Source organism: Pseudomonas sp. GW821-FHT09C08 (assembly GCF_059418125.1).
The window spans coordinates 1-87664 of sequence record NZ_JBWKPG010000014.1; the positions used below are offsets into that span (position 1 = coordinate 1).

Here is an 87664-nt window from a genome sequence, read left to right on the forward strand (position 1 = left end):
TAGGTCATCGTCAAGATTAAATTCCAGAACCCCTGTTTGCTAACGCAGACAGGGGTTTTGTTTTGGGCGGTCGAAAATGCGCAGATGCCGTCGCGTAGTGCTAATCCTCCGCTGTTCTATTTGATACACGCGATGCGCGTTAACCGTAGCGTCCCGAGCCTGATACTGTCGCGACAGCCAAAATCTCCCCATATCCTGCATCCCAAGACCGCCAATACCGCCTTCAATGCTAAAGTCGCTCCCTCGATTTTGCTTTTCCCAAGGAAGCCGTTATGCCGGATGCGACGTCCCTCAGCGCTGGATTCATGGTGGTTCACGGCAACCGCCTGGATGAACTGCGCAGCCTGGTTGTCAGCTGGATGCGTCGATATCCGCTTGCGCCCCTGGAAAACGAAATCGCCCTGGTCCAAAGCAACGGCATTGCCCAGTGGCTCAAATTGGCCCTGGCCGAAGACCCGGAAGAGGACGATATGGGCGGCTGTGGAATCGCGGCTGCCATTGATGTGCAACTCCCCGGCAGTTTCATGTGGCAGCTCTACCGCATGGTCCTGGGCCGTGACGAAATCCCGCCAAAATCCCTGCTCGATAAAGCCCCGCTGACATGGCGCCTGATGCGCCTGCTCCCGGAGTTGATCGATCAACCGTACTTCGAACCTCTGCAGCGTTTCCTCACTCACGACGCCGATCTGCGCAAACGCTACCAACTCGCTGAGCGCCTGGCCGATCTCTTCGACCAATACCAGGTCTATCGTGCCGACTGGCTGGAAGATTGGGCTGCCGGCCGCCATCAGTTGCGTAACGGCCGCGGTGAAACCAAGCCCCTGGACCCAGCCAACTGCTGGCAAGCTGAGTTATGGCGCGCGCTGTTGCTGGATGTAGGCGAGGAGGGCATGGCCCAAAGCCGTGCCGGTGTACACCAGCGCTTTATCGAACGCATCAATACCCTTGAGAAAGCCCCACCAGGCTTGCCCTCCCGAGTGATTGTCTTCGGTATTTCCTCGTTGCCCGCCCAGGCTCTTGAAGCCCTCGCCGGCCTAGCGCGGTTCAGCCAAGTGTTGTTGTGCGTGCACAATCCATGTCGCCACCATTGGTCCGACATCGTTGCCGACAAAGACCTGCTACGTAACGAATACAAGCGCCAGGCGCGTAAAGCCGGCATGCCCGTCACCATCGATCCGCAGACCCTTCACCAGCACGCCCATCCGCTGCTGGCAGCCTGGGGCAAACAAGGGCGTGACTACATCAGCCTGCTGGACAGTTACGACGACCCCAATAGCTACCGCGCGGCCTTCCGTGACGGCCGCATCGACCTGTTCAGCGAGAGCGAACCCAGTACCTTGCTCAACCAGCTCCAGGACGACATCCTCGAACTGCGCCCGCTCAACGAAACCCGTGAGCTATGGCCCGCTGTCGACCTGCAGCGTGATACTTCAATACGCTTTCATGTCGCCCACAGTGCCCAGCGTGAGGTCGAAATCCTCCACGACCAACTGCTCCAACGCTTCAGCGCGGACCCTGCGCTGCGCCCGCGTGACATCATCGTCATGGTTCCCGACGTCGACAGCTACGCGCCGCACATCCGTGCCGTATTCGGCCAGTTGGAGCGAACTGATCCACGCTTCATTCCCTTTACCCTCACTGACCAGGGCCAACGTGGCCGCGATCCGCTGCTGATCGCCGTCGAGCACCTGCTGAAGCTACCCGACAGCCGCTTTCCGGTCAGCGAAATCCTTGACCTGCTGGACGTTCCAGCGCTGCGCGAACGCTTCGCCATCAAGGAGCGCGACCTGCCCACATTGCATCGCTGGATCGAGGGTGCCGGGATCCGCTGGGGTCTCAATGCCGAGCAACGTGCTGGCCTCGGCCTGCCCAATGAGCTGGAGCAAAACAGTTGGCGATTCGGCCTGCGCCGCATGTTGCTGGGCTATGCCGTCGGCACGGGTCTCGCCTGCGACGGTATTGAGCCTTACGATGAGATTGGTGGCCTCGACGCCGCGCTGATCGGTCCCTTGGTCGCTCTGCTCGATGCGCTTAATGACGCGCATCAAGCACTGTCGCAACCGGCCGCCCCACACGAATGGGGCGAACGCCTGCAACGCTTGATGCAGTTGTTCTTCCTGCCCAGCAGCGAACACGATGACTTCCTGCTGGGCCAACTCGAACAACTGCGAGAAACCTGGCTGGAAACCTGCGAGTCGGTCGGCCTGTATGACGAGTTACCCCTGACCGTAGTGCGTGAGGCCTGGTTGGCCGGTCTGGATGAAGGCCGTTTGTCCCAACGCTTCCTCGCCGGAGCTGTCAATTTTTGCACCCTGATGCCCATGCGCGCGATCCCGTTCAAGTTGGTCTGCCTGCTTGGCATGAACGACGGCGATTACCCGCGTGCGCAACCGCCACTGGATTTCGACCTGATGGGCAGCGACTACCGCCCCGGCGACCGTTCACGCCGTGAAGATGACCGTTACCTGCTGCTGGAGGCGCTGCTGTCGGCCCGGGACCAGCTCTACATCAGTTGGGTCGGCCGCAGCATCCGCGACAACAGTGATCGCCCGGCGTCGGTGTTGATCGGCCAATTGCGCGATCATCTCGCCAGCGGCTGGCATAACGCACACACACAAGAGCCGTTGCTCGAAGCGATGACCCAGCAGCATCCGCTCCAACCTTTCAGCGCCCGCTACTTCCATGAAGGCGATGCATTGTTCAGCTATGCCCGTGAATGGCAGTTGCTGCACGCCGCAGTCGAGGCCATTGCCGTAGAGGACGAACTGGCGCCACACCAGCAAGAAGAACCCTTGAGTCTCGGCCAGTTGCAGGACTTCCTGCGCAACCCGGTCAAACATTTCTTCAGTCAACGTCTGAAGGTGTTCTTTGAAGCCGCTGAGGTGCCGTTGGCCGATGAAGAGCCCTTCGTCCTCGACGCATTACAACGCTACAGCCTGAGCGACAGTCTCTTGAGTGCGGCGCTGAGCCATCCCGATCACCTCGACCAGGCCCTGAATGCCCAAGCCCTGCGCTTGCAAGGCAGTGGCCTGCTGCCTATGGTCGGTTTCGGCGAGTGCCTGCGCAACGAGCTGATTGAGCCATTGCCCGACCTGCTGCAGCGCTATCAGCAGCTTCTGGCGCTCTGGCCGCAGCCCCACACTACCGCTGAACCGATCAGTTTTGAGCATCAAGGTATCCAGCTGGAAGGCTGGATCAGCGGCCTGCATCGACGCAGTGATGGCGGCCTGCTGAGCGTGACCACCATCCCCAACAGCATCGGCTCGATCAAGACGCGCAAATGGCACCGCCTGATTCGGCCCTGGGTCAATCACGTGGTTGCCTGCGCCTGCGGCCTGCCGTTGAGTACAGGGTTGGTGGCCAGCGACGACACCTTGTTGCTGGCCCCATTGGATCCGACCACTGCCCGGGAGATCCTCGCCAACCTGCTTTTGGCCTGGCACCACGGCATGAGCAAGCCTTTGCCCGTGGCGGTTAAAACCGCGTTCGCCTGGCTTGGCCAGACCGATCCGGCCAAGGCCCAGGCCGCTGCCAGCAAGGCCTATGAAGGTGATGGCATGACCACTGATGGCGAACGCCGTGAAACCCCGGCACTCACGCGACAATTCCCCGACTACGCCGCGTTGGTCGCCAGTGAAGAGTTTGAAGGTTGGTGCGAAACCTTGTACCGCCCACTGATCAACGCCGCATGGCGATCTCTCACCCGCGAGGAGGCCGGCGCATGAGCAGCAAACCCTTGGCCCTGGCCTTCCCGCTGCAAGGCAGCCAACTGATCGAAGCCAGCGCCGGTACCGGCAAGACGTTCACTATTTCCGCGCTGTACTTGCGCCTGGTCCTCGGCCACGGTGGTGATGAATCCGGTTTTGGCCGCGAACTGCTGCCCCCACAAATTCTGGTAGTGACCTTCACCGACGCTGCCACCAAGGAGTTGCGCGAACGCATTCGCATCCGCCTGGCAGAGGCGGCACGTTTCTTTCGCGATGAAATACCGCAACCCGATGCCCTGATTGCCGAGCTGCGAGATCAATACCCGCCTGAGCAATGGCCCGCCTGCGCCAATCGCCTGGACATCGCCGCCCAGTGGATGGACGAAGCTGCTGTTTCGACCATCCACAGTTGGTGCCAGCGCATGCTGCGCGAGCACGCGTTCGACAGCGGCAGCCTGTTCACTCAAACCCTGGAAACTGACCACAGTGATCTGCTCGGCGAAGTCTTGCGCGATTACTGGCGGTTGTTCTGTTACCCGATGCATGACGACGCGCTCAATTGGGTGCGCAACAACTGGGGCGGCCCTGCTGCCTTGATGCCACGGGTACGCGCCTTGTTCGGCAGTGAACGACCCACGGATGAAGCCCGTGAACCTGCCGAGCTGATCAACGCCTGCCTGCAAGAGCGTCGAGCAGCGCTGATACAGCTCAAGGCGCCCTGGCAGCAATGGGCCGCCGAGCTGCGTGACATCTGCCTGCAGGCCGTGGCCGCCAAAGCCGTCGACGGCCGCAAGATGCAGGCGCGTTACTTCGAACCCTGGTTCGAAAAGATCAGCGCCTGGGCCGCTGACGAAACCCTTGAGCAACTGGACATCGGCACTGGCTTCACCCGCCTGACGCCCGACGGTATGGCCGAAGCCTGGAAGGGCGACCCGCCGCAGCACCCCGGTATCGACGCCATGGCTGGCCTCAAAGCTGCGCTCGACGCACTGCCAACGCCTGACGCGGCGGTGTTGCAGCATGCTGCCGGTTGGGTGGGTAAACGCTTCGAAGAAGAAAAACGCCGTCGCGCCGAAATGGGCTTTGACGACATGTTGATCCGTCTCAACGCCGCCCTGCAGGCCGACGGTGGCGAGCGCCTGGCCAGCGTGATCCGCGAGCAGTTCCCGGTGGCGCTGATCGACGAATTCCAGGACACCGATCCGGTGCAATACAGCATCTTCGACAGCATCTACCGCATCGAAGAAAACCACCTCGACAGTGGCTTGTTCCTGATCGGCGACCCCAAGCAGGCGATCTATGCCTTTCGTGGTGCCGACATCTACACCTACCTGCGTGCGCGCCAATCCACCACCGGCCGCCATCACACCCTGGGCACCAACTTCCGCTCCAGCCACGCGATGGTCGAGGCGGTGAACCACGTGTTTCAGCGTGCGGAAACTGGCCGTGGCGCGTTCCTGTTCCGCGAGCCGGACGGCCAGAACCCGGTACCGTTCCACTCGGTGCTGTCCCAAGGCCGCAAGGAGCAATTGCAGGTCGACGGCCAAGCAGTGCCAGCGATGAACCTCTGGCACCTGCCCACCGATCAGCCGGTTTCCAACGCGGTGTACCGCCAGCAACTGGCCGCGGCCTGCGCCACGCAGATTGTTGAACTGCTCAATGGCGGTCAGCAAGGCACAGCCGGTTTCCTACATCCGGAGGCGGGTTTTAAAGGCGTGCTGCCGTCAGACATCGCCATCCTGGTGCGCGATGGCAAGGAAGCCCAAGCCGTGCGCGCCGAGCTGGCCGCCCGGGGCGTGCGCAGTGTGTACCTCTCGGACAAGGACTCAGTGTTCGCCGCCCAGGAAGCCCATGACCTGCTGGCCTGGCTCAAGGCCTGTGCCGAGCCGGACGTCGAGCGCCCGCTGCGAGCCGCCTTGGCATGTGTCACCTTGAACCTGTCGCTGCCGGAACTTGAGCGTCTGAATCAGGACGAGCTGGCGTGGGAATCCCGTGTCATGCAGTTCCGTGGCTACCGCGCCATCTGGCGCACCCAGGGTGTGCTGCCGATGCTGCGTCGCCTGCTGCACGATTTCAAACTGCCGCAAACCCTGATCGCCCGCAGCGACGGCGAGCGGGTGCTGACCAACCTGCTGCACCTCAGCGAATTGTTGCAACAAGCTGCTGCGGAACTGGATGGCGAACAGGCGCTGATTCGCCATCTGGCCGAACACCTCGCCTTGTCTGGACAGGCCGGCGAAGAACAGATCCTGCGCCTGGAAAGTGATGAACAACTGGTCAAGGTCGTGACCATCCACAAGTCCAAGGGGCTGGAGTACGACCTGGTTTTCCTGCCCTTCATCTGCTCGGCCAAGCCTGTGGACGGCAGCCGGTTGCCGCTTCACTACCACGACGAGCAGGGTAAATCCCACGTGAGCCTGCGGCCGACCGCCGAGTTGATTGCCCTGGCTGACGACGAGCGCCTGGCCGAAGACCTGCGTTTGTTCTACGTCGCCTTGACCCGCGCCAAACACGCCTGCTGGCTGGGTGTCGCCGACCTCAAGCGTGGCAACAGCAGCAGTTCGGTGTTGCACTTGTCGGCGCTGGGCTATTTGCTCGGTGCGGGTTCGTTGCTGGGCGAATCTGCCGGCCTGGCGCGCTGGTTGCTGGACCTGCAGGACGGCTGTCCCGCGATTCACTACGCCCACGTGCCCGAAGCTCAAGCCATCCTGTTCCACCCGCCGCGTAACGAAGCCACGCTGCTTGCGCCGTTGCTGCCCAAACGCAAGGCCGCGGAAAACTGGTGGATCGCTTCCTACAGCGCCTTGCGTATTGGCGACAGCATGAGCGCCGCCAGCCTCGAAGCGCCGGAAAGCCCACAAGCCCAGAAGCTGTTTGATGACGAGCGCCTCGACCCCGACGCACCGCGCGAAGTGGCGGCATCTGGCGGTGATATTCACCGTTTCCCACGTGGCCCGAACCCAGGCACCTTCCTCCATGGCCTGTTGGAGTGGGCCGGCGAAGATGGTTTCAACGTAACGCCCGAGGCGATCGAAAAAGCCGTGGGCGCGCGTTGCAATCGGCGCAACTGGGAGGGCTGGATCGTCACCCTCAGCGACTGGCTCGGTCACTTGCTGCAAACCCCGTTGCCCGTGGATAACGGCCAGGTCAGCCTCAGTGGCTTGCAGCACTACCAGATCGAAATGGAGTTCTGGTTCGCCAGCCACAAGGTCGATGTACTCGCCCTCGACAAGCTGGTGTGCCAGTACACCCACAACGGCGTGTCTCGCGTCGCCGCCGAACCGGTGTTGCTCAACGGTATGTTCAAGGGGTTTATCGACCTGACTTTCGAACACGATGGCCGCTATTACGTGGCTGACTACAAGTCCAACTGGCTCGGTCCTGACGATTCGGCCTACACCCAAGCCGCCATGGAACAGTCGATCCTCGAGCATCGGTACGACCTGCAATATGTCCTTTACCTGCTGGCCCTGCATCGCCAGCTCAAGGCGCGCCTGCCGGACTACGACTACGACCGCCATGTCGGCGGCGCCCTCTACCTGTTCCTGCGCGGTACGCAGGCCGCCAGCCAGGGCGCGTATTTCACTCGGCCACCGCGTGAATTGATCGAAGGCCTGGATCTGTTGTTCCAGGGCAAGCCCATCCCGCCCAAGGTTGAGCCCGCCTGGGAACAAGGAGTGTTGTTATGAGCCTGTCGCCATTGCCGTTGGAGGAACTGGCGCCCCTCAGCCGCGCCGCCGACCTGCTGCAACTCTTGGAACGTTGGGTGGCGCGTGGCTGGTTGCGCGCCCTCGACAAAGCCTTCGTCGGCTTCCTGCATGAACTCGACCCGCAGGCCGACCCCCTGGTGCTGCTGGCGGCCGCGCTGACTAGCCACCAATTGGGCCACGGCCATGTCTGCCTGGACCTGTTCGAGACCCTGAAAGCGCCGGACTTCGCCTTGTCCTTGCCGCCCGAAGGCGATCTGCAGACCACTGCCATGCTGCTGCCGTCGCAGTTGCTCGACGGTCTGGACGGCGCCCATTGGTGCCATGCCCTGGCTGCGAGCGGCCTGGTCGCGTTGGCCGTCGATGGCAGTGAATCAGCCCAAAGCCGTCCGTTAGTACTGTCCGGCAAACGCCTGTATTTGCGCCGCTACTGGACCTATGAACGACGTATCGACACGGCACTGCGCCAGCGCCTCGCCACCCAGGAAAGCGTCGCTGCCGATTTGCCCCAGCGTTTGAATGGCTTGTTCGACCAACCCGCACCCGAGGGTGTGATCGACTGGCAAAAACTCGCCTGCGCCCTGGCGACTCGCGGGGCATTCAGCATCGTCACCGGTGGCCCCGGTACCGGCAAGACCACCACCGTGGTGCGCCTGCTCGCGTTGTTGCAGGCGCCTGCGGTGGAAGTCGGCACACCGTTGCGCATCCGCCTGGCCGCACCCACCGGTAAAGCCGCCGCACGGCTTACCGAGTCCATCAGCCAGCAAGTACTGTCGCTGAAAGTGCCCGAAAGCGTGCGGGAAAAAATCCCGACCCAGGTGACCACGGTTCACCGCCTGCTGGGCAGCCGCCCGGGTACTCGGCATTTCCGTCATCACCTGGGCAACCCACTGCCGCTGGATGTGCTGGTGGTGGACGAGGCGTCGATGATCGACCTGGAGATGATGGCCAACCTGCTCGACGCCTTGCCGCCCCACGCGCGGCTGGTGCTGCTGGGGGACAAGGACCAGCTGGCGTCGGTGGAGGCGGGCGCCGTACTCGGCGATTTGTGCCGCGACGCCGAGGCCGGTTGGTACAGCCCCGAGACGCGTCAGTGGCTGCAGGCGGTCAGCGGCGAAGACCTTGACGCCAGCGGCCTGCAGGAAGACCTCGATGGCAGCCACCCGCTGGCCCAGCAAGTGGTGATGTTGCGTTACTCGCGGCGTTTCGGCGAGGGCAGTGGCATCGGCCAATTGGCGCGCTGGGTCAACCAGCAGAATGCTGAAGAAGCGCGCAAGTTGCTGGCCGCGCGCAGCCATCGCGACCTGTTCTGCGTCAGCCTCAAGGGCGAACACGACCACGCCCTGGAGCGGCTGGTACTGGACGGACAGGGCGATGGCGCCGAAGGTTATCGCTATTACCTCAACCTGCTGCACAGCGCGCGCCCGTCCCTGGAGACTCCACGCGAGGACGCCGCCTGGACCCACTGGGCGCAACAACTGTTGCAAGCCTTCGACGCCTTCCAGTTGCTTTGTGCCGTGCGCAAGGGACCGTGGGGGGTGGAAGGCCTCAACCTGCGCATCACCGCCGCCTTGCGCAAGGTGCGGCTGATCGAAGGTGACGAGCAATGGTACGAAGGCCGCCCGGTGCTGATGACTCGCAACGATTACGGCCTGGGCTTGATGAACGGCGATATCGGCATCGCCCTCAAACTGCCCGAAAGCGACGGGGGGCCGCAGGTATTGCGCGTGGCCTTCCCGCGTAATGATGGTCAAGGCGGTGTGCGTTTTGTACTGCCCAGCCGCCTGAATGATGTCGAAACCGTGTACGCCATGACCGTGCACAAGTCCCAAGGCTCGGAATTCACCCACACGGCGCTGATCCTGCCGGACGCATTGAACCCGGTGCTCACTAAAGAGCTGATCTATACCGGGATCACCCGCGCCAAGCGCTGGTTCAGCCTGATCGAACCCCGTGGCGGCGTGTTTGAAGAAGCGGTACGACGCAAGGTCAAGCGCTTGAGCGGGTTGATGCTGGAACTGGGTCAGGAGACGGAAAAAACTGACTGACAGGTCATGCGATATTTCTGATTCAGTCGCCTGATTTTTCTGAAAAAATAGCGGCCCCCGCGAAAGCCTCGCTTCGCGGGGTTTTCCGTTGCTGTGCTATCGTTGCGGCATCACTTTGTACGCACCTGAGAGAAATCGCTGCATGAACGTGGCTGTCTCGCCCACAGAGCGCCGTATGAGCTGGGGACGCCTGTTGCTGGTGGCGGTTCTGTGCCTGCTCGCGCCCGGCGCCTTTGCCCAGGCGTCCAGCCCCGCCGACTCCCGCGCCCAGGCGGTGACGCAAGTAGTGCTGGGTATCCTCAGTTACGCGCGTTGGCCGGTGGAGCCTGCCCAATTGCGCCTGTGCATTGTCGGGCCGACCCAATACACCGACGACCTGGTCAAGGGCACCACCCAAGCCACCGGCCGCCCGGTGGTGGTGCAGCGCCTGCTCGCCGACCACCCTGATATCGTCAATAGTTGTGACGCCGTTTACATCGGCAAGCTCAGCGGCGATGAGCGCAGCCGTCTGTTCGCTTCGTTGATCGGGCACCCGGTGCTGAGCATCAGCGAAGGCGGCGACCAGTGCACGGTCGGCAGCTTGTTCTGCCTGCGGGTCGGCGATGATCAGGTGTCGTTCGAGGTCAATCTCGACTCCGTGGCGCGCAGCGGCGTGCGCATTCACCCCAGCGTGCTGCAATTGTCCCGCCGTCGAGCGCTTGCGCCATGAAGGTCGATAAGGTGCGACCGACGCTGCGCTCGGTCATCGGCCGGGGGCACCTGATCCTCGCGCTGGTGGCGGTGAGCCTGGCCAGTGTGTCGCTGACCCTGCTCGGCGTGCTGGCGCTGCGCGTGTACGCCGAGCACAACCTGCATTTGATCGCACGCTCGATCAACTACACCGTAGAAGCGGCGGTGGTGTTCAACGACAGCGCGGCGGCCACCGAGGCCCTCAGCCTGATCGCCTCCACCGAAGAGGTGGCCCAGGCCGAAGTGCTTGATGTCAACGGCAAGCTGTTGGCGCAGTGGACACGTCCGGAAACCGGCATGCTCTCACGGCTTGAACTGGAGCTGGCGCACACCCTGCTCGAACAGCCCATCAGCCAGCCGATCCTGCACCAGGGGCGCACCATCGGCAGCATTCATGTCACTGGCCATGGCGGCAGCCTGTTGCGCTTCCTGCTGAGTGGGCTGGCGGGGATCCTGATCTGTACCGCCCTCAGTGCGTGGGTGGCCTTGCACCTGGCGCGGCGTCTGTTGCGCGGCATTACCGAGCCGCTGCAACGCCTCGCCGCCGTGGCCCATGCCGCCCGCAGCGAGCGCGACTTCGACCGCCGGGTGCCGCCCGCGCGGATCGCCGAACTCGACAGCCTGGGCAGCGACTTCAATGCGTTGCTCGGTGAAATGGAAGCCTGGCAAAGCCACCTGCAAAGCGAGAACGAAACCCTTGCCCACCAGGCCAACCACGACAGTCTCACTGGCTTGCCCAACCGGGCGTTTTTCGAAGGTCGGCTGATTCGTGCCTTGCGCAGCGCGGCGAAGGTCAAGGAGCAGGTGGCGGTGCTTTACCTCGACAGCGACCGCTTCAAGGAAATCAATGACAGCTTTGGCCATGCCGCAGGCGATGCCGTCCTCGTGGCCGTCGCTGAACGCGTGCGGGCACAACTGCGCGAAGATGACCTGGTCGCGCGCCTGGGCGGCGATGAGTTCGCCATCCTGCTGGCGCCGTTGCATAAAGTGGAAGACGCCCAGCGCATCGCCGACAAGATTATCGCCAGCATGGACGTGCCGATTGCCGTGCCCGGGAATACCCAGGTGTTGACCTCCCTCAGTATCGGCATCGCCATCTACCCCGATCATGGCGCCACGCCCGGCACCTTGCTCAATGCCGCCGACGCAGCGATGTACCAGGCCAAACGGCAGGCCCAGGGCGGCCAGCAAACGGCGGAGTCGGAGAGCCCTGCCGTCAATGTTCAACACAGGAGTTGATCCCTTGTTTTCGACCGCGCGTTTTATCTTCCTCACCGTGCTGGTGTCACTGCTGGCTCTCAGCGGTTGCCAGACCGCCCCACCCAAAGGCTTGACCCCGGCCCAGGTCGCCGTGCTCAAGCAACAAGGCTTTGAGCTGACCGACGAGGGTTGGGCGTTCGGCCTGTCCGGCAAAGTGTTGTTTGGCAGCGACGTCGAAACCCTCAACCAGCCCAGTACCGAGATCGTCCAGCGTATCGGCAAGGCCCTGCTCGGCGTGGGCATCGAGCGCGTGCGCGTCGACGGCCATACCGACGCTTCGGGCAAGGAAACCTACAACCAGCAACTGTCCTTGCGCCGCGCCAAGAGCGTGGTCACGGTGCTGATCGGTGTGGGCATGAAGGAGGAAAACATCCAGCTGCGCGGTTTGGGCAGCAGCGAACCGGTGGCGTCGAACGCGACGGCGGCGGGACGTACGGAGAATCGGCGGGTGTCGATTGTGGTGAGTGCGGACTAAGCGGGTTTTCCACCTGCACTGCATTCAAAATGTGGGAGCCGGGCTTGCCTGCGATGGCGGTGTATCAGTCAAGGTTAAGCTGGCTGACCCACCGCCTTCGCAGGCAAGCCAGCTCCCACACTTATTTGCGTCTGACCAAAATCTTGCACCCGCCGCAGCTCCCACACTTATTTGCGTCTGACCAAAATCTTGCACTCGCCGCAGCTCCCACACTATTTGTGTCTGACCAAAACCTTGCACCCGCCGCAGCTCCCACACTATTTGTGTCTAACCAAAACCTTGCACCCGCCGCAGCTCCCACACTATTTGTGTCTAACCAAAATCTTGCATCCGCCGCAGTTCAAATGTGGGAGCTGGCTTGCCTGCGAAGGCGGTGTATCAGTCAAGGCTAAGCTGGCTGATACACCGCTATCGCAGGCAATCCAGCCCCCTATTATTTTGCAGTGCGCTCGCTGCAACACCGCGCGCCCCCCTTAATCTGCAAACTTGATCTCCCGCGTCTCCCCCATCAATAAGCCCTGGTTCTGTTCCGTCACCTCGCGGATGTAATCCCACAGCAAGGTGATGCGTTTCAACTTGCGCAAGTCTTCCCGGCAGTACATCCAGAACTGCCGAGTCAGTGTGATCTGCTCCCCCAGCACCGGCAGCAACCGAGGGTCCTGCGCCGCCAGGAAGCACGGCAATATCGCCATCGACCGGCCTTGCTGCGCCGCCACGTACTGGGCAATCACGCTGGTGCTGCGCAGGCTGGCGCTGGCGCCGGGCACCACGTTCGCCAGGTAGAGCAACTCGGAGCTGAACGCCAGGTCATCCACATAGCTGATAAACGGGTGCTCGGCCAAATCCGTGGGTTTGCGGATCGGGGGGTGCTGGTCGAGGTATTCCTGGGTCGCATACAGCTGCAGTTTGTAGTCACACAGTTTGCAGCACACGTAGGGCCCGTGTTCCGGGCGTTCCAGGGCGATGACAATGTCGGCTTCGCGCTTGGACAGGCTGATGAAGTGGGGCAGGGGCAGGATGTCCACCGAGATCGCCGGGTAAGTGTCGACGAAATGGCTGAGCTGCGGGGTGACAAAAAAACTGCCGAAGCCTTCGGTACAGCCCATGCGCACATGCCCGGACAGTGCCACGCCGGAGCCGGACACCTGCTCGCAAGCCATGTGCAGGGTGCTCTCGATGGACTCGGCGTACCCCAGCAAACGTTGGCCCTCGGTGGTGAGGACGAAGCCGTTGGTCCGAGATTTCTCGAAGAGCAAAGTACCCAGCGACACTTCCAACGAGCTGATGCGCCGCGACACCGTGGTGTAGTCCACCGCCAGGCGCTTGGCCGCGACGCTGGCCTTGCGGGTGCGGGCCACTTCGAGGAAAAACTTCAGGTCGTCCCAGTTCAGGGAGCCCAATGATGTGATGTTTTTTTGCATATTGGACCGGCTTTTATGTGCGTTCTTATTAGAGATTTGCACATCTATACTCCAAAAACGCCTCATTCCCAAGGCGATTCACGCGCCTTGTCTCTGCATAACTACAAGATTGGAGACCACATGAACGCATCTGCCGATATTTCCGTGCAACAGGTCAAGCTGCTGATCAACGGTGAATGGGTCGAGTCCAAGACCACCGAGTGGCATGACATCGTCAACCCGGCCACCCAGCAAGTGCTGGCCAAAGTGCCGTTTGCCACTGCCGATGAAGTGAATGCCGCCATCGACGCTGCCCATCGCGCCTTCCAGACCTGGAAGTTGACCCCGATCGGCGCGCGCATGCGCATCATGCTCAAGCTGCAAGCCTTGATCCGCGAACATTCCAAACGCATCGCCGCAGTCCTCAGCGCCGAGCAGGGCAAGACCATTGCCGATGCCGAGGGTGATATTTTCCGTGGCCTGGAAGTGGTGGAGCACGCGTGCTCCATCGGCACCCTGCAAATGGGCGAATTCGCTGAAAACGTCGCCGGTGGCGTCGACACCTACACCCTGCGCCAACCCATCGGCGTGTGTGCCGGCATTACCCCATTCAACTTCCCGGCGATGATTCCACTGTGGATGTTCCCGATGGCGATCGCCTGCGGTAACACCTTCGTCCTCAAGCCGTCCGAGCAGGACCCGCTGTCGACCGTGCTGCTGGTGGAGCTGGCGCTGGAAGCCGGCGTACCGGCCGGCGTGCTCAACGTGGTGCACGGCGGCAAGGACGTGGTGGATGCGCTGTGCACCCATAAAGACATCAAGGCCGTGTCCTTCGTCGGTTCGACCGCCGTCGGCACCCATGTTTATGACCTGGCCGGCAAACACGGCAAGCGCGTGCAGTCGATGATGGGCGCCAAGAACCACGCCGTGGTGCTGCCCGATGCCAACCGCGAACACACCCTCAATGCGCTGGTCGGTGCCGGTTTCGGCGCAGCGGGCCAGCGTTGCATGGCCACCTCTGTGGTGGTGTTGGTCGGTGCCTCCAAACAATGGCTGCCGGACCTCAAGGCGTTGGCGCAAAAACTCAAGGTCAATGCCGGCAGCGAGGCCGGTACCGATGTCGGCCCGGTGATTTCCAAACGCGCCAAGGCGCGCATCCTCGAGCTGATCGAAAGCGGTGTGAAAGAAGGCGCCAAGCTCGAGCTGGACGGCCGCGACATCAAGGTGCCGGGCTTTGAGCAAGGCAACTTTGTCGGCCCGACCCTGTTCTCGGGCGTGACCACGGACATGCAGATCTACACCCAGGAAATCTTCGGCCCGGTGCTGGTGGTGCTCGAAGTCGCGACCCTCGACGAGGCCATCGCGCTCGTCAACGCCAACCCGTTCGGCAACGGCACCGGCCTGTTTACCCAGAGTGGTGCGGCGGCGCGTAAATTCCAGAGCGAAATCGACGTGGGCCAGGTCGGCATCAACATCCCGATCCCGGTGCCGGTGCCGTTTTTCAGCTTCACCGGTTCGCGTGGCTCCAAGCTCGGCGACCTCGGCCCGTACGGCAAGCAAGTGGTGCAGTTCTACACCCAGACCAAAACCGTCACCAGCCGCTGGTTTGACGACGACACGGTCAACGATGGCGTCAACACCACCATCAACCTGCGCTGATTCCGGGAGACGACCATGAAGATTGCATTTATCGGCTTGGGCAACATGGGCGCGCCCATGGCCCGCAACCTGATCAAGGCCGGCCACGCGCTGAACCTGTTTGACCTGAACCAGGCCGTGCTCAAGGAATTGGCCGAGCTGGGCGGCACTATCAGCGATTCACCCCGCGATGCGGCGAAAGACGCCGAGCTTGTGATCACCATGCTGCCGGCGGCCGCACATGTGCGTAGCGTGTGGCTGAATGAAGACGGCGTACTCGCCGGTATCGGCCAAGGCGTGCCGGCGGTGGATTGCAGCACCATCGACCCGCAGACGATCCGCGACGTAGCGGCTGCGGCGGCCAAGCAAGGTGTGGTCGTGGCTGACGCCCCAGTCTCCGGTGGCACCGGCGGCGCCAGTGCCGGCACCCTGACCTTCATGGTTGGCGGCACCCCTGAACTGTTCGCCACCCTGCAACCGGTGCTGGCGCAGATGGGGCGTAACATCGTGCATTGCGGTGAGGTCGGCACCGGGCAAATCGCCAAGATCTGCAACAACCTGCTGCTCGGTATCAGCATGGTCGGCGTCAGCGAAGCCATGGCGCTGGGCGATGCGCTGGGGATCGACACCCAAGTGCTGGCCGGCATCATCAACAGCTCCACCGGACGTTGCTGGAGTTCCGACACCTACAACCCATGGCCGGGCGTGATTGAAACCGCGCCGTCATCGCGCGGCTACACCGGTGGGTTTGGCGCCGACCTGATGCTCAAGGACCTCGGCCTGGCCACCGAGGCTGCGCGCCAAGCCAAGCAGCCCGTCATCCTGGGCGCCGTGGCCCAGCAGTTGTATCAATCGATGAGCCAGCGCGGGGAAGGCGGCAAGGACTTCTCGGCGATCATCAACAGCTACCGCAAACCCAAATAACCTTGTAAGGGGACCTCCTGTGGCGAGCGGGCTTGCCCCGCGTTGGGCTGCGCAGCAGCCCTAAAGGAAAACGCCGCGATCTTCCTGGAAGATCGCGGCGTCTGGATCAGGGCTGCTGCGCAGCCCAACGCGGGGCAAGCCCGCTCGCCACAACAATGTCAAAGTTGCCCGCTTTGGAAGCGATTTAAGCAAACACAAAATACTTACGCACCGTCTCGACCACTTCCCACGTCCCCTTCATCCCCGGTTCCACCACAAAGATATCCCCAGCCCGCAAATGGATCGGTTCCAGGCCTTCTGGGGTGATCACGCAGTAGCCTTCCTGGAAATGGCAGTATTCCCACTTCACGTATTCCACGTACCACTTGCCTGGTGTGCAGATCCAGGTGCCCATGATCTTGCTGCCGTCTTCGCTGGTGTAGGCGTTGAGGTTGACGGTGTGCGGGTCGCCTTCGAGTTTTTCCCATTTGCAGGCATCCAGGACCGGCAGGGGGTGAGTATCGCGCAGTACGGTGATGGGCTTGGACATGATGACTCCGAGGCAGTGAATGCAAAGATGCACCCTAAGGCCTCGGGCGTCGTGCCAGTGGTCTGAACTCGACATCGGGATGCCCAGAAGCGCAAGTCCCGTGCAATACAAAACCCTGTGGGCGCCGGCTTGCCGGCGATGGGCTCCGTAGGAACGCCATCGCCGGCAAGCCGACGCCTACATTTGAAATATCCAATCACAAATACGGCAATTCCTCGCAGTAAGTACGAAAGAAATCCCGCCTGGCGCTGGAATTCGCAAGAAAATTCACAGCTGGCCCTCGTATCATTCACCCCAGTAACCGCCGAGAGCCTTGAAATGAATCCAATAAAAACGTGGTGGGACATCAGCCCGCCCTTGAGTACGGCGACCCCGACCTGGCCGGGCGATACGCCGTTCCAGGAAGAGCGCGTCTGGCAGTTCGGTCCGGAATGCCCGGTGAATGTCGGGCGCATTACCTTGTCGCCGCACACCGGTGCGCACGTCGATGCGCCGCTGCATTACAGCGCGGACGGCGCGCCGATTGGCGAGGTGTCGCTGGATGTCTACATGGGGCCGTGCCGGGTCCTGCATTGCCTGGACAGCGGCGCGCTGGTGCAGCCGCATCAGTTGGAAGGGCGCGTGGATAACCTGCCAGAGCGCGTGCTCTTGCGTACTTATCCACACGCGCCGCTGACCGAATGGGATTCGAATTTCACCGCCATCGCCCCGCAAACCATCGAGTTGCTGGCGAGCCTCGGCGTGCGGCTGGTCGGGATCGACACGCCGTCCCTCGATCCGCAGCAATCCAAGACCATGGATTCGCACAACGCCGTGGCCCGTCATGGCATGGCGATTCTTGAAGGCATCGTGCTTGATGACGTACCGGAGGGCGACTATGAATTGATCGCGCTGCCGTTGCGCTTTGCCAACCTCGACGCGAGCCCGGTCCGCGCCATTCTCCGCCCGCTCAAGGAGCCCACGCGATGAGCCAATGTCCCTTCTCTGCTGATTACCAACCGCCGGAAGAATGGCATAACGCCGAGCTGAATTTTTCCGAGTCCATGAGCTATGGCGACTACCTGGACCTGGGTAAAGTCCTCAGCGCCCAGCACCCGCTGTCGCCGGACCACAACGAAATGCTGTTCATCATCCAGCACCAGACGTCTGAGCTGTGGATGAAACTGATGCTCCACGAACTCAAGGCCGCCCGCGAACATGTGCGCCTTGGCGAGTTGCCGCCGGCGTTCAAGATGCTGGCGCGGGTGTCGCGGATTTTCGATCAACTGGTGCACGCCTGGGCGGTGCTGGCGACGATGACGCCGTCGGAGTACAAGGCGATCCGTCCGTTCCTGGGGCAGTCGTCGGGGTTCCAGTCGTTCCAGTACCGCGAGATCGAATTTATCCTCGGCAATAAGAGCGCGGCGCTGTTGCGTCCTCACGCGCATCGGCCAGAGTTGTTGAACGAGTTGAAAGTGGCGATTGCCACGCCGTCGCTGTATGACGAGGCAGTCAACCTGATGGCCAAGGCGGGCCTGGCGATTGACCCCAAACGCGCCGAACGCGACCCGACGGCGGCCACGGTTCACGATGAATCGGTGGAAGCCGCGTGGCGTGAGGTGTACCGCGATCCGAACCGGTATTGGGATTTGTATCAGTTGGCCGAGAAGTTCATCGACCTGGAGGATTCGTTCCGCCAGTGGCGCTTCAGGCATGTGACGACGGTGGAGCGGATTATCGGCTTCCAGCCCGGTACCGGTGGTACTGAGGGCGTGGGGTATCTGCGCAAGATGCTTGACACCGTGCTGTTCCCCGAGCTGTGGCGAGTGCGTTCCACGCTATGAAAAAAGCCCCGGATAACCGGGGCTTTTTCATTTGGAATGCAATCAACGATGGGAGCTGGCTTGCCTGCGATGGCGGTGTGTCAGCCACCACAGCCATCGGCTGACCCACCGCCATCGCGGGCAAGCCCGGCTCCCACAGCTATCACTGTGCGTTGACTGGCGCGTTACTTCTGCGGACCCGCATCCGATACGCGATGTAGATAATCCCCACCCACACCGGCATCGCATACACCGACTCACGAATGCCCGGGATCGCCAGCATCACGCTGACGATCATCAGCATGAACGCCAGGCACAGGTAGTTGCTGAACGGGAACCAGAAGGTCTTGAACGACGGCACCACGCCTTGCTCGCCCATGGCCTTGCGGAACTTGATATGGGTGATGCTGATCAGCGCCCAGTTGATCATCAGCGAGGCAACCACCAGCGCAAACAGCAACTCCAGCGCACTCTGGGGCGCCACGTAGTTGACCACCACGCACAGCATCGTCACCAACGCCGAAATCGCCAGCGCACGCAACGGCACGCCTTGTTTGTTGAGCTTCATCAGCGCCTTGGGTGCATCCCCCTGCTCGGCCAGGCCGAACAGCATGCGGCTGTTGCAGTACACGCCGCTGTTGTACACCGACAGCGCCGCGGTCAGGACCACGAAGTTGAGGATGTGCGCCGCGGTGTCGTTGCCGATCAGCGAGAAGATCTGCACAAACGGGCTGCCGCTGTAGGCATCGCCCGACGCGCCGAGGGTTTGCAGCAATTGGTCCCAAGGGTACAGCGACAACAGCACAGTCAGTGCGCCGACGTAGAAAATCAGGATCCGGTACACCACCTGGTTGATCGCCTTGGGGATCACCTTGCGCGGCTCGCTGGCCTCGGCGGCGGTGATGCCCACCAACTCCAGGCCACCGAACGAGAACATGATGAACGCCATGGACATCAACAGCCCCATGCCGCCATTCGGGAAGAACCCGCCGTGGCTCCACAGGTTAGTGATCGAGGCTTGCGGGCCGCCGGTGCCGCTGAACAGCAGGTAGCAGCCGAGCACGATCATGCCGACGATCGCTACCACCTTGATGATCGCGAACCAGAACTCGGCTTCACCGAAGAACTTCACGTTGAGGGTGTTGATCAGGTTCACCGCGACAAAGAACACCAGCGCGCTGACCCAGGTCGGAATCTCCGGCCACCAGAACTGGATGTACTTGCCCACGGCCGTGAGTTCGGCCATGCCCACCAGGACGTAGAGCACCCAGTAGTTCCAGCCCGCCAGGAAGCCTGCGTAACCGCCCCAGTATTTGTGCGCGAAGTGGCTGAAGGAACCGGCCACCGGCTCTTCGACGATCATTTCGCCGAGCTGGCGCATGATCAGGAACGCGATGAAACCGGCAATCGCATAGCCGAGGATCATCGACGGCCCCGCCGACTTGAGCACGCCCGCCGAGCCGAGGAACAGCCCCGTGCCAATCGCCCCTCCCAAGGCGATCAGCTGAATATGCCGGTTCTTCAAGCCCCGCTTGAGGCCTACCGGGTTAACCATGTCATCCGCCATTAACATTCCCTTCTACTTGTTTTTCTCAGGGTTGATTGCACGCCGCACCAGCCCCTCAGAAGTGCTGAGGGTCAGATATTACTCTGCGTGAACTTTTCGTAATACAGCTGAACGCCATCAAGTGCCTGATCTGCCAGCCATTGCTGGATGGATTCGACCATTGGAGGGGGGCCGCACACGTACATATCTGCCGATCTGTCCCGCAATTCGGCCAGGTCGAAATGTTCGGTGAGGTAACCGCGCTTGCCGGGCCACGCCGGCGATGGGTTGCTCAGCACTTCGGTGTAGCGAAAATCGAGGGTGGAGGCGTATTGGTCGATGCGTTCGGCCTCGCACAGGTCCTCGGCACCGCGTACGCCGTAATACAGGTGTACCGGTTGGTCACAGCCGCTGGCAACCAGTTCATCGAGCATGCCCAGCAAGGCCGACAACCCGGTGCCGCCGGCGACCAGCACCAGCGGCTTGGTCACGTGGCGCAGGTAAAAAGCGCCCAGCGGCGCTTCCATCAAGAGGCGGTCGCCTACCTGGCAGCGCTCACGCAGGTAATTGCTCATCACGCCGTCGGGCAACAGGCGGACCAGGAACTGCAGCTGATTGCCGGGCCGGTTGGCGAAGGAATACGAGCGCCAGCTGTCGGTGCCGGGAACGGACAGGCGCGCGTACTGGCCGGGCAGAAAATTCAGCGACGCGTCCAGCTGAACCTGCAGGATCGCCGTGCTGGCGGACACCAACTGCACCGCGCTCACTGTGCCTTGCAGCTGTACCGGGCCGGGCGCATTGCACAGGCTCGAATCAAAGTCGAAGTAGAACGTCGCGTCGGATTGCACCCGGGTCTGGCAACTGAGCATCTTGCGTTGCTGCAGGTCGAGGCTGGAGAGGGCTTCCTCGTCCACATAATCCTGGGTGTACTCGCCGGACTCGCAACGGCCCTGGCACGTGCCGCATACGCCTTCGCGGCAATCCAGGGGGATCTTGATGCCGTTGCGCAGCGCCGCATCCAACAGGATCTCGTGGGCGCCCACCGGGAAAAACAGGGTCTTGCCATCGGCGAAGCTGAAGGCCACTTTGTGATTCATGTGTTGGTCTCCGCAGAGTCATGAGCGTGTTGAGTGCGCCTGTCGTGGCGAGCGGGCTTGTCCTGCGAGCGGGCCCTGGTCCAGGCACCGTTGTTTGACTGAAGAGATGCGGTGACTGTATTGGGGCCGCTGCGCGGCCCAACGCGGGGCAAGCCCGCTCGCCACAACAGGCCCGTTCAGCACAACAATCCTGCTCGCCACAGCAAGCGCGCTCGCCATGAAGGCGCGTTTAGAGGTGATAGAAATCCAGCACCGAGTTGATGGTGTCGTTGAGCAGCAACGCGTGCTTGCGGGTGATCAGCCAACTTTCGCCATGGGGTTTGAGGCGGTAGGTGGCGTGCCCGTAGAACTGCTCCGAGGTGGCCAGGCGATAGAACAGCGTGTGCCAGTTCAGGCGCACTTCCAGCGTGCCGTCCGCCTGCTCGTTGATGCGCACGTTATTGATCAGGTGCAAGGTGCGCGGCATCGGCGTGGCGGATGCCGCCTTGCCGGTACGCAGGCGGAAGACGCGGTCCTCCAGGCCCGAACGGTTGGCGTAGTAGATCAGCGACATCTCGCGCTTGGGGTCGCGGGTGTAGACGTGTTCGGAGTCCCATTGCGGCAGATGGAATTCACTCTGGGGGTCGAACAGCTCTACATAGGCGTCCCAGTCCTGGGCATCGCAGAGCTCGGATTTACGGTAGAAAAACTGCTCGATCTGGTACTGCAATGGCGCGCTCATCATTTCACCTCCCGCAGTTTCAACGCGTGTCGATCAAGGCCGTCGAGCAGGAACTGCTGCCAGTTGCGGTGCTGGTTGACGTACAAGCCTTCGTGGGTGAATTCGGTGCCGGTCATGGCCGGCTGGATGCCGATAGCCTCGCTGTTCGGCGTCGGGCCGGTCTCCCAGCGGTGGCTGCCACGCGAGATGTCGCTCCAGCGCTCCAGGCGGCCCTGGAAGCCACGTTGGGCTTCGCGGAACTCCACGAGGTCGTCCGGTGTGCCCATGCCGGACACGTTGAAGAAATCCTCGAACTGGCGGATGCGGTTCTCGCGGTCGGCGTCGGACTCGCCCTTCACCCCCAGGCACTGGCTGATGATCTCGGTCTTGTTCCACGCTACCGGGCGGATGATGCGCAGCTGTGAGCTGATCTGGTCGAGGAAGAACAGGCTCGGGTAGATGTTCAGGTTGCGCAGGCGGTGCATCATCCACTCGGCTTTTTGCTGGCCGTGCTCTTCGACCAGGCGCGGCATGATCGTGGCGTAGCCGGAGCGCACGCTGGGGTTGGGCATGTCGCTGAACAGCACGCTGTGCCCGTTGTTGAAAGCGAACCAGCCGTCATCGGTATTCGCGTCGCCGGCGCCGAGCTTGCTGTAGTCCAGGGTGCTGGCGGACCCGCTGCCGTTCTCGGTATTGACCTGCTGGCGATGCTGCACCGTGGCCACGTAGTTATAGTGCACGGTGCTGACGTGGTAGCCGTCCAGGCCGTTTTCGTTTTGCAGCTTCCAGTTGCCGTCGTAGGTGTAGGCGGACTTGCCCGGCAGCACTTCCAACTCACCGGTGGCGGACTGCGCGACCATCATGTCGAAGAACACTTTGGCATCGCCCAGGAACGCTTCCAGGCTGTCCGTGCCGTGCACGTCCAGGCTGATGAATACGAAGCCCTTGTAGCTGTCGATGCGTGCCTTTTTCAAACCGCGCGTGGCCTTGTCGAAACCTTCCGGGTATTCCCCGGGTGCCTTGACCTTCACCAGCCGGCCGTCACTCTTGTAGCACCAGGCGTGGAACGGGCAGGTGAAGGTGGACTGGTTGCCCTTGCCAACCCGGGTCAGGGTGGTGCCGCGATGCTGGCAGGCGTTGATCAGCGCATTCAGTTGGCCTTCGCCGTCGCGGGTGATGATCATCGGCTGGCGCCCGGCGCGCATCGTCACAAAGTCGTGGTTATTCGCCAGTTCGCTTTCGTGGCAGGCGTAGATCCAGTTCTTCTCGAAGATCAGTTCCATCTCCAGGTCGAACAGCTCCGGCTCGGTGAACATGTCGCGGGCGATACGGAACACGGCATCGGCCGGGCGAAAATCCAGGCAGCTTTCGATAAAGCTTTTCCATTGCTCGACGCTTCTTGCACCACTCATGGGAGGCACCTTTTGATAATGGCTAAACAGGTGGGCCATTAAGAGGCTGCGACGCGGCGAGGGGCTATCCGGTTAATGGGCAAAGGCAGGCCGCAAAGTTGGGCAGCAAATACCCACGGCGGTGCAGGGCGGTGACGTGATGCGCTACTGTCTTGCAAGGTGAGGGTCGAAAAAGCCGGCGGCTTATCCACTTAGTCGACGCTTGCTATCCACCCAGTGGCAATACGGCTGGCGTGGCGTAAAACTTGCTGTCGATCAATCAGGACGCGCCGTCAGAGCGCGCCGGCCACAATTGCCGTGGGTGCCCCGTGATGAGTAGCAATACACGCGATATACGTATCGAGCGTTTCGACCTTGAAGGCGCCTGCAGCTGGATGTCCGGCATCTGCGGGCCGCACCGGCTGCAAACCGCGACGCCGGAGCGCATCCGCTTTCACCACAGTGCCAATGTGTTCAAGTCCCGCGCCACGACGTTGGGGATTATCGAATACGGCACCGATGTCACCATTGATATCGAGGACGCCGAGCACTTCAGCAGCTACAGCCTGACCCTGCCGCTGGTGGGCGAGCAGGAGCTGAGCAAGAACGGCAAACGGCTCATGTCCAACCGTGACCAGGGCGTGATCATCTCGCCCAACGAACATCAGGTGCTGGAAATCTCGGGCGACTGCCGCAAGCTGCAGGTGGTGATCACCCGCGCGGCCATGAGCGAGTCGCTGGAAGGCTTGCTGCAACGGCCGATTGAGGCGCCGCTGCGCTTCGAAGCGGTGATGGATGCAGTCGACGGCGCTTCTGCGTCGTGGTGGCGCATGGCGCGATATTTCATCGCCGAGCTGGAGCGCAGCAGTGAGCTGTATGACCAGGCGGCGTTTACCCGGGACCTGGAAAGTTCGCTGATCAAGGGCTTGATCCTGGCCCAGCCGAACAACTACTCCGAAGAGCTGCGGGACATGCTGGGCGTGAAGCTGCCGCACTATTTGATCCGCGCCCGGCAGTACATCCACGACAACGCCCGCGAAGCGGTGCACCTGGAGGATCTGGAAGCGGCGGCCGGGGTGTCGCGTTTCAAGCTGTTCGACGCCTTTCGCAAATACTTCGCCCTGTCGCCCATGGCCTACCTGAAGAAATACCGCCTGGGCGCCGTGCGCCAGCAAATCCTCGAACACGGCTCAACCCACACCATCTCCGAAATCGCCCTGGGCTGGGGGTTTACCCACCTGGGCCGATTCTCGGCCGAGTACCGCAAGCTGTTCGATGAATCCCCCAGCCAGACGTTGCAACGCAACGACGCCCGGCGCATGCGTGGATGAATACCTTACTCAAAAACAACGGAGATCAACTGTGGGAGCGGGCTTGCTCGCGAATGCGGTGCATCAGCCAACTCATTCGGTGACTGACACTGCGCATTCGCGAGCAAGCCCGCTCCCACATTGGATGTGTGGTGTTCTTTTAGATCAACTCTTCCACCAGTTGCAGGCAATGACTCAGCCCCGGCGACTGATCATTCACCCGCCGGCTGAGGATGATCGGCGACGTCGCGGTGGCTTCCACAATCGGCGTGTAGCCGATGTCCGCGCGGTGCAGCACCTGCACCGAGGCCGGTACCAGCGTCACGCCCATGCCCGCGCCGACCAGGCCGATGGCGGTCTGCAATTCGTTGGTCCACTGCGCCACCTTGAGGCTCAAGCCGTGCGCATCGAACAACGCAATCACATGGTCGGCATAGCTAGGGCGCGGGTTGCCGGGGTACAGCACGATTGGCTCGGCGGCCAGTTGGGCAAGGGTGGCGGGCGCCTCGAGCAGAGGATGGCCGGCGGGCAGTACGGCCACCAGGCGGTCCTCCACCAGCACGCGCTGGACGATGGCCGGGTCGTCGATGCGGATACGCCCGAAACCCACATCAATGCGCCCGGCCTTGAGCGCTTCGACCTGCTGCAGGGTGGTCATCTCCGACAAGCCCAACTCCAGCTCCAGCGCGTCATGGTTGCGCAGGCGCCGGATCAGTTCGGGCAGCACGCCATACAGCGTCGACGGGGCAAAGCCGATGCCCAGCCAGGTCTTCTCACCCTGGCCAATGCGCCGGGTGTTGTCGCAGACCTTGCCCAATTGTTCGAGCAACACATTGGCGTGCTCATAGAAAAACCGCCCGGCTTCGGTCAGCCGCAGGGGCCGGCCGCGTTCAAGCAAGACCACGCCCAACTCATCCTCCAGTTGCTGGATCTGCCGGCTCAACGGCGGCTGGGCGATGTGCAGGCGTTCGGCGGCGCGGGTGAAGTTGAGGGTTTCCCCCAACACCTGGAAATAGCGCAGGTGACGCAGTTCCATGACGGCTCCTTTCATACCTTGAGGGTATTGTGCGAGACCCATTCTATATTGGAAGCCTCGAAAAATAGGGTACAGAATCGGCCAAAACCAATAAAGAACCCAACGGGTATTGCCATGCCGATTTGCGCCATCGAGTCGATCGACACCGTCATCGTCGACCTTCCTACCATCCGCCCGCACAAGCTGGCGATGCACACCATGCAAAACCAGACCCTGGTGATCATCCGCGTGCGCTGCGCCGACGGCATCGAGGGCATCGGTGAAGCCACCACCATTGGCGGCCTGAGCTACGGCAACGAGAGCCCCGACAGCATCAAGGTCAACATCGACCGCCATTTCGCACCGCTGCTGATCGGCCAGGACGCGAGCAATATCAACGCGGCGATGCTGCGCCTGGAGCGCAGTATTCGCGGCAACACCTTTGCCAAGTCAGGTATCGAAAGCGCCTTGCTCGACGCCCTGGGCAAGCGCCTGGACCTGCCGGTGAGCGAGCTGCTCGGGGGCCGCGTGCGTGATGCCTTGCCGGTAGCCTGGACCCTGGCCAGCGGCAACACCGAACAGGACATTGCCGAGGCCGAAAAGATGCTCGACCTGCGTCGCCACCGCATCTTCAAGTTGAAGATCGGTGCCGGTGAAGTCGGGCGCGACCTGGCCCATGTCATCGCGATCAAGAAAGCGTTGGGCGAGCGCGCCAGTGTGCGCGTCGACGTCAACCAGGCGTGGGACGAAGCCGTGGCCCTGCGCGCGTGCAAGGTGCTCGGCGACCACGGTATCGACCTGATCGAACAGCCGATCTCGCGCAACAACCGTAGCGGCATGGCCCGGCTCAACCTGTCCAGCCCGACGCCGATCATGGCGGATGAATCCATCGAATGCGTGGAGGATGCCTTCAACCTGGCCCGCGAAGGCGCGGCGTCGGTGTTCGCGCTGAAGATCGCCAAGAACGGCGGCCCCCGCGCGGTGTTGCGCACGGCGGCGATTGCCGAGGCCGCGGGGATCGGCCTCTACGGCGGCACCATGCTCGAAGGCGGCATCGGCACCCTGGCCTCGGCGCATGCCTTCCTGACCTTGAACACGCTGGCGTGGGACACCGAACTGTTCGGCCCCTTGTTGCTCACCGAAGACATCCTGGTCGAGCCGCCGGTGTACCGCGATTTCCAGTTGCATGTCTCCACCGCTCCGGGCCTGGGCCTGGCCATCGATGAAGAGCGCCTGGCGTTCTTCCGTCGTGACAAACACTAAGAGGCGCCTGCCATGCTGTTCCACGTAAAAATGACCGTGAACCTGCCCGTCGACATGAATCCCGAGCAGGCCGCCAGCCTCAAGGCCGACGAAAAAGCCCTGGCGCAGCGCCTGCAACAACAGGGCAAATGGCGCCACCTTTGGCGCATCGCCGGGCACTACGCCAACTACAGCGTGTTTGATGTCGACAGCGTGCAAGAGCTGCACGACCTGCTGATGCAACTACCGCTCTACCCCTACATGGCCATCGAAGTGAATGCCCTGTGCCGGCACCCTTCGTCGATCCATGAGGACGACCGCTGAGCCTGTTCTGCACCCAATAATTACAAGATGAGGATTGCACCATGTCCATCCGACTGTCCCAGACTGCCCACGCCCAACAGTTCCTCGAGGAAGCCAGCGGCAACCTCAATGACGGCGGCAGCCCGCGCACCAAGGCGCTGATCTACCGGATCCTGCGCGATACGGTAAACATCATCGAAGACCTCGAAGTGACCCCGGAAGAGTTCTGGAAGGCGGTCAACTACCTGAATGAGCTGGGCAAGAACCAGGAGGCGGGACTGCTCGCCGCCGGGCTCGGCCTGGAGCATTACCTGGACTTGCTGATGGACGCCGCTGACGAGCAAGCCGGTAAATCCGGCGGCACTCCGCGCACCATCGAGGGCCCGCTGTATGTGGCGGGTGCGCCGCTGTCCAAGTACGAGGCGCGGCTGGACGATGGCACGGACGCCGCGGTGCCGCTGTTCATGCGCGGGCAAGTGCGTGACACCGATGGCAAACCGTTGGCGGGGGCGATCGTGGATGTGTGGCAGGCCAATACCGGCGGCACCTATTCGTGGTTTGACCCGACGCAATCGGCGTTCAACCTGCGTCGGCGCATCGAGACCGACGCCCAGGGCAACTACCGGTTTCGCAGCATCGTGCCGTCCGGCTACGGCTGCCCGCCGACCGGGCCGACCCAGCAGTTGCTTGATCAACTGGGGCGTCACGGGCAGCGGCCGGCGCACATCCACTTCTTTATCTCGGCCCCGGGCCATCGGCACCTGACCACCCAGATCAACCTGTCGGATGATCCGTACCTGCATGATGATTTTGCCTACGCCACGCGGGATGAATTAATCGCCGAAATTCGCTTCAGCGACGATCCGCAACTGGCCCGGGAATTTGGCGTGGAAGGGCGGTTTGCGCAGATTGATTTTGACTTCGAACTGCAGGTGGCTGATGCACCGGTAGAGCAGAAACGCATGCAGCGCGTGCGCGCCCTCGAAGACTGAACGCGGTAAAAAATGTGGGAGCTGGCTTGCCTGCGATAGCGGTGGTGAATGACACACCGCCATCGCAGGCAAGCCAGCTCCCACAGTTGATGTGGGGTGTTCGTGCTATTTGCGCACTACCAAATCCAGCACCTCATCCCGGTCCTTGATCTTCTGCAACACGATCTCCGAGCGAATATCCATCACCCCCGCCGTGCGGTTCAGGTGGTTCACGATGAAGTCCGAAAAATGCTTGAGGTTGCGTGCCTGCACCCGCAGCACATAGTTGCTGGCGCCGGTGATCACATAGGCACTGGCGACCTCCGGCCAGCCTTGCACCTTCTTGATGAACGTCTCGTGCCAATCCTCCACATCCTGGCGCAATGACAGGTGGACGATGGCCTCCAGTTCAATCCCCAACTGCTCGGCATTCAGGACCGCGCGGTAGCCGCTGATGATTCCCTCGCTCTCCAGCAGGCGCAACCGGCGCAGGCAGGCGGAGGGCGACAGGGCGACCTTTTCCGCCAGTTCCTGGTTGCTGATACGCCCATCCTGTTGCAGGAAATGCAGGAGGCGAAGGTCGGTGGCGTCGAGAATCATGGTTAGAATAAATCCGCGTATTTGGAGGTTAAATTCGAATTTCCTACAGCTTAATTAGCCTGTTACCTACCACTTTGCACGAAAATTCTCTAAAGCTTCGTTCATTATTTGGTCCATATTCCTTATAAAAACCAGGACAGCCCATGACCCTTCGAAGCCATTGCCAAGCCCTAGACGCCCAGGACCCCCTGGCGCCGCTGCGTCAACAGTTCGCCTTGCCGGCGGGCGTGATCTACCTCGACGGCAACTCCCTCGGTGCACGCCCGGTGGCCGCGTTGGCGCGGGCGCAGGCGGTGATCGCCGAAGAGTGGGGCAACGGCTTGATTCGCAGTTGGAACAGCGCGGGCTGGGCGGATCTGTCGCAGCGCCTGGGCAATCGCCTGGCACCGCTGATCGGTGCGCGCGACGGCGAAGTGGTGATCACCGATACCACCTCGATCAACCTGTTCAAAGTGCTCAGCGCGGCGCTGAGCGTGCAGCGCCAGCGCACGCCGGCACGCAAGGTGATTGTCAGCGAAGCGAGCAACTTTCCCACCGACCTGTATATCGCCGAAGGCCTTGCAGAACTGCTGCAACAAGGCTATTCGCTGCGGCTGGTCAACAGCCCCGACGAGCTGCCCGAAGCCATCGACCAGGACGTGGCAGTGGTGATGCTCACCCACGTCAACTACAAGACCGGCTACATGTACGACATGCAGGCACTCACCGCCTTGAGCCATGAGTGCGGCGCGTTGAGTATCTGGGACCTGGCGCATTCGGCGGGCGCGGTGCCCATCGACCTGCACGCCGCGGGGGCTGATTACGCGATTGGCTGCACCTACAAATACCTGAACGGCGGGCCAGGCTCCCAGGCGTTTGTGTGGGTGAATCCGGAGTTGGTGGATGTGGTGCGCCAGCCATTGTCGGGCTGGTTCGGGCACACTCGGCAGTTCGCCATGGAGTCGACCTACGCGCCCAGCAGCGGCATTGCACGCTACCTGTGCGGCACGCAGCCGATCACTTCCTTGGCCATGGTCGAATGCGGCCTGGAGATTTTTGCCCAGACCGACATGGCCAGCTTGCGCGCCAAGTCGCTGGCCCTGACCGACCTGTTTATCGACCTGGTCGAAGCCCGTTGCGCCGCCCACGACCTGGTGCTGATCACCCCGCGTGACCACGCCCGGCGAGGCAGCCATGTGAGCTTCGAACACCCTGAAGGCTACGCGGTGATCCAGGCGTTGATCGCCCGTGGCGTGATCGGCGATTACCGCGAGCCGCGCATCATGCGCTTTGGCTTTACCCCGCTGTACACCAGCTTTACCGAGGTGTGGGACGCTGTGGAGATTCTCGGTGAAATCCTCGACAACGCCACATGGGACCAGCCGCAATTCAAAGTCCGCAACAGCGTTACTTAACGGCAACACCGTTCACATGTGGGAACGGGCTTGCCTGTGATGGCGATGGTGAATTCACCGAAATCATCGCAGGCCAGCCAGCTCCTCCAGGGTTCAACACCGGCAGTAACCATCACAATAATAAAGGGGCACCCCACGTGACCACGCCAGACAACGGCTTTGCAGAGATTACCCACCGCGAACTGGGCCTCAGGCGCCAGCTCACTTCCGGCCAGATGAGCATGATCGCCATCGGTGGCGCGATCGGCACCGGGCTGTTCATGGGCAGCGCCTATGCCATCGGCTATGCCGGGCCGAGTGTGCTGATCAGCTACGCCATCGGCGCGCTGATCACCTTGCTGCTGATGGGCTGCCTGGCCGAGATGACGGTGGCCCATTCCACCTCCGGCTCGTTTGGCGCCTACGCCGAGTTCTACATCAGCCCGCTGGCCGGATTCCTGGTGCGTTATGCCTATTGGGCGGCGATCGTGCTGGCGGTGGGCGCCGAGGTCACGGCGGTGGCGATGTACATGAAGTACTGGTTCGCCAACGTACCGGAATGGGTATGGATCGTGTCGTTTTCCAGCGTGCTGATCCTGCTCAATGCGATCAGCGTGAAGACCTTCGGCACCTTCGAATACTGGTTCTCGACCATCAAGATCAGCGCCATCGTCGCCTTCATCCTCCTCGCCGTCTACGTCGTGTTCGGCTCCGGTAACCCGGAATACGGCGTACAGAACTACACGGCCCACGACGGCTTTTTCCCGCATGGCCTGAGCGGCATGTGGATCGCGGTGATCGTGTCGATCTTCAGCTACCTCAGCGTGGAGATGATCGCCGTCGCCGCCGGTGAAGCGGCTGACCCGGAACAAGCGGTGAAAAAGGCCTTTCGCGCGACCATCGTGCGACTGGTGGTGTTCTACCTGCTGACCTTGGCGCTGATGCTCGCCATCGTGCCGTGGAACCAGGCGGGCCAGACCCAGAGCCCGTTCGTCACGGTGATGCAGACCATCGGCATTCCCGGGGCGACCGGGGTGATGAATTTCGTGATCCTGATCGCGGCGCTGTCGGCGATGAACAGCCAGCTCTACATCACCACGCGGATGATGTTCAGCCTGTCTCGCGCAGGTTTTGCGCCCAAGTCCATGGGCGCCCTGAGCAAGAGCGGCATCCCGTTGAATGCGCTGTTGCTGTCCAGCTCGGGCATCGCGCTGGCAACCTTGCTTAACGTGGTGTACCCGGAAAGCTCGTTCACCCTGATGATGGCGATCTCGATGTTTGGCGCGATCTTCACCTGGTTCATGATCTTCCTCACGCACCTGTTCTTCCGGCGCTATCGCCAGCGCCATGGCGGCGCGAAGCTGTCGTTCGAACTGCGCTTGTTTCCCTACAGCACCTTGCTCGGCCTGGTGCTGATGGGCGCGGTGATGATCACCACGTACTTCACCGACGCATTCAAGATGACCCTGGTGTTTGGCGTGCCGTTCCTGCTGATCCTGTCGGCGGTGTATTACGGGTTTTTCCGCAAGGGCAGGGCCAAGGCATCGAACAAGGCCCTGGCGTAACCCGGCAGTTGTTCGAACGAGCGTGCGCATAACAGCAATCGGCGACAGGCCCAGTCCTCCTTGAGCGGCAGGGCCTTGAAGCGGCGCTCCAGCGGCCAGCGTTCCAGTGCGGCCTGGGGCACGATGCCCAGCCCGGCGCCGCCGGCGACCATGCGAATCAGCCCATCAAAGCCATCGGCGCGAATGCGCGTCTGCAAGCGAAAGCCCGCGTGCAGCGCCTGCTCCTCCAGGTACACCGCGAGTGCGCTGTTGGCGGCCAGGCCTACGTAGTCGTATTGCAGGCTGTCGATGAAACTCGCCGTGGTCAACGGATGATCGAGGGGCATGATCAGCACCAGCGGGTCGTCGCGAAACGCCAGCGTCTGCAAACCGTGGGTGTCGACCGCATCAGAGATGATTCCCAGGTCGGCCGTGCCTTGGCGCAAGGCCTGGGTGATGCGCAGGCTCGGCAGCTCCTGCAGGTCGATATCCAGGTTGGCGTGTTCGCGCAGGAAATCCGCCAGCAGTTCCGGCAGGTATTCGCTGAGCGCGGTGGTGTTGCACAACAGGCGCACCTGGCCTTTGACGCCATTGGCGTATTCCGCGAGGTCCTGTTGCAGGTGGTCGGCCTGTTGCAACAGCAGGCGCGCGTGGCGGGCCAGGGCTTTGCCGGCCGGCGTTGGGGTGACGCCACGACGGCCGCGCTCGAGAAAGGCGATGCCCAGCGAGGCCTCCATCGCCCGGATGCGCGCACTGGCCGCCGCCAGGGACAGATGACTGCGCGCGGCGCCGGCGGTGATGTTGCCGGTGTCGAGGATGTGCAGGTAGAGGCGCAGGTCGATCAAATCAAAGTGCATGGCGGCTGTTCTCGGGTGACTGGCTTGCCAGCGATGGCGTCCTCAGCCTCACGCAAAACAAGAGGCTGCCTCAGTATATGGCGAATTTCCCGCCGCATCGAAACCCCTCACAATCGCCCCATGAATACCTTCCTGACCTTCTACCAAAACCTCGGCCCAGCCCTGACGCTGCTGGTGATCGGCACCTTTCTGCTGGCCGGCACCGTCAAGGGGGTGATCGGCCTCGGCCTGCCCACCGTCGCCATGGGCCTGCTCGGCCTGGCTATGCTGCCGACGCAGGCTGCGGCGTTACTGATCATTCCGTCGACAGTTACCAACCTCTGGCAACTGGCCTTCGGCGGGCACCTGCGCGCGTTGCTCAAGCGCCTGTGGCCGCTGCTGTTGCTGATTTTTCTCGGCACCGGGCTCGGCAGCGTGTGGCTGGGCATGGACGGCGGCCATTGGGTGGTGCGTGCGCTCGGCGGAGCCTTGCTGGTGTACGCATTGAGCGGGCTGTTTTTGCCCACGCTCAAGGTCAAGCCCGAGACCGAACGCTGGCTCGGCCCGCTGTGTGGGCTGATCACGGGGGTGATCACCTCGGCCACCGGTGTGTTTGTGATTCCGGCTGTGCCGTACCTGCAGGCATTGGGTTTGAACCGCGATGAGTTGGTGCAGGCGCTGGGCCTGTCGTTCACGGTTTCGACGCTGGCGCTGGCCGCCGGTTTGGCCTGGCGCGGCAACCTCGGCGGTGGCGAAATCAACGCCTCGATGTTGGCGTTGTTCCCGGCGCTGCTGGGGATGTGGCTAGGCCAGACGCTGCGCCAGCGCATCAGCGCGGTGGTATTCAAACGCGTATTTTTCATCGGTATGGCGCTGTTGGGGGGCCACCTGCTGATTAGCGGATAATTCACAAGTGCGCAGTTATTCGTGCGTATGGGTCAAATGTATTTTGCTGCACCACCGCTTATTCCCAGGGTTACGAGTCGCTAGTCTGCCGCCAGACATTTCTAACCCCTTGGATCCCTGCGATGAAAAAAGTCCTCCTGCTCAACGGCGGTAAAAAATTCGCCCACTCCGATGGTCGCTACAACGCCACCCTGCACGACGCCGCCGTGGCCGTGCTGGACCGTGGCGGTATCGACGTCAAAGTCACCCACATCGACGAGGGCTACGATGTCGCCGAAGAAGTGGCCAAATTCCTCTGGGCCGACGTGATCATCTACCAGATGCCCGGCTGGTGGATGGGCGCACCGTGGATCGTCAAAAAGTACATCGACGAGGTCTTCACCGAAGGCCACGGCAGCCTGTACGCCAGCGACGGCCGCACCCGTTCCGATTCGTCGCAGAAATACGGCAGCGGCGGCCTGATCCAGGGCAAGCAGTACATGCTCTCGCTGACCTGGAACGCGCCGCAGCAAGCCTTCGACGACCCGAGCGATTTCTTTGAGGCCAAGGGTGTCGACGCGGTGTACTTTGCGTTCCACAAGGCCAACGAGTTCCTCGGCATGACCGGCCTGCCGACCTTCTTGTGCGTGGACGTGATGAAACGCCCGGCCATCGAGGCCGACGTGGCGCGCTACGAGCAGCACCTGGCGCAGGTGTTCAACCTCTCGGTGTAAGCTGGCAGGAATCGATAAAGAGGACAGCCTGTGAAAGCCCGATCCGATGAGCTCCAGATCTTCGTCAGCGTGATTGAATGCGGTTCGATTTCCGCCGCAGCGGAGCAGGTCGGGCAGACGCCCTCGGCGGTCAGCCGCACCCTGTCGCGCCTGGAAGCCAAGCTCGACACCACGTTGATCAACCGCACCACGCGGCGCATGGACCTGACTGAGGAGGGTAAATACTTCTTCGAGCAGGCCAAGGTGATCCTGGCGCAGATGGAGGAGCTGGAAGAACGCTTGTCGTCGCGTCAGAAAAACCCGGCCGGGCGCCTGCGCATCAATGCTGCAGTACCGTTCATGCTGCATGGGATCGTGCCGTACATCGACGAGTTTCGCCGGTTGTACCCGGATATCCAGCTGGAGCTGAACAGCGATGACTTGATCATCGACCTGCTGGAACAGAGCACCGACATTGCCATTCGCATCGGCGTGCTGGCCGATTCGACCCTGCATGCGCGCGCCCTCGGCTGGTCGCCGCTGCATATCCTCGCCAGCCCTGAATACCTCAAGCAGCACGGCGCCCCGGCAACGGTGGCCGAGCTGGCCGAGCACACGTTGCTGGGGTTCACCCAGACCGAAACCCTCAACCACTGGCCATTGCGCCATGTGGAGGGCGACCGCTGGCTGATCCAGCCGGGGATTGCTGCGTCGAGTGGTGAAACCCTGCGTCACCTGGCGTTGGCAGGGCAGGGGATTTGCTGCCTGTCGAATTTTATGACCCTGGAAGACATCAGCGCCGGGCGCCTGGTGCCGGTGCTGGAAGCGTTCAATACCGGTTATCGCCAGCCGATCCACGCGGTGTTCTACCGCAACTCGCAACTGGCGCTGCGCATCCAGTGCTTCCTGGACTTCATCCAGGCCAAATTGGCGCGCTATGCCCGTTGATTCGTGACCTGCGCGCAAGAGTGAATTGGGCACCAGGGGCTTATTCGCCAGGGAGGGGTCCGTAACAATGGGCCCATCACTTACCCAGTCAGGAGCACACTCCATGAACGTATTCATCACCGGCGCTGCAGGTTTTATCGGCGGCTCCATCGCCACGGGCCTGGTCAAGGCCGGCCATCACGTTACCGGCCTGGTGCGCAGCGCCGAGCAAGCGGCTGAAATGAGCGCCCTGGGCATTACCCCAGTCATCGGCACCCTGGATGACGCCGGCGTATTGACCGAGCAGGCCAAGCGCGCCGATGCGGTGATCAACGCCGCGAGCAGCGACCATCGTGCTGCCGTGGAAACCTTGCTGGCCGCGTTGAAAGGTTCGAACAAGCCATTCCTGCACACCAGCGGTTCGAGCATTGTTGGTGATGCATCCGGCGGCAAGGCCAGTGATGTCATCTACTTTGAAGACAACCTGCCGGCGCCGACGGTCGACAAGGCCGCGCGCGTAGCCATCGACAACCTGATCCTGGCGGCTGCCAACGACGGCGTGAACTCGGCGGTGATCTGCAACACCTTGATCTACGGGCACAGCCTGGGTGTGAAGCGTGACAGCGTGCAATTGCCGCGCTTGCTCAAGCAGGCCCGCAAGAGCGGCGTGGTGCGCCACGTGGGGACCGGGCAGAACATCTGGTCCAACGTGCACATTGACGACGTGGTGGCCCTGTATCTGCTGGCGCTGACCAGGAACGTGCCGGGCACCTTCTACTTTGTGGAAAGCGGCGAGGCGGCGTTTATCGACATGACCACCGCGATTGCCGCCGCCCTGAACCTGGGCCAGCCGCAGGATTGGCCATTGGCCGAGGCTGAAGCCGAGTGGGGCTATGAAATGGCCAACTATGGCCTGGGCTCCAACAGCCGCGTGCGCGGCAAACACGCGCGTGAACTGCTGGGCTGGGCGCCGAAGCGTACGTCGGTGGTGGAGTGGATTCGCCACGAGATGGTCTGATTTTTCTGCCGCTCAACTTGTGGCTGTAGCTGTAGTTGGGCGGTCGGGCGGGCGGGCTTTTTGTGGCGAGCGGGCTTGCCCCGCGTTGGGCTGCGAAGCGGCCCCATCCCAGCCATAGCCTATATTCCGACAGATATGCGCTGAATGGTTTGGGGGGCTGCTTCGCAGCCCAACGCGGGGCAAGCCCGCTCGCCACATGGAACGCGTCCGCCACACACAATTGCCTATCACACCAAGCCCGTCTGCCACACAAACGTGCCTATCACACCAAGCCCGTCCGCCACACAAGCGTGCTTGTCAGAACGACTCCGCTTGTCACAACCGGCCCGTTCCCCACCGGGGAGTGCCTGCCTGAAAAATCTGGTTCTGCCGCGCTCAATTCCGTACCATTCCCTGCCTTATCCCCGCAATGCCCTGGTACCTCATGAACCTCACCCGTCTGCGCGCCGATGCCCTGGCCGGCCTCACCACGTCTTTTGCGTTGCTGCCCGAATGCATCGCCTTTGCCCTGGTCGCCCACCTCAACCCGCTGATGGGCCTCTACGGCGCCTTTATCATCTGCACTCTCACGGCGCTGTTTGGCGGCCGGCCCGGCATGGTGTCGGGGGCGGCGGGCTCGATGGCGGTGGTGATCGTCGCGCTCGTGGTGCAGCACGGCGTGGAGTACCTGCTGGCGACGGTGCTGCTGGGCGGGCTGATCATGGTCGCGTTCGGCCTGTTGCGCCTGGGCAAGCTGGTGCGCATGGTGCCGCACCCGGTGATGCTGGGGTTCGTCAACGGCCTGGCGATCATTATTGCGCTGGCGCAACTGGAACACTTCAAAAGCGGTGACACCTGGCTCAGCGGTACGCCGTTGTATGTGATGACCGGCCTGGTGCTGGTGACCATGGCCATCGTCTACCTGCTGCCGCGCATAACGCGCGCCGTGCCGCCGGCCCTGGTGGCGATTCTCGGCGTGGGCCTGGCGGTGTACCTGCTCGGCCTGCCGACCCGCACCCTCGGCGACATGGCCCACATCGCCGGCGGCCTGCCGACCTTTGCCCTGCCGCAGATCCCCTGGACCCTGGAAACCCTCGGCATCATCGCGCCCTACGCGTTCCTGATGGCCATGGTCGGCCTGCTGGAAACCCTGCTGACCTTGAACCTCACCGACGAAATCACCGAAAGCCGGGGCTACCCCGACCGCGAAAGCGTGGCCCTGGGGGCGGCGAATATGGTCTCGGGCCTGTTCGGTGGCATGGGCGGTTGCGCGATGATCGGGCAAACCGTGATCAACCTCAGTTCTGGCGGGCGCGGGCGTTTTTCCGGGGTGTTTGCCGGGGTGATGATCCTGTTGTTCATTCTGTTTCTGTCACCGCTGATCGAGCGGATCCCGCTGGCGGCGCTGGTGGGGGTGATGTTTGTGGTGTCCCAGCAGACCTTCGCCTGGGCGTCGCTGCGGGTCATCAACAAAGTGCCGTTCAATGACGTGCTGGTGATTCTCGCGGTGACGGTGATCACCGTGTTCACCGACCTGGCCACCGCCGTGCTGTGCGGCATCGTGATTGCCGCGCTGAATTTTGCCTGGCAACAGGCGCGGGAGTTGTATGCCGATGAGCACCTGGAGGCCGACGGCAGCAAGCTCTATCGCCTGCACGGCACCTTGTTCTTCGCCTCGACTACGCCATTCCTGAACCAATTCGATCCAGCCAACGACCCGGCCCAGGTGACGCTGGACTGCCGTCACCTGAGTTTTGTCGACTATTCAGCGATTGCCGCGCTGATGACCCTGCGCGAGCGCTACACCAAGGCCGGCAAGCACCTGCGGGTGCTGCATTTGTCCGAGCGCTGCAAGAAGCTGCTCAAGCGCGCCAAGGTCCATCACGATTAACCTGCCGGCTTCTACAAGGGGAGTTATGGCCCGACCAGGTCTTCGAGTTCCTGGGCGCGGGTCTGGGTCATGTCCAGCACGCAGCCGGAGCCATTGACCTGGTCGATCGTGCCGCCGGTGGCACTGCCGGCGAAGGCACAATTGGCGTCGCGGTATTTTATCCACAGGCGCTGCACGTCCTGCAGCTGCTGTTTGCGCGCGCCTTCCTGGGCCGCGAGGGCGGTCTTGTAGGCGCGGTTCAGGCGATCGTCCTGCACCTTGGCTTCCTTGGCGTTGCAACCGACCATGTCGGCGGTCGTGTTGGCGCCGTCCATGCATTTTTTCAGCGCCGCGTTATCGGCGGCCGAGGCAACGCCGCACAAGGTCAGAAACAGCGCGCCGGCGGCGAGGGAGGTGCGAATCATGGTCGATTTTCCTGGGCATGAGTGGATGCGCATTCTATGACTCAACGCCCGCCCCTGAGTTTCCGGCAGTTGCTGATCTTCATGTAAGAACACACCTTGAATTTTCATGCGTGCGTGTCGGGCATATCCCAACGCGACAGCACGTGTCTGTGGGCGAAAATTACTTTCATAAAATTTGAAAATACTCCTCGGTAATGATTTATGAGTTTCACAACCAATTCGACGTGACCCTTTCCTAGGAGTACCGCATGGCCGCATTACCGGGCTTCGGGCTATTGGCATACGCTGCCATTGCCATCATTGCATTGATCGTGCTGATTGCACGTTACCGACTCAACCCGTTTATCGTCATCACCCTGGTGTCCATTGGCCTCGCGCTGATGGCCGGGATGCCGGCGGACACCATCATGGGGTCTTATGAGGCGGGTGTCGGCAAGACGCTGGGGCACATCGCCCTGGTGGTGGCGCTGGGCACCATGCTCGGCAAGATGATGGCCGAATCCGGCGGCGCCGAGCAGGTGGCGCGCACGCTGATCAACCGCTTCGGCGAGCGCAATGCCCACTGGGCCATGGTGTGCATCGCCTTCCTGGTGGGGCTGCCGCTGTTTTTCGAGGTCGGTTTTGTGTTGCTGGTGCCGATCGCCTTTACCGTGGCGCGGCGCGTGGGCGTGTCGATCCTGATGGTCGGGCTGCCGATGGTCGCCGGCTTGTCCGTGGTGCATGCGCTGGTGCCGCCGCACCCGGCGGCGATGATGGCGGTGCTGGCCTATAACGCATCGGTGGGGCAGACCGTGCTCTACGCGATCCTCATCGGCATCCCGACGGCGATCATCGCCGGTCCCGTGTATGCCAAATTCATCGTGCCGCGTATTCACCTGCCGGCGGAAAATCCGCTGGAGCGCCAGTTCATCGAGCGCGAACCTCGCGAGCGCTTGCCGAGCTTTGCGCTGACCATGGGTACCATCCTGTTGCCGGTGGTGCTGATGATGATCGGCGGTTGGGCCAACGTCATTTCCACCCCGGGCACCGGGTTCAACCAATTCCTGTTGTTTATCGGCAACTCGGTGATCGCCCTGCTGGTGGCGACCCTGGTGAGCTTCTGGACCCTGGGCCTGGCGCAAGGCTTCAACCGCGAGTCGATCCTCAAGTTCACCAATGAATGCCTGGCGCCGACCGCGAGCATCACCTTGCTGGTGGGGGCGGGCGGTGGCCTGAACCGGATCCTCGTGGATGCAGGCGTCACCAATGAAATCCTGGGCCTGGCCCATGCGTTCCAGTTGTCGCCGCTGGTAATGGGGTGGCTGTTTGCAGCCCTGATGCGCATTGCCACGGGTTCGGCCACGGTGGCCATGACCACCGCATCCGGCGTGGTAGCGCCGGTTGCCCTGGGAATGGGTTATCCACACCCTGAATTGCTGGTGCTGGCCACCGGTGCGGGTTCGGTAATCTTTTCCCACGTCAACGACGGCGGCTTCTGGCTGATCAAGGAATACTTCAATATGACGGTGATCCAGACCTTCAAGACCTGGACCGTATTGGAGACCCTGATTTCGGTGGTCGCCTTTGGTCTCACGTATGGTCTGTCCTGCATTTTGTAACCCGGAGACCCCATGGACATCCTCTACCAGATCCGCGCCCGCCAGGATTCCTTCAGCGCCGGCGAAGGGCGTATCGCCAGGCTGATGCTTGAGGATGTGGCATTTGCCGCGTCGGCCAGCCTGGAAGAGTTGTCCCAGCGGGCCGAAGTCAGCACCGCAACCTTGTCGCGGTTTGCGCGCAGTGTCGGCTGTCGCGACTTGCGCGATCTGCGCCTGCAGCTGGCCCAGGCCAGTGGTGTCGGCAGTCGCTTCCTGGACCCGGCGGGGCTGCCCGAGCAGTCGGCGTTTCATCGGCAGATACTCGGCGATATCGAAACGACGTTGCGTCAGCATTTGTCGGGGTTCAACCAGGCGAGTTTTGTCGATGCGGTCAACCTGCTCGGCAAGGCGCGGATGATTCACGCCTTCGGCATGGGCGGCCCGTCGAGCCTGTGCAGCGACGAGTTGCAGGTGCGACTGGTGCGCCTGGGGTACCCGATTGCTGCCAGCCACGACCCGGTGATGATGCGGGTCACGGCCGCGACGCTGGGGCCCGAACAGGCACTGATCGTCTGCTCGCTGACCGGCCTCACGCCCGAGTTGCTGGAGGTGGTGAAGCTGGCGCGCAACTATGACGCTCGCATCGTCGCTATCACCCTGGCCGATTCTCCGCTGGCCGAGTTGGCGGATGTCCTGCTGCCGCTGCAACCGGCCGAAACCAGTTTTATCTACAAACCCACGGCGGCGCGCTACGGAATGCTGCTGGCCATCGACCTGCTCGCCACCGAGCTGGCGCTGGCCATGCCGGACGACAACCAGGAACGCCTGCGCCGGATCAAGCTGGCTCTGGACGATTATCGCGGCGGCCCTGACAGCCTGCCGCTTGGAGACTGATATGAAGTACGACACGCTGATTCGCCAGGCGCTGATCATCGATGGCAGCAACACCGAAGGCTATGTTGCCGATGTGGGGCTGCGCGACGGGCGCATCGAAACGATCGGCGATTTGTCGGCAGCACGCGCCGAGCATGAAATCGAGGCCGCGGGCCGGGTGCTGGCACCGGGTTTCATCGACGTGCACACCCACGATGACACGGTGGTGATCCGCCATCCGCAGATGCTGCCCAAGCTCAGCCAGGGTGTGACCACGGTGATCGTCGGCAACTGTGGCATCAGTGCGTCGCCGGTGAGCCTGCGCGGCGCCCCGCCGGACCCGATGAACCTGTTGGGCACGCGTGAAGCCTTCGCCTATCCGCGTTTTATCGATTACCGCCTGGCGGTGGAAAACGCTCACCCGGCCGTCAACGTCGCCGCGTTGATCGGCCACACGGCGTTGCGCAGCAACCATATGGACGATCTGCACCGCACCGCCACGCCCGGTGAAATCGCGCACATGCGGGCGCAGTTGCAGGAAAGTCTCGAAGCCGGCGCGCTGGGCTTATCCACAGGCCTGGCCTACGCCAGTGCGTTCAATGCCGAGACCGATGAAGTGCTGCAACTGAGTGAAGAACTGACGGCCTTCGGTGCGGTGTACACCACCCATCTGCGCAGCGAATTCGAGCCGGTGCTGGAGGCGATGGACGAGGCTTTCCTGATCGGCCGGCATGCCAAGGCGCCGGTGATCATTTCCCACCTCAAATGCGCCGGTGCCGGTAACTGGGGGCGTAGTCCACAGCTGTTGGCGGCGCTGGAGATGGCGGCGAAAACCCACCCGGTGGGCTGTGATTGTTATCCCTATGCGGCGAGTTCTTCGACCCTGGACCTCAAGCAAGTCACCGATGCGTTTCGCATCACCATCACCTGGTCCACGCCGCATCCGGAGATGGGCGGGCGTGACTTGCAGGACATCGCTGCCGAGTGGGACGTTTCGCTGATGGACGCGGCGCGTCGCCTGCAACCGGCAGGGGCGGTGTACTACGGGATGGATGAAGCGGATGTACGACGCATCCTTGCGCATCCGCTGTCGATGGTGGGGTCGGACGGCTTGCCCGAAGACCCGTTTCCGCACCCGCGTTTATGGGGCGCGTTTCCACGGGTGCTGGGGCATTTCAGCCGTGACGTGGGGTTGTTTCCACTGCACACGGCGGTGCACAAAATGACCGGGTTGTCGGCGGCGCGTTTTGGCCTGGCTGAGCGCGGTGAAATCCGTGAAGGGTATTGGGCTGACCTGGTGTTGTTCGATCCCCTGCGGGTGCGCGATGTGGCGGACTTCAAAGCCCCGCAACGTGCCGCCGAGGGCATTGACGGTGTGTGGGTCAATGGCGTGCTGAGCTACAGCGACGGGCAGGCCAATGGTCAGCGGCCGGGACGGTTTTTGGCGCGCAGCGGGGATTTGCGCGGCGGGTTTTCGTCTCTATAGTGGGCGATCTCATACACGGAGCGAGCGCAATGCACTTAGGAAAAGTCACCCCCATCCTGCGGATCTTCGACGAGGCCAAGGCGTTGGAGTTTTACGTCGATTTCCTCGGGTTCAAGGTGGATTGGCAGCATCGCTTCGAAGCGAATTTCCCGCTGTATTTGCAGGTGTCGTTGGGCGACTGCGTGCTGCATTTGTCCGAGCACCACGGCGATGCTTCGCCCGGCTCGGCGGTGCGGATTCAGGCGCAGGGCGTGGACGCGTACCAGCAGCAATTGCTGGCCAAGGATTATCGGTATGCCAAGCCTGGGGTTGAAGCAACGCCTTGGGGCTCGCGGGAGATGAGCATCGGCGACCCATTTGGCAATCGGCTGGTGTTTGTCGAGGAAGGCGAGGGCTGATCGGTCAATCGCAGGCAATAAAAAACCGCCTGGGTAGGCGGTTTTTTTTGCACTCCCAGTGAGTGGCCGGGGGTGCTATCTAAAAAGACGCAATCGACCCGCAGACGGATACTAGGCCGGTTATGTAATCACGCCACTAATCACGTGTGGACATTCCTGCGGGACAGCTTCGATGACCTCTAAGGTCTGAGAAGTGGAGCCGCCTCGGCTTAAACCGAGGCGGCTTTTTGTTGCTTAAACCCGGAAGTGACTGACCATCTGCTGCAATTGGCTGCCCAAACGCGCCAGCTCAACGCTGGACTTGGCCGTCTCGTCGCTCGCCGTTGCAGTCTGCTCCGACACATCACGCACGTTGACAATGCTGCGGCTGATCTCTTCCGCAACGGCGCTCTGCTGTTCGGCGGCGGCGGCGATCTGCTGGTTCATCGACTGGATATTCGACACCGTGCGGGTGATGTTCTCCAGCGACACGCCGGCCTTGCGCGTCAGCTCGACGCTGCTGTCGGTGAGGCTGCGGCTGTTGTTCATCACATTGGCGACTTGCTGGGTGCCGTTCTGCAAACCGGCCACCAGGCCTTCGATTTCCTCGGTGGATTTCTGTGTGCGCTGGGCCAGGCCACGCACTTCATCGGCCACCACGGCAAAGCCGCGACCGGCTTCACCGGCACGCGCCGCTTCAATCGCGGCGTTGAGGGCGAGCAGGTTGGTCTGTTCGGCTACGGCCTTGATCACGTCCATTACGCTGCCAATCTTGTTGCTCTCTTGCTGCAGGTGCGTCATCGCGTCGGTGGAGCGCGCTACTTCGGTGGCCAGGCGCTCGATCTGGGCGATGGCTTCCGCCACGACCTTGTCGCCTTCGCGGGCCTGGCCGTCGGCTTCGGAAGCCGCCTGGGAGGCTTGCTCGGCATTGCGCGCCACTTCCTGCACGGTGGCGGTCATTTCATGCATCGCGGTGGCGACCTGGTCGGTCTCGATCTTCTGGCTGTTTACGCCGGCGCTGGTCTGCTCGGTCACGGCCGACAGCTCTTCGGCGGCGCTGGCGATCTGGGTGACGCCATCACGAATGCCGCTGATCAGCTCGCGCAGGGTCGTGCCCATGCGCTGGATGCCTTGTTGCAACACGCCGAGTTCATCGCGGCGGGTCACCTGGATGTTGTGGCTCAGGTCGCCGGAAGCGATGCGCTCCACCACGGCCAGGGTTTCCTGCAAGGGTCGGGTGATCTGGCGGGTGATCACCAGGGCGGCAATGACACCGACCAGCAGCGCCAGCAACGTGCTGATCAATTGCAGGCTGCGGGCCTGGGCGCTTTCGGCGTCACGGCGATCCAGCTGGATGTCGTACAGCTTGTCGCTGATGGTGACAATGTCGGCGCCTTGGGTGGTCATTTCGGCGCGGGCGGCGACGATGTTGGCGTTGGCAGCCTTGTAGTTCTGCACGGCGCTGCGGTAGTCGCCCAGGGCGGTTTCCAGCGCGCTCAACGCGCTTTGCTGGCCGGCACCGAAAACGGCGCTGAGGCCCTTCAGGCCGTTGATGGCTTTTTCGATTTGTGCGGCGGCGCGGGCTTCGGTTTCCGCGTTGACGTTGCCGGTGTAGCCGCGCACTTCGTAGCGGGCCAACTGGAATTGCATCTTGGCATCGGCGACGGCCTGGAACTGGGCCAGGTGCTCGGAGCTGTCCGGGGCTTGCTTCACGCTGGTTTCCAGCGCGTTGATTTGTGCATTGGCGATGTCGGCCTTTTCGCCCATCAGCTGGCGAGAGGCATTGCCGTTACGGTAGGCCTCGCGCATTTTGTTCAACGACTGCTGGTAGGCGGTGATGATGTTTTTCTGCTCGGTGAGCAGCTTGCGGTTTTCCGGGCTCTTGAAGCTGTCCAGCAGTTTCTGCTGCTGAGCCGTGAACGCGTCCAGGTTGGTCTGTACGTTCTGGGCCACGGCTTCGTCGCCGTTGGCGAGCATGTACTGCAGGCGCACGATCCGCAGTTTGGTCAGCGACGCATTGAGCTGGGTGATGTCGCTCATCCAGTTGCTGCGGTCGATCAGGCCGCCCAGGCTGGTCCAGCCGGTCAGGGCCAGGATTGACGTGAGGACCAGCACCAGGCCGAAGCCCAGGCCGAGTTTGAGATTGACGCTAATGTTGCCGAACCAGCTGTTCATCGAATGCTCCGCAAAAATTGATGTCTGTCTGCTGGACGGTGTTGTTCTTTGAGCCAGCCAAGTTGTGTAGGGCTGTATCGGCGGGGGGCAAGGAATCTGAACCTTTATTCGTAAGCCGATAGGCATCGCCGCCGCATAACCGACCAGCGGCGCTCGGTCGGCGGGCTGCGCGCGGCTGATCCCGGACTGACATTCTGTGCTAGTCTGCTGGCCCTTTTAGTTTCGGGCAGTGCAGGAAAACAGTGTTTTCAGCCCTGCCCTACAGCGGAGCCTCTTCATGTCCGAAGTTAATCTGTCCACCGACGAAACCCGCGTCAGCTACGGTATCGGCCGTCAGTTGGGCGACCAACTGCGCGACAACCCGCCACCGGGTGTCAGCCTGGACGCAATCCTGGCTGGCCTGACCGACGCGTTCGCCGGCAAGCCAAGCCGCGTTGACCAGGAGCAAATGGCTGCGAGCTTCAAAGTCATCCGCGAAATCATGCAAGCCGAAGCCGCTGCCAAGGCTGAAGCCGCTGCAGGTGCCGGCCTGGCATTCCTGGCGGAAAACGCCAAGCGTGACGGCATCACCACCCTGGCTTCCGGCCTGCAATTTGAAGTGTTGACCCAAGGTGACGGCGCCAAGCCGACCCGTGAAGACCAAGTGCGTACTCACTACCACGGCACGTTGATCGACGGCACGGTGTTCGACAGCTCCTACGAGCGCGGCCAGCCTGCAGAATTCCCGGTGGGTGGCGTGATCGCCGGCTGGACCGAAGCCCTGCAACTGATGAATGCCGGCAGCAAATGGCGCCTGTACGTGCCGAGCGAACTGGCTTACGGCGCTCAAGGCGTTGGCAGCATCCCGCCGCACAGCGTTCTGGTGTTCGACGTCGAGCTGCTCGACGTTCTGTAAGACCTGCTTTATGTGGGAGCCGGGCTTGCCCGCGATGCAGACGACTCGATCCGAGCTGTTATCGAGTGGAAGACATCGCAGGCAAGCCAGCTGCCACACAGGGCCTGTGTGTTGGCTGGTTCATGGATGGAACTTGCCATTGAGTTCCGTGGCCGGGCGCAAAGCTCGGGCATAGCAGAACAGAAACAGATTGCGCACCACTTCCTTGAGTACACCGGGTTCACTCGAACTCAGGCCATTCACGTCCAGGTCGCCCTGGTCCTGCAGTTCATTGAGTGCCTCTTCTTCCAGCACCGCACAGACTTCGCCGGTTTCCCGATGCAGGATCCGCAGGTAAGGGTGTGGACGATCCAGCCAGGCATCTATCAAATAAGTCATGGTCGTTCTCCTTGATGAGTTTCAATGAGAATAATTCTTATTCGTAGAATAGCAAGTGCCTATTGGCGGTTTCCGGGTTTTTCTGTGTGGATATTGCGTTCGATCAACGCAGAGGGCGAAACGCCATCCCGCGGCGGGCGCGGGATGGGTGCAGCAGATTCAGACTTTGCGCACGAACTCGGACTTGAGTTTCATCGGGCCAATGCCGTCGATCTTGCAATCGATATCGTGGTCGCCGTCGCACAGGCGGATGTTCTTGACCTTGGTGCCGACCTTGACCACCAGGGACGTGCCCTTGACCTTGAGGTCCTTGATCACGGTGATGGTGTCGCCGTCCTGCAGGACGTTGCCCACAGAGTCTTTCTTCACGGTTTCATCGCCCGCCACTTCGGCCTCGCCACTGGCGGACCATTCATGGGCGCATTCCGGGCAGACCAGCTGGGCGCCGTCTTCGTAGGTGTATTCGGAATTGCATTTCGGGCAGGGTGGCAACGTGCTCACTAAAGCTCCTTGAAAGTCAGGGATGGCTAAAAGTCGCACATTATATAGGGATTTGTAGGGGGAGGGGGCGATGTGGTCTTAATGTAGGAGCGGGCTTGCCTGCGATGACTGCAGTGAATTCACTACCGCTATCGCAGGCAAGCCCGCTCCTACATCAAGTGCGGCGCAATCAGTGCGTCCGCGCGACCGCGAACTCACTCAGCTCAACCAGGGCATCCCGGTATTCGCTGGCCGGAAGGGCTTCCAGGCATTTGATCGCACGGGCCACGTAGTCACGCGCCAATTGCGCGGTGTACTCGAGGGAACCGGAGGCTTCCACGGCGACGCGGATGGCCTCCAGGTCCTCGATCCCGCCTTTCTGGATCGCCTTGCGCACCAGGGCGGCCTGTTCCGGGGTGCCTTCGCGCATGGTGTAGATCAGCGGCAAGGTCGGCTTGCCCTCGGCCAGGTCGTCACCGACGTTCTTGCCCAGGGTCTCGGCATCGCCCTTGTAGTCGAGCAGGTCGTCGACCAGCTGGAACGCCACGCCCAGGTGATCCCCGAAGGTGCGCAGGGCTTCGGCCTGTTCGGCCGTCGCGCCACACAGGGCGGCGGCGCTGTGGGTCGAGGCTTCGAAGAGCATCGCGGTCTTGCCGCGAATCACTTCCATATAGGTTTCTTCGGTGGTGCTGGCGTCGCGGACCTTGGACAGCTGCAACACTTCGCCTTCGGCGATGATGCGCGTGGCCTGTGAAAGAATCTTCATCACCGGCATCGAGCCCAGCTCGACCATCATTTCGAACGAGCGCGAGTACAGGAAGTCGCCCACCAGCACGCTCGGGGCGTTGCCCCACATCGCATTGGCGGTCTCACGGCCACGGCGCATGCCGGACATGTCGACCACGTCGTCATGCAGCAGGGTGGCGGTGTGCAGGAACTCGATAGTGGCGGCCAGCAGGCGCACGTCATCGCCTTCGCGACCCAGGGCCTTGCCGCACAGCAACACTAATAAAGGACGCAGGCGCTTACCGCCCGCCGACGTAATATAGTCGCCAATTTTGGAGACCAGCGGCACTTTAGACGTCAGCTGCTGCTTGATGATGCCGTCGACGGCGCTAAAATCGTCCGCGACCGCGCGGTAGAAAGCTTGGGGTTGCATCAGCGACAGTCGCTCCAGAAGGGTTGCGCGGCATGCTAGGACCCTGACCCCCGGGTGTCAAGGCGCGATAGGCGGCCACTTGCAACGTATCAAAGCCTTGCGTACAATCGCGCACCCTGAACTTCCTGGGCAGCACCTGCCTTACGCAATTGCATTCGGGACGTCCATCCCATGCAGCCATGCCAGCCAATACCTCTTCTTATAAAGCGCTGGGTGAGCAGGATTATCGGAGAAATACCATGTCGTACGCAGTAATTGTTACTGGTGGCAAGCAATACAAGGTCGCCCCAGGTGAATACCTGAAGATCGAAAAACTGGAAGTCGCTACCGGCGAATCCGTTACTTTTGATCGCGTTCTGTTGGTCGCCAATGGCGATGACGTGAACATCGGCGCTCCAGTTGTTGCTGGCGCTACCGTTGTGGCTGAAGTGATCTCCCAAGGTCGTCACGATAAAGTCCGCATCATCAAGTTCCGTCGTCGTAAGCACCACATGAAGCGTATGGGCCACCGCCAGTGGTACACCGAGATCAAAATCACCGGTATTCAGGCTTAATTTCAGCCTAATTCCTCACTAGGAGAATTGACTCATGGCACACAAAAAAGCTGGTGGTAGTACCCGTAACGGTCGCGACTCAGAAGCCAAACGCCTTGGCGTGAAGATGTATGGCGGCCAGGCTATCAAAGCGGGCAACATCATCGTGCGTCAGCGCGGCACCCAATTCCACGCTGGCTACGGCGTTGGTATGGGTAAAGATCACACCCTCTTCGCTAAAGTCGAAGGCGTGATCAAGTTCGAAGTAAAAGGCGCCTTCGGTCGTCGTTACGTAAGCGTTATCGCAGCTTAATTGCGAGACCGCTGGAAAAGCCCTGTCTTGCGACGGGGCTTTTTCGTTTGTGGGGTGAGTCTCTTGCAAAGCTGTTTGTAATGGGCGAGAGCAGCTGGATGTGTGGTCGTTGCTTGAGGTCGCTGCGCTCATTTTTGCAAGAGTCTTATGTCTTGGTTTTTTAAGCTCGTCCGTGCGGCGAGAGGCGTTTTGTTATGAAGTTCGTTGATGAAGTTTCCATCCGAGTAAAAGCAGGCGACGGCGGTAACGGTTGCATGAGTTTCCGTCGCGAAAAATTCATCGAAAACGGTGGTCCAAACGGCGGTGACGGCGGTGACGGCGGTTCCATCTACATGATGGCCGACGAAAACCTCAACACCCTGGTCGACTACCGTTACACCCGGCACTTCGATGCCGAGCGTGGCTCCAACGGCGGCAGCACCGACTGCACCGGCAAGAAAGGCGAAGACCTGGTACTGCGCGTGCCGGTCGGCACCACCATTATCGACTCCGCGACCCAGGAAGTGATTGGCGACCTGACCAAGGCCGGCCAGAAGTTGATGGTAGTGCAGGGCGGCTGGCACGGTCTGGGTAACACCCGATTCAAGTCCAGTACCAACCGTGCACCGCGCCAGACCACGCCGGGCAAGCCGGGCGAGCAGCGTGACCTCAAGCTGGAAATGAAAGTACTCGCCGACGTGGGCCTGCTGGGCCTGCCGAATGCCGGCAAGAGTACCTTCATCCGCTCGGTCTCGGCCGCCAAGCCGAAAGTCGCCGACTACCCGTTCACCACCCTGGTGCCAAACCTGGGTGTGGTCAGCGTCGACCGCTGGAAAAGCTTCGTGATCGCCGACATTCCCGGCCTGATCGAAGGCGCTTCCGATGGTGCTGGCCTGGGGATTCGCTTCCTCAAGCACTTGTCGCGTACCCGTTTGCTGCTGCACCTCGTCGACATGGCGCCGCTGGATGACACCAGCGCACCGGATGCCGCCGAAGTGATCGTCAGCGAGCTGACCAAGTTCAGCCCGTCCCTGGCTGAGCGTGATCGCTGGCTGGTGCTGAACAAGTGTGACCAGATCCTCGAAGAAGAACACGAGGAGCGCGTCAAGGAAATCGTCGATCGCCTGGAGTGGGAAGGTCCGGTCTACGTGATCTCGGCCATCGCCAAAGAAGGCACCGAGCGCCTGACCCGCGACATCATGCGCTACCTCGAAGACCGTGCCGACCGCCTGGCGGCCGATCCGGTGTTCAAGGCCGAACTGGCTGAACTCGACCAGCGCATCGAAGACGAAGCCCGCGCCCAGCTGCAGGCCCTGGATGACCAGCGTGCCCTGCGCCGCAGTGGCGTGAAGTCGGTCCATGACATCGGCGACGATGATTGGGACGAAGAAGACGTGGATGATGAAGACGGTCCGGAAATCATTTACGTGCGTGACTGATCCGTTGCGATAAACTTGAACGCCGCTCCCTGGAGCGGCGTTTTGGTATCCGGGTATAACGTTATGGGCGGCGCTGGGTCGCGTGCAGCCCTCACTCTAAGGTTGAAGAAGATGCGGAGCAAAGTGACAGGTGCGCAGCGCTGGGTCGTAAAGATCGGAAGTGCGCTGCTGACGGCAGACGGCAAGGGGCTGGATCGCGCAGCCATGAGCGTCTGGGTCGAGCAGATGGTGGCCTTGCATGAGGCGGGCGTGGAGTTGGTGCTGGTGTCGTCCGGGGCGGTTGCCGCCGGGATGAGCCGCCTCGGCTGGACCGCGCGACCCAGCGCGATGCACGAACTGCAAGCCGCCGCCGCCATCGGCCAGATGGGCCTGGTGCAAGCCTGGGAATCCAGCTTTGCCGAGCACGGCCGCCACACGGCGCAGATCCTGCTGACCCACGACGACCTGTCCGACCGCAAGCGCTATCTCAATGCCCGCAGCACCCTGCGCGCGCTGGTGGAGCTCAAGGTCATCCCGGTGATCAACGAAAACGACACCGTGGTCACCGACGAAATCCGCTTCGGCGACAACGACACCCTGGCCGCCTTGGTGGCCAACCTGGTGGAAGCCGACCTGCTGGTGATCCTCACCGACCGCGACGGCATGTTCGACGCCGACCCACGCAACAACCCCGATGCCCAGCTTATTTATGAAGCGCGTGCCGATGACCCGGCGCTGGACGCCGTGGCCGGCAGCGTCGGCGGTGCATTGGGCCGTGGCGGCATGCAGACCAAGCTGCGCGCAGCCCGTTTGGCCGCACGCTCCGGCGCCCACACGATTATCGTCGGCGGGCGCCTGGAGCGCGTGCTGGATCGCCTCAAGGCCGGTGAGCGCATCGGTACGCTGCTGTCGCCGGAACGCGGCATGCTGGCGGCGCGCAAACAGTGGCTGGCCGGTCATCTGCAAACCCGTGGCACCCTGGTGCTGGATGAAGGCGCGGTATCGGCGTTGTCCCAAGGCAACAAGAGCCTGCTGCCAGTCGGCGTCAAGTTGGTCCAGGGCAGCTTCCGCCGTGGCGAAATGGTGGTGTGCGTGGCGCCGGATGGTCGTGAGATTGCCCGTGGCCTGGCCAACTACAGCGCCCTGGAAGCGCAGAAAATTATCGGACAATCGTCTGATGCGATTGTCGGACTCCTGGGTTACATGGCGGAACCGGAACTGGTGCACCGCGATAACCTGATCCTGGTTTAACCAAAGGAATACACGATGCGTTTAATGAAGGGATTGCTCGGCCTGCTGCTGGCCATGCCGTTGCTGGCTTCGGCTGAAGAGATCGGCCAGGTGTCGACGGTGTTCAAGTTTGTCGGCCCCAACGATCGGATCGTGGTCGAAGCGTTTGATGACCCCAAGGTCGACGGCGTGACCTGCTACCTGTCGCGTGCCAAGACCGGCGGCGTCAAGGGCGGCCTGGGCCTGGCCGAAGACCGCGCCGAAGCTTCGATTGCCTGCCGCCAGGTCGGCCCGATCCACTTCAAGGGCGAACTCAAGGACGGCGACGAGGTCTTCAAGGAACGCACCTCGTTGGTGTTCAAGACCATGCAGGTCGTGCGCTTTCTCGACAAGAAGCGCAACACCCTGGTGTACCTGGTCTACAGCGACCGCCTGATCGAAGGCAGCCCGCAGAACGCGGTCACGGCGATTCCAATTTTGCCGTGGCCGACCGCTCAGTAATCCGCAGGCGAGTTTTGTAATCGGCGTCTATGATTGCAGGCTTGCGGGTTGTAATCTCGATACGTCGCAATGCGAAGAACATGGGATATCTGGAGTTCGTCATGAGTGCTTTCCACGACCTGAAACTCAAAGCGTTGGACGGACAAGAGCTGCCGCTGGCGCCCTTCAAGGGGCAAGTCGTGCTGGTGGTCAACGTCGCCTCCAAATGTGGCTTGACCCCGCAATACGCGGCGTTGGAGAACCTCTACCAGCAGTACAAGGACCAGGGGTTCACCGTGCTGGGCTTGCCTTGCAACCAGTTTGCGGGACAGGAACCGGGCACCGAGGATGAAATCCGCGAGTTCTGCAGCCTCAACTATGGCGTGACGTTCCCGCTGGGCAGCAAGCTCGATGTGAACGGCCCTGAGCGTCACCAGCTGTACCGCCTGCTGGCGGGCGAGGGCGCCGAGTTTCCTGGGGATATCACCTGGAATTTCGAGAAATTCCTGCTTGGTAAAGACGGCCGGGTCCTGGCGCGTTTCTCGCCACGTACCCCCCCGGAAGACCCGTCGATCATCCAGGCCATCGAAAAAGCCCTGGCTTGAACACCGGGCTGGCTTCGACGAGCGGCTTTTTTGTGGTGAGCCGGCTTGTTGTGCCTGGCAGGCTTGATGGGCTGAGCCGGCTTGTTGTGGCCAGCAGGCTTGATGGGGTGAGCAGGCTTGTTGTGGCTAGCATGCTTCATGTGGCGAGCGGGCTTGTCCCGCGTTGGGCTGCGAAGCAGCCCCAAAACCCTCCACCTCGGAATCTCTGAAAAACTACGGTGACCTGATTGGGGCTGCTGCGCAGCCCAACGCGGGGCAAGCCCGCTCGCCACAAGGTGCCTGCGCAATAAGCGCGCTCATCCCAGCCCAACAGCTACTACGCTCCCCTGCTTTTACTTCTTAGTCACCCCCATCAATTTTGTGGTGAGCCGGCTTGTTGTGGCTAGCAGGCTTGATGGGCTGAGCAGGCTTGTTGTGACTAGCATGCTTCATGTGGTGAGCGGGCTTGCCCCGCGTTGGGCTGCGAAGCAGCCCCAAAACCCTTCACCTCGGAGTCTCTGAAAACTGCGCTGACTTGATTGGGACTGCTGCGCAGCCCAACGCGGGGCAAGCCCGCTCGCCACAAGGTGCCTGCGCAATAAGCGCGCTCACCCCAGCCCAACAGCTACTACGCTCCCCTGCTTTTACTTCTTAGTCACCCCCATCAATTTTGTGGTGAGCAGGCTTGTTGTGACTAGCAGGCTTGATGGGTTGAGCAGGCTTGTTGTGGCTAGCAGGCTTCATGTGGTGAGCGGGCTTGCCCCGCGTTGGGCTGCGAAGCAGCCCCAAAACCCTCCACCTCGGAGTCTCTGAAAAACTACGGTGACCTGATTGGGGCTGCTGCGCAGCCCAACGCGGGTGCAAGCCCGCTCGCCACAAGGTGCCTGCGCAATAAGCGCGCTCATCCCTGCCCAACAGCTACCACGCTCCCCTGCTTTTACCCCTTAATCACCCCCATCAATAGTGCTACCCAGCGCGGTGCACTGCTCATATTATCTGCATCATAAACCCGTCTTTCGTGGAGTGCCCCCATGCCTGTCCAAGCCTTGTTCAAACCGTTCCAGCTCGGCGCACTGCAGCTGTCGACCCGCGTGGTCATGGCGCCGATGACCCGCTCGTTTTCCCCGGGTGGCGTGCCCAATTCCAAAGTGATCGAGTACTACCGTCGCCGTGCCGCTGCCGGCGTCGGCCTGATCATCACCGAGGGTACTGTGGTCGGCCACAAGGCTTCCAATGGCTATCCCAATGTCCCGCATTTCTATGGAGAAGCGGCACTCGCCGGCTGGAAGAAAGTGGTCGATGCCGTGCACGCCGAGGGCGGCAAGATCGTCCCGCAGCTGTGGCACGTGGGCAGCGTACGTCGCATCGGCACCGAGCCTGACGCCAGCGTGCCGGCTTACGGCCCGATGGAAAAACTCAAGGACGGCAACGTGGTCGTGCATGGCATGACCACCCAGGACATCCAGGATGTCATTGCCGCCTTCGCCCAGGCCGCCAAGGATGCCCAGGGCATCGGCATGGACGGCGTGGAAATCCACGGCGCCCACGGTTACCTGGTCGACCAGTTCTTCTGGGAAGGCAGCAATCAGCGCACTGACGAATACGGTGGCAGCCTGGCCAACCGTTCGCGCTTTGCCATCGAGCTGATCCAGGCCACCCGCGCCGCCGTGGGCCCGGATTTCCCGATCATCTTCCGTTTCTCGCAGTGGAAGCAGCAGGACTACACCGCGCGCCTGGTGCAAACCCCCGAAGCATTGGGGGCGTTCCTCAAGCCTTTGTCTGACGCCGGCGTGGATATTTTCCACTGCTCTACCCGCCGTTTCTGGGAGCCGGAGTTCGAAGGTTCCGACCTCAACCTGGCCGGCTGGACGCGCAAGCTTACCGGTAAGCCAACCATCACCGTCGGCAGCGTCGGCCTGGATGGCGAGTTCCTGCAGTTCATGGTCAATACCGACAAGGTCGCGCAACCGGCGAGCCTGGAAAAGCTGCTGGAACGCCTGAACAACGACGAGTTCGACCTGGTGGCCGTCGGCCGTGCATTGCTGGTCGATCCGGATTGGGCGCTGAAAGTGCGCGAAGGTCGTGAAGGCGACATCCTGCCGTTCAGTCGTGAGGCGCTAACGACGCTGGTGTAAGCCATCAGGGGCAAGGGTGACCGGCGGATAGATCCGCCGGTCGTGTTTCAACTCACGGCGTCTAAATCGTCCGGCCAATCTTTTGTAGCGTGCTGGAAGTTCTGATTTTGCTTCTGGCTGATGTCCTCATAATTGATGCTCTGAGAGCCTTGTCCTTGCGATCCGTACTCAATGCTGGACGCTGCTGACTGTTGGGCTGGCTCGTCAGAGGGTGCAGCTTGATCGTTTTGAGGATAGTTCCAGGCTGCAGCCTGTGTATTGCCAATTGCGCCTACGCCCATTGGTATCTCCATGTGTTATTGATTTGATAGGGGGGCTCGAAACCATCTCTCGGTTCCAAGACCTCTTTATGTGGGATGCAGGTGGGATAGGGTTCCAGGCCCGCGTGGTCTTTTTGGACGGGAGGAGGCAGGCAAGGCGTTGTGGCGGGCTAGGACGATGTCACGGCGACCAGGTTCTGCGTCAGATCAGGCGTGAAGTCGCCGCTATCGACACGTCCTCGCCACAGGCGCTGCGCAGTTGTCCTTCAAACTGCTCGATAATCGCCGGCCAGCCCTGGCGGCTCGCATGTTGGCGCGCATTCAGTCGGGCCCTGCGCAAGGTCTCGCGTTCTTCCAGCAGCCAGATCGCGGCATCGCAAAATGCATCCTCATCCCCAGGCATCGCCAGCACGCCGTTGTAGCCATGGCGGATATGCTGGGTGGCGGCCGCCTGGTCGTAGGCGACCACGCCGAGCCCGGAGGCCATGGCTTCCAGCACCACGTTGCCGAAGGTTTCGGTCAGGCTGGGGAACAGGAACAGATCCCCTGAGGCGTAATGCCGGGCCAACTCTTCTCCACGCTGGGTGCCGCAGAACACGGCGTCAGGGAGCTCCCGCTCGAGCAGCGCGCGTTGCGGACCGTCACCGACGATGACCAGCTTCAGGCGGCGCCACGGGTAGGTCGCCTGCACTGCATCAAAGCAGCGCTTGAGCAGGCCGAGGTTTTTCTCCTGGGCCAGGCGCCCGACGTGCAGCACTGCGATATCGTCGTTTTCCAGGCCCCAGCTTTCGCGCAGGGCACTGTCGCGCCTGGCCGGATGGAACAGCTGGCTGTCGACGCCGCGCGACAACATCCCCAGCCGCTCGAAATGCCGGCGCTCCAGTTCCAGGCGCTGGCTGGCGCTGGGGACCAGGGTCAGGGTCGAACGGTTGTGAAACCAGCGCAGGTAGTGAGTGACCATGCGGCTCAGCAGGCTCAAGCCGTACTGGTTCGAGTACTGCTGGAAATTGGTGTGAAAGCCGCTGACCACGCTGATCCCCAGGCGCCGCGCGGCACGCAATGCCGAGAGTCCCAGTGGGCCTTCGGTGGCGATGTACAGCACGTCCGGGCGCTGGCGCGTCCAGCGGCGCAGCAATTTGTGCATCGACGACTGGCCCCATTGCAGCCCTGGATACCCCGGCAACGGCCAGCCGCGGCACAGCAGCAGGCCATCGTCGCTGGGACGGCTCTGGTCCGCGCCCTGGCGCGGGCGCACCAGTTCGACCTGATGGCCGCGCGCGCGCAAACCGTCGCACAGGCGGCCAAGGGTATTGGCCACCCCGTTGATCTCTGGCGGGAAGGTTTCGGTGATCAGGGTGATGTGGAGCGAGGCTGTCGTCATGACCCACAGTGTCGCCGTGGGCCATGTCGTCATTGTGTCATCCAGATGATGGATTTATGACTTGGCGATCTGCTGCGCCGCCATTGCCTCGGCGCCTTGCTCACGCACCCAGAACAACGTGGCGCCGGCCACCGCCGCCGGCATCATCAGCAGGTTGACCACCGGCACCAGCAGCACCAGGTAGACGATGCCGCCGAAGCTCATGCTCTGCCAGCGTTTCTGGCGCAGCCAGGCGAGCATTTCGTTCCAACCCAGCTTGTGGTTGTCGGCCGGGTAGTCGATGTACTGGATCGCCATCATCCACACGCCGAACAGCAGCCACAGCGGCGCCGCGATCAGGTTGACCACCGGGATGAACGACAGGATAAACAGGCCGATGGCCCGTGGCAGGAAATAGCCCAACTTGCGCATTTCCCGGGCCAGGGTACGTGGGACCATCGCCACCAGTTCGCCCCAACTGAACGGGGGGAAGTCATCGGTACCGCGCACCACCACTTCGACCTTCTCGGCCAGAAAGCCGTTGAACGGCGCGGCGATGATATTAGCGAGCATGGTGAAGGTGAAGAACACCATCAGCACCACCAGCACCACGAACAGCGGCCACAGGATATAGCTGAGGAAGCTCAGCCAGCCGGGCAGCGTCGGCATCAGCGTGTCGACCCACAGGCTGAACTGATGGCCGGCAAAATAGATCAGGCCGACGAACAGCACCAGGTTGATCGCCAAGGGCAGCAGCACAAACAGGCGCAGGCCGGGGCTCAGGACCAGTTTGAGGCCTTCACGCAGGTATTGCGGGCCGGAAAGAGCGGGGGCGGGCATGGAGAACTCCGAGCAGGATGACGAACGCGCCGACCTTACCGGCTTTGCATCGACGGCGAAAGCGTGGCCGGTGTGACGACATCAACGGTAACAAAGGCGTCGATTAATCGATCTGACTGCATAGAGACCCGCTATGAGCTGGATTGTTATTGCGTATTTCCTTAATCTTGCCCCCCTCGATACGCTGCACCCATTATTTTTCAGGGCCTGCGAGTTCAAGCCTTCCCCAAGTGCTTCGTGGTCCCTTTTTTATTCCAGCCGCCTTGTTGTCCGGGCGGTCGACAGGAGTGAGTCATGTCTGATACCCGTCATTCGCGAGTGATTATTCTCGGTTCCGGCCCTGCCGGTTACAGCGCTGCCGTCTACGCTGCCCGCGCCAACCTCAAGCCGCTGCTGATCACCGGCATGCAGGCGGGCGGTCAGTTGACCACCACCACCGAAGTCGACAACTGGCCGGGCGATGTCCACGGCCTGACCGGCCCGGTGCTGATGGAGCGGATGAAAGAGCACGCCGAGCGTTTTGAGACCGAGATCGTCTTCGATCACATCAACCAGGTCGACTTCTCGAAAAAGCCTTACAGCCTGACCGGCGACAGCGGCGTGTACACCTGTGACGCACTGATCATCGCCACCGGTGCCAGCGCCCGTTACCTGGGCCTGCCGTCGGAAGAAGCATTCATGGGCAAGGGCGTTTCCGCCTGTGCGACCTGCGACGGTTTCTTCTATCGCAACAAGCCGGTCGCCGTGGTCGGTGGTGGCAACACCGCCGTCGAAGAGGCGCTGTACCTGGCCAACATCGCCAGCACCGTGACCCTGGTTCACCGTCGCGAGACCTTCCGCGCCGAGAAGATCCTGATCGACAAGCTGCACGCCCGTGTCGCTGAAGGCAAGATCATCCTCAAGCTCAATGCCACCCTGGACGAAGTCCTCGGTGACAACATGGGCGTGACCGGTGCCCGCCTGAAAAACAACGACGGCAGCTTCGACGAGCTGAAAGTCGACGGCGTGTTCATCGCCATCGGCCACACCCCGAACACCTCGCTGTTCGAAGGCGTGCTGGAGGCCAAGGACGGTTACCTGGTCGTGCAGGGCGGCCGTGAAGGCAACGCCACGGCGACCAACATCGAAGGCATCTTCGCCGCCGGTGACGTGGCTGACCACGTGTACCGCCAGGCCATCACCTCGGCTGGCGCCGGTTGCATGGCCGCCCTGGACGCCGAGCGTTACCTCGACGGCCTGCAGAACGCTTCGTTCTGAACCCGTTGAAATGAAAAAACCGGCTGCGAGGCCGGTTTTTTTATGCGCGGGATTTGATGATCCAGCGCTATTTCAACGTGGTAATCCAATCACTGTGGGAGCTGGCTTGCCGGCGATAGCGGTGTGTCAGTCACCGACGTCATCGCAGGCAAGCCCGCTCCCAGATTAAATCGGGTTGGCAAATTGAATCAGCGGCGCGTCAATGGCTGCTGAGTGAACTTCACACCGGCCAATCCATGCTTGATCAGTGCACGAATGTTGCCGTGGTCACTGCCCTCTGGCGTGGCCAGTACCGAACGGTAGTGCTCACCAAACGCGAGTAACGCTTCCTGATCGCTCAAGCCTTCCAGCAGGGCCAGGCCCAGGGTCTTGCACGAGCCTTCGTTCTGGCCGGCGGCGTTTTCCACCGAGCCGTTGGTGAAGGCCTGCGGTTGGTAGTCGTAGCCAGCGGCCACAAATGCCAGGGTATCGGCGAAGACGTGTTCGCCACTGTTGAGGCTGGCGCGCAGGGTGTTCAGGTCAGTCATGGGTTTTTCCTTTGGCGAACGCCGCCTGTTGGTCGGCGCTGGCTTCTTTCTGGTATTGGGCTTTCCACTCGGCGTACGGCATGCCGTACACCACTTCACGCGCGTCATCGAGGCTCAGCTCGATGTGGCGCTCATCGGCCTCGGCCTTGTACCACTTGGACAAGCAGTTGCGGCAGAAACCGGAGAGGTTCATCAGGTCGATGTTCTGCACATCCTTGCGGCTGTCCAGGTGCGCCACCAGCCGGCGGAAGGCGGCGGCTTCGAGTTCGAGGCGTTGTTGGTCGTTCATGACGGTCTCTTCGAGACAGCTTCAAGCGGGTAAGCTTCAAGCTGCAAGTGGGAATGAGGTTGGCTTTAACGTGTGGCTTGAAGCTTATCGCACGAGGCTGGGCGGCTCGCCGCGAGCGTTATCGAAACCGACTCGGCAAAACGCAGCGCATGCGGCTTGTCGACTTCGACTTCGGCGTACAACACCGATTCGTTGCTCATCACCAGGTCCAGCAGCTCCTGGGTCAGGCGCTCCAGCAGGGCAAAACGATTGCCTTCGACGTGGGCGATGATCGCCTTGGTGATGGTGCGGTAATTCAGGGCATGGTCGATGTCGTTGTCGCGCACGGCTTCCTGGGCGGCATACAGGATGGTGAGGTTGATCAGCACGTCCTGCTTGTTGAGGATTTCGTCCTCGTTGATACCGATGAAAGTGCGCAGGCACAGGTCCTTGACCCGGATGCGCGCCATGCCTGGTTGAAGTTGTGGCATTGCTACTTGCTCCGTCCAATCAGTTGCAGGAACTCCATGCGCGTGGTGTTCGACTCGCGGAACGCGCCGAGCATCACCGAGGTGTTCATGGTTGAATTCTGTTTTTCCACACCGCGCATCATCATGCACATGTGCTTGGCCTCGATGACCACGGCCACGCCGGCGGCCTGGGTCACGTCCTGGATGGCGTCGGCGATCTGCCGCGTGAGGTTTTCCTGGATCTGCAGGCGCCGGGCGAACATGTCGACGATGCGCGCCAGCTTCGACAGGCCGAGCACCTTGCCGGTCGGAATGTAGGCCACGTGGGCCTTGCCGATAAAGGGCAGCAAGTGATGCTCGCACAGCGAGTACAACTCGATGTCCTTGAGGATCACCATCTCGTCGTTGTCGGAGGCGAACAGGGCGCCGTTGACGATTTCTTCCAGGTTCTGCTCGTAGCCATGACACAGGTACTGCATGGCTTTGGCGGCGCGCTTGGGGGTGTCGAGCAAGCCTTCGCGTTCCGGGTCTTCGCCCAGGCCCTTGAGGATCTCGCGGTAGTGGTGGGGCAGGGATAAGGTCATACAACATCCTCACAAACGGCTTACTTGATATGCCGCCCGCCGTTGACGGTCAGGGTGGTACCGGTGACATAGGGGTTGTCCAGCAGGTAACGCAGGCTCTGGTAAATCACTTCGGGCCCGGGCTCGATGCCCAGTGCCGACTTGGCCAGGACCTTGGCGCGGTAGGCCGCGTCGTCGTGCTCGTTGAACATCACCATCGCCGGGGCGATGCCGTTGACCTTGATCAGCGGCGCGAACTGCGCGGCAAACGACAGCGTAAGGCTGTCGAGCCCGGCCTTGGTGGCGCAATAGGCGATGTGCTGGCGGCTGCCCTTGCGTACCACATCGTCGCTGATGTGCACGATGTCGGCGGGCGAAGAGCGTTGCAGCAAAGGTGAACAATGCAGGTTGATCAGGTACGGCGCAAGCATGTGCACGCTGAACATGTCGGTAAAGGCGCGGCTTTCGTCGCCGGGTGTTTCCGCGACCCAGGCCGAGGCGTTATGCACGATCGCACGCAGGCGCTGGGTATGCGTGTTCAATTCATCGATGAACGCCAGGATCCCCGCTTCGCTGGAGAAGTCGGCAAACACGCCGATCGCACCGCGTTCGCGCAAGGCCTGCACGCCGGGACGTTCGCTGCGGTAGCTGAAAATCACCGCATGGCCTTCGTCCAGCAGGCGCTGGGCACAATGCAGGCCGACACGCTGGCCGGCGCCGGTGATCAGGATCGGGGCGGGGGTGGATGTCATGGGAGGCTCGAGTCGCTGGCAGAGTGAAACTATACCAGCGACCGGCCGCCCCTGTACTCACGCGGCGGCTTCAGTCGCCTTGCGCGGAGTGGGCGCAGGATGCAGCCAGTTGGCCAGCAGATGCGTGGACAACGGGATGAACCAGTAAACCATCAGTGGCGTCAGCGCCATAGTGCTCACCAGTACGCGCGGCGCCAGCTCCAGTTCGCTGAGCAACGGCCCGAGCACGAAGTTGAACAGCAGCGACACCGGAAAAAACGCCAGCCAGATCGCCACCGCCTGTTTCCAGCGCGGCGGTCGTGCGCCGACCGCACCGAACCAGCCATCGATACCGCTGACGCGATGTTCGGACGGGTCGGCAAACAGTTCGCTGCCACGGCTCAGCCAGGCACTGCGCGAGGCCGAAAACTCCCAGGCATGCAGGGTTTTCTCGTCGGCGAAGCGGAAAATAATCTGGAATTCGTCGTCATTGGGCGGCGGTGCGAGCACGCCGGAACCCAGGTAACCGGGGAAGTCGGTCGCCAATTGCTCGCCTTCGCGCAGCCAGGCCATCAATTCTTCATAGCGACCTTTGGCCACGCGGCGCGCAACCATCAGGGTGACGGGTGAGGTAGACATTGTGTATCTCCAAGTAATCAGGTGCGCTGGGCCGGGTAGGCGGCGCACAAACGTAGCGCCCGGGTAGGGCGGCTACGTAAAAACAGGCAAGGATTATTCCTGTTTCCGCGAAATACGCCAGATACTTTGGTCGGCTCGCGGCACAGCTTGAATCAGAGGCTTGAATCAGCGTTAAATGAGGTCCACATCGACACGGATGTTTTTCAACGCTGATGCCCGAAATTACTGCTCCTCACGCCGAAATGGCGCACGCCAGCGTCATCGATCCCGCTGATCTTTTTCCGATTCGCGAAGTCGCCCGGCTGACCGGCGTCAACCCGGTCACCCTGCGTGCCTGGGAACGTCGCTACGGTCTTATCCAGCCAACCCGCACTGAAAGCGGGCATCGGCTGTACTCAAGCACCGATATCGACACGGTGCACCGCATTCTCGACTGGATCGAGCGCGGCGTCGCCGTGAGCAAAGTGGGCAAGATCCTCGCCCGTGACACCTTGTGCAGCGAACACGCCACGCCTTCGCGCGTCGATACCGAACGCGAATGGAGCCAATGGCAGGTGCAGCTGCGCCTGGCAATCAGCGCTTTTGACGACCGCCAGCTCGACCGCCTGTACGGCCAGATTTTCGCTGCCTACCCGGTCGCGGTGGTGTTCCAGAGCATCATCATGCCGCTGTGGCAGCAATTGCTGCGGCATCAGGGGCACTTCGGCCAAGCCAGTGAGTGGCTGTTCTTCGACGCCTTCCTGCGCGCCCGTGTCGCGCAACGCCTGCATCTGGCCAGCGCCTCGGCAACGCCGCGGATCCTGCTGTCGGCGATTGTCGGTGAATGTCGGGAGCTGGAGCTGTTGGTGGCCGGAGCATTGATCGGCTCCGATGACCTGGCGGTAAAGGTGTTTGCCGTTGGCCAGCCGTTCGACGAGTTGACCCTGGTTTGCGAGAAGACCCGGCCGCAGGCGTTGGTGCTGTTTTCCAATCGCGCGCCCGGCGCCGATTTGCCGCTGCGGCTGCAGCGCCTGGCGCTGACCCTCGATTGCCCGCTGCTGCTTGCCGGTGACGCCTCGGACCTGGCCGAAGCCAGCCTGGCGGGCTCTTCCATCGGCTGCCTGGGCAATGAAGGGCGCTCGATGCAGCACCGCCTGCAGCAATTTCTGCGTGGCAGCCTGGACACCTGATCTCAGGCGTGGACTTCGGGGTGGATCAAGCGATGCTGGTGCAGGATGAACTGGCGCAGGCGCTCGGTTTCACTCACGTCGCTCTGATCCAGGCGGTAGGCAAACAGGCCACGCGCGGTTTCGCGTTCCAGCGTGCCGCGCAGTGCGATTCGCTCATAACCCGAAGGGCTGAACCACAGGGAAAAGGTTTTCGGCGGCTTGATCCGCCCGCGGATCTCCACCAGCACGCCTTTGAATGACACTTCATGCACCCACAAGGCGCTCAGGTTGCCCCTGATGTTCTCCAGCGCCACCGGAGTTTCCAGGGCCAGGCGCCAAGGCCGGATCATCGGCCCGTCCTCGAAAATCGTCGGCACGCCCAGGCGCAGATGCAGCGCATGAAACTCGTCTTCCACCAGGTGCAGGGGGAAGGTGAGTTGCTGGTTGTCGAACTGCGCTTGAATGGTCAGTTGATCATGGGCGGCCAGGCGCGTGAGCAAGTCGCGAATCTGCGCGCCGCCGTTGACGGTCAGGCTCGACGACGCGTCCCGCAGGTTGAGCTGCGGGTTATGTTGCATCATCTGAATAAAATCCAGCTCGTCCTGCGTCAGAAGTGTGTCGCGGTGCATGAGGCTTGCTCACGGGGAGGTATTAAAACGCCATTATCCTCTTAATGGCCGGTTTTTCTAAGTTTTGTTCGATCCGCTCGTCGCTTTGAGCGCCGCCAGCTCGGCCTTGACCTGGGCCAGCTCGGCTTCCAACTGGGAAACCCGCTGCTGCGCCTTGACCTGCACGGTGACGTCCTTTTGAACGCCGACAAAATAGGTCTGCTTGTCCGCCTGGTTGCGCACTGTGGACAACGACAGCTCGTTCCAGAAGTGGCTGCCATCCTTGCGGTAATTGCGCAGGGTTTCACGGCACGAACCGCCGCTCTCCAAGGCCTCGCGGATGGCCATCAGTGCCGGCTGGTCACGGTCGCCCGATTGCAGGAAGCGGCAATCCTGGTAGAGGATTTCATCGAGGGTGTAGCCGGTCATCCGTTCAAATGCCGGATTGACGTAGATCAGCGGCTTGTCCTTGCCTTCGCGTTCGGCGACGACGATGCCGTCGTTGGAAGCGTTGATCACCATTTGCATCAGGTGGGCGTTGATCATTGAGCGGTCCATGGCGTGTGGGGGTGCTGGCAGTTTATGACAGGCGCCGAATGTTGCACGGTGTGCACCGAAATATTTGCCACAGCTGCTAATATCCCACGCTTTCGCTCAACCACAGGATCAGATTGATGAAAGTCGCCATCCTTTCCGGCTCGGTGTACGGCACGGCTGAAGAAGTCGCCCGCCACGCCGCAGGCATCCTCAACGCGGCCGGTTTTGACGCCTGGCACAATCCACGCGCGAGCCTGGCGGACGTGCAGGCGTTTGCCCCCGAGGCGTTCCTGGCGGTGACCTCGACCACCGGCATGGGTGAGTTGCCGGACAACCTGCAACCGTTGTATTCGACCATTCGCGACCAATTGCCTGCTGCCTGGCGCGGCCTGCCCGGTGCGGTGATCGGCCTGGGCGACGCCAGCTACGGCGACACCTTCTGTGGCGGCGGTGAGCAAATGCGCGAGCTGTTCGCTGAGCTGGGCGTGCGCGAAGTGCTGCCGATGCTGCGCCTGGACGCCAGTGAAAGCGTGACCCCCGAAGCCGACGCCGAGCCGTGGCTGGCCGAGCTGGTCACAGCACTGCGCGCTTGACCGGAAACTCACGCAGCAACGCCAGCCAGGCTTGTGCGGCTCTCGACAGATAGGCGCCTTCACGCCAGATAAAGGCAATGTCCCAGCGCAGGAAGTCGGGCGCCTTCAGTGTCAGGCGCACGACGCCGGGTCGCACCAGCCCACGGGCGACCACGCTGGGTAACAGCACCACGCCCTGGCCTGCCGCGACCAGCGCCGCAAGAAAGTCGGCCTGGCCGCTGCGCCCGATTTCCTTCGGGGTAAAGCCCAGTTGGTGACACGCCTGCATCAGCCGGTCGTTGAGAACGAAGCTGCGTTGGTACATCAGGAACGGCGTGTCGGCCAATTCCTCCAGGCGCACCTGGGCGTTGTCTGCCAGCGGGTGATCAATCGGCAGCAGTGCATCCAGCGGCTCATCGCAGAAGGCTTGCCAAGCGAACGCCGGATCGCTGGGCTTCAAGCTGCCGCCGACTTCCAGTTCACCGCTGAGAATCGCCTGCTCGATATTGCGGCTGCCGCCCTCCAGCAACTGGATGGTGACGTTCGGGTAGCGCCGCCGATACTCGGCAAACAGCCCGGCAAACAACGTATCCCCCGCCAGCAGTGGCAGGCCCAGGCGCAACTCGCCGCGGGTGAGCTGGTGCATATCGTCCAGCTCGCTCAGCAGTTCGGTCTGCAGGCGCAGCATGGCCTCGGCGCGTTGCAGCACCACCTGGCCGGCGGCGGTCAGGCGCACCTGCGAGCCGATGCGGTCGAGCAGCGGCGTACCGAGGCTTTGCTCCAGCTGCGCCACTTGCTTGCTGACGGCGGACTGACTGATGTGCAGGGTTTTCCCGGCCTGGGTAAACCCGCCACGGTGGATCACTTCGACGAAGCTGCGCAGCTGTTTGAATTCCATAGGTGTGCATCCCGCTCGCTATTCCAGGGTGGAATAGCTGGCAGTCTAACAATTCGCTGTGGGGATGGAAGGCGGCTCTCTAAAATGGGCGTACTGCGAGGATCCAAAGCCCATGAAACGTTTCACCTTCAAACACCTTGGCCGTTTGTTGACCGAACTGGTTGTGTTGTTGGCTATCTACCTGCTCGGCACTCAACTGGCGGTGTGGCTGACCTGGCCGATCCCCGGTGGCGTGGTGGGGCTCGGGCTGTTGCTGGCGACCTTCGCCAGTGGCCTGGTCAAGCCGGCAGCCCTGCAACTGGGCGCCGGGGTGTTGATGGCGGAAATGCTGCTGTTCTTCATTCCGGCGCTGATGAGCCTGCTCGATTACGGCGGTTTGCTGCGCAACGACGGCTGGCGCATCCTGCTGGTGATCGGCTTCAGCACGCTGGCGGTGATGCTGGTGACGGCCTTTACGGTGGAAGCCGTGTGCCGCTGGAGGCTGCGCCATGAAGCTTGAGCTGATGCCGGTGTTCTGGCTCGCGCTGACCCTGGGCGCGTATGTGTTCAGCCGCTGGATCTATCGGCGTACCGGTCGCTACCTGTTGTCGCCGCTGATCCTGGTCCCGGTGCTGTTGCTGGCGGTGGCCGTGCCCATGAAGACCGCCTACGCCGAATACGCCACCGACACCCACTGGCTGATGCTGGTGCTGGGCCCGGTGACCGTGGCGTTCGCCGTGCCGATCTGGCAACAGCGGCGCTTGCTGGCGCGGCACTGGTCGGCGTTGCTGCTGGGCATGGTGGCGGGCAGCGCGGCCTCCATCGGCACCTCGTTCGGGTTGGCCAAGGCGCTGGCGCTGGACAGCTCGGTGACGATGTCGCTGGTGCCGCGCTCGATCACGACGCCGTTTGCCATGCCGGTGTCTTCCGACCTGGGCGGCGTACCGGAGCTTACCGCCGTGTTTGTGATGTTCACTGGTGTCTTCGGCGCAATGCTCGGCGGCGTGCTGCTCAAGTGGCTGCCGCTGCGCACGCCACTGGCGCGTGGTGCGTTGTTTGGTGTGGGCGCCCACGGCGCCGGCGTGAGCCGCGCCCATGAAGTGGGCGGTGAAGAAGGCTCGGTGGCGGGCCTGGTGATGGTGTTGACGGGCTTGCTCAACCTGTTCGCCGTGCCTTTGTTGGCGGCACTTCTCTGACGCGACACGGGCTACTTTCAACTATTCTGCGTAGTGACTCGCTCGGTCATCAAGCTGGCTGCGAAGGCAACTACGCCTGCCATGAGGTCTGACTAGACTGGCCCTTCACCCAAAAAAACAATAAGAAAGCGCGCCAAGGAGGTCATTGCCGTGAGCCTAGCCCCCGTTCTATCGCCACAGAATGTCAAAGACCTGGTCAGTGCTGCCGAATGGCAAGCGCGTGTCGACCTGGCCGCCTGCTATCGCCTGGTGGCGCTGCATGGCTGGGATGACCTGATCTTCACTCATATCTCGGCCAAGGTGCCGGGCACCGATGATTTCCTGATCAACCCGTACGGGCTGATGTTCCATGAGATCACGGCGTCGAGCCTGGTCAAGGTCGACCAGGCCGGCAACAAGCTCATGGACAGCCCCTATGAGATCAACCCGGCGGGCTACACGATCCACAGTGCCATCCATGAAGTTCGCCACGATGTCACCTGCGTGCTGCACACCCATACCGCCGCCGGTGTAGCGGTGGCCGCGCAGAAACAGGGCGTGCTGCCAATCAGCCAGCAATCGATCTTCGTGCTGTCGAGCCTGGCCTATCACGCTTACGAAGGCGTGGCGCTGAACCACGAAGAGAAGGCCCGCCTGCAGGCCGACCTTGGCGACAACAATTTCCTGATGCTGCACAACCACGGCCTGCTGACCTGTGGCAGTACCATCGCCGACACTTTCCTGATGATGTTCACCTTCCAGCGCGCCTGCGATATCCAGGTGCTGGCGCAAAACGGTGGCGCCGAGTTGATCCCTATCGGGCCGCAGATTCTCGCCGGTGCCAAGGCGATGGTGGCTGCTGTCACCAAGAGTGCACAAGGTATGGGGGGCGCGCTGGCCTGGCCGGCGCTGCTGCGTAAGTTGGATGCTCAAGACCCTGGATATAAAAGCTGATGCCACTCGCCGAGATCCCGCTGAGAGCCTGGCGCAAGCGCGGGCAGGAATTCGTCTTTCGTGGCCGCACCATCCGTTACTGGGTGGCGGGGCAGGGCGAGCCGCTGCTGCTGATCCATGGCTTCCCCACCGCCAGTTGGGACTGGCATTACCTGTGGCAACCGCTGGCCCAGCGCAACCTGGTGATCGCCTGCGACATGCTCGGCTTCGGCGACTCGGCCAAGCCTTTGAACCATACCTATTGCCTGCTCGAGCAGGCTGACGTGCAACAGGCCTTGCTCGAACACCTGCGGGTGGAGCAGCCGGTTCACGTGCTGGCCCACGACTACGGGGACAGCGTGGCCCAGGAACTCCTGGCGCGGCACTATGAAGGTCGGTTTCACATGGCCAGCTGCGTGTTCCTCAACGGTGGGCTGTTCCCCGAAACCCATCGCCCGGCGCTGGTGCAAAAGCTCTTGCTCAGCCCCCTGGGCTGGATGATCGGCCGCGCCTTCGGGCGCAACGCCTTGTCCGACAGCTTCAGCCAGATCTTCGGCCCCGACACGCGCCCCAGTGAAAGCGCCCTGGATGATTTCTGGAGCCTGATCAACTGCAACGACGGCACGCGCATCCTGCACAAACTGATTGCCTACATCCCCCAGCGCCGACGCCTGCGTGAGCGTTGGGTGGATGCCATGCAGCGCGGCGAAGTGCCGCTGCGTGTGATCGATGGCGAGGTAGACCCGATCTCCGGCGCGCACATGGTCGAGCGCTACCACCAATTGGTGCCCCACGCCGACACCGTGCTGCTGGCCAATATCGGCCACTACCCGCAGATCGAGGCGCCCGTGCAGGTGCTCAAGCATTACCAGGCGTTTCGGGACCAGGTTGGGCATCCGGTGTTGGAACTGGCTTGCCTGCGCTAGCGGCATTCGCCCAGAACCCGCAATCATCCCGCTGCCTTATCGAGCACCATTCAGCCCTGGCCGTATTTATTGTGACCAGGCGCGCCTTGCCGGACACTCGACCCATTCCCATTGTCGCCTTTGGAGTTCGGTATGAGTGAGTCAGTGCAGTTCCAGGATAAGGTCGTGATCGTCACCGGCGCCGGCGGCGGATTGGGCCGCGCCCATGCGCTGCTGTTCGCCCGGCACGGCGCCAAGGTGCTGGTCAACGACCTGGGCGGTTCGACCCAGGGCGAGGGCGCCAATGCCTCCGCTGCCGATCGCGTGGTCGCCGAAATCCGCGCCGCCGGCGGTGTCGCCGAGGCCAACCATGACTCTGTCACCGAAGGTGACAAGATCGTACAGAACGCCCTCGACGCCTTTGGCCGCATCGATGTGGTGGTCAACAACGCCGGCATCCTGCGTGACAAAACCTTCCATAAAATGGACGACAGCGACTGGGACCTGGTTTACCGGGTGCATGTCGAAGGCGCCTACAAAGTCACCCGCGCCGCCTGGCCGCACCTGCGTGAGCAAGGCTATGGCCGGGTGATCTTCACTGCGTCCACCTCGGGCATCTACGGCAACTTCGGCCAGTCCAACTACGGCATGGCCAAGCTCGGGCTGTATGGCCTCACCCGTACCCTGGCCCTGGAAGGGCGCAAGAACAATATCCTGGTCAATGCCATCGCACCCACCGGTGGCACGCGCATGACTGAAGGCCTGATCCCGCCGCAGGTGTTCGAGCGCCTCAAGCCCGAATTGGTCAGCCCGCTGGTGGTGTACCTGGGCAGCGAGGCGTGCCAGGAAACCTCAGGGCTGTTTGAAGTGGGCGGCGGCTGGATCGGCAAGACCCGCTGGGAGCGCAGCCTGGGTGTGGGCTTTGATCCAGAAGCCGGTTTTTCGCCGGACGATGTGGCGGCGCATTGGGCGCAGATCTGCGACTTCGAAGGTGCGGCCCACCCCAAGGACAATATCGAGGCCTTGAAGGAGATGATGGCCAATTTGCAGAAGTACAGCCTCTGATCGTTGCCTGAAAAAGATTGAATCCCACGGGGCGCTGATGGCGCCCCGTTTTATTTCGGGCAAAAAAAAGCCGCTGCAAACGCAGCGGCTGAAGTCAGACGTTGGATCAAGGAGCGACAAATCAACGTCAGTGAACACTGGTAACGGATTGAAAACAGGCATCAATCCATTTAAAGCTGGCTGTTCTTCCTGTCGAGGAAGCGGGCCGTTTGCCCTGAAAGCCCGGTAAGAATAGTCGCTTGTTACAAAATGAGTAATGCCGGTTCATGACAAGGACTGTTACCGAAGCGGCAATAATCAGTGTCCGTGCCATCCATGCGCCTGATAAGCCGCCATCCACCGCGATCATGGCCCGGCCAGGACCCCGGCCAGAGCGCCTCGTCATCCTTTCGAGCGACAACACGAATCCCTCCTTGGTGCGCTTATCGCTCCTGACAGGCGGCAGTAGGGTGGGGCCTTCTGTCACTCACCGGGGAAGACGCATGACAAGAACAACAATGCGCGCCATCTTCAGGCCACAGGCGCTGGCCGCTGCGGTTGCGTTGGGGTGCTGTGCCCAGGCACAGGCTGTTTCTTTCAACATTGGCGAGATCGAAGGGCAATTCGATTCCTCGCTGTCGGTCGGCGCGAGCTGGGGCATGCGCGATGCCGACAAGAAGCTGGTAGGCGTGGCCAACGGCGGTACGGGCCAGGCGTCGACCGGGGATGACGGGCGGCTGAACTTCAAGAAGGGCGAGACCTTCTCGAAAATCTTCAAGGGCATCCACGACCTCGAACTCAAATACGGTGACAGCGGCGTGTTCGTGCGTGGCAAGTACTGGTACGACTTCGAACTGCAGGACGAAGACCGCGAATTCAAGCAGATCAGCAATCACCATCGCGACGAGGGCGCGCGCTCTTCCGGCTACGAATTGCTCGATGCCTTCGTCTATCACAACTATTCCATCGCCGATCTGCCGGGCAACGTGCGGGTGGGTAAGCAGGTGGTCAGCTGGGGCGAGAGCACCTTTATCGGCAACTCCATCAACAGCATCAACCCGATCGACGTTTCCGCCTTCCGCCGCCCCGGCGCGGAGATCAAGGAAGGCCTGATCCCGGTGAACATGCTCTTCGCCTCGCAGAGCCTGACCAACCAGCTGACGGTGGAAGGGTTCTACCAGTTGAACTGGGAAAACACCGTGGTGGATAACTGCGGCACGTTCTTTGGTAACGATGTGGTCGCGCACGGGTGCAACAATAACTACACCGTGGGCAGCGCGGCGGCGGCGGGCTTTCAGCCGGCGGCCAATCTGGTCGGGCAGGGTTTTGAAGTCACCCGGGAAGGGATCGTGGTGCAGCGCGGCAAGGACCGTGAAGCCCGCGACGGCGGCCAGTTTGGTGCAGCGTTGCGCTGGCTGGGGGACGACACCGAGTACGCGTTGTACTTCATGAACTACCACAGCCGTACGCCCACCGTGGGCACCACCAGCGCCGGGCAGGCCACGCTCAATGGCTTGGGCGCCTTGCTGCCCGGCACGCCGGCAGCCCTGCGTCCGTCACTGGTTTCCGCGCTGATGCTCGGCCGCGGCCAGTACTACCTCGATTACCCGGAAGACATTCGCCTGTACGGCGCCAGCTTCTCCACCACCCTGCCCACCGGCACGGCCTGGAGCGGCGAGATCAGCTACCGGCCCAATGCGCCGGTGCAGTTGAACACCACCGACCTGACCCTGGCGCTGGTCAACCCGGCCGTGCCGGGTACCTCGGTGATCAGCTCTTCGGCCGGCGCCGACAACAAAGGTTATCGCCGCAAGCAAGTCACCCAGGCGCAGACCACCTTCACGCAGTTTTTCGACCAGGTCATGGGCGCCGACCGCCTGACCCTGGTGGGCGAGGCGGGCGTCACCTACGTGGCGGGCCTGGAGTCCAAGAGCAAACTGCGCTACGGGCGTGATTCGGTCTATGGCGTCTACGGCTACCAGGGCGATACCGATGGGTTTGTGACAGCGACCTCGTGGGGCTACCGCGCCCGGGCGATCCTCGACTACAGCAACGTGTTCGCCGGGGTCAACCTCAAGCCCAACCTGTCCTGGTCCCATGACGTGAAGGGCTACGGCCCCAATGGCCTGTTCAACGAAGGCGCCAAGGCGGTGAGCATCGGCGTCGATGCCGACTACCGCAACACCTACACCGCCAGCCTCAGCTACACCGACTTTTTCGGCGGCCATTACAACACCCTGACCGACCGCGACTTCCTCGCCTTCAGCGTCGGCGCGAACTTCTGATCACGGCTTGAAAAGGATGCTTTTATGCGCAAGATGATTCTGCAATGCGGCGTGTTGGCCCTCAGCCTGCTGGCCGCCAACGTGATGGCGGCGGTGTCGCCGGAAGAAGCGGCGAAGCTCGGTACCACCCTGACCCCGGTCGGTGCCGAAAAGGCCGGGAATGCCGATGGCTCGATCCCGGCCTGGACCGGCGGCATCCCGAAAAACGCCAGCGCGGTGGACAGCAAGGGCTTCCTCGCCGACCCGTTTGCCAGTGAAAAACCCCTGTTCGTGATCACCGCCGCCACCGTCGACAAGTACAAGGACAAGCTCTCCGACGGCCAGGTCGCGATGTTCAAGCGCTACCCCGACACCTACAAGATCCCGGTGTACCCGAGCCACCGCACGGTCAACCTGCCGCCGGAGATCTACGAGTCGATCAAGCGCAGCGCGTTGAACGTGCATGCGATCAACGACGGCAACGGCCTGGAAGGTTTTACCGGCAACCGCTACTACGCGTTCCCGATTCCCAAGAATGGCGTGGAGGTGCTGTGGAACCACATCACTCGCTACCACGGCGGCAACCTGCGCCGCATCATCACCCAGGCTACCCCGCAGACCAACGGCAGCTACACGCCGATCCGCTTCGAGGAAGAAGTGGCGGTGCCGCAACTGATCCCGGACATGGACCCGGCCAAGGGCGCCAACGTGCTGACCTTCTTCAAGCAGTCGGTCACGGCGCCGGCGCGCCTGGCGGGTAATGTGCTGCTGGTGCATGAAACCCTCGACCAGGTGAAGGAGCCGCGCCTGGCCTGGATCTACAACGCCGGCCAGCGCCGAGTGCGCCGCGCGCCGCAAGTGGCCTACGACGGGCCGGGCACCGCCGCCGACGGTTTGCGCACCTCCGACAACTTCGACATGTTCTCTGGCGCGCCCGACCGCTACGACTGGAAACTGGTGGGCAAGAAGGAGATGTACATCCCCTACAACAGCTACAAGCTCGATTCGCCGTCACTCAAGTACGACGACATCATCAAGGCCGGGCACATCAACCAGGACCTGACCCGCTATGAGCTGCACCGCGTGTGGGAAGTGGTCGGCACCGTCAAGCCGAGCGAGCGACACATCTACGCCAAGCGCCACATGTACATCGATGAAGACAGCTGGCAGGTGGCGCTGGTCGATCACTACGACGGTCGCGGCCAGCTGTGGCGTGTCGCCGAAGGCCATGCGCAGTTCTACTACAACCACCAGACCCCGGCCTACACCGTGGAAACCCTCTACGACATCATTGCCGGGCGCTACATCGCCCTGGGCATGAAGAACGAGGAGAAGAGCAGCTTCGTGTTCGGCTTCGATGCCAAGGCGGCGGATTACACGCCAGCGGCGTTGCGCGCCTCAGGCGTGCGCTGACCGACACCTCCCCCTGCAGGAGCCGGCTTGCCGGCGATAGCGGTCTGTCAGCTGCCGATGGAGTGGCTGGTCTACCGCAATCGCCGGCATGCCGGCTCCTGCGGTTTTCGGCGCTTTTTTATGCTTGCCAATCACCCTGCTGAATACTTCTTCAACAACCGCCGGCCACAGGACTAGGGTAGGCGCCAGGTTGCACAACAATAAAAACGCAGGATGCAGCTATGACCGCCATGACACGCTGCCTGGACCGTCCTGGATTCATGCCTCGGCTGTCCGCCCACCATCTGCTGCGCCCCCGCCTGGCCGAGCCTTTGCTGGCGGCGCAGGCCCGGGTCAGATTGCTTTGCGCGCCGGGTGGCAGCGGCAAGAGCGCGCTGCTCGGCGAGTGCGCATTGCAGGCACCACCGGGGTGCCAGGTGTATTGGCTGCCGCTCAATGGCACGGCCCTCAGCCCATTCGAGTTGTGCCAGCGCCTGGCACAAAACCTCGGCCTGGCGTTCAGCGATGAAGCCACGTTGCTGCTGGACCTCAGCCGCTGGCAATCCCCTGCGTGGTTGTTCCTCGATGATTTTTGCCGCCTGCCCACACCCGACACCGACGCCTTGCTCGACCGCCTGCTCACGGCCAGCAGCCCGGCGCTGACCTGGTGGCTGGGCGCGCGACGTCGCCCGGTGTGCAACTGGCCGCGCCTGCTGCTCGACGATGAGTTGCTGGAGTGTGGCGGTGAGCTGGCGTTCAGTGCGGCGGAAATCCAGCAACTGCTCTGCCAGGCGTCCGGGCAGTCGGTCGACAGCGTGCTGCAGTTCAGCGCCGGTTGGTGCGCCGGGGTGCGTATCGCCTTGCTTGGCGATGGCCACCCCGACAAGACCTTGCTCGACTACCTGCAACACGAACTCTTCAGCACCCTGCCGCCGGAACTCGCCGAAGCCTGGCGGGTGCTGGCCCATTTGCCGCGCTTCAATGCGGGGCTGTGCGAACACCTGTTCGGCTTTGGCGATGGGGTTCAGTACCTGCGGGATCTGCAGGCCCTCGGCGCCTTCATCCAGCCGTGGGAAGACACCGATTGGCTGCAGGTTTTCCCGCCGCTGGCGCAACTGCTGCGCGCCGAACCCTGGGCGGCGAAGCGCTCCTGGCATCGGCGCGCCTGCCAGTGGTTCACCGCCGAGCAGGACTGGCAGGCCGCCTTCGAACAGGCGCTGCTTGCCGAAGAATATGAAGTCGCCGTCAGCCTGTTGCAGCACTTCAGCTTCGAGGACCTGTTCCGCCAGCAGAACGCTGCGTTGTTGCTGCGCCTGCATGAACAGCATGGCGAAGAATTGATGCTGGGCTCGGCGCAGCTGGTGGGCCTGGTCACGGCGGCGTTGCTGTTCGCCGGGCGCTTCGACCAGGCTGCGCAGTGCATCGACCAATTGGCCCGCTTCGCCCCGCAACCGACGGCGGCGCAGCAGCGCTATCTGCTCGCGCGCTGGCAGGCGCAGTGGGGCTGGCTGCTGCATTTGGGCGGCGATGCCGAACTCTCGCGCGTGCATTTTCTCGAAGCCCTGCAAGCTTTGCCCGACAGCGCGTGGACCTCGCGGCTGATGTGCCTGTCGGGCCTGACCCAGCAAGCGCTGCTGCGCGGTGAGTTGGACGTGGCCCAGGCGCTGAGCCGCGAAGCCTTGTGCCTGGCACGCGCCCACGGTTCGTTATTGCTGGAGGCGCTGCTCGAACTGGATCACGCGCAATTGCTCGAACAGCGCGGCGCGCCCTATCGCGCGCAAAGCCTGCTGGAGAATGTGCAGGCGATGTTACTCCAGCAGCGGCTCACGGCCGGGCCGCTGGTGGGGCGTATCGCCCTGCGACGCGGGCACCTGGCGCTGCGCCAAGGGCAAGACACGCTGGCCGCCGAGTGCTTTGAAACCGGCCTGACAATGTGCCTGCACAGTCACGACAAACGCGTGCTCTACGGTTTTCTCGGCCTGGCGCTGTTGGCCGCCAACCGTGGTGATTACGCCCAGGCATTTTTCCAGCTGCGCGAGGCCGAGCGGCTGATGCAGCGGCGCCAGGTGCCGGACACGGTGTACCGCGCGGTGCTGTTGTTGGTCAGCGGGCATTTCTGGTTGCAGCAGGGCCGTGCGGAATTGACCGTGGAAGCGGTGCGCCGCGTGCTCCGTCATTTCCGAGGGCCGCAGGCCAAACAGGCGCCGCCGGCCACCCTCGAACTGATCCCGCGTCTTGAATACCTGCTGGTGCTGGCGGAGGTGAAACTGGGGTGCTGCGACCAGCCGGTGGCGCGGCTGACGGCCCTGCTGGACACCACGCACCGGCGCGGCATGCTTTGCCTGGAAACCGAATTGCACCTGGTGCTGGGCGAGGTCGCGTGGCAGGTCGGTGATCCGGTCCTGGCGCGCCGCTCACTGCAGACCGGGTTGGAACTGGCCGCGCGTTGCCAGGTGCAGCAGGCGATTCGCGAGCTGCGTCTGCGCTCGCCGGGGCTGCTCAGCGAGCTGGGGATGGAGCCGCAGGCGTCCACGCCGGGAGCGCTGGAAAATCCGTTGAGCCAACGGGAGCTGGAAGTGCTGCAGTTAATTGCCCTGGGCAACTCCAACCTGGAGATTGCCGACCGGCTGTTTATCTCGCTGCACACGGTCAAGACCCACGCGCGGCGTATCCACAGCAAGCTCGGCGTGGAGCGGCGCACTCAGGCAGTGGCCAAGGCAAAAACGTTGGGCTTGATGGTTTAGGCGCAGAACGCCAGGCGGTATTCACCCGGCGTGGCGCCCATGGCCTGGCGAAAGCGATGGGTGAAGTGGCTGGCGCTGGAAAAACCGCACATCAAGGCAATCTCGCCCAAGGGCAGGGTGCCGCTGCGCAGCAAGGCCTGTGCACGGGTCAGGCGCCGCGCCAGCAGGTATTGATGCGGCGGCAGGCCGAAGCTCTGGCGGAACATCCGCGCGAAGTGGTATTCGGACAGCGCGCACATTCCAGCCAGTTGTCCCAGGCTGATCGGGTCTTCGAGGTGCTGGTCGATGTACTCCACCAACAGCCGCCGCTGATACGCCGCCAAGCCGCCTTTCAAACGCAATCCGTCGCGCGCGCCGACCTGGCTGAGCAGCGTGTGGCTGAGCATTTCATGCGCCAGGCTGCTGGTCAGCAGGCGCTCGGCGGGCTCGTGCCAGTTGAGCGCGATCAACTGGTGAAAGCGCCGGGCCTGGCTGGCGTCTTCCAGGAAGGTGCTTTCGCGCAGTTGCAAGGTGCGCGGCTCGCGGTCGAGCAGGGTGACGCAGCCCAAGGCAAACTGCTCCGGGCTGAAATACACATGGGCCAGGCGGATTTCGCCGTTGATCACCCATGCGGACTGGTGTTCGGCGGGCAGGATGCAGAGCTTGTCGGGCCCGCCCTTGGTGCCCGGTTGATCGCGCCGGAATGTACCGGTACCGCCGCCGATGTAGCACGACAAGGTGTGATGGCTGGGCGCCTGGTAATCCTGGGCGTCGTGGTGGTTGCTCCACAAGGCCGCGGACAAGCCGTCACCGAGCTCGGCGCAGGCTTCCAGGCGTGCGTTGGGCGAGCGGTTAAGGGCTTGAAAGACTTGCAGGGATTCCAGGTCAGGCATGGTGAGTACTCTTGGATGCCTTGCATCCTACTCCGGGAGGCTGGCGCTGTGATCCCACCGCCCGACAAAAGCGCAAGAATCTGCAAGAGCGCGACACCGGTTGAAGGCGACACTGTGGCTCAACCGATGGAGCCCGCTATGAACCTTTTCCTGTATTTACTCACCGTGCTGATCTGGGGCACCACCTGGATCGCCCTCAAGTGGCAGTTGGGCGTGGTGGCGATTCCCGTGTCGATCGTCTACCGCTTCGGTTTGGCCGCGCTGTTGTTGTTTGCATTGTTGCTGCTCAGCCGCAAGTTGCAGGTGATGAACCGGCGCGGGCATCTGATCTGCCTGGCCCAGGGACTGTGCCTGTTTTGCGTCAACTTCATGTGCTTTCTCACGGCCAGCCAGTGGATCCCCAGCGGGCTGGTGGCGGTGGTGTTTTCCACGGCGACATTGTGGAACGCGCTGAATGCCCGAGTGTTTTTCGGTCAGCGGGTGGCGCGCAATGTATTGATGGGCGGCGGCCTCGGCTTGCTGGGCTTGGGTCTGTTGTTCTGGCCGGAGCTGGTGGGCCACACCGCCAGCCCGCAGACCTTGCTGGGGTTGGGCCTGGCGTTGCTGGGGACCCTGTGTTTCTCGGCCGGCAATATGTTGTCGAGCCTGCAGCAGAAAGCCGGGCTCAAGCCGCTGACCACCAATGCCTGGGGCATGGCGTACGGGGCGACGATGCTGGCGACTTACTGTGCGGTGCGCGGGATTCCCTTCGACATGGACTGGAGCGCGCGGTACATCGGCGCGCTGTGGTACCTGGTGATTCCGGGGTCGGTGATTGGCTTTACCGCCTACCTGACACTCGTAGGACGCATGGGACCGGAGCGTGCGGCGTATTGCACGGTGCTGTTTCCCGTGGTGGCGTTGAATGTGTCGGCGTTTGCCGAGGGCTACCAATGGACGGCGCCGGCACTGGCGGGGTTGGTGCTGGTGATGTTGGGGAATGTGTTGGTGTTTCGTAAGCCCAAGCCTGTGAGCCCGGTTCTGAAGCCGGCGCAGGTGTAGGCGCCGGCAAGCCAGCGCCTACCGTGGGAGTGCGGTGTTATTTGAGGTTGAGGCGCTTGGCCAGGCGGCCGAGGTTGGCGCGGTCGAGGCCGAGTTCGCGGGCGGCGCTGGCCCAATTGTGCTGGTGGCGCTCCAGGCAGGCAGTGATCAGTTCACGCTGATAGTGCTCGGTCGCCTGGCGCAGGTCGCTGGTGAGGGCGGCAGGCACCGGCGCCGGTGCTTCGATCACCGGCGCACTGACGTCCGGCAAATCGAGGTCGTGGGCGCTGAGGCTGAGAATCTTCGGGCGCTCGCGACAGTTACCCAGGGCTTTGAGTGCGCTGCGTCCGATCAAATGTTCCAGCTCGCGCACATTGCCCGGCCAGTTATAGGCCAGCAGCGCCGCCTGGGCATCGCTGGTCAGGCGCAGGCTGCCCAGGCCCATGCGTGAACGGTTCTGTTCGAGGAAAAAACCGGCCAACAACAGTACATCGCGTCCGCGTTCGCGCAGTGCCGGCACTTGCAGCGGGTACACACTCAGGCGGTGATAGAAATCGGCGCGGTAGCGGCCGTTGCGCACTTCGTCAGCCAGGTCGCGGTTGGTGGCGGCGATCAGGCGCACATCCACCTGATGCTCCTTGTCCGAGCCCAGGCGCTGCAACTGCCCGCTTTGCAGCACGCGCAGCAGCTTGGCTTGTACCGTCAGCGACAGCTCGCCGACTTCATCGAGGAACAACGTGCCGCCGTTCGCCAGTTCAAACTTGCCGCGCCGCTCGTTCAGTGCGCCGGTAAAGGCCCCGCGCACATGCCCGAACAGTTCGCTTTCGACCAGGGTTTCCGGCAGGGCCGCGCAGTTGAGGCTGATCAGCGGTTTGTCTGCACGCGATGAAGCGGCGTGGATCGCCTGGGCCACCAATTCCTTGCCCACCCCGGTTTCGCCGGTGATCAGCACGGTCAGGTCGCTGCCGCCGACCAGCTTGATTTCCTCGACGAGGCGCTTGTGGGTCTTGCTCTGGCCGATCATCTCCTTGTGCTGCTGGCCGCTGGCCTGGCGATAGATCTCGGCGCGCTGGTGTGCGTCTTCGGCGCGCAAGGCCAGGCGTTCGATGCGTTCGGCCACGTTGACGGTGGCGGCGGCGAGGCTGGCAAAGGCCTGCAGGGCGTCCAGCTCCACGCGTTCGAAGCGTTCGGTGTCGAGCGCATCCAGGGTCAGCAGGCCCCACGGCTGGTCGTCGACAAACAGCGGGCAGCCCATGCAGTCATGCACTTGCAGGTGCCCGTGCAGGCCATCGACCAGGCCGTCATAGGGGTCGGGCAGCTCGCTGTCACTGTCAAACCGCGTCGGACCGGGGCTGCCCAGCAGCACGGCGAAGCGCGGATGCTCGCTGACCTTGAAGCGCCGGCCGAGGGTGTCGGCGCTCAAGCCGTCGACCGCCAGCGGCACCAGCCAATCGCCATCCAGGCGCAGCAACGCAGCGGCATCGCAGGGCAGCAGTGCGCGCATGGCTTGCAACAGACGGCGGTAACGCTCGCCTTCGGGCAGCTCGCGAGACAGGTCGGCGACCAGAGGGAGCAGGGTAGTGAGCAGTGATTGCGCAGTCATAATGACTCCTTGTAGTCCATATGACTATAAGGCGTAGGAGGTCAAACTGACTACATATTATTTAAGTGATTGAAAAATAACGATTAATAAGTTGGCATGAATACTGAGTAGCAAAGGGTAATCAGTAAAGAAGCCCAGGAGGCTCCCATGCTTAGTGCCCAAGACCGTGCCATCGTCAAATCCACCGTGCCCCTGCTGGAAAGCGGCGGTGAAGCGCTCATCACCCATTTCTACCGCATGATGCTGTCCGAGTACCCCGAGGTCCGTCCGCTGTTCAACCAGGCCCACCAGGCCAGCGGCGACCAGCCTCGGGCGCTGGCCAACGGCGTGTTGATGTACGCGCGGCATATCGACCAGTTGGACCAGTTGGGCGACCTGGTAGCGAAGATCATCAACAAGCACGTGGCGTTGCAGATCCTGCCGGAACATTACCCGATTGTCGGCGCTTGCTTGCTGCGGGCGATCAGCGAGGTGCTCGGCAGCGAGATCGCCACCCCCGAGGTGATGAGTGCCTGGGGCGCGGCCTACGGCCAGCTGGCGGACATCCTGATCGGCGCCGAGGCGGCGATCTACGAGGAAAAAGCCCAGGCCCCGGGTGGCTGGCGCGGTGCGCGGCGGTTCACGCTGGTCAAGCGCGTGGAGGAGAGCGCCGAGATCATCTCGTTCTATTTTGCCCCTGTGGATAACGGTCCGATCCTCAAGGCTGCGCCAGGCCAGTACATCGGCATGAAGCTGCTGCTGGACGGTGAGGAGGTGCGCCGCAACTACTCCTTGTCGGCCCTGAGCGATGCCGGCCAGTACCGCATCAGCGTCAAGCGCGAGGCCGGTGGCCGGGTCTCCAACTACCTGCACGATCAACTGCAGGTCGGTGCGACCCTCGACCTGTTCCCGCCGTCGGGTGAGTTCACCCTGGCCGCCGGCGACAAACCGCTGGTGCTGATCAGCGGCGGTGTCGGTATCACGCCGACCTTGCCGATGCTCGAAGCCGCCCTGGCCACCCAGCGCCCGGTGCATTTTATCCACTGCGCGCGCAATGGCTCGGTGCATGCGTTCCGCGACTGGGTCGACGGCCTGGCTGCCCAGCACCCGCAGCTCCAGCGCTTTTACTGCTACGCCGAGGACGACGGCGTCAGCCCGGCGGCGGATAAAGTCGGCCTGCTGAGCCAGGAACAATTGGCTGCGTGGTTGCCCGAGCAGCGCGACCTCGACGCCTACTTCCTCGGCCCCAAGGGCTTCATGGCGGCCATCAAGCGCCACTTGAAGGCCCTGGGTGTGCCTGAGAAGCAGGCGCGCTATGAGTTCTTCGGGCCGGCGGCGGCGCTGGAATAACGCGGTAAGAAATGTGGGAGCGGGCTTGCTCGCGAAGGCGGTGTATCAGAAGCTTATCCGGCGGCTGACACACTGCCTTCGCGAGCAAGCCCGCTCCCACATTCAGTTCTCTATTGCTCCTGATTAATCCCCCGTTAACCCCCCTCTGTTTAAACCACTCTCTGTGTGTAAACTTGCGGCCATTGGCACAACCAAACAAAGGGAAACGGGGATGAGTGACGAATTGCGTTTAGGCAGGGAGCGGCGCTTTCTGGTGTTGCTGGGCATCATCTGCCTGGCGCTGATCGGCGGTGCGCTGTACATGCAGGTGGTGCTGGGCGAGGCGCCGTGCCCGCTGTGCATCCTGCAACGCTATGCGCTGCTGTTGATCGCGATCTTCGCGTTCATCGGCGCGGCCATGCGCACCAAGGGGGCGATCACGTTGTTTGAAGGCCTGGTGATCCTCAGCGCCCTCGGCGGCGTGGCGGCTGCGGGCCATCACGTGTACACCCAGTTCTTTCCACAGGTCAGCTGCGGCATCGACGTGCTGCAACCGATCGTCGACGATCTGCCGCTGGCCAAGGTGTTCCCCCTGGGCTTCCAGGTGGACGGTTTCTGCAGCACCCCGTACCCGCCGATCCTCGGCCTGTCCCTGGCGCAATGGGCGCTGGTGGCGTTCGTGCTGACCGTGATCCTGGTGCCCCTGGGCATCTATCGGAATCGTCAGCGCCAGGGCTGAACCGTTACACAAACGCCCCGGTCCTTCTTGAAGGAAGGCCGGGGCGTTTTCGTATGTAGGGATTTGTGAAAGGGCTGTGACGAGGGGCAAGTTTAGGTGCGCGCAGTGTGCGACATGTTGTCACACGGACGCTGTCGCAGGACGTTTCTGACCCGCCGATCGGCCGCTTAAATTTGCACCGAGCGGTCAATTTGTGCTGTCAGTTCGTCGTTTGCAGCGGCCTCGCAAGCTTCGGTTGTTCGAGGCTCGCGGTGATGTCTGAATGCCTTGTTTTATGGGGGCTTGCATCGGTTTGCCTTGCCCTTACGACCTGTAGGGGATGCGACTCACTGACGAATAACACGGCAATTTTTGTGGTTTTTGTTGAGAATCGAACGCGATAAGATCGCGAACCGTTGCAATAATGGTGAAGGATTATTGCTGTAATCGATAAAAATTATTTCTTTATAAGACATGGTTTATACATCGCTAGCTAACTACAATCGCCCGCACTGAATGTCCGGTGCTGTTCAATATTTGAGCATTGGAGCGGTCGAGGGGCAGATGGATGGCTCTGTGCGACCCCAGGTTCCGGCAGCCTTTCAACTATCCGCACCAAATGGAATTGGTCTGTAACAAGGCCTTTAACCACGAAATCGAATAAGAACTCACCGCAGGTCCGTGAAACGTAGAGTTATGACGTGATGGGCAGGCTCTTATTCAATCGAAGAGAAATGCCAACCCTTGGCAGGGTGAAGTGTTGGCGATCAAAACCCAACTGCATTGCGCAAGCTGCTTTAGAGGTCGTGAGATGAGTAAAAACAGGTACCCCCGATTACTAGGCTTTTTGCCGCTGCTTGGCATGATGTTAATGCTGGGAGGCTGCAAGTGGACCTTGATGGACCCAAAAGGACAGATCGGTCTGGATCAACGCAACCTGATCATCACCGCGACCCTGCTGATGCTGTTGGTCGTGGTGCCTGTGATCATCATGACGTTCGCCTTCGCCTGGAAATACCGCGCGTCGAACACCAGCGCGACCTACGCGCCGAAGTGGTCGCACTCCACCAAGATTGAAATCGCGGTGTGGCTGGTTCCGATCCTCATCATCATCGCCCTGGGTTACATCACCTATAAGTCGACCCACGAGCTGGACCCGTACCGTCCGCTGGAGTCCGACGTCAAGCCGATCAACATCGAAGTGGTCGCGCTGGACTGGAAGTGGCTGTTCATCTACCCGGACCTGGGTATCGCCACGGTTAACCAGATCCGTTTCCCGGAGAACACCCCGCTTAACTTCCGGATCACCTCCGACGCCGTGATGAACTCGTTCTTCATCCCTGCCCTGGGCGGTCAGATCTACGCGATGGCAGGCATGCAGACCCGACTGCACCTGATCGCCAACGAAAAAGCTGAAATGGAAGGCATCTCCGCGAACTACAGCGGCGCTGGCTTCACCGGCATGAAATTCAAAGCGATCTCGACGAGCCAGGAAGATTTCAACGCCTGGGTAGCCGAAGTCAAGGCCGCACCTAAACAGCTTGATCAAGCTGAATACGATGCCCTGACCAAACCGAGCCAGAACAACCCAGTCGCCCTGTACTCCACGTATGAGCCGAACCTGTTTCAGAAAATCGTCGACAAGTACGAAGGTATGAAGCCAGGCAAGCCGGTCAAGCACGAGAAGAAAGAAGTGGCCGCGGTTGAAGGTTCTGACACGGGCTCGCATTCAACTGCTGGGGCAGAGGAGTAAACGATGTTTGGTAAATTAAGTTGGGATGCGGTCCCGTTCCACGAGCCGATCGTAATGGTGACTATCGCCATGATCGCGCTGGGTGGTCTGGCACTGTTTGCAGCAATCACTTATTTCAAGAAGTGGACCTACCTGTGGACCGAGTGGCTGACTTCGGTCGACCACAAGAAAATCGGCGTCATGTACGTCATCGTTGCCATGGTCATGCTGCTGCGTGGTTTTGCCGACGCCATCATGATGCGTACCCAGTTGGCCATGGCCACCGAGGGTTCGCCTGGCTACCTGCCACCTGAACACTATGACCAGATCTTCACCGCCCACGGTGTGATCATGATCATCTTCATGGCGATGCCATTCTTCACCGGCCTGATGAACCTTGCCTTGCCGCTGCAGATTGGTGCCCGTGACGTTGCCTACCCGTTCCTGAACTCCCTGAGCTTCTGGCTGCTGGTTTCTGGCGTGGTGCTGATCAACGTGTCCCTGGGCGTCGGCGAATTCGCCAAGACCGGTTGGGTTGCGTATCCGCCATTGTCGGGCATCCAGTACAGCCCTGGCGTGGGTGTGGACTACTACATCTGGGCGCTACAGTTATCAGGGCTCGGGACGACATTGACGGGGGTCAACTTCCTGGCCACCGTCCTGAAGATGCGCGCTCCTGGCATGAAACTGATGGACATGCCGATCTTCACCTGGACCTGCACCTGGGCCAACGTCCTGATCGTGGCTTCGTTCCCGATCCTGGCCGCTACCATGGCGCTGCTGTCGCTTGACCGTTACCTGGATTTCCACATTTTCACCAACGAACTTGGTGGCAATCCAATGATGTACGTGAACCTGTTCTGGGCATGGGGTCACCCTGAGGTGTACATCCTGATCCTGCCAGCGTTCGGTATCTTCTCTGAAGTGATCTCGACCTTTACCGGCAAGCGCCTGTTCGGTCACCACTCGATGGTCTACGCCTCCGGCGCGATCTCGGTACTGGGCTTCATGGTTTGGCTGCACCACTTCTTCACCATGGGTTCGGGGGCCAGCGTCAACGCCTTCTTCGGCCTGGCGACGATGCTGATTTCGATCCCGACGGGGGTGAAGCTATTCAACTGGCTGTTCACCATCTATCACGGCCGTCTGCGTATCACCAGCCAGGTTCTGTGGACCCTGGGCTTCATGGTGACCTTCGCCATCGGCGGCATGACCGGCGTACTGCTGGCCATCCCGGGTGCTGACTTCGTGCTGCACAACAGCCTGTTCGTGATCGCTCACTTCCACAACGTGATCATCGGTGGTGCGGTATTCGGCTACATCGCTGGTTTCAGCTTCTACTTCCCGAAAGCGTTCGGCTTCAAGCTGCACGAAGGTTGGGGCAAGGCTGCATTCTGGTTCTGGATCTCGGGCTTCTTCGTCGCGTTCATGCCGCTCTATGCACTGGGCTTCATGGGCATGACCCGTCGTCTGAACGCCACTACCAACCCTGAGTGGGTGCCGTACCTGTACGTCGCCATGTTCGGTGCGGTGATGATTGCTGTCGGTATCGCCTGCCAGCTGATCCAGCTGTACGTGAGTATCCGTGACCGTAAGCAGAACGCTTGCGAATCCGGCGACCCATGGAATGGCCACACCCTGGAATGGTCGACTTCGTCGCCACCACCGTTCTACAACTTCGCCGTGATCCCTACTGCGAACACCATTGATGCGTTCACCGAAGCCAAGGAAGACGGTACTGCGTACCAGCAACCGAAGCACTACGAGCCGATCCACATGCCAAACAACACCGCCACTGGCGTGGTGATGGGCGGCCTGCTGACCGTGTTCGGTTTCGCGATGATCTGGCACATCTGGTGGCTGGCAATCGTGAGCCTGGTAGGCACTATCGGTTACTTCATCATCCACGCTGCCCGTGATGATCAAGGCTACATGGTGCCGGTCGAAACGATCGAACGCATCGAAGCCGAGCAGCACGCTCGCCTGGTAGCCGAGAAGAAAATCCCGGCCAACCGTGTAGAAACTTCGTTGGAACAGGCTTAAATCATGTCGAACTTAGTGACCAATGCTGGACACGCCCATGTCGATGACCATGGGCACGATGACCATCACCACGACTCGGGGCCGATGACCGTTTTCGGTTTCTGGCTCTACCTGATGACCGACTGCATCTTGTTTGCGTCGATCTTCGCGGTGTACGCGGTACTGGTAAACAACGTAGCGGGTGGCCCGTCGGGCCACGACATCTTCGAACTGCCTTACGTGCTCGGCGAAACCGCCTTGCTGTTGTTCAGTTCGATCACCTACGGCTTCGCCATGTTGGCCTTCTACAAGGGCAACAAGAAGGGCGTACTGAGCTGGTTGGCACTGACCTTCCTGTTCGGCCTGGGCTTCATCGGCATGGAGATCAACGAGTTCCACCTGCTGATCTCCGAAGGCTACGGTCCGCACCGTTCCGGTTTCCTGTCGGCGTTCTTCACGCTGGTCGGCACCCACGGTCTGCACGTAACTGCCGGCCTGCTGTGGATGGCGGTGATGATGTATCAGGTCAATAAACACGGCCTGACCAACACCAACAAGACTCGCCTGAGCTGCCTGAGCCTGTTCTGGCACTTCCTGGACGTGGTCTGGATCTGCGTCTTCACCGTTGTTTACCTGATGGGGACTCTGTAATGGCTAATGCACACTCCCATGACCATGACAGCCATGATGCGAGCCACGGCAGCGTAAAGTCTTACGCTATCGGCTTCATCCTGTCGGTAATCCTGACGCTCATCCCGTTTGGTCTGGTGATGTACCCGACTCTGCCGAAGTCGATCACCTTGATGATCGTATTGGCGTTCGCGGTGATTCAGGTTCTGGTTCACCTGGTGTACTTCCTGCACCTGGATCGTTCCAAAGAGCAGCGCGATAACGTGATCGCGTTCGTGTTCGCAGGCCTGGTAATCCTGCTGCTGGTTGGTCTGTCGATATGGATCATGTTCAGCATCCATACGTTCATGATGGCGAAGTGAGGTAAGACCCGATGTCGCTTAAGCACTTTATCCAAATCACCAAACCGGGGATCATTTTCGGTAACGTGCTTTCTGTGGCGGGCGGCTTCTTCCTGGCCTCCAAGGGACATGTCGATCTGGCCATCTTCCTGGCTGCAATGATCGGTACGTCCCTGGTGGTAGCTTCCGGTTGTGTCTTCAACAACTGCATCGACCGTGACATCGATATCAAGATGGAGCGCACCAAGAATCGCGTGCTGGTCCAGGGCCTTATCTCCCTGAAGCTGGCACTGATCTACGCGACCGTCCTGGGTGTTGCCGGTGTGGCACTGTTGTACAAGGTGGCCAACCCGTTGGCGGCGCTGTTTGCCGTGATCGGCTTTGTCATCTACGTCGGCCTCTACAGCCTGTACCTCAAGCGCAAGTCGGTTCACGGCACGCTGGTGGGCAGTCTGTCGGGGGCGATGCCGCCGGTGATTGGTTATGTAGCTGTGACCAATAGCTTCGACATGGCCGCGCTGACGCTACTGGTGATGTTCAGCCTGTGGCAGATGCCGCATTCCTACGCCATCGCGATCTTTCGCTTCAATGACTACCTGGCTGCGTCGATTCCGGTCCTGCCGGTCAAGCGTGGCATCCAGGTGGCCAAGAAACACATCCTGCTGTACATCCTGGCCTTCCTCGTGGCGACCTTGATGTTGACCTTCAGTGGCTACGCCGGCATGAGCTACCTCGCCGTCGCTGCCGCCATGGGCATGTACTGGTTGTACATGGCCTGGACCGGCTACAAGGCGGTGGATGACACCGTCTGGGCGCGCAAGCTGTTCGTGTTCTCGATCTTCACCATCACCGCGCTCAGCGTGATGATGTCCCTGGATTTCCAAGTGCCGAAAGAGCTGTTGCTGACCTACGCTCACTGAGTGTCGCAGCGTTGAAAAAGCCCCGCCTTCGAGAGAAGCGCGGGGCTTTTTCTTGGGCGCCGGTTTAAATTCGTCCAGGATTATCTCGTCATACCTCCCTGTACGAGCTGTGCGAATCCATCACCGGTCTACAAGGAGTAGTTACCATGGTCAGCGTTAGTCGTCGGTCCCTTCTTGCCTTTGGCGCTGCGTTACCCTGGCTGGGGCGCCTGGAGTGGGCGGTGGCGGCCCCGCCGAAACCGACTGACGCGGTGCTGCTCAACTACAACGAAAGCCCCTACGGCCCCTCACAGGCGGCGCGCGAAGCCATGGCGCGCGGCATCGCCACCTCCGGGCGCTATCCCTACCCGCACATGTACGCGCTCGCCGCATTGTTTGCCCAGCAGCAGGGCCTCGCCGCAGAGCAGGTGGCGGTGTTCTCGGGCTCCATGGCCGCCCTGCGCTACGCCGTGTTGGCGTTCACCAGCGCCTCTCGTGGCCTGGTGATGGCTACGCCGTCCTACGAAGTGCCGCGCCAGGCCGCCGAGTCGAACAAGGCGCCGGTGCATGAAGTGAACCTTGGCGCCGACCACGCCCACGATATCCCCGCCATGCTCGCCGCCGATCCCCAGGCCGGCATGCTCTACCTGTGCAACCCCAACAACCCTACCGGCACCATCACCCCGCTTGATGCCATCCGCCTGGCGCTGGCGAACAAACCCTCCGGCAGCGTGCTGGTGGTGGACGAGGCCTACATCGACTTTGCCGACGTGCCCAGCGTTGTCAGTTGGGTCAAGGACCACGACGACCTGCTGGTGCTGCGCACCTTCTCGAAAATCTACGGCCTGGCCGGCGCCCGCCTGGGCCTGGCGATCGGCCATCCGGCGCTGCTGGAACGGTTGGCGGTGTTTGGCGGCGACAACGTACCGGCGGGCACCACCTTGCTCGGCGGGCTGGCGAGCCTCGAAGACATCAAGCTGCTGCCCCAGCGCAAGGCGCTCAACACGCAACTGCGCGACGAGACCGTCAACTGGCTCAAGGCCCGTGGCTTTACCTGCACGGCGTCGCAGAGCAACTGCTTCATGATCGACGTGAAGCAACCGGCGGAGCAGGTCGTCGAGACGCTGGCCGCGCACGGCGTGATGATCGGAAGGGTGTGGAAGAATTGGCCGCAGTGGGTGCGGGTGACGGTGGGGAACAAGCGGGAGATGGCGCGGTTTCGCGAGGTGTTTGCGCAGGTTGAACGGGGCAGTTGAGTCCGCATTGTTCAACATGTGCGCGCTGCTATTTGAAGCGCCACGAACGAAGCAATCGGAAACGCCACCAGCCAGCCGTCACGCCCGGCGTCGGCGATCAACCCGGCAGCAAC

The 87664-nt window shown here is 61.9% G+C and carries 81 protein-coding genes and 2 pseudogenes; 53 read left to right on the forward strand and 30 right to left on the reverse strand.

The genetic code is table 11. The features are described 5' to 3' along the window. Positions 1-272: 272 nt before the first annotated feature. The 6 genes from recC to yfiB all read left to right on the forward strand — a co-directional run bounded on the left by recC (position 273) and on the right by yfiB (position 11926). Complete coding sequence (gene recC / locus AC07OJ_RS28570; protein ID WP_495095674.1) at positions 273-3725, forward strand: exodeoxyribonuclease V subunit gamma; 3453 nt, start codon at positions 273-275, stop codon at positions 3723-3725. Next, the gene (recB, locus tag AC07OJ_RS28575; protein ID WP_495095675.1) at positions 3722-7396 is read left to right on the forward strand and encodes an exodeoxyribonuclease V subunit beta; all 3675 of its coding nucleotides are present in this window, start codon (positions 3722-3724) and stop codon (positions 7394-7396) included. Before recC ends, recB begins: the two co-directional genes overlap by 4 nt. Further along, positions 7393-9462: an exodeoxyribonuclease V subunit alpha gene (gene recD / locus AC07OJ_RS28580; RefSeq protein ID WP_262132801.1), complete on the forward strand. Its 2070-nt coding sequence runs from the start codon at positions 7393-7395 to the stop codon at positions 9460-9462. The genes recB and recD overlap by 4 nt, the downstream gene beginning before the upstream one ends. Positions 9463-9604: 142 nt before the next feature. Further along, on the forward strand, positions 9605-10171 hold the full coding sequence (yfiR, locus tag AC07OJ_RS28585; protein ID WP_065908401.1) for a regulatory sequestration protein YfiR: 567 nt from the start codon (positions 9605-9607) through the stop codon (positions 10169-10171). Further along, complete coding sequence (gene dgcN / locus AC07OJ_RS28590) at positions 10168-11430, forward strand: diguanylate cyclase DgcN/YfiN (RefSeq protein WP_065908403.1); 1263 nt, start codon at positions 10168-10170, stop codon at positions 11428-11430. The genes yfiR and dgcN overlap by 4 nt, the downstream gene beginning before the upstream one ends. 4 nt (positions 11431-11434) lie before the next feature. After that, positions 11435-11926 carry an outer membrane lipoprotein YfiB gene (yfiB, locus tag AC07OJ_RS28595; protein ID WP_495095676.1) on the forward strand — a complete coding sequence of 164 codons (492 nt, stop codon included), beginning with the start codon at positions 11435-11437 and terminating at the stop codon, positions 11924-11926. 473 nt (positions 11927-12399) lie between these two features. Here yfiB and AC07OJ_RS28600 read toward each other — a convergent pair whose 3' ends face one another. Next, positions 12400-13347: a LysR family transcriptional regulator gene (locus tag AC07OJ_RS28600; protein ID WP_065908407.1), complete on the reverse strand. Its 948-nt coding sequence runs from the start codon at positions 13345-13347 to the stop codon at positions 12400-12402. A gap of 120 nt (positions 13348-13467) precedes the next feature. Here AC07OJ_RS28600 and AC07OJ_RS28605 point away from each other — a divergent pair, with 120 nt between their 5' ends. Next, positions 13468-14985, forward strand: coding sequence for a CoA-acylating methylmalonate-semialdehyde dehydrogenase (locus AC07OJ_RS28605; protein WP_065908408.1), 1518 nt, complete (start codon positions 13468-13470; stop codon positions 14983-14985). A 15-nt stretch (positions 14986-15000) separates the two neighbouring features. Continuing rightward, on the forward strand, positions 15001-15888 hold the full coding sequence (mmsB, locus tag AC07OJ_RS28610) for a 3-hydroxyisobutyrate dehydrogenase (RefSeq protein ID WP_065908412.1): 888 nt from the start codon (positions 15001-15003) through the stop codon (positions 15886-15888). A 184-nt stretch (positions 15889-16072) separates the two neighbouring features. Here the strand turns inward: mmsB and AC07OJ_RS28615 are convergent, their stop codons facing one another. Next, a complete protein-coding gene (locus AC07OJ_RS28615) occupies positions 16073-16417 on the reverse strand; it encodes a cupin domain-containing protein (protein ID WP_010566207.1) in 345 nt (114 codons plus the stop codon). 318 nt (positions 16418-16735) lie between these two features. On the opposite strand from AC07OJ_RS28615, the gene kynB reads away from it, so the two are divergent. Both kynB and kynA read left to right on the forward strand, forming a co-directional pair. Beyond that, positions 16736-17386 (forward strand): arylformamidase, encoded by a 651-nt coding sequence (kynB, locus tag AC07OJ_RS28620; protein ID WP_120449909.1) that lies wholly within the window; start codon positions 16736-16738, stop codon positions 17384-17386. Continuing rightward, complete coding sequence (gene kynA, locus AC07OJ_RS28625; RefSeq protein ID WP_495095677.1) at positions 17383-18240, forward strand: tryptophan 2,3-dioxygenase; 858 nt, start codon at positions 17383-17385, stop codon at positions 18238-18240. Before kynB ends, kynA begins: the two co-directional genes overlap by 4 nt. A gap of 142 nt (positions 18241-18382) precedes the next feature. On the opposite strand, the gene AC07OJ_RS28630 is transcribed toward kynA, so the two are convergent. From AC07OJ_RS28630 to antA, 4 genes are all read right to left on the reverse strand, one after another. Continuing rightward, entirely contained in the window at positions 18383-19786 is a 1404-nt protein-coding gene (locus AC07OJ_RS28630; protein ID WP_065908421.1) for an amino acid permease, read from the reverse strand. A 71-nt stretch (positions 19787-19857) separates the two neighbouring features. Then, on the reverse strand, positions 19858-20862 hold the full coding sequence (gene antC, locus AC07OJ_RS28635; protein ID WP_495095678.1) for an anthranilate 1,2-dioxygenase electron transfer component AntC: 1005 nt from the start codon (positions 20860-20862) through the stop codon (positions 19858-19860). A gap of 229 nt (positions 20863-21091) precedes the next feature. Next, the gene (antB, locus tag AC07OJ_RS28640; RefSeq protein WP_495095679.1) at positions 21092-21583 is read right to left on the reverse strand and encodes an anthranilate 1,2-dioxygenase small subunit; all 492 of its coding nucleotides are present in this window, start codon (positions 21581-21583) and stop codon (positions 21092-21094) included. Then, positions 21583-22974: an anthranilate 1,2-dioxygenase large subunit gene (gene antA / locus AC07OJ_RS28645; protein WP_065908427.1), complete on the reverse strand. Its 1392-nt coding sequence runs from the start codon at positions 22972-22974 to the stop codon at positions 21583-21585. Before antA ends, antB begins: the two co-directional genes overlap by 1 nt. 311 nt (positions 22975-23285) lie before the next feature. Here antA and AC07OJ_RS28650 point away from each other — a divergent pair, with 311 nt between their 5' ends. After that, positions 23286-24284 (forward strand): AraC family transcriptional regulator, encoded by a 999-nt coding sequence (locus AC07OJ_RS28650; RefSeq protein ID WP_065908474.1) that lies wholly within the window; start codon positions 23286-23288, stop codon positions 24282-24284. Positions 24285-24423: 139 nt separating this feature from the next. Here AC07OJ_RS28650 and AC07OJ_RS28655 read toward each other — a convergent pair whose 3' ends face one another. Continuing rightward, entirely contained in the window at positions 24424-25299 is an 876-nt protein-coding gene (locus AC07OJ_RS28655) for a LysR family transcriptional regulator (RefSeq protein ID WP_065908428.1), read from the reverse strand. Between the two features lie 114 nt (positions 25300-25413). Between AC07OJ_RS28655 and AC07OJ_RS28660 the strand changes: the two genes are divergently transcribed. The 3 genes from AC07OJ_RS28660 to catA are packed head-to-tail and all read left to right on the forward strand — an operon-like array spanning position 25414 to position 27815. Next, the gene (locus tag AC07OJ_RS28660) at positions 25414-26541 is read left to right on the forward strand and encodes a muconate cycloisomerase family protein (protein WP_065908429.1); all 1128 of its coding nucleotides are present in this window, start codon (positions 25414-25416) and stop codon (positions 26539-26541) included. 12 nt (positions 26542-26553) lie between these two features. After that, entirely contained in the window at positions 26554-26844 is a 291-nt protein-coding gene (gene catC, locus AC07OJ_RS28665; RefSeq protein ID WP_065908430.1) for a muconolactone Delta-isomerase, read from the forward strand. A 41-nt stretch (positions 26845-26885) separates the two neighbouring features. Next, positions 26886-27815 carry a catechol 1,2-dioxygenase gene (gene catA, locus AC07OJ_RS28670; protein ID WP_065908436.1) on the forward strand — a complete coding sequence of 310 codons (930 nt, stop codon included), beginning with the start codon at positions 26886-26888 and terminating at the stop codon, positions 27813-27815. 105 nt (positions 27816-27920) lie between these two features. Here catA and AC07OJ_RS28675 read toward each other — a convergent pair whose 3' ends face one another. Beyond that, positions 27921-28394: an Lrp/AsnC family transcriptional regulator gene (locus AC07OJ_RS28675; RefSeq protein WP_003176072.1), complete on the reverse strand. Its 474-nt coding sequence runs from the start codon at positions 28392-28394 to the stop codon at positions 27921-27923. Positions 28395-28537: 143 nt separating this feature from the next. Here AC07OJ_RS28675 and kynU point away from each other — a divergent pair, with 143 nt between their 5' ends. Further along, positions 28538-29788, forward strand: coding sequence for a kynureninase (kynU, locus tag AC07OJ_RS28680; RefSeq protein ID WP_106802637.1), 1251 nt, complete (start codon positions 28538-28540; stop codon positions 29786-29788). Between the two features lie 137 nt (positions 29789-29925). Further along, entirely contained in the window at positions 29926-31332 is a 1407-nt protein-coding gene (locus AC07OJ_RS28685) for an amino acid permease (RefSeq protein WP_201145869.1), read from the forward strand. Here the strand turns inward: AC07OJ_RS28685 and AC07OJ_RS28690 are convergent. Continuing rightward, positions 31278-32168 (reverse strand): LysR substrate-binding domain-containing protein, encoded by an 891-nt coding sequence (locus tag AC07OJ_RS28690; protein ID WP_495095680.1) that lies wholly within the window; start codon positions 32166-32168, stop codon positions 31278-31280. The two genes, AC07OJ_RS28685 and AC07OJ_RS28690, sit on opposite strands and share 55 nt — an antisense overlap. A gap of 120 nt (positions 32169-32288) precedes the next feature. Here AC07OJ_RS28690 and AC07OJ_RS28695 point away from each other — a divergent pair, with 120 nt between their 5' ends. The 5 genes from AC07OJ_RS28695 to AC07OJ_RS28715 all read left to right on the forward strand — a co-directional run bounded on the left by AC07OJ_RS28695 (position 32289) and on the right by AC07OJ_RS28715 (position 37560). After that, positions 32289-33053, forward strand: a complete 765-nt coding sequence (locus tag AC07OJ_RS28695; RefSeq protein WP_495095681.1) for a sulfite exporter TauE/SafE family protein — start codon at positions 32289-32291, stop codon at positions 33051-33053. Between the two features lie 122 nt (positions 33054-33175). Next, complete coding sequence (gene mdaB / locus AC07OJ_RS28700; protein WP_065908447.1) at positions 33176-33766, forward strand: NADPH:quinone oxidoreductase MdaB; 591 nt, start codon at positions 33176-33178, stop codon at positions 33764-33766. Between the two features lie 30 nt (positions 33767-33796). Continuing rightward, positions 33797-34693 (forward strand): LysR family transcriptional regulator, encoded by an 897-nt coding sequence (locus tag AC07OJ_RS28705; RefSeq protein ID WP_282398159.1) that lies wholly within the window; start codon positions 33797-33799, stop codon positions 34691-34693. A 103-nt stretch (positions 34694-34796) separates the two neighbouring features. Then, positions 34797-35690 carry an NAD-dependent epimerase/dehydratase family protein gene (locus tag AC07OJ_RS28710; protein ID WP_495095682.1) on the forward strand — a complete coding sequence of 298 codons (894 nt, stop codon included), beginning with the start codon at positions 34797-34799 and terminating at the stop codon, positions 35688-35690. A gap of 424 nt (positions 35691-36114) precedes the next feature. Then, the gene (locus tag AC07OJ_RS28715) at positions 36115-37560 is read left to right on the forward strand and encodes a SulP family inorganic anion transporter (protein ID WP_106802641.1); all 1446 of its coding nucleotides are present in this window, start codon (positions 36115-36117) and stop codon (positions 37558-37560) included. 23 nt (positions 37561-37583) lie between these two features. Here the strand turns inward: AC07OJ_RS28715 and AC07OJ_RS28720 are convergent, their stop codons facing one another. Further along, positions 37584-37964: a lysozyme inhibitor LprI family protein gene (locus tag AC07OJ_RS28720; RefSeq protein ID WP_495095683.1), complete on the reverse strand. Its 381-nt coding sequence runs from the start codon at positions 37962-37964 to the stop codon at positions 37584-37586. A 248-nt stretch (positions 37965-38212) separates the two neighbouring features. Between AC07OJ_RS28720 and AC07OJ_RS28725 the strand changes: the two genes are divergently transcribed. From AC07OJ_RS28725 to AC07OJ_RS28740, 4 genes are read left to right on the forward strand one after another with little or no spacing between them, the layout of a single operon-like run. Continuing rightward, on the forward strand, positions 38213-39562 hold the full coding sequence (locus AC07OJ_RS28725; RefSeq protein ID WP_106802642.1) for a GntT/GntP/DsdX family permease: 1350 nt from the start codon (positions 38213-38215) through the stop codon (positions 39560-39562). A 12-nt stretch (positions 39563-39574) separates the two neighbouring features. Next, the gene (locus AC07OJ_RS28730; protein ID WP_065908458.1) at positions 39575-40435 is read left to right on the forward strand and encodes a MurR/RpiR family transcriptional regulator; all 861 of its coding nucleotides are present in this window, start codon (positions 39575-39577) and stop codon (positions 40433-40435) included. 1 nt (position 40436) lies between these two features. After that, entirely contained in the window at positions 40437-41900 is a 1464-nt protein-coding gene (locus AC07OJ_RS28735; RefSeq protein ID WP_106802643.1) for an N-acyl-D-amino-acid deacylase family protein, read from the forward strand. Between the two features lie 29 nt (positions 41901-41929). Beyond that, positions 41930-42298: a glyoxalase superfamily protein gene (locus tag AC07OJ_RS28740; RefSeq protein WP_065908461.1), complete on the forward strand. Its 369-nt coding sequence runs from the start codon at positions 41930-41932 to the stop codon at positions 42296-42298. A gap of 234 nt (positions 42299-42532) precedes the next feature. On the opposite strand, the gene AC07OJ_RS28745 is transcribed toward AC07OJ_RS28740, so the two are convergent. Together AC07OJ_RS28745 and AC07OJ_RS28750 are read right to left on the reverse strand one after the other, a co-directional pair. After that, entirely contained in the window at positions 42533-43396 is an 864-nt protein-coding gene (locus tag AC07OJ_RS28745; protein WP_371920688.1) for a methyl-accepting chemotaxis protein, read from the reverse strand. Continuing rightward, positions 43388-44578 (reverse strand): annotated as a pseudogene (locus AC07OJ_RS28750) (methyl-accepting chemotaxis protein); the annotation flags it as partial. The pseudogene AC07OJ_RS28750 and the gene AC07OJ_RS28745, both read right to left, overlap by 9 nt. A gap of 151 nt (positions 44579-44729) precedes the next feature. Here AC07OJ_RS28750 and bamJ point away from each other — a divergent pair. Beyond that, positions 44730-45347, forward strand: a complete 618-nt coding sequence (gene bamJ, locus AC07OJ_RS28755; RefSeq protein WP_065908463.1) for a BamJ family beta-barrel-assembly machinery protein — start codon at positions 44730-44732, stop codon at positions 45345-45347. 120 nt (positions 45348-45467) lie between these two features. Here bamJ and AC07OJ_RS28760 read toward each other — a convergent pair whose 3' ends face one another. The 3 genes from AC07OJ_RS28760 to AC07OJ_RS28770 all read right to left on the reverse strand — a co-directional run bounded on the left by AC07OJ_RS28760 (position 45468) and on the right by AC07OJ_RS28770 (position 47364). After that, positions 45468-45725, reverse strand: a complete 258-nt coding sequence (locus AC07OJ_RS28760; protein ID WP_003194088.1) for a PA4570 family protein — start codon at positions 45723-45725, stop codon at positions 45468-45470. A 159-nt stretch (positions 45726-45884) separates the two neighbouring features. Then, the gene (locus tag AC07OJ_RS28765) at positions 45885-46226 is read right to left on the reverse strand and encodes a zinc ribbon domain-containing protein YjdM (RefSeq protein ID WP_065908466.1); all 342 of its coding nucleotides are present in this window, start codon (positions 46224-46226) and stop codon (positions 45885-45887) included. Positions 46227-46395: 169 nt separating this feature from the next. Continuing rightward, the gene (locus tag AC07OJ_RS28770) at positions 46396-47364 is read right to left on the reverse strand and encodes a polyprenyl synthetase family protein (protein WP_065908467.1); all 969 of its coding nucleotides are present in this window, start codon (positions 47362-47364) and stop codon (positions 46396-46398) included. 239 nt (positions 47365-47603) lie between these two features. Here AC07OJ_RS28770 and rplU point away from each other — a divergent pair, with 239 nt between their 5' ends. The 7 genes from rplU to AC07OJ_RS28805 all read left to right on the forward strand — a co-directional run bounded on the left by rplU (position 47604) and on the right by AC07OJ_RS28805 (position 54036). Next, on the forward strand, positions 47604-47918 hold the full coding sequence (gene rplU, locus AC07OJ_RS28775) for a 50S ribosomal protein L21 (RefSeq protein ID WP_007950961.1): 315 nt from the start codon (positions 47604-47606) through the stop codon (positions 47916-47918). 34 nt (positions 47919-47952) lie between these two features. Further along, positions 47953-48210 (forward strand): 50S ribosomal protein L27, encoded by a 258-nt coding sequence (rpmA, locus tag AC07OJ_RS28780; RefSeq protein ID WP_003205738.1) that lies wholly within the window; start codon positions 47953-47955, stop codon positions 48208-48210. A 194-nt stretch (positions 48211-48404) separates the two neighbouring features. After that, complete coding sequence (cgtA, locus tag AC07OJ_RS28785; protein ID WP_010206489.1) at positions 48405-49628, forward strand: Obg family GTPase CgtA; 1224 nt, start codon at positions 48405-48407, stop codon at positions 49626-49628. A gap of 111 nt (positions 49629-49739) precedes the next feature. Further along, complete coding sequence (proB, locus tag AC07OJ_RS28790) at positions 49740-50858, forward strand: glutamate 5-kinase (RefSeq protein ID WP_005791305.1); 1119 nt, start codon at positions 49740-49742, stop codon at positions 50856-50858. A 15-nt stretch (positions 50859-50873) separates the two neighbouring features. After that, positions 50874-51338 carry a CreA family protein gene (locus AC07OJ_RS28795; RefSeq protein ID WP_065908470.1) on the forward strand — a complete coding sequence of 155 codons (465 nt, stop codon included), beginning with the start codon at positions 50874-50876 and terminating at the stop codon, positions 51336-51338. Positions 51339-51439: 101 nt separating this feature from the next. Further along, complete coding sequence (locus AC07OJ_RS28800) at positions 51440-51922, forward strand: glutathione peroxidase (RefSeq protein WP_065908472.1); 483 nt, start codon at positions 51440-51442, stop codon at positions 51920-51922. Between the two features lie 1010 nt (positions 51923-52932). After that, the gene (locus AC07OJ_RS28805; protein ID WP_495095684.1) at positions 52933-54036 is read left to right on the forward strand and encodes an NADH:flavin oxidoreductase; all 1104 of its coding nucleotides are present in this window, start codon (positions 52933-52935) and stop codon (positions 54034-54036) included. Positions 54037-54083: 47 nt separating this feature from the next. On the opposite strand, the gene AC07OJ_RS28810 is transcribed toward AC07OJ_RS28805, so the two are convergent. The 3 genes from AC07OJ_RS28810 to cysZ form a co-directional block, all read right to left on the reverse strand. Then, positions 54084-54317, reverse strand: coding sequence for a hypothetical protein (locus tag AC07OJ_RS28810; RefSeq protein WP_106802645.1), 234 nt, complete (start codon positions 54315-54317; stop codon positions 54084-54086). Between the two features lie 181 nt (positions 54318-54498). After that, the gene (locus tag AC07OJ_RS28815) at positions 54499-55677 is read right to left on the reverse strand and encodes a glycosyltransferase family 4 protein (RefSeq protein ID WP_065908478.1); all 1179 of its coding nucleotides are present in this window, start codon (positions 55675-55677) and stop codon (positions 54499-54501) included. A 54-nt stretch (positions 55678-55731) separates the two neighbouring features. After that, positions 55732-56496 (reverse strand): sulfate transporter CysZ, encoded by a 765-nt coding sequence (cysZ, locus tag AC07OJ_RS28820; protein ID WP_065908480.1) that lies wholly within the window; start codon positions 56494-56496, stop codon positions 55732-55734. Between the two features lie 294 nt (positions 56497-56790). On the opposite strand from cysZ, the gene trxB reads away from it, so the two are divergent. Beyond that, positions 56791-57753: a thioredoxin-disulfide reductase gene (gene trxB / locus AC07OJ_RS28825; protein WP_016976180.1), complete on the forward strand. Its 963-nt coding sequence runs from the start codon at positions 56791-56793 to the stop codon at positions 57751-57753. A 188-nt stretch (positions 57754-57941) separates the two neighbouring features. Here the strand turns inward: trxB and AC07OJ_RS28830 are convergent, their stop codons facing one another. The 6 genes from AC07OJ_RS28830 to AC07OJ_RS28855 all read right to left on the reverse strand — a co-directional run bounded on the left by AC07OJ_RS28830 (position 57942) and on the right by AC07OJ_RS28855 (position 60951). Next, positions 57942-58280, reverse strand: a complete 339-nt coding sequence (locus tag AC07OJ_RS28830; RefSeq protein WP_495095685.1) for a HopJ type III effector protein — start codon at positions 58278-58280, stop codon at positions 57942-57944. Beyond that, positions 58273-58569 carry a DUF1244 domain-containing protein gene (locus AC07OJ_RS28835; protein WP_065908484.1) on the reverse strand — a complete coding sequence of 99 codons (297 nt, stop codon included), beginning with the start codon at positions 58567-58569 and terminating at the stop codon, positions 58273-58275. The genes AC07OJ_RS28830 and AC07OJ_RS28835 overlap by 8 nt, the downstream gene beginning before the upstream one ends. Positions 58570-58634: 65 nt before the next feature. Then, the gene (gene folX / locus AC07OJ_RS28840; protein WP_495095686.1) at positions 58635-59039 is read right to left on the reverse strand and encodes a dihydroneopterin triphosphate 2'-epimerase; all 405 of its coding nucleotides are present in this window, start codon (positions 59037-59039) and stop codon (positions 58635-58637) included. A 2-nt stretch (positions 59040-59041) separates the two neighbouring features. Then, positions 59042-59602 carry a GTP cyclohydrolase I FolE gene (gene folE, locus AC07OJ_RS28845; protein WP_025858052.1) on the reverse strand — a complete coding sequence of 187 codons (561 nt, stop codon included), beginning with the start codon at positions 59600-59602 and terminating at the stop codon, positions 59042-59044. 20 nt (positions 59603-59622) lie between these two features. Continuing rightward, complete coding sequence (folM, locus tag AC07OJ_RS28850; RefSeq protein ID WP_065908491.1) at positions 59623-60333, reverse strand: dihydromonapterin reductase; 711 nt, start codon at positions 60331-60333, stop codon at positions 59623-59625. Between the two features lie 57 nt (positions 60334-60390). After that, positions 60391-60951 (reverse strand): antibiotic biosynthesis monooxygenase, encoded by a 561-nt coding sequence (locus tag AC07OJ_RS28855; protein WP_065908493.1) that lies wholly within the window; start codon positions 60949-60951, stop codon positions 60391-60393. Positions 60952-61163: 212 nt separating this feature from the next. On the opposite strand from AC07OJ_RS28855, the gene AC07OJ_RS28860 reads away from it, so the two are divergent. Beyond that, positions 61164-62120 carry a MerR family transcriptional regulator gene (locus AC07OJ_RS28860; protein ID WP_065908494.1) on the forward strand — a complete coding sequence of 319 codons (957 nt, stop codon included), beginning with the start codon at positions 61164-61166 and terminating at the stop codon, positions 62118-62120. A 2-nt stretch (positions 62121-62122) separates the two neighbouring features. Here the strand turns inward: AC07OJ_RS28860 and AC07OJ_RS28865 are convergent, their stop codons facing one another. Further along, positions 62123-62728 carry a hypothetical protein gene (locus AC07OJ_RS28865; protein WP_065908496.1) on the reverse strand — a complete coding sequence of 202 codons (606 nt, stop codon included), beginning with the start codon at positions 62726-62728 and terminating at the stop codon, positions 62123-62125. A gap of 57 nt (positions 62729-62785) precedes the next feature. Continuing rightward, a complete protein-coding gene (locus AC07OJ_RS28870; protein ID WP_065908498.1) occupies positions 62786-63253 on the reverse strand; it encodes a PAS domain-containing protein in 468 nt (155 codons plus the stop codon). 128 nt (positions 63254-63381) lie between these two features. Here AC07OJ_RS28870 and AC07OJ_RS28875 point away from each other — a divergent pair, with 128 nt between their 5' ends. Further along, positions 63382-63837, forward strand: a complete 456-nt coding sequence (locus AC07OJ_RS28875; protein ID WP_065908500.1) for a flavodoxin — start codon at positions 63382-63384, stop codon at positions 63835-63837. Here AC07OJ_RS28875 and AC07OJ_RS28880 read toward each other — a convergent pair. Next, a complete protein-coding gene (locus AC07OJ_RS28880) occupies positions 63818-64714 on the reverse strand; it encodes a LysR substrate-binding domain-containing protein (protein WP_201145859.1) in 897 nt (298 codons plus the stop codon). The two genes, AC07OJ_RS28875 and AC07OJ_RS28880, sit on opposite strands and share 20 nt — an antisense overlap. A gap of 112 nt (positions 64715-64826) precedes the next feature. Between AC07OJ_RS28880 and AC07OJ_RS28885 the strand changes: the two genes are divergently transcribed. The 8 genes from AC07OJ_RS28885 (at position 64827) to AC07OJ_RS28920 (ending at position 75150) form a co-directional block, all read left to right on the forward strand. Next, the gene (locus AC07OJ_RS28885) at positions 64827-65213 is read left to right on the forward strand and encodes a CidA/LrgA family protein (RefSeq protein WP_495095687.1); all 387 of its coding nucleotides are present in this window, start codon (positions 64827-64829) and stop codon (positions 65211-65213) included. Further along, complete coding sequence (locus tag AC07OJ_RS28890) at positions 65203-65889, forward strand: LrgB family protein (RefSeq protein WP_065908506.1); 687 nt, start codon at positions 65203-65205, stop codon at positions 65887-65889. Before AC07OJ_RS28885 ends, AC07OJ_RS28890 begins: the two co-directional genes overlap by 11 nt. 150 nt (positions 65890-66039) lie before the next feature. After that, positions 66040-66822, forward strand: coding sequence for a class II aldolase/adducin family protein (locus AC07OJ_RS28895; protein ID WP_495095688.1), 783 nt, complete (start codon positions 66040-66042; stop codon positions 66820-66822). Continuing rightward, the gene (locus AC07OJ_RS28900) at positions 66822-67727 is read left to right on the forward strand and encodes an alpha/beta fold hydrolase (protein WP_065908510.1); all 906 of its coding nucleotides are present in this window, start codon (positions 66822-66824) and stop codon (positions 67725-67727) included. The genes AC07OJ_RS28895 and AC07OJ_RS28900 overlap by 1 nt, the downstream gene beginning before the upstream one ends. Positions 67728-67859: 132 nt before the next feature. Next, positions 67860-68771, forward strand: coding sequence for an SDR family oxidoreductase (locus AC07OJ_RS28905; RefSeq protein ID WP_282397778.1), 912 nt, complete (start codon positions 67860-67862; stop codon positions 68769-68771). Positions 68772-69268: 497 nt separating this feature from the next. After that, positions 69269-71035, forward strand: a complete 1767-nt coding sequence (locus tag AC07OJ_RS28910) for a DUF1302 domain-containing protein (protein ID WP_065908514.1) — start codon at positions 69269-69271, stop codon at positions 71033-71035. Between the two features lie 24 nt (positions 71036-71059). Continuing rightward, a complete protein-coding gene (locus AC07OJ_RS28915) occupies positions 71060-72427 on the forward strand; it encodes a DUF1329 domain-containing protein (protein WP_495095689.1) in 1368 nt (455 codons plus the stop codon). A 221-nt stretch (positions 72428-72648) separates the two neighbouring features. Next, positions 72649-75150 (forward strand): LuxR C-terminal-related transcriptional regulator, encoded by a 2502-nt coding sequence (locus tag AC07OJ_RS28920; protein ID WP_495095690.1) that lies wholly within the window; start codon positions 72649-72651, stop codon positions 75148-75150. Here AC07OJ_RS28920 and AC07OJ_RS28925 read toward each other — a convergent pair. After that, positions 75147-76022, reverse strand: coding sequence for a helix-turn-helix domain-containing protein (locus tag AC07OJ_RS28925; protein WP_495006973.1), 876 nt, complete (start codon positions 76020-76022; stop codon positions 75147-75149). The genes AC07OJ_RS28920 and AC07OJ_RS28925 overlap by 4 nt on opposite strands. 138 nt (positions 76023-76160) lie before the next feature. On the opposite strand from AC07OJ_RS28925, the gene AC07OJ_RS28930 reads away from it, so the two are divergent. Further along, complete coding sequence (locus tag AC07OJ_RS28930) at positions 76161-77063, forward strand: DMT family transporter (RefSeq protein WP_106802657.1); 903 nt, start codon at positions 76161-76163, stop codon at positions 77061-77063. A gap of 37 nt (positions 77064-77100) precedes the next feature. Here AC07OJ_RS28930 and norR read toward each other — a convergent pair whose 3' ends face one another. Then, positions 77101-78645, reverse strand: coding sequence for a nitric oxide reductase transcriptional regulator NorR (norR, locus tag AC07OJ_RS28935; RefSeq protein WP_120449865.1), 1545 nt, complete (start codon positions 78643-78645; stop codon positions 77101-77103). 147 nt (positions 78646-78792) lie between these two features. Between norR and hmpA the strand changes: the two genes are divergently transcribed. Continuing rightward, the gene (hmpA, locus tag AC07OJ_RS28940) at positions 78793-79974 is read left to right on the forward strand and encodes an NO-inducible flavohemoprotein (RefSeq protein WP_495095691.1); all 1182 of its coding nucleotides are present in this window, start codon (positions 78793-78795) and stop codon (positions 79972-79974) included. Between the two features lie 211 nt (positions 79975-80185). Next, positions 80186-80692, forward strand: a complete 507-nt coding sequence (locus AC07OJ_RS28945) for a disulfide bond formation protein B (RefSeq protein ID WP_065908531.1) — start codon at positions 80186-80188, stop codon at positions 80690-80692. A 472-nt stretch (positions 80693-81164) separates the two neighbouring features. Here the strand turns inward: AC07OJ_RS28945 and AC07OJ_RS28950 are convergent. Beyond that, a pseudogene (locus tag AC07OJ_RS28950) lies at positions 81165-81455 on the reverse strand (hypothetical protein). 27 nt (positions 81456-81482) lie between these two features. Between AC07OJ_RS28950 and cyoA the strand changes: the two are divergent. From cyoA to ptaA, 6 genes are all read left to right on the forward strand, one after another. Beyond that, complete coding sequence (gene cyoA / locus AC07OJ_RS28955; RefSeq protein WP_053132079.1) at positions 81483-82424, forward strand: ubiquinol oxidase subunit II; 942 nt, start codon at positions 81483-81485, stop codon at positions 82422-82424. A 3-nt stretch (positions 82425-82427) separates the two neighbouring features. Further along, complete coding sequence (gene cyoB / locus AC07OJ_RS28960; protein WP_065908533.1) at positions 82428-84446, forward strand: cytochrome o ubiquinol oxidase subunit I; 2019 nt, start codon at positions 82428-82430, stop codon at positions 84444-84446. 3 nt (positions 84447-84449) lie between these two features. Then, on the forward strand, positions 84450-85076 hold the full coding sequence (locus AC07OJ_RS28965) for a cytochrome o ubiquinol oxidase subunit III (protein WP_010206435.1): 627 nt from the start codon (positions 84450-84452) through the stop codon (positions 85074-85076). Further along, a complete protein-coding gene (gene cyoD / locus AC07OJ_RS28970; RefSeq protein WP_010206434.1) occupies positions 85076-85417 on the forward strand; it encodes a cytochrome o ubiquinol oxidase subunit IV in 342 nt (113 codons plus the stop codon). The genes AC07OJ_RS28965 and cyoD overlap by 1 nt, the downstream gene beginning before the upstream one ends. 11 nt (positions 85418-85428) lie before the next feature. Continuing rightward, a complete protein-coding gene (gene cyoE, locus AC07OJ_RS28975) occupies positions 85429-86316 on the forward strand; it encodes a heme o synthase (protein WP_003194050.1) in 888 nt (295 codons plus the stop codon). 146 nt (positions 86317-86462) lie between these two features. Further along, entirely contained in the window at positions 86463-87551 is a 1089-nt protein-coding gene (ptaA, locus tag AC07OJ_RS28980; protein ID WP_495095692.1) for a pyoverdine biosynthesis transaminase PtaA, read from the forward strand. Positions 87552-87664: the final 113 nt, after the last annotated feature.

Coding starts and splice junctions, on each gene's coding strand:
- AC07OJ_RS28810 (WP_106802645.1), bottom strand. CDS start 54,317: ATGGGCGTAGGCGCAATTGGCAATACACAGGCTGCAGCCTGGAACTAT.
- cgtA (WP_010206489.1), top strand. CDS start 48,405: ATGAAGTTCGTTGATGAAGTTTCCATCCGAGTAAAAGCAGGCGACGGC.
- AC07OJ_RS28880 (WP_201145859.1), bottom strand. CDS start 64,714: ATGGAATTCAAACAGCTGCGCAGCTTCGTCGAAGTGATCCACCGTGGC.
- cyoE (WP_003194050.1), top strand. CDS start 85,429: ATGTCGCTTAAGCACTTTATCCAAATCACCAAACCGGGGATCATTTTC.
- AC07OJ_RS28930 (WP_106802657.1), top strand. CDS start 76,161: ATGAACCTTTTCCTGTATTTACTCACCGTGCTGATCTGGGGCACCACC.
- antC (WP_495095678.1), bottom strand. CDS start 20,862: ATGAATCACAAAGTGGCCTTCAGCTTCGCCGATGGCAAGACCCTGTTT.
- recD (WP_262132801.1), top strand. CDS start 7,393: ATGAGCCTGTCGCCATTGCCGTTGGAGGAACTGGCGCCCCTCAGCCGC.
- AC07OJ_RS28745 (WP_371920688.1), bottom strand. CDS start 43,396: ATGGGCACGACCCTGCGCGAGCTGATCAGCGGCATTCGTGATGGCGTC.
- AC07OJ_RS28715 (WP_106802641.1), top strand. CDS start 36,115: ATGAACCTCACCCGTCTGCGCGCCGATGCCCTGGCCGGCCTCACCACG.
- AC07OJ_RS28860 (WP_065908494.1), top strand. CDS start 61,164: ATGCCCGAAATTACTGCTCCTCACGCCGAAATGGCGCACGCCAGCGTC.
- AC07OJ_RS28875 (WP_065908500.1), top strand. CDS start 63,382: ATGAAAGTCGCCATCCTTTCCGGCTCGGTGTACGGCACGGCTGAAGAA.
- mdaB (WP_065908447.1), top strand. CDS start 33,176: ATGAAAAAAGTCCTCCTGCTCAACGGCGGTAAAAAATTCGCCCACTCC.
- AC07OJ_RS28770 (WP_065908467.1), bottom strand. CDS start 47,364: ATGCAACCCCAAGCTTTCTACCGCGCGGTCGCGGACGATTTTAGCGCC.
- AC07OJ_RS28720 (WP_495095683.1), bottom strand. CDS start 37,964: ATGATTCGCACCTCCCTCGCCGCCGGCGCGCTGTTTCTGACCTTGTGC.
- AC07OJ_RS28870 (WP_065908498.1), bottom strand. CDS start 63,253: ATGATCAACGCCCACCTGATGCAAATGGTGATCAACGCTTCCAACGAC.
- AC07OJ_RS28805 (WP_495095684.1), top strand. CDS start 52,933: ATGCCTGTCCAAGCCTTGTTCAAACCGTTCCAGCTCGGCGCACTGCAG.
- rplU (WP_007950961.1), top strand. CDS start 47,604: ATGTCGTACGCAGTAATTGTTACTGGTGGCAAGCAATACAAGGTCGCC.
- AC07OJ_RS28675 (WP_003176072.1), bottom strand. CDS start 28,394: ATGATTCTCGACGCCACCGACCTTCGCCTCCTGCATTTCCTGCAACAG.
- AC07OJ_RS28855 (WP_065908493.1), bottom strand. CDS start 60,951: ATGTCTACCTCACCCGTCACCCTGATGGTTGCGCGCCGCGTGGCCAAA.
- AC07OJ_RS28650 (WP_065908474.1), top strand. CDS start 23,286: ATGAGTAGCAATACACGCGATATACGTATCGAGCGTTTCGACCTTGAA.
- hmpA (WP_495095691.1), top strand. CDS start 78,793: ATGCTTAGTGCCCAAGACCGTGCCATCGTCAAATCCACCGTGCCCCTG.
- folE (WP_025858052.1), bottom strand. CDS start 59,602: ATGACCTTATCCCTGCCCCACCACTACCGCGAGATCCTCAAGGGCCTG.
- AC07OJ_RS28735 (WP_106802643.1), top strand. CDS start 40,437: ATGAAGTACGACACGCTGATTCGCCAGGCGCTGATCATCGATGGCAGC.
- AC07OJ_RS28910 (WP_065908514.1), top strand. CDS start 69,269: ATGCGCGCCATCTTCAGGCCACAGGCGCTGGCCGCTGCGGTTGCGTTG.
- AC07OJ_RS28760 (WP_003194088.1), bottom strand. CDS start 45,725: ATGACTTATTTGATAGATGCCTGGCTGGATCGTCCACACCCTTACCTG.
- cyoA (WP_053132079.1), top strand. CDS start 81,483: ATGAGTAAAAACAGGTACCCCCGATTACTAGGCTTTTTGCCGCTGCTT.
- cyoB (WP_065908533.1), top strand. CDS start 82,428: ATGTTTGGTAAATTAAGTTGGGATGCGGTCCCGTTCCACGAGCCGATC.
- proB (WP_005791305.1), top strand. CDS start 49,740: ATGCGGAGCAAAGTGACAGGTGCGCAGCGCTGGGTCGTAAAGATCGGA.
- AC07OJ_RS28920 (WP_495095690.1), top strand. CDS start 72,649: ATGACCGCCATGACACGCTGCCTGGACCGTCCTGGATTCATGCCTCGG.
- AC07OJ_RS28865 (WP_065908496.1), bottom strand. CDS start 62,728: ATGCACCGCGACACACTTCTGACGCAGGACGAGCTGGATTTTATTCAG.
- antA (WP_065908427.1), bottom strand. CDS start 22,974: ATGAGTGGTGCAAGAAGCGTCGAGCAATGGAAAAGCTTTATCGAAAGC.
- kynU (WP_106802637.1), top strand. CDS start 28,538: ATGACCCTTCGAAGCCATTGCCAAGCCCTAGACGCCCAGGACCCCCTG.
- dgcN (WP_065908403.1), top strand. CDS start 10,168: ATGAAGGTCGATAAGGTGCGACCGACGCTGCGCTCGGTCATCGGCCGG.
- norR (WP_120449865.1), bottom strand. CDS start 78,645: ATGACTGCGCAATCACTGCTCACTACCCTGCTCCCTCTGGTCGCCGAC.
- AC07OJ_RS28815 (WP_065908478.1), bottom strand. CDS start 55,677: ATGACGACAGCCTCGCTCCACATCACCCTGATCACCGAAACCTTCCCG.
- AC07OJ_RS28835 (WP_065908484.1), bottom strand. CDS start 58,569: ATGAACGACCAACAACGCCTCGAACTCGAAGCCGCCGCCTTCCGCCGG.
- AC07OJ_RS28740 (WP_065908461.1), top strand. CDS start 41,930: ATGCACTTAGGAAAAGTCACCCCCATCCTGCGGATCTTCGACGAGGCC.
- AC07OJ_RS28690 (WP_495095680.1), bottom strand. CDS start 32,168: ATGCACTTTGATTTGATCGACCTGCGCCTCTACCTGCACATCCTCGAC.
- rpmA (WP_003205738.1), top strand. CDS start 47,953: ATGGCACACAAAAAAGCTGGTGGTAGTACCCGTAACGGTCGCGACTCA.
- cyoD (WP_010206434.1), top strand. CDS start 85,076: ATGGCTAATGCACACTCCCATGACCATGACAGCCATGATGCGAGCCAC.
- catA (WP_065908436.1), top strand. CDS start 26,886: ATGTCCATCCGACTGTCCCAGACTGCCCACGCCCAACAGTTCCTCGAG.
- AC07OJ_RS28905 (WP_282397778.1), top strand. CDS start 67,860: ATGAGTGAGTCAGTGCAGTTCCAGGATAAGGTCGTGATCGTCACCGGC.
- AC07OJ_RS28730 (WP_065908458.1), top strand. CDS start 39,575: ATGGACATCCTCTACCAGATCCGCGCCCGCCAGGATTCCTTCAGCGCC.
- AC07OJ_RS28605 (WP_065908408.1), top strand. CDS start 13,468: ATGAACGCATCTGCCGATATTTCCGTGCAACAGGTCAAGCTGCTGATC.
- AC07OJ_RS28800 (WP_065908472.1), top strand. CDS start 51,440: ATGAGTGCTTTCCACGACCTGAAACTCAAAGCGTTGGACGGACAAGAG.
- AC07OJ_RS28630 (WP_065908421.1), bottom strand. CDS start 19,786: ATGGCGGATGACATGGTTAACCCGGTAGGCCTCAAGCGGGGCTTGAAG.
- AC07OJ_RS28695 (WP_495095681.1), top strand. CDS start 32,289: ATGAATACCTTCCTGACCTTCTACCAAAACCTCGGCCCAGCCCTGACG.
- AC07OJ_RS28795 (WP_065908470.1), top strand. CDS start 50,874: ATGCGTTTAATGAAGGGATTGCTCGGCCTGCTGCTGGCCATGCCGTTG.
- AC07OJ_RS28925 (WP_495006973.1), bottom strand. CDS start 76,022: ATGCCTGACCTGGAATCCCTGCAAGTCTTTCAAGCCCTTAACCGCTCG.
- cysZ (WP_065908480.1), bottom strand. CDS start 56,496: ATGCCCGCCCCCGCTCTTTCCGGCCCGCAATACCTGCGTGAAGGCCTC.
- catC (WP_065908430.1), top strand. CDS start 26,554: ATGCTGTTCCACGTAAAAATGACCGTGAACCTGCCCGTCGACATGAAT.
- AC07OJ_RS28725 (WP_106802642.1), top strand. CDS start 38,213: ATGGCCGCATTACCGGGCTTCGGGCTATTGGCATACGCTGCCATTGCC.
- recB (WP_495095675.1), top strand. CDS start 3,722: ATGAGCAGCAAACCCTTGGCCCTGGCCTTCCCGCTGCAAGGCAGCCAA.
- recC (WP_495095674.1), top strand. CDS start 273: ATGCCGGATGCGACGTCCCTCAGCGCTGGATTCATGGTGGTTCACGGC.
- ptaA (WP_495095692.1), top strand. CDS start 86,463: ATGGTCAGCGTTAGTCGTCGGTCCCTTCTTGCCTTTGGCGCTGCGTTA.
- folM (WP_065908491.1), bottom strand. CDS start 60,333: ATGACATCCACCCCCGCCCCGATCCTGATCACCGGCGCCGGCCAGCGT.
- yfiR (WP_065908401.1), top strand. CDS start 9,605: ATGAACGTGGCTGTCTCGCCCACAGAGCGCCGTATGAGCTGGGGACGC.
- antB (WP_495095679.1), bottom strand. CDS start 21,583: ATGAGCGCGCCATTGCAGTACCAGATCGAGCAGTTTTTCTACCGTAAA.
- AC07OJ_RS28885 (WP_495095687.1), top strand. CDS start 64,827: ATGAAACGTTTCACCTTCAAACACCTTGGCCGTTTGTTGACCGAACTG.
- AC07OJ_RS28915 (WP_495095689.1), top strand. CDS start 71,060: ATGCGCAAGATGATTCTGCAATGCGGCGTGTTGGCCCTCAGCCTGCTG.
- AC07OJ_RS28600 (WP_065908407.1), bottom strand. CDS start 13,347: ATGCAAAAAAACATCACATCATTGGGCTCCCTGAACTGGGACGACCTG.
- AC07OJ_RS28710 (WP_495095682.1), top strand. CDS start 34,797: ATGAACGTATTCATCACCGGCGCTGCAGGTTTTATCGGCGGCTCCATC.
- kynA (WP_495095677.1), top strand. CDS start 17,383: ATGAGCCAATGTCCCTTCTCTGCTGATTACCAACCGCCGGAAGAATGG.
- AC07OJ_RS28965 (WP_010206435.1), top strand. CDS start 84,450: ATGTCGAACTTAGTGACCAATGCTGGACACGCCCATGTCGATGACCAT.
- AC07OJ_RS28890 (WP_065908506.1), top strand. CDS start 65,203: ATGAAGCTTGAGCTGATGCCGGTGTTCTGGCTCGCGCTGACCCTGGGC.
- AC07OJ_RS28900 (WP_065908510.1), top strand. CDS start 66,822: ATGCCACTCGCCGAGATCCCGCTGAGAGCCTGGCGCAAGCGCGGGCAG.
- AC07OJ_RS28615 (WP_010566207.1), bottom strand. CDS start 16,417: ATGTCCAAGCCCATCACCGTACTGCGCGATACTCACCCCCTGCCGGTC.
- folX (WP_495095686.1), bottom strand. CDS start 59,039: ATGCCACAACTTCAACCAGGCATGGCGCGCATCCGGGTCAAGGACCTG.
- bamJ (WP_065908463.1), top strand. CDS start 44,730: ATGTCCGAAGTTAATCTGTCCACCGACGAAACCCGCGTCAGCTACGGT.
- AC07OJ_RS28660 (WP_065908429.1), top strand. CDS start 25,414: ATGCCGATTTGCGCCATCGAGTCGATCGACACCGTCATCGTCGACCTT.
- AC07OJ_RS28830 (WP_495095685.1), bottom strand. CDS start 58,280: ATGACTGACCTGAACACCCTGCGCGCCAGCCTCAACAGTGGCGAACAC.
- AC07OJ_RS28655 (WP_065908428.1), bottom strand. CDS start 25,299: ATGGAACTGCGTCACCTGCGCTATTTCCAGGTGTTGGGGGAAACCCTC.
- mmsB (WP_065908412.1), top strand. CDS start 15,001: ATGAAGATTGCATTTATCGGCTTGGGCAACATGGGCGCGCCCATGGCC.
- trxB (WP_016976180.1), top strand. CDS start 56,791: ATGTCTGATACCCGTCATTCGCGAGTGATTATTCTCGGTTCCGGCCCT.
- kynB (WP_120449909.1), top strand. CDS start 16,736: ATGAATCCAATAAAAACGTGGTGGGACATCAGCCCGCCCTTGAGTACG.
- AC07OJ_RS28945 (WP_065908531.1), top strand. CDS start 80,186: ATGAGTGACGAATTGCGTTTAGGCAGGGAGCGGCGCTTTCTGGTGTTG.